Source organism: Limnohabitans sp. G3-2 (assembly GCF_002778275.1).
Taxonomy (GTDB): Bacteria; Pseudomonadota; Gammaproteobacteria; order Burkholderiales; family Burkholderiaceae_C; genus Limnohabitans_A.
On record NZ_NESG01000003.1, the window covers coordinates 334,807 to 450,149 of the forward strand.

The following is a 115,343-nucleotide window of genomic DNA, read 5'->3' on the forward strand; positions in this document are numbered from 1 at the left end:
CGAATGATGGCTTTTGCTCAGCACCCATTCGCGAGCAGGGGCTCGCTCCCACAAGAGGAGGGGCTGGGCTGTCCCGGTTTTTTGTGGGAGGCCGCCCCTGCGGCCGAATGATGGCTTTTGCTCAGCCCTCGTTCGGCTCTTGCTCAGCCAGCGTTGTTCTGCAGCGCCGCGATGCGCTCTTCAATCGGTGGGTGGGTGCTGAACAACTGACCGATGCCACCGGCAATGCCCATGGCCGCCATGCTTTTGGGCAACTCGGCCGTGTGCACGCCGCCCAAGCGGGCCAATGCGTTGATCATGGGTTGCTTGCGGCCCATCAACTGGGCAGCACTCGCATCGGCGCGGAACTCGCGCTGGCGGCTGAACCAGGCCACGATGATCGCCGCGACAAAGCCCAGCAGGATGTCCATCACGATGGTGGTGATGTAGTAGCCCATGCCAGGGCCGGTGTTTTCTTCGTCGTTCTTGCGCAAGAAACTGTCCACGGCATAACCCACCACGCGCGAGATGAAAACCACAAAGGTGTTCATCACGCCCTGGATCAGGGTCATGGTGACCATGTCACCGTTGGCAATGTGCGCCACTTCGTGGGCGAGCACGGCCTCAATTTCTTCGTGGGTCATGTTTTGCAACAGGCCCGTGGAGACCGCCACCAAGGCCGAGTCACGGAAAGCGCCGGTGGCAAATGCGTTGGGGTCACCTTCAAAAATACCCACCTCAGGCATGCCGATACCGGCTTTGTCGGCCAATTTGCGCACCGTCTCCACGATCCAGGCTTCATCGGCGTTGGCCGGCTGGTCAATGAGCTTCACGCCCGAAGACATCTTGGCAATCCATTTGCTCATCAGCAAGGAAATGATGGCGCCACCGAAACCCATGATGAGCGCAAAACCCAGCAAAGCGCCCAAGTTCAGGCCGTTCGATGTCAAAAAGCGGTTAACGCCCAACAAGTTGGCGACGATGCCCAACACCAGCACCACGGCCAGGTTGGTCACGACGAAAAGAAAAATGCGTTTCATGTTCAGTTTCAATGTCACCCGAAAGACGCGGGCACGTTGGGGTGGATATTAGGGTGTCGGGGTTCAAAATCAAGCCCATGGCCAGATTTCCGAATTGGCGTACGGTTTTTCAGCGCTGGCCCTTTGGCGGCGTGGGCGAAATACGCTCGCATCGTCATAAAACGCCGGGTTCTCGTTCTCGGGCCACCAGCCGGGCACACCCAAAAGAGGCAAAGGGCTGAAGGGTTTGCCGGCCAGCTTTTCGGGCGTCAGGTCTTGTGCCAACCAGCCATCGAGGTCGGCCGCAGCCACGTCTTGCGGCACGCGCCACAGGTGAACGGTGATCGATTTGTAGGGCTGAACGGCTTTTTCAAGCGCGGCATGGCCAAAGGCCCACAGGCGGGTGTGCGCCCATTCGGCCCGCAATTCGACCAAAGCCTGCGTCCAGCGGTGTTCGCTCAAAGCGGCCCAAAGCGCGTCGGATGGCTGGATCAGCCAAGCGTTTTCGTCGAACACCGTGGCGGCATCGCGCACCGGTCCACGCACTTGGCCCACCCCCGCACGGGCAATTTCACGCGCTTGCAACTGGTTCAAACGCTTTTTGGCCAGCGGAAAGTGCATCCAGCACAAAGCGTTGAAGAAGTCGTGCAGGCCCTCGCGCGTGGGCACCTGGCCATGGGCAAAGATGAAGTCTTCGTAAGCCTGCCCCTCAGGCAATTGGGCTTGCGGCACAAAGCGCACGGGCAGCGCGGCCGGCGCTGGCTGGAGGGCTTGTTTGAGCGCTTGGTTGAGGGCTTCAGGCTGAGGGCAACCCGCTGCCACCTGCTGGGCGATGGGCTCGCCCACAGCGCGCCAGTCGGACAACCATGGGGCTTGCCAATCGATGTCGGGGACGCTCAGGGCCGATGCGGGGACACACCGGCGTCCGGCCCGGTGGGGGTTCGCGCTCAGGCTCAGAGGCTCACCATCCGCCAAGGCAGACTTTCGCCTGAACGCAGGGGCTTGAGCTCGGCCTCGCCGAAAGCAAAACTCTCGGCAGGGGTCCAGCTTTCGCGGCGCAGGGTGATGGTGCCCTGGTTGCGCGGCAGACCGTAAAAGTCGGCCCCGAAGAAGCTGGCAAACCCTTCGAGCCGGTCGAGGGCGCCGGCTTGGTCAAACGCCTCGGCGTACAGCTCGATGGCCGCATGCGCGGTGTAGCAACCGGCGCAACCGCTCGCGTGCTCTTTGAGGTGCGCCGGGTGCGGCGCACTGTCGGTACCCAAAAAGAACCGGTTGTTGCCACTGGTGGCCGCTTGCACCAGCGCCAAACGGTGTGTCTCACGCTTGAGCACGGGCAGGCAGTAGTAATGCGGGCGCATGCCGCCCAAGAAAAGGGCGTTGCGGTTGTACAGCAAATGGTGCGCCGTGATGGTGGCGCCCAAATTTGCATCGCCGCTGGCCACGTATTGCGCGGCCTCTTTCGTGGTGATGTGCTCCATAACGATTTTCAAGCCTGGAAAATCGCGGCGCAGGGGGATGAGTTGCTGCTCAATGAACACGGCTTCGCGGTCAAACAGGTCGATGTCAGACGAGGTGACTTCGCCATGCACCAAAAGCAACACGCCTTCGCGTTGCATGGCTTCGAGCACGGGATAAACCTTGCGCAAATCGGTCACACCCGCATCGCTGTTGGTGGTGGCCCCTGCGGGATACAGCTTGCAGGCGACCACACCGGCCGCCTTGGCCCGGGCAATTTCTGACGGAGCCAGGTTGTCGGTGAGGTACAGCGTCATCAAAGGCTCAAAACGCATGCCTTGGGGCACGGCGGCCTGGATGCGAGCCTTGTAGGCCAGCGCCTGCTCGGCGGTGGTCACCGGGGGTTTGAGGTTGGGCATGATGACCGCGCGGCCAAACTGGGCCGCGGTGTGGGGCACCACCACGTTCAGGGCGGCGCCGTCGCGCACATGCAAATGCCAGTCGTCTGGGCGGGTCAGGGTGAGTTCTTGCGTCATGGGGTGTATTGTCGCAAACCGCCAAACCCGGCCTCAATGCCCCAGAATTTTGGACAAGAAGTCTTGTGCCCGGTCGGTCTGCGGGTCATCAAAGAACTGCTGTGGCGGCGCTTGCTCAACCACCTGACCTTGGTCCATGAAGATGACGCGGTCGGCCACCGCCTTGGCAAAACCCATCTCGTGGGTCACGCACAGCATGGTCATGCCCTGACTGGTCAGCTCGATCATCACGTCCAGCACTTCCTTGATCATCTCGGGGTCGAGTGCCGAAGTGGGCTCATCGAAGAGCATGATTTTGGGGGTCAAGCACAGCGCACGGGCAATCGCCACACGCTGCTGCTGACCACCGGACAACTGCAAAGGGTACTTGTGCGCGTGCTCGGCAATGCGCACGCGCTCGAGCTGCACCATGGCTTTGTCCACGGCTTCCTTGCGCGGCATTTTGGCCACCCAGGTGGGCGACAAAATCAGGTTTTCCAACACCGTCAGGTGCGGGAACAGGTTGAACTGCTGGAACACCATGCCGACTTCGCGGCGCACTTTGTCGATGCCCTTGAGGTCATCGCCCAACACGGTGCCATCGACGGTGAGGGTGCCTTCTTGGTATTCCTCGAGCGCGTTGATGCAACGGATCAGGGTGGATTTGCCCGAGCCCGAGGGGCCACAGATGACCACTTTTTCGCCTTTGGCAAATTGCAGGTTCACATCGCGCAGCACGTGGTAACCATTGCTGGCATACCACTTGTTGACGCCTTTGAATTCGATGAGAGGGGTAGCGTTGGAGGTCATACAGGTCTTTCGTTCAACGGACTTTGCTCACGGCCGTGCGTTCTTCGATCCACAGGCTGTAGCGCGACATGGCAAAGCAGAACGCGAAATAAATGAAGGTGATGAAGAGGTAGGCTTCGATCTTGAAGGGACGCCAGTCGGCATCCGAATTGAGCGCCAGACCCAAGGCACCGGTCAACTCATAGAGCGAGACGATGGTCACCAAAGAGGTGTCTTTGAACAAGCCGATGAAGGTGTTCATGATGGACGGCACCACGGTGGCCAAGGCCTGGGGCAAGACGATCATGCGCTGGGTCTGCCAGTAGCTCAGGCCCAAGGTGGCCGCCGCTTCCGTCTGACCTTTGGGCAAGGCTTGCAATCCGCCCCGGATGACTTCGGCCATGTAAGCGCCCGAAAACAGCGTGATGCCCACCACCACGCGCACCAGCACGTCGATTTTCACGCCCTCAGGCATGAACAGCGGCAGCATGAACGAGGCCATGAAGAGCACGGTGATCAGCGGCACGCCGCGCACCAACTCCACGTACAAGGTGCACAAGGTCTTGATGGCCGGCATGTTGGAGCGGCGCCCCAAGGCCACGAAAATGGCCAGCGGGAAGGCCAAGGTCATGGAAATCACGGTGAGCATCACCGTCAGCGGCAAGCCGCCCCACTGGTCGGTATCGACCGGGGTCAGGCCCAAAAGCCCGCCCTTCATGAGCACGAAATACACAGCGAGCATGACCAGCCAAACCAGCGGCAAAGCCTTGTTCCAGAAACGGGGCATGCAGCTCAGCACCACCACGCCCAGCATCAGGGCGGTCGCGATCACCGGACGCCAGTGCTCGGTTTCAGGGTAACGCCCCATCACGATCAAGCGGCCTTTTTCGGAAATGACCCCCCAGCAAGCGCCCACACCGCGCATGTCGTTGCAGGCTTGCAGCTGGCTACCGAAGACCGCTTGGAACAGGGCCCAATCGAGCGAGGACACCAGGGCCAACAGACCCAAAGCCGACAGCACCAGCGTCAAGGCGGTGTTGCCCCAACTGGAGAACAGATGGGTGCGCAACCAAGCCAGAGGACCTGAACTGCGGCCGGGCATGGGCCGGGCTTCCAAGGATTTGAAAACAATGCTCATGTCAGCGCTCCTGAATAGCGGCACTGGCATTGAACCAGTTCATCAGCGCCGAGGTGATGAGGGACAGCGTCAAGTACACCAACATCACAATGGACAGGGCCTCAATCGCACGGCCCGTCTGGTTCAGTGTGGTGTTGGCGATGGACACCAACTCGGGGTAACCGATGGCCACCGCCAAGGACGAGTTTTTCGTCAGGTTCAGGTACTGACTGGTCAAGGGGGGAATGATCACCCGCAGGGCCTGGGGCAACACCACCAAGCGCATCGATTGGCTTTTGCTCAGGCCCAAAGAGGCAGAAGCTTCATGCTGGCCCAAGGACACCGAAGCAATGCCCGAGCGCACCACCTCTGCAATGAAAGAAGCGGTGTAAAAAACCAAGCCGCACAGCAGCGCCATGAACTCGGGGCTGAACACGCCCCCATCTTCGATTTGGAAATCGCCCACTTTGGGCACATTCCACTGGGCAGGCGCTCCGCCGGCCAACCAGCCCAAGAGCATCAGCGCGAAGGTGACCGCCAGCGACACCGCCCACACCGGACGGGTGTGGCCTGTTTGCTCGAAATGCACCTGGGCACGGCGACGATAAAAAATAGCAAATACGAAGCCCATGGCCAGCCCGATGAGGGCCAGTGTTTGGCCCAACTCCCAGACAGGCGATGGGAAAGAAACACCGTTTTTGCTCAAATAAAAGTGGCCCCATTTCCAAGCTTGGTCGAAATCGGGCAAGGCTTCGGTGAACACCAAATACCAAATCAGCAACTGCAGGTAAACCGGCACATTGCGAAAAAATTCCACGTAGGCGTAGCACACCTTGCGAACCAGCAAGTTGGCCGAAAAACGCCCCACACCGACCAACACCCCCAGCAAGGTGGCCAGCACAATGCCAATCACCGCCACTTTGAGCGTGTTGAGCATGCCAATGAAGAAGGCCACCAGGTACGTGCTGTTGGACGCGTACGCGATCATCGTTTCACTGATGTCAAAGCCAAAGGGCTGCAGCAAAAAGTCGTAGCCACTTTGGATGCCACGCAAACGCATATTGGTCAGCGTGTTGCGCACCAACAAGCCCACCAAGGCCAGGGCGGAAAGAATGGCGACGATCTGGTAGATGACCGAACGCCCTTCGCGGCTTCGCCACGAAATGGACCGGTTTTTCTTGCCAGGCAATGGCCTGGCCTCGATCATGGAAAAATGGGACATGTACAGGGCCTGAAGAAAACCACGGTTACAAAAGATACGCCCCAAGAAGGGGCGTATCCAGAGTCTTTAAAAAAGACTGAAAATCAACGCAGAGGGGCTGCGTACATCAAGCCGCCTTTGCTCCACTGGTTGTTCAAGCCACGTGGCAAGTTGATGGCGGTCTTGGGGCCGACGTTGCGCTCGAACATCTCACCGTAGTTGCCTGTGGTCTTGATGGCGCGGGCCAACCACTCTTTGTCCAGACCCAGGTGCTTGCCCAAATCTTCAGTGGCGCCCAACAAACGGCCCACTTGGGGGTTGTCGCTGGATTTCATCTGGTCCACATTGGCTTGGGTGATGCCGTACTCTTCGGCTTCCACCAATCCAGCCAAGACCCATTTGTTGATGGCGAACCACTCGTCATCACCACGGCGAACCATGGGGCCAAGGGGCTCTTTGGAGATCAAGTCGGGCAGCACCACGTGGGCTGTAGGATCTTTGGCTTCCTTGGCGCGAACCGAGGCCAGACCAGAAGCATCGGTGGTGTAAGCCTGGCAACGGCCAGAGAAGTAGGCGCCTGTGGCGGCTTCCACTTTCTCAAACACCACAGGCTTGAGGTTGAGCTTGTTGGCGCGAGAGAAGTCGGTGAGGTTTTTCTCGGTGGTGGTGCCCGATTGCACGCAGACCGTGGCGCCTTTGAGTTGCTTGGCGCTGGTGATCTTGCCTTTGGGCACCATGAAGCCTTGGCCGTCATAGTAGTTGGCGCCAATGAAGTGCAGACCCAAAGAGCCATCGCGGTTCAAGGTGTTGGTGGTGTTGCGAGCCAACACGTCCACTTCACCCGACTGCAGGGCGGTGAAACGCTGCTGCGCGGTCAGCGGCACATACTTCACTTTGGAAGCGTCGCTCAGCACGGCGGCTGCCAGCGCACGGCAGTGGTCCACATCCAAACCCGACCAGTTGCCACTGGAGTCGGCAGCAGAAAAACCAGCCAAACCGGTGTTGACGCCGCAGACGATTTGTCCGCGCTGTTTGATTTGGTCCAAAGTTTTGCCGGCCATGGCCGAAGTGGCGGCCATCAAGCCCACAGTGGCCAAAACGGCAGTGATCACGGTATGTGCATGTTTTTTCATCGTTTGTATCCTCTTTTCAATTTTGAGCGGCAAAACGCCACCCGTAGATTAAATGCCAAATTGGTGCCCGAACCGACTAGGAGCTTCCCTAGGTGATGCCCTGAGCGCCCAACACCGTTGGCCGCACCATCATGATGCATTCGCCAAACCCGTATTTTTTGTAAGCACAAAACACGCCAGAATCTGCTCGCGCCTCGGGATTGTGGGCCAAAAACACCCCCAGTTTGCGGCCCCCGACATGAATCGAGCGCTTGTTTGTGGATTTCTGCCCTTTTTACCTTTTTATTCAGCAGGCGCGTTGTCACGCAACATGGCACGCGTGTTTTGCAGCGACTGCAAAAGGCCCAAAGCCTGCGCATACAACATCTGCCCTGCGGGCGTGAGTTGGGTGGGGTAGGAACTGCGGTCAACCAAATCCGTCCCCGCCCAGGCCTCGAGCGACTGGATGCGCCTGGAAAAAGCGGGTTGCGTGACGTGCCGCAATTGCGCCGAACGGCTGAAACTGCGGGTTTCAGCCAAACTCACAAAGTCTTCCAGCCACTTGGTTTCCATGGGCCTGCGCTCCTGTCAGGGGCCAGTCAATCGGCCGATTGCTGCAAAGCCCACATGCTGGCGTAACGCCCTTGGCGGGCCAGCAGCTCGGCATGGTGGCCACGCTCGATGATGCGCCCTGCTTCCATCACCAAGATCTCGTGCGCATCGACCACCGTGGACAGGCGGTGGGCGATGACCAAGGTGGTTTTGTTGTGCGCCACGCTGGCCAGTTCGGCCTGGATGGCGCGCTCGTTGGCCGAGTCCAGCGCCGAGGTGGCTTCGTCAAACACCAGAATCGGTGGGTTTTTGAGCAAGGTCCGGGCAATGGCCACGCGCTGCTTTTCACCGCCTGACAACTTCAGCCCGCGCTCGCCCACCGAAGTTTGGTAGCCCTTGGGGGTGGAGGCGATGAAGTCGTGGATGCGGGCCGAACGCGCAGCCCCTTCGATGTCGGCTTGGCTGGCACCGGGGCGGCCATAGGCGATGTTGTAGGCCACGCTGTCGTTGAAGAGGACCGTGTCTTGCGGCACGATGCCCAAGGCCTGACGCACGCTGGTTTGCGTGACCTGCCGGATGTCTTGTCCCGCAATGCGGATGAAGCCTTGCTGCACATCGTAAAAACGAAACATCAAGCGCGCCAGTGTCGACTTGCCCGAGCCAGAAGGCCCCACCACCGCGACCGTTTTGCCCGCAGGGATGGTGAAGCTGATGTCTTGCAGGATCGGGCGGTCACTTTCGTAGGCAAAGGACACACGGTCAAACACCACATCGGGCGCACCTTGCAAAGCCAGTGCAGGCGCGCCGGGCGCATCGGCCACTTCGCGCTCGCGGTCCATCAGCACAAACATCTTGTCCAGATCGGTCAGACTTTGCTTGATCTCGCGGTACAGCACCCCCAAAAAGTTGAGCGGGATGTAGAGCTGAATCATGAAGGCGTTGATCATGACCAGGTCGCCCAAAGTCATGCGCCCGGCCACCACGCCTTCGGTGGCTCGCCACAGCATGGTCACCAAAGCGGCCGCGATGATGAGCTGCTGCCCCGTGTTGAGCACCGACAAGGTGGTTTGCGCCTTGAGCCGCGCAAGGCGCAAGCGCTCCAGGCTTTCGTCGTAACGGCCGGCTTCGAAGCGCTCGTTGCCAAAGTATTTGACGGTTTCGTAGTTCAGCAGCGAGTCGATGGCCCGGGTGTGCGCGGCCGAATCGAACTCGTTGGCCTGCTTGCGAAACTGCGTCCGCCACTCGGTCACCCGCACGGTGAAGACAATGTACAAGGCCAAAGCCAGCAGTGTGATGCCCGCGAACCAAGCATCGAACTTGACGGCCAAAATGGTCAGCACCAAGGCCACCTCGATCAGCGTGGGGATGATGCTGTAGAGCGAGTAGGAGATCAAAGACTCGATGCCGCGCACGCCGCGCTCGATGTCACGCGTCATGCCGCCGGTCTGCCGCGCCAAGTGAAAGCGCAGGCTCAGCGCATGCAAATGCTCGAAAGTTTGCAAAGCGATGCTGCGCGAAGCCCCTTGGGTGGCTTTGGCGAACACCAACTCGCGCAATTCGGTGAAAGCCGATGTCAGCAAACGCAAAGCGCCATAACCCACCAACAAAGCCACGGGCACCACCAGAACGGCTTGCGGGTCTCCGGGCTTGAGGCTCATGGCGTCCACCAGCTCCTTGAGCAGCAAAGGCACGCTCACATTGGCCAGCTTGGCACCGACCATGAGCGCCAGCGCAATGACCACACGCCATTTGTATTGCCACAAATAGGGCAAAAGGCGCGACAAGGTTTGCCAATCACCGCCTGCAGCGGGCTGGGGGGCCTGCCCAGCAGCTTGACCAGGCGCTGTGGCAGTGGGGGCAGTTTCGCCGTGGTGGCGCATAAGGGACAATCCGTTTTTGTTGTTAACCACCGATTGTGCCCATGTCCGACACCCCACACCCCCAAGCCGTGTCTTTGCCCACCGACCAGGAACTGGTGCTCAAGGTCATCCCCATGCCCGCCGACTGCAATGCCAGCGGCGATATTTTTGGCGGCTGGGTCATGGCGCAGGTCGACTTGGCGGGTGCCGTTTTGCCCGCCCGGCGTGTGCGCGGCCGCATGGTGACGGTGGCGGTGAACGAATTCATCTTCAAACAGGCCGTCAAGGTGGGCGACATCCTGTCCTTTTTTTCGCGCATCGTGCGCGTGGGACGCACCTCGGTCACCGTCAAGGTCGAAGTGTTTGCCGAACGCTTTCAGCTGCAAGGCCAGTACATCAAGGTCACCGAAGCGAACCTGACCTATGTGGCGGTGGACGACCAGGGCAAGCCCAGGCCTGTGCCTGCGGAATAAGGCGTGCGCTCAGGACACGATGTAGGCGGCGGCGCCGGTCGACATCAAGGTGCCATCCGGTCCACAAAACTCCATGCGGGATGAGCCCACACGCGAGCCAACGCGCAGGGCGTTGGCCGTGATGGTGAAGTGCGCACCAATGCCGGGGCGCAGGTAGTCCACCCGCAAATCGATGGTGCCCAGCTTGGCAAAGCGCTCCAGGCGCTTGGCGGGGGGCTCGTCCATGTGCTTGGCGGCCAGCGCCGCCATCACAGCCGCGCTGCCGATGGCGTCGAGCACCGCACTGATGACGCCGCCATGGATGCGGTTGTAGGCAAAGTGCCCCACCAACTCAGGCCGCATGTCGATGCGGGCCTCCACGCCCTCGGGCGTCACCTTCACGAGCTTCAAGCCCAGGGTTTTGTTGAAAACAATTTTTTCTTCGTAAATCTGGCGAAAACCCTCGATGTACTCGGGTTCCAGAACAACAGGGGTCTGCATGGAATGGGGCATGCTGTCGATTCTAGGGAAGAACCGACCGCCACAGCCCACCCGCCTCAGAGTTTGGAAAAATCGGGTTTGCGTTTTTCCATGAACGCGCCAAAGGCTTCTTTGGCCGCGGGTTCGCGCAGCATGCGGCCAAAGCTCTGGCCTTCTTCGTCCATCTTTTGCAGCACGGCTTGCTGGTCGCCGCCCTTCATGAGCCGCTTGGTGGCGATGAGTGAGCTCAAAGGCTTGGACGCCAATTTCCGCGCTTGCGCTTGGGCATATCCATTGACTTCGGTCGGCGGCACCACCCGGTTGACCAAGCCGACTTCTTGCGCAGCTTCGGCAAAAAAAGGTTCGCCCATGAGCAGGGCTTCGGCCGCACGGTGGTAACCAAACATGCGCGGCGCCAGAAAACTCGAGGCCGCTTCAGGGCACAGGCCCAAGTTCACAAAGGGCATGGAAAACGCCGCGTTGTCACCGGCATAGACCAAGTCGCAATGGAACAGCATGGTGGTGCCAATGCCCACTGCGGGCCCCGCCACGGCAGCCAGCAGCGGTTTTTCGAAGGTCGCAATGCCCCGCAGAAAACGGAAAACGGGTGATTCTTGGGTGCTGGGCGGCTGGTTCAAGAAGTCACCGATGTCGTTGCCCGCACTGAAGATGCTTTCATGCCCCTGAAACACCACCACACGAACGGCCGGATCGGCTGCCGCCTGGGCCACAGCATCGGCCATCGCGGCGTACATGGAAGAGGTGATCGAGTTCTTTTTGTCCAGGCGGTTGAAGGTGATGGTCATCACCCCTGCGTCGGTATGGGTCAAGATGTCAGACATGGAGGTCCTTGTGGTGTGGTCTGTTGTGGGGCGCCAGGCAAGACGGCTTTACTGAACCCGAATCCAGGTTTGTGTGCGGCCCAAAATAGGGGCCCCGATGAAGCCTCGGACTTCGAGCTTTTTGCCACCGTCAATCGGTGTCAAGCGCAAACTGTAAATTTTTCCGTTCTCGGGATCCAGGATTTTCCCACCCTCCCACACCGCTTTGCCGTCGCCTTGTTGACCGCCCCGAATGATTTCCATGCCAATTTTGGGCTTGTCTTTTCGGTCGTCGGTGCACAAAGAGCAGTGGGGTTCGGTGCTGGGCGAGCTCAGCAAGGAGCGCTCCACCACGCCGGACAAGGTCCCCGCGGCCGTCTGGCTGATGCGGATTTCGGCTTTGGGCTGCTTGGTCTCGTCATCGATGCTGCGCCACAGGCCCAGCGGGCTCATTTGGGCATGGGCGGCCAGGCTCAGCAGGCCCAGGCTCAGTGTCGTCACGGCTTTGATCATCGTGTTGTTCCTTGATTGAACTTGAAAACTCAGGCCAGCGCCGCGTCGGTGTCCATCAGCACATCGCTGCCGGCACGAATTCGGCGCATCAAGGTGGATGTTTCTGGCATCAGGCGGGTGAAGTAAAAACGCGCGGTCTGCAGCTTGGCCTGGTAGAACGGGTCGGGGCGCTGTGCCTCCTCTTCGGCTTCGGCCAGTTTCTGCAAGGCGATCTGCGCCGAGCGGGCCCAGAAGTAGCCCAGCACCAAGTGCCCCACCACACGCAGGTAATCCACGGCGGCCGCCCCCACCTCGTCGGCATTGCTCATGGCCTTCATGCCGACTTCGCCGGTGAGCTGCGTGAGCTTTTGGCCCAAATCGGCCAGCGGTTTGATGAATTCGCCCATGGCTTCGTTGGCCATTTCAGCCTTGACCAGTTGCTCCACCAATTTGCCGAATTTCTTCAGCGTCGCGCCTTGGTTGCCCAAGACCTTGCGGCCCAGCAGATCGAGTGATTGGATGGTGTTGGTGCCTTCGTAGATCATGTTGATGCGGGCATCGCGCACAAACTGCTCCATGCCCCACTCCTTGATGTAGCCGTGACCGCCAAACACCTGCTGGCAAGCCGAGGTAGCTTCCCAGGCGTTGTCGGTGGTGAAGGCTTTCACAATGGGCGTGAGCAAGGCCACCACTTCAGCGGCCTCGGCACGCACGGCCTCATCGGGGTGGTTGAGCTCTTTGTCCAGCAGCAAGGCGCAGTAGCAGGCCAAGGCGCGGCCACCTTCGGCATAGGCCTTGGCGGTCATGAGCATGCGGCGCACATCGGGGTGCACGATGATCGGGTCGGCCGGTTTGCCGGGGGCTTTGACGCCTGTGAGCGAGCGCATTTGCACGCGGTCTTTGGCATAAGCGAGCGCATTTTGGTACGCCACTTCGGTCAAGCCCAGCGACTGGTTGCCCACGCCCAAGCGGGCGGCGTTCATCATCACGAACATGGCGGCCAAACCTTTGTTGGGCTGGCCCACCAGGGTGCCCACGGCCCCATCCAACACCATCTGGCATGTCGCGTTGCCGTGGATGCCCATCTTGTGCTCCAGGCCCCCGCAGTAAATGCCGTTGCGCTCGCCCATGCTGCCGTCCGCCGCCACCTTGAACTTGGGCACCAGAAAGAGGCTGATGCCTTTGCTGCCGGGGGGCGCATCGGGCAGGCGTGCCAGCACCAGGTGCACGATGTTGGCTGCCAAGTCGTGTTCGCCTGCGCTGATGAAAATCTTTTGCCCCGTGATGCGGTAGCTGCCATCGGCTTGAGGCTCGGCCTTGGTGCGCAGCATGCCGAGATCCGTGCCGCAATGCGGCTCGGTCAGGCACATGGTGCCGGTCCACTCACCACTGGTCAATTTGGGCAGAAACAAGGCTTTTTGTTCCGGCGTGCCGTGGGCATGCAGGCACTCGTAGGCGCCGTGACTGAGGCCGGGGTACATGGTCCAGGCCTGGTTGGCCGAATTGAGCATTTCGTAAAAGCACTGGTTCACCACAAACGGCAAACCCTGACCACCGTACTCAGGGTCGCAGCTGAGCGAGGGCCAGCCACCGGCCACATACTGCGCATAAGCTTCTTTGAAACCATCGGGGGCTTTGACAGCGTGTGTGTCGCGGTTGAGCTGGCAACCCTGTGCATCGCCCGAGATGTTGATCGGGAACACCACTTCGGCCGCGAATTTGCCGCCCTCTTCGAGCACCGCATTGATGGTGTCGGCATCGGTGTCAGCGTGCTTGGGCAAAGCCTTGAGTTCGGTGCTCACATGGAGCAATTCGTGCAACACAAACTGCATGTCACGGAGGGGTGGGCTGTAGACGGGCATGGAAGCTCCTGGTTAAGAGGGGGTCAGGTGTTGGAAAGATGGCGCGCTCAAACTTGGGCCGCATAGCGGTCCAAAATGTGTGAAAAGCCGCGGCGCGCACGTTCGGTCGCATTGGGGTTGCGCAAAAAACGGGCTTCGTAATGCAGCGCCAAAATCAGGCCATGGATTTCAAAGGCGATTTGGTGCGCGTCGGCTTCGCGGATGAGCTGACCTTCCGCCTGGGTCAACTCGACGGCTCTGCGCAAAGCGGTTTGCCAAGTGGCCACCGACCGCGCCAGCGCGTCACGCACCGGACCTGTGCGGTCATCGAATTCCACGGCGCCACTGATGTAGATGCAACCCGAATCGATCTCGGCCGAAGTCTGGACCATCCAATTGTCAAACAAGGCTTGCAAACGTTGTAGGCCACGGGGCTTTTGCATGGCCGCGTAAAACACCTCGGCCTCAAAACGGTCGTGGTATTCGCGAATCACGGAGATTTGCAATTCTTCTCGCGAGCCAAAGTGGGCAAAAACACCGGACTTGCTCATGCCGGTGACCTCGGCCACCGCACCAATGGACAAACCTTCCAAACCAATCTGCGAGGCCAAGCCCAAGGCCGCATCGATGATCACCGCTTTGGTTTGTTGGCCTTTGATCAGCACACGCTTGCCGGGCTCAGGCGCCGGTGGGCTCTCAACGGCTGGAGATGGGGAACGATCGGACATAAGGCTTCAAAAAAAAGAACGATCGTTCTATTTTGCACCAAAACCAGACCCCATTCCACAAACCCTGCGCACGTCAGGGTAAATCGGGGGGCGCCAGACGTCGGGGCTGGCATGGCGCCCCGACGTGGCCCTGCTCAAAGACGCGAGGTCAAGCCTTGAAAGCGACAACTTTCTGGGTTTGCTCACCCAAACCGTCGATGCCCAGGCGCATCACATCGCCGCGCTTCAAGAACACAGGCGCAGGCTTGCCGTCTTTTTTCACGCCCATGCCCACACCGGGAGGCGTGCCCGTCGTGATGATGTCGCCGGCCTCCAATGTCATGAACTGGCTGACGTAACTGACCAACTTGGCCACACCAAAAATCATGGTCTTGGTGTTGCCGGTCTGGAAACGCACGCCGTTCACGTCCAGCCACATGCCCAGGGCTTGGGGATTGGGCACTTCGTCACGCGTGACCAACCAAGGACCGACGGGGCCGAAAGTGTCGCAGCCTTTGCCTTTGTCCCAAGTGGCGCCGCGCTCGAGTTGGTACTCGCGCTCGCTCACGTCGTTGACCACGCAGTAACCGGCCACATGGTTGAGCGCATCTTTTTGCGACACGTAGCGGGTGCGTGTGCCGATGACAATGCCCAGCTCCACTTCCCAGTCGGACTTTTTGGAGCCCTTGGGCAACATGACGTCGTCGTTCGCACCCTGAATGCAGGAGATGGCCTTGGTGAACACGATCGGCTCGGCCGGAATGGGCATGTTGGACTCGGCCGCATGGTCGGCGTAGTTCAGGCCAATGGCAATGAACTTGCTGGTGTACGAGATGGGCGTGCCAAAACGCTTTTTGCCGCGCACCAGAGGCAGCTTGTCGGTTTTGACCTTGGCCAATTTGGCCAGGGCCTTGTCGTTCAGCAGATCAGGGGAGATGTCTTTGACCACGCTGCTCAAGTCGCGCAAGCGGCCTTCGGCGTCGATCAGACCTGGTTTTTCTTTGCCGACTTGGCCGTAACGAACGAGTTTCATGGTTGCCTTTCAGTTTTCAAAAAAATCAATAAGTGGAGCGGCCACCGGACAGGTCAAAGACCGCGCCCGTGGAGAAGGAACATTCTTCGGTGCTGAGCCAAGTCACCATGGCGGCGACTTCTTCGGGCTCACCAAAGCGGGCCATCGGAATCTTGGAGAGCATGAACTGGATGTGCTCGGGCGTCATTTGATCAAAAATCGCCGTTTTCACAGCCGCCGGGGTGACACAGTTCACACGCACGCCCGTATCGGCCAGCTCTTTGCCCAGCGATTTGGTCAGGCCAATCACCGCCGCCTTGCTCGCACTGTAAGCACTGGCGTTGGGGTTGCCGTCCTTGCCTGCCACCGAGGCGATGTTGACGATGCGGCCGTAGTTGCGGGCTTTCATGTGGGTGCTCAGTTCGCGGCAGCAATGGAACAGGCCATGCACGTTCACATCGAACACCTGCTTCCAAGCGTCGACGGGGTAATCCCAGACTTTCACGTTGGGCCCGGTGATGCCGGCGCTGTTGACCAGCACATCCACATCCGCCAGCGCCACAGTTTGTGCCGTGGCACTGAGCACCGAAGCATGGTCAACCACATCCACCTGCACCGTGTTGACCACCGCGCCCAGCAGCCCCTGGCGCAGCTGTTCGGCGGCTTTGGCCATGCCCGCCACATCGCGGTCCCAGAGCGTGACCCGTGCGCCCGAGGCCAGCATGCGCTGTGCAATGGCAAAACCCAGGCCCGTGGCCCCGCCGGTGATGACCGCGTGGCGGCCTTTCATGTCAAGCAAATTCATGTGCGGCGCTCCGTCATCAAATGGTCATGCCACCATCGACCATGTAGGCATTGCCTGTGGCGAAGATGGATTCGTCGGATGCAAGGAAGGTGACGATGGGCGCAATTTCATGCGCCTGCGCCAATCGACCCATGGGCTGGCGGTTGATGAAGTCTTGACGCGCCTGCACCGGATCGGCATAGCTGTTGATGCGGTCCTGCAGCGACGGCGTGTCCACCGTGCCGGGGCAAATCGCATTGCAGCGCACACCCTGGCGCACGTAATCAGCCGCCACACTTTTGGTCAGGCCAATCACCGCCGCCTTGCTGGTGCCGTAGATGAAACGGTTGGGCAGGCCGCGCACGCTGGAACACACACTGGCCATGTTGATGATGCTGCCGCCGCGCCCGTCCTGCGCGAACTGCGCAACCATTTTGGGAACGACCGCTTGGATCATCCAGAACTGCGAACGCACGTTCAAGTTGAAAGCGAAATCCCAGTCATCGTCGGTGGCCAGCTCGATGTTGCCGTTGTGCACAAAACCCGCGCAATTGAAGACGATGTCGATGCGCGGCATGCTGGCCACTTGCGCGGCAATGGCGGCCTTGTCGAGCACATTGAGCACGGCGGTGTGCACATGGGCCACGCCTTGGTAGGACTGGAGCAGATCGGCATTCACATCGGTGGCATACACCGTGGCACCCTCTGCGGCCATGGCCAATGCCGCTGCTTGTCCAATGCCTTGGCCAGCGGCGGTCACGAGCGCGATTTTTCCTTTGAGTCTCATGGTGTCTTGATCTCCAGATGGGTGAGTTGTCTGCTTGAAATGGCCGCCCAGTCCCAGGCAATGCCCAGGCCGGGGACGGTGGGCGGGATGGCAAAGCCGTCTTGAACCTGCATGCGCGAGGTGGTGATGTCGTCGAGCTGCGGAATGTACTCCACCCAAGTGGCATTGGGCACCGCGGCGCACAAGCTCACATGCAACTCCATCAGAAAGTGCGGGCACACGGCCACGTCAAAGGTTTCGGCCAGGTGTGCGGTTTTGAGCCAAGGCGTGATGCCGCCGATGCGCGACACATCCGGCTGCACAACAGAGCATGCGCCCTGCTCCAAATATTCGCGGAACTGCATGGGGTGGTACATGGACTCGCCCACGGCCACGGGAATGGTGGTGTGCTCGCGCAGCTGGCGGTGGCCGGAAACATCTTCGGCAGGCAAGGGCTCTTCCATCCACGCCAGACCCAGTCCATCGAAAGCCCGCGCACGCCGCACGGCTTCGGCACGGTTGAAACCTTGATTGGCATCGGTCATCAAGTCAAAACCCGGCCCGACCGCGTCACGCACCGCACTCAGGCGTGCCACGTCTTCGCTCACATGGGGTCGGCCGATCTTGATCTTGGCACCCTTGAAGCCCTGGGCCTGCGCCTCCAAGGTTTGCGCCACCAGCGCCTCGGGCGACAGGTGCAACCACCCGCCCTCGGTGGTGTAGAGCGGCACCCGCGCTTGTGCCCCACCCAGCAACTGCCACAGCGGCAGGCCCTGACTTTGCGCACGCCAGTCCCACAAAGCGGTGTCCACACAGGCCAGCGCCAAGCTGGTCATCGCCCCAACGGCCGTCGCGTGGGTATGAAAGAACAAATCTTTCCAGATCGCTTCGACCAAGACCGGGTTGCGGCCGATGAGCCGGGGCACCAGGTGGTCTTTGAGCAGCGCCACCACCGACGAGCCCCCCGTCCCGATGGTGTAGGCATAGCCTGTGGCCTCGATGCCGTCGCTGCAATGCAGGGTGAGCAGCACCGTTTCTTGCGTCACAAAAGACTGGATGGCGTCGGTGCGCAAGACTTTGGGCGGCAAGTTCACTTGCCTGAGGCTCACGCGGTCAATGGTGACTGTAGACATGCAATGGGCGTCGGTGGACTGAGGGTTTATGCGGGGCTAAAAAGGCTTGACCGCTGAAAACTGTACGTGTGATGATTGTGCAACTGGTCTGACCAATTGTCCAATTCACGTTATCCCTGACCCCACCCATGCCCTTGCACACCGTGGCCCCGCAACGCCTGTACCGACAGATTGCCGAACAACTTCGGCAGTTGATGGTGTCGGGCGAATTCGCGCTGGGTTCACGCTTGCCGGCCGAACGCGACTTGGCCTTGCAATTGGGCGTGAGCCGCCCCTCGGTGCGCGAAGCGCTGATTGCACTCGAAGTGGAGGGCATGATCGAGGTGCGCACCGGCTCAGGCATTTATGTGCAGCGTCTGGATGCGCCCCGCAAATCACCGGTCGCGCCGCCGCTCGATGCAGACACGCCCGCCGATTGGGGCCCATTGGAAGTGATGAGTGCCCGCCTGCTGATCGAGGCCGAAGTGGCCGCATTGGCCGCCACGCACGCGCAAAAGGCAGACCTCAAGGCCATCAAAACAGGCTTGCAGCACATGAAGCTCGAAGCGGCGCGGGACGAGGTGCCGCGCGATGGTGACGAAGCCTTTCACGCAGCCATTGCCAAGGCCTGTGGCAACAGCGTTTTGCTCGACACCGTGCAGCGCTACTGGCAAGCCCGTAATGGCCCCCTGTTTGAGCGGCTTGGTGACTATTTTGAGCACCCGGCGTCCTGGCAAGCGGCCATCCAAGAACACCAGCAAGTCTTGCAGGCAATAGAGGCGCACGACGCCACGGCCGCCCGCAAAGCCATGCAAAAACACCTGAAACAAGCCCACAAAAGATACAGCGCGAGCTGGCGCCGCGCGCCTGCCCGCTAGCGCCCAGCGAGGGGCATGCAATTTTTTTCCGCGTCAGCATTTTTTACAAACCAAGAGGAGACTGAGATGAGCAAACGATTGACCCTGAAAACCCTGGCCACCGTCGGCGCCTTTGCCGTGGGGGCCCTGACCGTACTGGGCAGCACCGCGGTGCAAGCCCAGCAAAAAATCAAGTGGGCCCACGTCTACGAGACCTCTGAGCCCTACCACACCGAATCGGTGTGGGCGGCCGAAGAAATCAAAAAACGCAGCAACGGCAAATACGACATCCAGGTCTTCCCCGCGTCCACCTTGGGCAAGGAAACAGACATCAACCAAGGCCTGACCCTGGGCACGGTGGACATGATCATCAGCGGACCCTCATTTGCGGCCCGCACTTATCCCCGCTTTGGCATTGCCTACTACCCCTTCATCTTCCGCGATGGCGACCACCTGATTGCCTACTCCAAGAGCCCCGTGTTCCAGGAAATGGTGTCCGAGTTCCGGGCCAAAACGGGCATCCAGGTCACGGCCTACACCTACTACGGCGCACGCCACACCACGGCTCAAAAAGCCTTCACCAACTGCGCTGGCATGAAGGGTATCAAGATCCGCGTGCCCGATGTGCCCGCTTACCGCGCCACACCTGAGGCCTGCGGCGCCAACCCCACCCCGATTGCTTTTGCCGAGGTGTATTTGGCCCTGCAAAACGGCACCGTGGAAGCCCAAGAGAACCCCTTGACCACGATCGAGGCCAAGAAGTTTTTTGAAGTGCAAAAAGCCATCATGATGACCGGCCACATCGTGGACGGTTTGACCACGCAAATTGCACCGCACCTCTGGAACAAGCTCAGCGATGCTGAAAAGAAAATGTTCACGGACGTGACGCAAGAAGCCGCGGTGCGCGCCACCGCCAAGATCAAGGCCCGCGAAGCCGAGTTGGTGGACGAGTTCAAGAAAAAAGGCCTGCAAATCGTGCAGGTGGACCGCAAGTCGTTCCAAGACGCTGTGCTGAAAAACAAACCCCTGACCTCCATGGGCTTCACGCAGTCTGACTTCGACAAGATCCAAGCGGCCAAGTAAGGCGCCCCACCATCCGCTGCTGTGCCGCTGGCGCAGCGCTGATGTGTTGGCCCGCTGCGGCAGACCGAACGCACCGCGTTCGGTCTGCCCAGCCGGCCATGTTTTCGATCCCAAGGACACCCCATGAGCAACCTCCCCGACCTCGATGCCATGCCCAAAGTCATGGGCGACGATGGCCAGTTTCACGCCACCGACGACGAAGTCGACCTGTCAGGCACCCCCATTGAAGCCTGGGTGGCACTGGCTTTCTTTTGGGCTTTGGGCCTCACGGTTTTTTACCAATTCTTCACCCGTTACGTGATGAACAACTCGGCCTCTTGGACCGAGGAGATTGCCCGCTACCTGCTCATCGCCACGGTTTTCACGGGCGCCACGATTGGCGTGGCCAAAAACAACCACATCCAAGTGGACTTCTTCTTTCGCTTCATGCCCGACTGGATGGGTCGCGCCATGGGCGTGGTGGTCGACGCCATGCGCGTCGCCTTTTTTGCCGCCGCCACGGTCCTCACGGGCCAGATGATGGAGAAACTGGGCAGCTACAAAATGACCATCATCGACTTGCCCATGAACCTCGTCTATGGCGTGGTGATGGCCGGGTTTGCCGCCATGTGCCTGCGCGCCATGTGGGTGGCCAAGGTGCATTGGCAGCGCGGCTACACCGTGCTGCAACGCCCCGAATCCGAAATGTCCGACCGCTGAAACGCCTTTAGAAAGTTCTCCATGTTGAAGATCCTTTTTCTCATTCTCATGAGCGGCGGCATCCCGGTGGCCATTGCCATGGCGGGCGCGTCGCTGATTTACCTCTTGTTTGCCGAAAGCTCCCCGCCTTTTGTGGTGATCCACCGCATGGTCTCGGGCATCGACAGTTTTCCCTTGTTGGCCGTGCCCTTCTTCATTTTGGCGGGCAACCTGATGAACAACGCGGGCATCACCAACCGCATTTACAACTATGCGCTGGCCTTGGTGGGCTGGCTCAAGGGCGGCCTCGGTCACGTCAACGTGGTGGGCTCGGTTGTGTTTGCGGGCATGAGCGGCACGGCCATTGCCGACGCGGCGGGCCTGGGCACCATCGAAATCAAGGCCATGAAAGACCATGGCTACAGCACCGAGTTTGCGGTGGGCGTCACGGCGGCTTCGGCCACGCTCGGCCCCATCATTCCGCCCAGCCTGCCCTTTGTGATCTACGGCATGATGGCCAACGTGTCGGTGGGGGCCTTGTTCCTTGCGGGCATCTTGCCCGGCATCTTGATGGCGCTGCTCATGATGCTGACGGTGGCCTATTTCGCACACAAAAACGGCTGGGGTGCCGATGTGAAATTCGAGTGGCCCAAGGTCATCAAGGCTCTGGCCGAAACCGCGGTGGTGGTGGGCTGGCCATTGGCCATTTGGTGGTTGGTGAACAGCATGGGCACGCCCGCCCAAATGACGGTGTTTTTGGCCCTGATCGTTTTGTTCGCTGCGGACAAATTTTTCAACTTCCAGGCCGTCTTGCCCATCATGACGCCCGTCATCCTGATTGGCGGCATGACCACCGGGGTGTTCACCCCCACCGAAGGCGCGATTGCCGCTTGCGTCTGGGCCATTGCACTGGGCTTTTTTTGGTACCGAACGCTCAACTTCAAGATGTTCGTGAAGATCTGCCTGGACACGGTGGAGACCACCGCCACCGTGCTGTTCATCGTGGCGGCCGCCAGCATTTTTGGCTGGATGCTCACCGCTACGGGCGTCACCACGGCCATCTCCAGCTGGGTGCTGGGCTTCACGCAAGAACCTTGGGTGTTTTTGCTGCTGGCGAACGCGCTGATGCTGTTTGTCGGCTGCTTCCTGGAGCCCACCGCGGCGATCACCATCCTGGTGCCGATTTTGGTGCCGATTTGCCAACAGCTGGGCATTGACCTGGTGCACTTCGGTCTGGTCATGGTGCTCAACCTGATGATCGGTTTGCTGCACCCCCCCATGGGCATGGTGCTGTTTGTGCTGGCTCGCGTGGCCAAACTCAGTGTGGAGCGGACCACCATGGCCATCTTGCCCTGGCTGTTCCCCTTGCTCGGCAGCTTGGCCGTCATCACCTACTTCCCCAGCTTGGTGCTGTGGCTGCCCAAGCAGTTTTATTGAATCCACGGGGCTGCTGTTTGGCCCCGTTTTTAAGTGACCCTCAACATGTCCAATCTCTTCATTCGCCTGCACCCGTCTGACGACGTGGTGATTGCCCGCAGCCAACTCATGAGCGGAAGCGCCGTCGAAGGCATTCCCGTGCGCGGCCTGATTCCTCCGGGCCACAAAATCGCCACCAGCGCCATCGCCGTGGGCGAGCCCGTGCGGCGCTACAACCAGATCATTGGGTTTGCGCACCAAGCCATTGCGCCAGGCGAGCATGTGCACACGCACAACCTGAACATGGGCGCGGAAAAAGGCAACTTCGAACGCGACTACGCCATAGGCCAAGACGTGAAACCTGAGCCGGTGCGCAAGCAAGCGACTTTCATGGGCTACAAACGCTCGGATGGCCGTGTGGCCACGCGCAACTACATCGGGGTGTTGTCGAGCGTGAACTGCTCGGCCACCGCCGCTCGCGCCATTGCCGACCATTTCTCCAAACGCAACAACCCGCAAGCGCTGGCCAAGTTCCCCAACGTGGACGGTGTGGTGGCTTTGACGCATGGCACCGGCTGCGGCATGGACACCGAAGGGCTGGGCATCCAGCTGCTTGAGCGCACGCTGGCCGGTTACGCCACCCACGCCAACTTTTGGGGCGTGGTGGTGGTGGGCCTGGGCTGCGAGGCCAACCAACTGAACACCTGGCTGGCGCACAGCAGCCTGCGCGAGGGCGACACGCTCAAGGTTTTCAACATCCAGGACACCGGCGGCACGCGCCTCACGGTGGAAAAAGGCATTGCCTTGATTGAAGAGATGCTGCCCCGCGCCAATGCCATCACGCGCGAACCTTGCAGCGCCGAGCACATCACGGTGGGCCTGCAGTGCGGCGGGTCTGATGGCTACTCGGGCATCAGCGCCAACCCGGCACTGGGCGTGGCCGTGGACTTGCTGGTGCAGCACGGTGGCACCGCCATCCTGAGCGAAACCCCCGAAATTTATGGCGCCGAGCACTTGCTCACGCGCCGCGCGGTCAAGCCCGAAGTGGCGCACAAACTCATTGAGCGCATCCGCTGGTGGGAAAACTACACCGCCATCAACGGCGGCGAGATGAACAACAACCCCTCGCCCGGCAACAAGGCGGGGGGTCTGACCACCATCCTGGAAAAGTCGCTCGGCGCGGTGGCCAAGGGCGGCACCAGCAACCTGCAGGCGGTGTACGAGTACGCAGAACCCGTCACCGCCAAAGGCTTTGTCTACATGGACACGCCCGGCTACGACCCGGTGAGCGCCACAGGCCAGGTGGCGGGCGGGGCCAACCTGATTTGCTTCACCACCGGGCGCGGCAGCGCCTATGGCTGCGCGCCCTCGCCCAGCCTCAAGTTCTCGACCAACACCGCGCTGTGGAAAAAGCAAGAAGAAGACATGGACCTGAACTGCGGCGAGATCGTGGACGGCGGGGTGAGCATCGCCGAGATGGGACAGCGGATTTTCGAGATGATCCTCGCCGCTGCCTCGGGCGAGCCTACCAAGAGCGAGCGACACGGCTACGGCCAAAACGAGTTTGTGCCGTGGCAAGTCGGCGCGGTCATGTGAGGACAGTGTCATGAGCCACACCATTTCTGCCCACGACCTGCGCGCCAAAGTCGCACGCATCATTGAACAAGCGGGCAGCGCCCCGGCTGAAGCCGCGCAGGTGGCCGACAACCTGGTCATGGCCAACCTGAGCGGGCACGACTCGCACGGCGTGGGCATGGTGCCGCGCTATGTGGACGCGGTGCTCGAAGGCGGGCTGTCGCCCAACACAGGGGTGAAGGTGCTGCTGGACACGGGGCCTTTGCTCAACCTGGACGGCCAGCGCGGCTACGGCCAAATCACCGGCGTGCAAGCCATGCAGATGGGCATCGAGCGCGCCAAGCAACACGGCGTGTGCACGGTGGCGCTCAGCCGCTCGCACCACCTGGGCCGCATCGGCCACTTTGCCGAAATGGCCGTGGCCCAGGGCCTGGTGTCGGTGCATTTTGTCAACGTGCTCTCGCGCCCCGTGGTCGCGCCCTTTGGCGGTGGCGATGGGCGCTTTGGCACCAACCCTTGCTGCATCGGCGTGCCCATGGGCGATCGCCCCCCGTTTGTGCTGGACTTTGCCACCAGCCGCGTGGCGCAGGGCAAGATGCGGGTGGCCCACAACAAGGGCGAGCAGGTGCCGCCGGGCTATTTGATCGACGAACACGGCCACCCCACCAACGACCCCGGCGTGGTGGTGGTGCCGCAGTCCAACGGCCTGTTTGGCGCACTCATGACCTTTGGCGACCACAAGGGCTTTGGCATGGCCATGGCCTGCGAGCTGCTGGGTGGCGCGCTCACCGGCAGCGGCACCTGGCACCGCGAAGCCGACCAACAACGTGCGGTGCTCAACGGCATGCTGACGATGCTGATCGACCCGGTGCGCCTGGGCACGCAAACCCTGTTTGAACAAGAGGCCCTGGCGTTTGCCGACTGGCTGCGCCAAAGCCCCGATGCGCCGGGCAGTGAGGGCGTCAAACTGGCGGGCGAGCCAGAGCGCGCCGCCCGCGCCGAACGCGCGCAATCGGGCATCTGGATCGACGAGGCCACCTGGGCCGAGATCGAAGCGTCTGAACAAAAACTCCAAGCACATTGAGCGCATCCGGGCCACGGGCCCTGCGATCAAGGCTTTTACACCGCACACCATGACCCTGTCTGCTGCCACACTCCCCACCCTGCCCGCCGACGTCCACACCCCGGTCTACGAGCGCACACACCACGCCCCTGGCGTGGTGCACCTCGGGCTGGGCGCCTTTCACCGTGCCCACCAGGCCATGGTGTTTGACCAGCTGCTGGCCGGCGGCGACATGCGCTGGGGCATCCACGGCGTGGGCATGACACGGCCCGATTTGGTGAACCAGCTGCGCGCCCAAGACGGCCTGTACGCCGTGCGCGTGGCCGATGGGCAAGGTGTGCAGTGGCAAGTGCCGGGCGCACTTTGGCGCATGAACGTGGCCGCCACCGAGCGCGATGCCGTGGTGCAAGCCATCGCGGCACCCGCCACCCGCTGGGTCACCCTCACCGTGACCGAAAAAGGCTATACCCCGGCGCTGGGCCAGCTGCTGCTGGACGGCTTGCGCCTGCGCCAGCAAGCGAACTTGCCCGGCATCACCGTCGCCTCGTGCGACAACCTGCAAGGCAATGGACACAAGTTGTTGGCCTTGGTCAAAGCCGCAGCAAGCGCGCAAGACGGCGCTGTGCTGCTTTGGCTGGACACGCACTGCGCTTTCCCATGCAGCATGGTGGACCGCATCGTGCCCGCGGCCACACCCGAGGTGTTGGCCGCCGCACAAGAAGCCTTGGGCATGCCAGACCATTGCGCCCTGAGCACCGAGGGCTTTTGGGAGTGGGTGATCGAAGACCGATTGGCCGACCCGCAAGACGCCGCCCTGCTGCAAAGTGCGGGTGTGCGTGTCACCCGCGATGTGCACAGCTACGAAGAAGCCAAGCTGCGCCTGCTCAATGGCAGCCACACGGCCATGGCACTCATGGGGGCCATCACCGGCAGGCCTTTCATCGCCAGCTGCATTGGCGTGCCGCACATTCGTGCGTTTGTGCACCGCCTGATGGGCCAAGAAGTCGCGCCGCACCTGAGCCGCAGCGACTGGGCCGATTACCGCGACGCTTTGATCCAACGGTTTGGCAACCCGTATCTGAAGCACAGCGTGCACCAAATCGCCACCGACAACTCGCAAAAAATCCCACAACGCTGGCCCCCATCGGTGCTGGGGCAAATCGCCCAAGGCGCCTCGTTTGAACTCCACGCGCTGGCCGCCGCCGTTTTCGTGCGCTACACCCTGGGCGTGGATGAGCAAGGCCAGGCCTACCCTCTGAATGACCCACAAGCCGAGCGCCTGATGGCGCTGGGCGCGGCGCAGCGCACCGAGCCCGAGGCCTGCGTGCGCGCCCTGCTGGCGCGCGAAGACCTGTGGGGCCGCGCCTTGCCGCAACACGCCACCTGGATCGCCCGCGTCACGCACTGGCACCAACAAGTCCTGCTGCACGGTGTAGACGCCGTCGTCCAGCAAGGGCTGGCCCAAGAAGCCTGAAAACGGAGGCCCGCACCATGAAAATCACCGCCGCCCGCGTCATCGTTTGCAGCCCCGGCCGCAACTTCGTCACCCTCAAAATCGAGACCGACCAGGGCGTGCATGGCGTGGGCGACGCCACGCTCAACGGCCGCGAGTTGGCCGTGGTCAGCTACCTCGAGGACCATGTGATCCCCTGCCTGATCGGGCGCGACCCGCAGCAGATCGAGGACATCTGGCAATACTTCTACAAAGGCGCCTACTGGCGGCGCGGCCCCGTGACCATGAGTGCGATTGCTGCCGTGGACACCGCGCTGTGGGACATCAAGGCCAAGATGGCGGGCATGCCGCTGTACCAGTTGTTGGGCGGGCGCAGCCGCACCGGGGTCATGGTCTACGGCCACGCCAATGGGCGCGACACCGCCGAGACCGTGGACGAAGTGTTGCGCCACAAGGAAGAAGGCTACTTGGCCATCCGTGCCCAAAGCGGCGTGCCGGGCCTGAACAAGGTCTATGGCGTGAGCGGCACGAATCGCCTGTACGAGCCCGCCGACGGCAGTTTGCCCAGCGAGCACGACTGGAGCACCGAGAAGTATTTGCGCCACACGCCCGGCCTGTTTGAAGCCGTGCGCGAAGCTGTGGGGCCCGACATCCATTTGCTGCACGACGTGCACCACCGGCTCACGCCCATCGAAGCAGGCCAATTGGGCAAGGCGCTGGAGCCGATGCGCCTGTTCTGGATGGAAGACCCGACGCCCGCTGAAAACCAAGACGCCTTCCAGTGGATTCGCCACCACACCACCACCCCGATCGCGGTGGGCGAGATTTTCAACAGCATCTGGGACTGCAAAACGCTGATCGAGAAACAGCTGATCGACTACATCCGCACCACCGTGGTCCACGCCGGCGGCATCACCCACCTGCGGCGCATCGCCGACCTGGCCAGCCTCTACCAAGTGCGCACCGGTTGCCACGGCGCGACCGACCTGTCGCCCGTGTGCATGGGCGCGGCCCTGCACTTTGACACCTGGGTGCCCAACTTCGGTGTGCAGGAGTACATGCCGCACAGCGAGGAGATGCTGTCGGTGTTTCCGCACGCGTGGCGCTTCGAGCGCGGCATGATGCACTGCGGCGAGACCCCCGGCCACGGGGTGGACATCGACGAAAAGCTGGCGGCCCGGTACCCCTATCAAAGGGCTTATCTGCCGGTGAACCGCTTGCAGCACGATGGGACACTGTGGAATTGGTGAAGTGAGCGGAACATGAGGGCCTGCTTTGCAGCGATTGCGGTCAGTCAGCTTGTGATCATCCGGGGCGGCAACCGGCAAGTAGAAGCCCCTGGCCTTACGTCCGCTGTTGGGCGGACTGCACCTATCGACTAAAAGGTGACTAGGGGCATAAAGTGCCGCTTTGCACAAACTTCTACGCATTGAAGCGAAGTCAAAAATATCCCGTCACAAGCCCCAAACTTACTATGTGAGCATCAATGCGGCCAAAATTCAATCGTCACAATCAGCAGCAAATGTTTTGGATCATGAAGCCGAAACGCTCAAGCTAACCACGCCTTTATTCTGGTGTTCATTTTCTCAGCCGAAATACCGTACCGGTCATGCAAGGTTGGCAAAGCGCCTGCATCCAAGAAAGCGTCGGGAAGAGCCAACATTCGAAATTTGGCAGGTATCACATTTTCACGCATCAGCAAACTGGCTACCGCCTCGCCCAAGCCACCAACGATGGAATGGTTCTCGGCCACCACCACGAGACGACCCGGCTTGCGCACTTCGCCAATGATGGCCGCTTCATCCAAGGGCTTGATGGTCGGACAATGCATGACCGCCACATTCACCTTTTCCGCCTCAAGTTGCTTGGCTACTTCGAGTGTGCGCATCGTCATGAAGCCGCTGGAAATCACCAACACATCCGAGCCTTCGCGTAGCATCTTGGCTTTACCCAATTCAAACTTGTAGTTGTATTCGTCTAGAACCATCGGCACATTGCCACGCAACAGACGCATATAGACCGGTCCTTGGTGCTCGGCAATTTGCGGCACAGCCTGTTCAATGTCCAGCGCATCGCAAGGGTCCACGATGGTCAGGCCAGGAATGGCACGCATCATGGCGAGATCCTCTGTGGCTTGATGACTGGGTCCATAACCGGTGGTCAGTCCGGGCAAGGCGCAGCAGATCTTCACATTCAGGTTTTCTTCGGCAATCACTTGATGAATAAAGTCATAAGCGCGGCGCGTGCCAAAAACCGCATAAGTCGTGGCAAATGGCACCAATCCCGTCTTGGCCATGCCACCAGCCGCGCCCATGAGCAGCTGCTCGGCCATGCCCATCTGAAAAAAACGTTCAGGGTAGGCCTGAGCAAACAAGTGCAAGTCGGTGTATTTGGCCAAGTCTGCCGTCATACCCACCACTTCAGGGTGATCAGCTGCATAGGCCACCAGTGCCTTGCCAAAGGGGGCGGCCTGCACCCGCTGACCATCACTCGCGATCGAGGCGATCATGGCCGAGGTGGTCAGTCGGGGCTTTTTGTCGGTCACAGTATTCATTTCAATGGCCTCAGGGTTGATTTGCATCCAAGATGTCCAGCGCCAATTTCCACTCGGGCGGATCCACACGGATAAAGTGATTTTTTTCGCGTGACTCTAGGAAGGGCACACCCTTGCCCATGAGCGTGTCGCACAGGATCACCCGCGGCTTGGCGTCGGGCAGTGCACGCGCTGTGTCAAAGGCGCGCAAGACCGCGGGCAGATGATTGCCATCCACACGCTGAACGTGCCAACCAAAAGCAGCCCATTTGTCGGCCAATGGCTCGAAGCCCAACACCGCAGTGGACGGACCATCTGCTTGTTGGTTGTTGATGTCCACCATGCAGATCAGATTGCCCAAGCCATGGTGTGCAGCGGACATGGCCGCCTCCCAGACCGAGCCTTCATCCAGCTCACCGTCAGACATGGAGTTGTAGACAAAGGCAGGGCTCTTTTGATGACGCAGTCCGAGTGCGATGCCCACCGCAATTGGAAGACCTTGCCCAAGCGACCCCCCCGAGATTTCCATACCCGGTGTGTAAGTGGCCATGCCCGACATGGGCAAACGGCTGTCATCGCTGCCATACGTTTCGAGTTCAGTTTCGGGAATGATCCCAGCCTCAATCATTGCGGCATAGTTGGCAATGGCGTAATGACCATGCGAGAGCAAAAATCGATCTCGATCAGACCAATCCGGGTCTTCGGCACGGAACTTCATGGCGTGGCCATAGGCCACCGCCAGTACATCGGCGTAACCCAAAGCCTGCCCCACATAACCCTGACCTTGGACCTCGCCCATGCGCAAGGCGTATCGTCGAATGCGATAGGCGCATTGGGCAAGAGAGGACAGCGTGTCCTGATTGCAATTCATGGTGATTCTCCAATAACTCAATACTTAATCACTTAAGGATGGAAGCAGGCACATACGAGACCAACAACAAAACACTGAAAGCAACCAGATAAAACGGACCGAGTTCGCGAACGGTCTCGCCCACCTTGACCTTTGCCAAAGAACTGGTGATAAACAAAGTGGTTCCGACAGGCGGTGTGTACAAACCAATGGCCAGGTTCACGGTCATCATGATTCCCAGCTGTGTGAGGTCCATACCAATGGACTTGGCCAAAGGCACAAATACAGGGGTTAACAGCAAGACCGCTGCGGGCAAGTCAATGAACATTCCGCAAACCAGCATGAGCAGGTTCATGAGCAAAATGACCAACCAAGGCTCGCTCAAATTTTCTTTGGCCCAGTTCACAATGCCATTGGGCATTTGGTCAAAAGTGAGTAGCCACCCTATGGCTGCAGAAGCCATGATGACCAATAACACCACCCCGGTCGACAAGCCCGCGTCCATCACCGCCTTGTTCAAACGAGCCAATGACAGGTCTTTGTAGATCAGCGCAGAAACCACAGAGGCATACAAAGTGGACAGAACTGCCACTTCGGTGGGGGTAGCCACGCCAAAGCGCAGAAACACGATGATGAGTGCAGGCAGCAACAAGGCTGGCGAGGCATACAGTAAATGCTTGAGAAACGCTGCCACATTGAATGGCGCTGTTTCACGCGGGAAATTCCGCCGCTTACCCACCCACCAACATACCGCCATGAAGCCGCCACACATCAAGAGGCCCGGCACGATACCCGCCACAAATAAGGCTGCAATACTCGCGCCACTTGACAGCGCGAACAAAATCATAGGAATTGAGGGCGGAATAAGAATATCAATGGTCGCTGCAGCCGCCAGTGTGGCCGCCGAAAATGCAGGTGGATAACCCAAGCGTTTTTGCCAAGGAATCATCAACGAGCCAATGGCCGATGCATCGGCGACAGCAGAACCCGATACGCCACCAAAAATAGTGCTGGATAAAACACCCACTTGGCCCGGGCCACCGTGAAACCGGCCAATCAAAGCCGTGAGTGTGCCAATGAGTGCCTCCCCCAGCTTGCCTCCCATCATCAAACTGCCGGTAAGCATGAAAAATGGGATGGCAATGAGCGGAAAACTTTGTACCTGCTGAACCATGGTTTGCACCAAGATGTCCAGTGGAACACGGTCTGATGTTGCGGCTGCAGCCAAAGCAGCCACCAAAATGGCGTGAGCAATTGGGATCGACGCCGCCGCTGCGGTCAAAAAAACGGCAATGATGAGATAGCTCATGGGGTGCGACTCCGCTGATTTCTAATAGTGTGTATTGGGAGTTGCTGCCGCATTGGCTTCGGCAATCTCAGCTGCTGGTGTTTTCAGCGTGGTCACAAAATCTTTCAAAGCCAACACCATGAGGCAAAACATGCCCAGCAACACACTGCCAAAAGTCACCGATGCGGGTACGCCCAAGATGGGCGATTTTTCATCATGCACGATGGGCAACATGCGCCATGTCGCGATGCATAGCGTGGCGTAAAGGGATGCAACCACCGCCCACACCAAAGCCGCCAACCAGCGCTGGTGTGCAGGTTTCAACCGATCGCGTAAAAAACTGGTGGTGATGTGACTGCCCTGCACCGCAGCCAGCACAACACCGCTTACTACCAACCAAGGGAAAAGTATTTCCGGCACTTCATTGGACCAATCCAGCCCTTTACCGAATGCATAACGCATCAAGGTGTTCACGCACAAGATGCAAAAAATGACGCTGGTGGTCAACCACAAAATGGTCTTGCAGACTTTGGTGATGATTTTTTCCATGGTGCACGCGGTTCACTGACAATTAAATAGAACAGAAAAGCTCCCAAACACAATTGAGCCTGGGAGCTCTCTGGTGCGCTCAATTGCCTGAGCAACAGGCAGAAGCGTGGCGCATATTTTTATTTCGCGCGAGCCGCTGCAATCACCTTTTTAACAAAGGCACCCACATCGGCTTTTGCAGTCCACGCATCGTCCACAGCGGATGTGGCCTTTTCAAATGCAGCTTTGTTGGCGGCATTAAAAATCGCACCTTTGGATTTGAGTTCGGCTACCAACTTGACATCAGCATCTGTAGAGAGCTGGCGTTGCAATTTAGTGGCCTCGTCTGCTGCTTCTTGGACGGCTTTTTTGTCTGCAGCAGACAACTTACCCCATGCATTTTTGCTCATCAAAAATGGGGTCATCTCATATTTGTGACCTGTCAATGAAACGTACTTATTGACTTCGTAGAGCTTGGCTGAATAGATGTTGGCCAAGGGGTTTTCTTGACCATCCACAACACCTTGTTGCAAGGCAACGTACAACTCAGTGAAGTTGATGGTTTGAGGGGTTGCACCCACGGCTTTCATGATGTCCTGGGTTACCGCATCGGGTGGTGTACGCATCTTCAGACCATTCAAATCTGCGGGATTGACGATGGGGCGCTTGCTGTTGGTCATGTGGCGAATCCCGTTGTCCCAGTAACCCAGCACCACCATGCCTTTTTCTTCGGTCTTGGCAGCCAGCTCTTTGCCAACTGGGCCATCCATGACTTTGAACGCTGCCTGGACGTCTGCAAACAAGAATGGCATTCCAAATGCAGCGTATTCACCCACCACATTGGCCACAGCGCCTTGGCTGTTGGCGGTGATGTCTACCGCCCCGGAGCGCACGGCAGTCAGCAATGCACCGTCATTGCCCAGTTGGCCAGAGGGTGAAACAGTCACCTCAATGCGGCCATTACTTTTGGCTTTGAGTACTTCAGCAAATTTGAGTGAGGCCACGTGGCGAGGGTTGTCCGGCGCCGCGCCATGGCCAAGTGCCAGCTTGACCGTCTGTGCTTGTGCCAATGCTGAAGCAGCCAAAACGGCGGTCGCCAGCAAGGTGCGGCGCAGTGTATTGAATCGTGTCATGAGTGTCTCCTAGGTTTTAATGTTTTGGGCAAATGCCCTTGGGTACAGGGAAAAAATCAGATCAGTGGATCAACATGCCGCCGTTCACATCGAGTGTGATACCTGTGCAGTACTTAGACAGGTCGCTGGCCAAAAAGACCACGCAGCCTGCTACATCGTTGGGCTCGCCAATATGACCCAATGGAATGCCATCCAAAATTGCTTGGCGCTTGTCATCAGGGATTTTCCCTTTGTTGATGTCGGTGGCAATCAAGCCAGGGGTGACGCAATTGACTCGGATATTGTTTGCGCCGTATTCACGCGCCATGGCTCGAGCCAGACCCAACACACCGGCCTTGGCGGCTGAATAGTGCGGGCCACCCAAAATGCCGCCACCACGCTGTGCAGAAACCGATGAAATGCAAATTATCGAGCCACGGTTTTGCGCAATCATGGTCGGCAAAACGGCTTGTGATGCGTACAACGTGCCACGCAAGCTCACGTCCAGAATACGGTCGTAGTCAGCGCCAGAGATGTCCAAGAATTTGACGGGTTGGGTAATACCCGCGTTGTTCACCAAAATGTCAATGCGACCCATCGCACTGTTGATCTGGGCCGCAGCAGCCTCGCAAGAAGCCTTATCGGTCACATCGGCCACTAGGCCAAGATGCTGTGCACCCAAGCGGGCAGCAGCAGCCTGGGGATCGGCTAAGGCCAAATCCAGAATCACAACGCGAGCGCCTTGTTCGGCCATCATGCGGGCGGTGGCAAATCCCAAGCCGTTTTGGCCAGCGCCACCAGTGATAACAGCCACTTTGTCTTTGAGCAACATGCAGGTCTCCTTTGGTTTATCGGTGTTCATGTCAGTGGCGTGATTTTGGGGAAGGCTTTGCATGAAGACAAACGATATAAACTCACAGGCGGTTTAATTTCATTCATGTTGCACTGCAACGATTCAGTTTTTGTCACGCACCATGATTCCACCCCTTAGCGCATTGCAGGCCTTTGAAACCATTGCCCGACGAAAGAGCTTTTCTCTGGCAGCAGAAGAATTGCACCTGACCCCATCGGCCGTGAGCCACCAAGTGGCCAAGCTCGAAAGTCTTCTGGGAGTGCGACTGTTTGAACGCTCAGCAAGGGGGGTGGAACTGACACCCGCGGGCCAGCAATACTTACAACGTGTTGCCAGCGCTTTGGGGGCCATCAACACCGCCACCGAAGACTTAAGACATGGCGTACAAGACACCCTGTATGTGCACAGTAGCCCGAGTTTTGCCAGCCTATGGCTGATGCCACGCATAGCCCGATTCACCGAAAGGCACCCCAATATCTCGCTCATGCTGTCGGCCTCGCACGTGCACTCGGACTTTCAGCTCGGCCAGATGGACATCGACATCCGTTACGGTTTGCCCAACTGGCCCAACCTTGAAGTGGAGCCGGTATTCACAGAGCAAATCCTTCCGCTGGCCAGCCCTGAATTCATCCGCAACCACGCACTGCACGAGCCCCATGACCTGTTGAGGGTGCCCCTCATTCAATCGAGCGTGAGCGTCGTGCAGTGGCCCGAGTGGTTTACCCGATTTGGCGGCGATCTGCGCCCCGAACGCATGGGCTTGCGCTTTGACCGAGCCATGATGAGCCTGGACGCTGCCGTACAGAAACTCGGTGTTGCTCTGGAGAGCAGCAGTATCGGCCATTCACTCATCGCCAGCGGTAAATTGCAACCCGTGTTTGCCAATCACATGTTCATGCCCGTGAGAGCTCACTTCATGGTCTATCCAGCCAGGCACGCTGCGCGCCCAGAGGTTCAAAGTTTTGTCGACTGGCTGAGATCCGAAGCACTCACTTGAAGCGTTCCCTTGGTTGAAACACGCTCATCCAATCCTGAATAATCTTCGCTTGTCTTCATGCGCGAGGAACGCAAAAATCATGGACAACACAGCACCTACTCAGGAGACAGGCGCATGCGCCATCTGGTGCATGAGCTCACAACATGCATCCTCACCCCCAGCAAAGCATGGCCCATGCCATTCGGTTTTTGTCCATTGACGCCATTGTCAAAGCCCAAGAAGGCCACCAAGGCGTGCCGCTGGGCATGGCAGAAATTGCCACTGCGCTCTACACGCGCCACCTCAAGTTCAACCCCGCCGAGCCCACTTGGTGGGACCGCGACCGGGTTGTGTTGTCCAACGGACATGGCTCCATGCTCATGTATTCGTTGTTGCATTTGACGGGCTATGCGGGTTTTCCGATTGAAGAAATCCAGCGCTTTCGCGAACTCGGTTCGCATTGCGAAGGCCACCCCGAACGCAATCCAGCCATTGGCATCGAAGTGACTACCGGCCCTCTGGGCCAAGGCATTGCCAATGCATTTGGCATGGCGGTGGCCGAGGCTTATCTGAACGCCCGTTTTGGCAAGGATCTGGTCAACCATTTCACCTACGCTTTTGTTGGTGATGGCTGCCTTCAAGAAGGCGTTGGGCAAGAAATGATCTCGCTGGCCGGTCACCTCAAGCTTGGCAAGTTGGTACTGCTGTGGGACGACAACCAGATCACGGACGACGGCAGCACCGCGCTGTCGATCAGCGAAGACGTGGCCGAACGCTTTCGCGTGGCGGGCTGGCATGTGGTCGAAATGGATGGGCACAACATTGAGGCGGTATCTGCCGCACTGGCTGCTGCCCAGGCTGACCCACGCCCATCCATGCTGGCTTGCCGCACCGTGATTGCGAAAGGCATTGCCCGCCTGCAGGGCCAGCGCGGTGGCCACAGTGGCCGCTTGTTTGAGGAAGACGCGCAGTCTGCTCGCAAGTTGCTGAACTGGACACATGGCCCCTTCGAGGTGCCTGCAGAGGTGCAACAGGCCTGGCGTGATGCTGGACTGCGCAGCACTGCCGAATACCAACACTGGCAAGCCCGTGTGGCGAGCCTGTCCGCTTCGGAACATGCCGAATTCGAACGCGTGATGAAAGGTGAACTTCCGGACAACTGGCAGCTGGTGTTACAGGGCTACAAACAAGAAGCGCTTCAAGCCCCACCGGCACCCAGCGGCATCTTCATCTCGGCCGAAATCAACGACCTTCTGACCCCCGTTTTCCCAGAGCGCATGGTTGGCTGCGCCGACTTGGAAGCACCCACCAGCCACAAGCGAGGACTGACGGCTTTCACCGCAGACGATCGCAGTGGCTCATATGTGCATTGTGGCGTGCGTGAGCATGTAATGGGCTCAATGGCCAACGGCATGGCGGCGCACGGCGGTGTGCTGCCGCTGTCGGTGACGTATCTGGCCTTTGCCGATTACCAGCGACCTGCCATGCGCATGGCGGCGCTCATGGGGCTTCCAGTCAAATTCGTGTTCAGCCACGACTCAATAGGGATTGGCAAAAACGGCCCCACACACCAACCGGTAGAAATTCTGTCTTCGCTACGCGCCATGCCCAACATGCTGGTCATGCGCCCTGCCGACGCAGTTGAAGCAGCGGAGTGCTGGGAAGCAGCACTTGCACACAGCACCGGCCCAGTCAGCCTGGTCTTTGCACGGCAGTCGCTGCCCTTGGTACGCACCATTCACACACAGACCAACCTGGCAAGTCGCGGGGGATATGTGCTACACGAAAGCACCTCTGGCACGCGTCAGGTCACGCTGCTGGCTACAGGTTCTGAAGTAGCCGTGGCTGTGGCTGCTCGCGAACAACTCGAAGCTGATGGGATCGCCACTGCCGTTGTCTCCCTTCCCTGTTGGGAACTCTTCAACGCACAAGATGCTTCTTATCGCGAAAGCGTATTGGGCAGTGGTGTACGGATAGGCGTTGAGGCCGCTGTGCGCCAAGGCTGGGATGCTTACATTGGGCTCGATGGCGGCTTTGTGGGCATGACCGGCTTTGGAGCAAGTGGGTCTGCCGAATCCCTTTACAAGCTTTTCAAAATTACCCCCGAAGCAGTGACAACCCTAGCTATTTCTTTGCTGAAAAATTGAGAGGCTCGTCAAAACGATCTTTTTCAACTGTGACAGTGACATGCCGGGCACAACACTTAGAACGCTAGCTGGAGATCAACCGTTGGAACTCGAGTCAACAGGACGTCCACCAACGAGTTCGATAGCAGCGTGGTCTGATTTTTAGCTCTAAATTTCACGCAGGTCTTAGGATTGCATTTATGTTTTCTTAAAGGCCGCTATAGCTTTACGAATTCCATTGGGTCTGAAGTAGGGTCGACCGCTTTGGGTTGGCTACTGCCGATCAATGAACCAATACGGTAGTCCGCTTACAGCCTGAAGCCGTCACTGCATTACCGCGGCAGAAAGCCCAGTAACTTCCACCTACCCCGCAAACCCATACCCCCACTCCCAAGCTTGCGCCATCTGCTGCTGCAGCGCCTTGGGCACACGCGGGTCGCTTTTGGCTCGTTCTAGGGTGCTGTGCATGGCCCCAGCGATACGCTGCAGCGTATCCCTGGGCTGCCTAACGCCGCAAACACGGTGACCAAAATCTTCCAATTCTTCTGGAGTGGGATAGGCTTTGGTGTGATGTTTGCCCGCAAACAGCTTGAGCGCCAGCGTGCGGTCTTCCAGTTCGGGGCCGCCTGCGTATTGGGTGTAGGTATAGATGCTGGTGGTCACCACATCGAACATAGGGGCAAGCCAAACCTCTTCGGATGAACGGTAGAGCAGGCCAAAATTTTTCAAATGCGCGTCGCCGTTGCGCACCATGATGGAAAACGCCACTTGCTCAAAAAACCGATGCAAGTTGTCACTGGGCAATTGCAGTTGGCGCAACAGTTCTGCAATGCGCTGGTAGCTGCCTTGGTACTTGCGGTCCGACAAGATGTCGCGCACGCGCAGCCCAGCCAGGGCTGCAATGTCTTCAAAGCCCAAGCGCTCTACACGGCCATCGTCATGCGTCACCAAATCAAATCGGTCCAGCACCAGCATCTGCCCATCGTCCGACAGATCAAAGGTTGGGGTCTCGATGCCCGCTTCGCGTGCGGCCGAGAGGCACAAAAATTCGTTGGCGGCCAGGCCGGGGTATGCGGGGCTGGCCGCCTTCACGATGAGCGAAGGGATCGGCACGGTGGGCCGGTCTGGCACCATGATTTTGGGCTGCATGCCTGCGATGCCCGCGCCTGTGCTCAGGTAGGCCGCCACCAGATCGTTGAACACCTCGGGTGTGTAAGCCGTACCCAGCAATTCGCTTTTACTGAGTGTTCGAGGCATGGGCGTGGGGCTTGAGCCGGGCAGGCTGTAGCCCAGCCGCCCAATGCCGTTGCGCCCCACCAGCGCCAGCATGTGCATGGGTGTCATTTGCTGCTTAGGGAAGAGTTCCCGAATCTTCATGAACAGGTCACCCTCAGGCAGGTTTTGATCCATCGGTGGGAAAAGGTCACCGTCTTGCCAGGTGAACTGCTGCGCGGGCGGCATCAACAAGGCCACAGCGGCTTGCTTGGGGTCGGTCTGCACATAACGAAATTCGTAGGTGGACGCCCGGATCAGTTGACCCGCGTCGTCAGCATCACCTATCGAGACGTTCAGTTGACGAATCTTTTCAGGCAGCATCGTCGTCTTCCATGAACCGGGCAGCGACTTCGCTGGCAGTTGGCAGGCCTGCGCGTTCCATGCGCATCACCAGGCCCAAGGCCCCCATGACGGCCATCAGTGAGGACACGGTGGTGTCTTCTCCGGCCTCCAGCCGGTAAATGACTTCGCGGACCTTGCCTGCCCTTTCAGCCAGCGCGGACTTGCTCAAGCCCAGCGCTTTTCGGTGTGCTTGCAGTTGTTGGCCCAGTTCATCGGGCAGACGAATATTGTCAGTCATGGCTTTCATTTTATGGTTTAAACTGCATATTGCAAGCCATAACTTGCAAAATAGCCCGGCAAGCTTAGCCCAAAACCCATGGCCGCATGAGGCACCAAGCACTTCTTGACCCAGGGCGATTTGCGGCACGGCCCCCATGACCTTTGCAGCACAGCGCACCAAATGGCAGGCCGCAATCCGCGACAATGGGGGCATTACCGATGAACACCATGCACACCCCCCATTTTTCCATCCTCTCCGTCGCGCTCGCCATCACCGTGGGCGCCCTGCTGCCCAGCTCTGGCGCTTGGGCCGCCAAGCCCCACAAGGCCAAAACAAACACCGCCAAATCGGCCCCGGCCAAGTCCGCAGCGTCCAAAAAGGGGGCGCCAGCGGTGAATGCTTTGCCCCCACTGCCCGCAGATGTGGCCCTGGCCCCCAACGCGCCGGCACTGCCGGCCAAAGCTTGGCTGCTGATGGACTTTGACTCTGGCGAGGTCCTGGCCTCGGCCAATGCCAACGAGGCGCTGCCTCCCGCCTCGCTGACCAAAATGATGACCAGCTACATCGTCGAGCAGGCGCTGCGCTCGGGCAAGCTCAAGCCCACCGACCTGGTCACCGTGAGCGAGAACGCCTGGTGCCGAGGCACCAGCGCAGAGTCTTGCATGTACCTGCCCTTGAACAGCCAAGCCACCGTGATCGACCTGCTGCGCGGCATCATCATCCAGTCGGGCAACGACGCGTCCAAGGCGATTGCCGAGCACATGGCCAGCTCTGAAGCGGGGTTTGCCAAACTGATGAACGCAGAGGCCCAGCGTTTGGGCATGACGCACACCCAATTTGTGAACCCCACCGGCCTGCCCGATCCGGCGCACAAGTCGTCCGCGCGCGACTTGGCCATTTTGGCGCGCGCCATCATCAAGGACGGTGCCGAGTACTACCCCCTCTACGCTGAACGCGAGTTCAAGTACAACGGCATCAAGCAAGGCAACCGCAACGCCCTGCTTTACACCGACCCCACCGTGGACGGCCTCAAAACAGGCCACACTGCCGAGGCGGGGTATTGCTTGGTCACATCGTCCAAGCGCAACGACACGCGGCTGATCTCGGTCATCCTCAACACCCACAGTGCGCAGGCACGGGCTGACCAAACCCGCACGCTGCTCGGCTGGGGTTTTGGCAGTTTCGAAAAAGTCAGCCCGCTGGCAGCCAACGCGGTGGCCGGCACGGCCAAGGTCAACTTTGGCAAGGCCGACACCGTGTCCGCAGGCTTGGCTGCGCCTTGGATGATCACTGTGCCGCGCGGCACCAGCGTGCAAACCGCGGTGGAACTCAAAACGGGCTTGGAAGCCCCGCTCGCCAAAGGGGCTGTGCTGGGCAAAGTCGTGGCCACGGCCAATGGCAAACCAGTGGGCGAAGCAGCGCTGGTGGCGCAGACCGACGTGGAGCGCTCAGGCTGGCTGTTGTTGGCTTGGCAGCATCTGACCCGCTTGTTCGGCAAGTAAGCCGCAGGATCAGGGGTGCCGCTCCAGCACCCGCGTCAAAGCCGCCTGCAAATGCTCTGAGGGCAGGCGCTTGAAGCCCGAACGGGCAAAGCGCTGCAAGCGGCCTTGCATGAAAGCGACCAACACAGAAGCCTGTACCTGGGTGTCCACGGTGGGCGTGCTGGACGCGGCGTTCGCCTCGCGCAGGGATTGACGCAGTTGCGCCTCGATCTTGTCAAACAGCAAGTTGATGCGTTCTTGCAAACGCTCATGCTCGAGCACCAAGGCGTCGCCGATCATCACGCGGCTCATGCCCGGGTTTTTCTCTGCGAATTGCAGCAACAAGGCGACGATGCGGCTGGCCTGCACAGCACCCGCGGGTTCACGGTCGGTGACCTGCCGAATCAGTCCGATGACCGATTGGTCCACAAAATCGATCAGGCCTTCAAACATCTGCGCCTTGCTGGCGAAGTGGCGGTACAAAGCCGCTTCGCTCACGCCGATCTTGGCGGCCAAACTGGCCGTGGTGACGCGCTCGGCACCCGGCTGCTCCAGCATGGCGGCCAGGGTTTGCAAAATTTGCAAGCGTCTCTCGCCCGGACGCGGGCGTTTGCGCACGGGGGCCTCATCACCTTCTGAAAATCGCTCGCTTTGTGGCTCTTGGTCCGACATGTCGCCCCCGCTGTTTTTTCAAATGATGGATGGCTGCAGCATTCAGCGGCTGCGGATCATGGTGCCAAAGGCTTGCTCGGACAACACTTCGAGCAGCATTGCGTGCGGCACACGCCCATCGATGATGTGCACCGCATGGACGCCGCTCTTGGCGGCATCCAATGCCCCTGCGATTTTGGGGATCATGCCGCCGCTGATGGTGCCGTCCGCACACAACTCGTCGATGCGGCTGGGCGTCAACTCGGTCAGCAACTGGCCTTCTTTGTCCAGCACGCCACGGATGTTGGTGAGCATGAGCAATTTCTCAGCTTGAAGAACGGTGGCCAGTTTGGCGGCCACCACGTCAGCGTTGATGTTGTAACTCTCGTTGTTCACACCAAAGCCAATGGGGCTGACCACGGGTATGAAGGCGTCGTCCTGCAGGCAGGTCAAGATCGAAGGGTCAATGCTTTCAATTTCGCCGACCTGGCCCACATCGTGCTCAATGCTTGCGTCTTGGCTGTCGACCAGGCGCAGTTTTTTGGCGCGGATCAAGCCACCGTCGCGGCCTGTGAGGCCCACGGCCTTGCCGCCCGCGCGGTTGATCATGCCCACAATGTCTTGCTGCACTTCGCCGCCCAACACCCACTCGACCACTTCCATGGTTTCTGCATCGGTCACGCGCATGCCCTGAATGAACTCGCCGGTCTTGCCCAGGCGCTTCAATGCGGTTTCGATCTGCGGTCCGCCGCCATGCACCACCACCGGGTTCATGCCGACCAGTTTCAACAGCACCACATCCTCGGCAAAAGCCTGTTGCAGCGCCGGGTCCGTCATGGCGTTGCCGCCGTATTTGATGACCAGCGTTTTGCCGTGGTACTTGCGGATATAGGGCATGGCCTGCGCCAAAATTTGGGCTTGGTCATGCGGGGCCAGGGCAGCGGTTTTGGTGGTGTCGGTCATGTTCAAAAGCATCCAGCAAAAAATGGAAAACAAGGCTCAAGCGTTTGGCAGGCATTGTGCCGCATGCCCAAGGTGCATCACAGCATCTCCGCGAGCATGCGGTCGACGCCTTGTTGCCAAGGTGGCAGCACCAAACCGAAGCTTTGCTGCAGCTTGTGTGTGCTCAACCGAGAGTTCAAAGGACGCTGTGCGGGCGTTGGAAAGGACGCGGTGGACACGGGCGCCACCTCCTTGACTTGCAAGGCCAGATCGGGCTTGATCTGGCGGGCGGTGGCGATCACGTGGCTGGCGTAGCCGTGCCAAGTCGTCTCGCCGGCCGCCACCAAATGGTACACACCCGCCAGATCTTGCTGCTGCAACACGCAACGGATGGCGTGCGCGGTGACATCGGCAATCAAATCGGCGCCGGTGGGCGCTCCGTGCTGGTCGTCGATGACCGTCAAGCGTTCGCGTTCAGCGGCCAATCGCAACATGGTTTTGGCAAAGTTGCCACCCCGCGCCGCATAGACCCAGCTGGTCCGAAAAACCAGGTGCTTCGCGCACGCGGCGGCAATGGCTTGCTCACCCTCCAGTTTGGTTTGTCCGTAAACACTCAAAGGCGCCGTGGCGCCGCCCTCTTGCCAAGGCTGGTCGCCTTGGCCATTGAACACGTAATCGGTGGAGTAATGCACCAACCAAGCGCCCACCTCGGCAGCGGCTTTCGCCAGGGCTGCGGGGGCGGTGGCATTGAGGCAGCGGGCCAGTTCAGGCTCGGACTCGGCTTTGTCCACCGCCGTGTGCGCGGCCGCATTGACCACCACGTCCGGTCGGAGGTCCCGCACCGTTTGGGCCAGACGCTCGGGCTGGCTCAGGTCACCGCACCAAGGGGTGCTGTGCCGATCCAGCGCCAGCACTTCGCCCAGCGGGGCCAAGCTGCGCTGCAACTCCCAGCCCACTTGGCCATTTTTCCCCAGCAGCAAGATCTTCATGCTTGGCGCTCTGCATAGTTCTTGCTGACCCACTCGCGGTATGCGCCACTTTGCACATGGGCCACCCACTCGGGGTTGGCCAAATACCACGCCACGGTTTTGCGGATACCCGTCTCAAAGGTCTCGGCAGGCTTCCAGCCCAGCTCGGCTTCGAGCTTGCGGGCGTCGATGGCGTAGCGACGGTCGTGACCTGGACGGTCGGTCACATAGGTGATTTGCTCCGCGTAAGAGGTGCCATCGGACTTGGGGCGCATCTCGTCGAGCAGTTGGCAAATGGTTTGGACGATCTCGATGTTGGGCTTTTCATTCCAGCCGCCCACGTTGTAGACCTCGCCCAAACGCCCGGCTTCCAGCACGCGGCGAATGGCACTGCAGTGGTCTTTGACGTAGAGCCAATCGCGGATTTGCATGCCGTCGCCGTACACCGGCAGTGGCTTGCCTGCCAAGGCATTGACGACCATGAGCGGGATGAGCTTTTCCGGAAAGTGATAGGGCCCGTAGTTGTTGGAGCAGTTGGTGGTCAGCACCGGCAAGCCATAGGTGTGGTGCCAAGCGCGGACCAAATGGTCACTGGCCGCTTTGCTGGCGCTGTAGGGGCTGTTGGGCTCGTAACGGTGGTTTTCGTTGAAGGCCGGATCGCCTTTGGCCAAAGAGCCATAGACCTCATCGGTGGAGACGTGCAAAAAGCGGAAAGCCGATTTCTCGGCGGCGGGCAAATCGGTCCAATATGCACGCACCGACTCGAGCATGCGGAAGGTGCCCACGATGTTGGTGTCAATGAACTCGCCCGGGCCATGGATGGAGCGGTCGACGTGGCTTTCTGCCGCAAAGTTGACCACCGCGCGCGGGCGGTGCTCGGCCAACAAGCGGCTGACCAATGCGCCGTCTCCAATGTCCCCTTGCACCAACTGGTGCCGCGCATCGCCCTGCAAGCTGGCCAGCGTTTCGGGATTGCCCGCGTAGGTGAGTTTGTCAAGGTTGATGATGGCCTCGTTGCTGGCGGCCAGCCAATCGAGGACAAAGTTGGCGCCAATGAAGCCGGCGCCGCCGGTGACGAGAAGGGTCATGAGGATGCGGATCTGCTGGGTGCCACGGGACGCGGCACCACGGTCTGGCGATTTTAGAAGCATTGCGCCTGAACGCAGGTTAAAGTGGCACCTTGTTCAGGAAGTGCACCATGGCCAAATCAAAAGACCCCACACGCAACACCAGCAGCGCCTCTGCGCCACAGGGCAGCACCCCGCCGCCGGCCCAGCATGTTTGGCTGGCCGGTTTGGGCGCCATGGCCAAAGCCCAAGAGCAAGGCAGCAAAGCCATCGAGACCTTGTTGAGCGACGGTTTGGCGTTCCAGCGCAAAAGCCAGGCTGAGGCGCAGCAACGCCTGCACGAAGCCACCGAGCGTCTGAGCCATTTGGCCACCGACTTTGGCCAACAGGCCACTGGCCGCGTCGACAAACTGGAGCATTTGTTTGAAGACCGGGTGGCCAAGGCCTTGCACCGCTTGGGCATGCCAACCCTCTTGGACATTCAGATGCTGAGCGACCGCGTGGCGCAACTCGAAACTCAATGGGCGGCAGCGCAGAAACCGTCCTCTGCATCCGCGAAGAAAGCGCCCGCCAAGGCGGCAGCAAAAACCGCGGCCCCCAAAGTGGCCACAAAGGCGGCCCCAAAAGCCGCCCCCAAAGCCGTCCGAACACCCGCCCAGAAAACCCGGTCAAAGTCCGCCTAAGAACTGGCAGGGCGCACCGACATGGCCAAAAAAGCCCCCCGCAGAACCGCCGAGCGGATTGCCGAGGTCACGCTGGCCTTGTTCAACCGGTTTGGCGAGCCCAACGTTTCCACCACGCTGATTTCTGCCGAACTCCACATCAGCCCAGGCAATCTGTACTACCACTTTGCGTCCAAGGATGCCTTGGTCAACCACTTGTTTGACCAATACGAAGTGTCGATGTTGGCGCTGCTGGATGCCGCACCCGATGTGCGCGACATCGAAGACGCCTGGTTCTTTTTGCACTCCCTGTTTGAGCAAGTGTGGAACCACCGGTTTTTGTACCGTGACCTGAACAACCTGCTCTCGGGTAACCGCCACTTGGAGACGCATTTCCATGCCGTGCTGGAGCGCCAAACTTTGGCGTTCAGGCAATTGCTGGAGTCTTTGGCATCGGCGGGCTTGATGGCAATCGACGCGGACAGCATCGAAACCCTGTCGGCCAGCATGTCGGTGATGGTGACCTATTGGCTCAGCTATGAATATGTGCGCAACCCTCGGCAAGCGCTGGAGCCGGCCAGTGCGGGCTTGGCCCTGACACGGGGTGCACAGCATGTGCTGGCCCTGCTGACGCCCTACATGGCCAGTCAGGATCTGCAAACGCATTTGCAAGCCTTGAGCTCGGCCTACAGCGCCAACGACACGCGCTGAAGCCGCCGCTCGAGGCCTTCCGCTTCTTGCGAGCGCTCAGGGCCTTGCCGTGAACCGCAAAGCCGCCAAAGCCAGCAAGCCGTCAAAAATCAGGTTGTCCACCAGCTCAAATTGAAGCGACATGCTGGGGGCCATTTTCCAACCCGCACCGCCGGTCATGATGCACAGGGGCTCCTGCCCGGTGCGTTCGCGCAGGTGCTGCACCATGCGTTCGCAAGCCCCGGCAATGGCGTAAGTGCCGCCACTGGTCAGGGCATCGCTGGTGTTGGTGGGGAAAGGGGTCACCTCGCCGGTGGGCACATGCAAACCGGCTGTACCGGATTCCAGCGCCCGCAGCATGATGCCGTGGCCAGGCAAGATCAGCCCGCCTAAAAACCGGCCATCGGCGTCGATGGCTTCGACCGTCACAGCCGTTCCCACCATGACCACCACCAAGGGGCGTGCAGGACCGCAGGCCAGCAAACGGTGACGTGCACCCACCATGGCCACCCAGCGGTCTGAGCCCAAGCGCGAGGGGTGGTCGTAGCCATTGGTCAGTCCCGCCTCTTGGGCGCTGGGCACCACCCAATGCGGGGTGACGTCCCAAATGTCCATTTGCTCTTGCACCCGGCGTTTGATCGCATCGCCAGCCACCACGCACCCCAGCATCTGGTCCGGCTTGGGCAACTGCGCCCAAGCGCCTTCGGACAGGCGGTCGATGTTCTCCAGAAACTCGGCGCCATGCGCCAGCAATTGGCCCTGGGGGCTGGGTTGGTCGTAAAGCGCCCATTTCAGGCGCGTGTTGCCCACATCGATGGCTAAAAATGTCATCCGGCGATGATAATGAGTTTCAGCGCCGATGGACGCCGTGCGAAGCAGTTCTCGCCGCTTCCCGTCAAATGGCGGGGCGAACCACGGGCATCACCGACTCATAAGCCCTGGCCGCACGCAAGACCAGCGCATCGCCAAACATCGGCCCCACGATCTGTAAACCCATGGGCAAGCCCTCACGGGTCAAACCACAGGGGACCGTGATGGCCGGTTGTTGGGTCAAATTGAAGGGGTAACTGAAAGGCGTCCAGCCCAACATGGACGCCGGATTCATGGGCACGGTGCCAGCTGCACGCGCCTCGAACGCGGGGATCGAGACGGCGGGCGTGACCAGCAGGTCATAGCGTTGCATGAACTGGCGCATGTGCGAGCCCAACACGCCACGCCTTTGGTTCAGTTGCTGGATTTGCAAGGCGCTCAGTTGCGCGCCCAACTCGGCCTCGGTCTGGAAATCCGGGTCAGCCACGGCTTGCTGCGCGGCGCTCAAACCTTGCCAGACGGTGTAGGCACCCAAAAACCACAGGCCGGTGGTGATCTCCAGGGGGTCCTCGAAACCGGGGTCAACTTGCGCCACTTGCGCGCCCAAGGCCTGCAGTTGTTGCACAGCCGCCGCCACCGCCGCAGCGATCTCGGGATGGACATTTTTGGCATAACCCAAGGTGGGTGAATAGGCGATCCGCAAGCCACGCAAGCCGTCTTCCAGGCCCACGGTGTAGTCGCTCGCGTCGGGGGGCAGCGCCGTCCAGTCGCGGGCATCGGGCTGCTTGAGCACATTGGTCATCAAGGCGGCGTCGCGCACGCTCATGGTGTGCGGGCCCAGATGCGCCACCGAACCAAACGGTGACAGGGGATAAGCGGGCACGCGGCCAAAGCTGGGTTTGAAGCCCACATTGCCGCAAAAGGCGGCCGGGATGCGCACGCTGCCCGCACCGTCGGTGCCCACGCCCATGGGCCCCAGGCCTGCCGCCACAGCCGCCGCCGTCCCCCCCGAAGAGCCGCCAGGCGTGTGGTTCAAATTCCAGGGGTTGCGGGTGATGCCTGTCGCTGGCGAGTTGGTCTCGCCCTTGCACCCAAACTCAGGGGTGGTGGTTTTGCCCAGCAAAACAGCCCCCGCTTCGCGCAAACGGGCGGTGGCGGGCGCGTCCACATCCCAGGGCTGGTTGCGGTCAATGGTGCGGCTGCCGCGCAGGGTGGGCCAGCCTTGGGTCAGGATCAGGTCCTTGATGGAAGTGGGCACACCGTCCAAAGCGCCCACGGGCGTGCCTTGTTGGCGGTGGGCTTGCCAACGGGTTTCACTGGCTCGTGCGCTGGCCAAAGCGGCCTGCTCATCCACCAGACAAAAGGCGTTGATTTTCGGGTTGACACGCTCGATGCGCTGCAGCACGGCCTGGGTGACTTCCACCGGTGAGGCCTGGCCACTGCGGTACAGCGCCAGCAGTTCGTGGGCGGGAACTTGGGTCAGGTCTTGGGGTGTCGCGCTCATGGGGTGTGCCTCTTCAAAAAAGTTCAAAAGCCAGACCGACCCGCCGCCTCAAGGCCGGGTACGGGTGTTCGGACTGAGTTTTTTCCAGGGCAAGTCGCCCGGATCGGCGGCCATGGGGCCGGCCGCTTTGGCCACCAGCACGCGGCTGGCGATGGGGGTGAAGTCGGCCCGGAAATGGTTGGAGCTTTTGACGACCAGCAGCTTCATCTGCTCGGGGTGGATGCCCACGGCGCGAAACAATTCGCGGTCGAGCATTTGGCATTTGCCACTGGACACGGCGATCAGCACGCCGTCTATTTCCAGGCAGGCGCATGGGCCGATGTGGGCTTTCATGCCGGTCATCATGGGGCCTTTGAGCTCGCAGTATTCGGGGCCCAAAGCCCGCACCATGAAGCGCCCTTGCAAAGGCGGGTCACTCGCCTCGCCGGTGAAGGTCGGCACCGCTTTGCCCAAGGCCAGTTGCAGGCTGGCCCCGACCCCTGCCGCATGCGCCATGCGGGCGGCGTCAGGGTCGTACAACAAGCCCAGCGCCACTTGGCCAGGCCAGCGCTGGCCCGCGCCTTGTTGCAGCAGCGCATGCAGCATGCCCGTGGTGTTGCTGTCACCCCCTGCGCCCGGGTTGTCCTGCGTGTCGGCCATGACCACAGGGGCCGCAGACCGCTCGGCCGTGGCCAAGGCTTGCGTGACGGCCTCACGGGCCAACAGCACATCGGGGCGCCACTGTCCAGGTTCGGCCACGCGTTCAAACAAGCGCTGCACCGCGGCTTGCGCCTGCGGGCCGTGCCCCCAGACCACCGGGCCGCACTCGGCAAAGTCAGACGCCGGAAAACCCATGCAAAAACTGAGCATGCAGCCTGTTTGTGACTCCAGCGCGATCATCTCGTCGTACAGGTCTTTGGCCGGGGCCATCCAGGTGCTTTGGGCGTTGAGCGGAATCAAAAACGGCAGGCGACGCGCCTGCATGGGGCGCTTGCTGCCTGCACGCAAATGTTCGCGCAGCAGCAAGGCGGCCCGCTCACCGGTCTCGGCCATGTCGATGTGCGGGTAGGTGCGGTAGGCCACCAGGCCATCTGACAGGCGCAGCATGTTGTCGGTGACGTTGGCGTGCAAGTCCAAGCTGGCCACGATCGGCACCCGTGGGCCGACCAGCGCGCGGATGCGGGCGATGAGCTCGCCTTCGCTGTCGTCGGCATTCTCGGCCACAGCCGCGCCGTGCAAGTCCAAATAAACGCCGTCCAGGCCCTGCACCAAGGCCGAACGCACGTCTTCAAGGATGGCGCTGCAGATGCGCTCAAACGCGTCTTCGGTCACATACGACGAGGGGGTGGCCCCGGCCCATGCCGAAGGCAGCAACTGCCAGCCTTCGCGCTTGGCCGCGTCGATGAAGCCGCCCGCCGGGATGTTCACACCCGTCATCTGGTCCAGCATGGCCTGCCCACGCACATAGGCCGGAAAAGCCTCGCCACTTTGGAAGGCCGTCCAATCGGCCAGGCTGGGCGCAAAGGTGTTGGTCTCGTGCTGGTAACCAGCGATCAGGATTCGGGTCATGGCTGCGTTGGGTGTGAGCGCTCAGGCGGCTTCGAGCGGCGGTAAAGCGGCAGGCGCCGCCTGGAGCAGGCGGCGGGTGTAGTCTTGTTGAGGGTTGGCATACAACTGGGCCGTTGGGCCTTCTTCGACGATGTGGCCCTGGTGCATCACGATCACGCGGTCACACAACTGGGCCGCCACCCGCAAGTCGTGCGTGATGAACAGCAAACCGAGTCCCAGTCGCGCCTGGATTTCGCGCAACAAATTGAGGATCTGAGCCTGAACGCTCACATCCAAGGCACTCACCGCCTCGTCGGCCACCAGCACCTGGGGCCGACAAGCCAGTGCACGGGCAATGGCCAGGCGTTGCCGTTGTCCGCCGCTGAATTGGCTGGGGTAACGCTGCAGCGCTTCGACCGGCAGGCGCACCTGCGCCATCAACTCGGCGGCCAAGGCTTGGGCCTCAGCGCGCGACTGGCCAAAGTTCATGGCCCCTTCGACCATGGACTGGCCCACCGTGCGGCGCGGGTTGAGCGAACGGTTGGGGTCTTGAAACACCACCTGCACCCGATTGCGCAATGGCCGCAAACGGCCCTCGGGCAAGGCGGCAACGTCTTGCTCGCCCCAAAGAATGCGGCCCTCGGTCGGGTCGATCAGGCGGATCAGGCAGCGGGCAAAAGTGGACTTGCCCGATCCGGACTCGCCCACGATGCCCACCGTCTCGCCTGCGTGCACGGCCACATGGGCGTTTTGCAGCGCAGCGGTGGCGCGGTTGCGGCCCATCCAGTCGCGGCTGGCATAGGTTTTGCCCACCCCCTGCCCAGACAACAGGGCCTGGCCTTGGAAGGCGGGTTTGGCCGCAGGCGGCATCATGCCCGGCACGGCGGCAAGCAACTGGCGTGTGTAGGCGGCTTGGGGGCGGCGCAGGACCTGCTCACAGGGTCCGCCTTCCACGGCTTCGCCCTGGTTCATCACCAACACATCGTCGGCAATCTCGGCCACCACGCCCATGTCGTGGGTGATGAACAGCACGGCACTGCCTTGTTCGCGCTGCAGGTCGGCAATCAGGCGCAAAATTTCCTTTTGCGTGGTCACGTCGAGCGCCGTGGTCGGCTCGTCGCAAATGATCAGGGCGGGCTTGAGCACCACGGCCATGGCGATCACGATGCGTTGGCGCTGACCACCGCTCAGTTGGTGGGGGTAGCTGCGCAGCATGCGCTCGGGGTCTGGCAAACGCACACGCTCAAAAATGCGCAGAATTTCGGCGCGGCGCTGGCTCTTGGGCCAATCGGTGTGGGTCGAGAGCAATTCATCGACTTGGTCACCACAGGTCATGACGGGGTTGAGCGCCGTCATGGGTTCTTGGAACACCATGCCCATGCTGCGCCCCCGCAAGGCCCGCAAACGTGCCGCAGAGGCACCGAGCAAGGACTCGCCCTGCAACACAATCTCACCCTCGCTGGGGCGCAGTTCTTTGGCCAACAAGCCCATGACGGTGGTGGCCATGACCGACTTGCCCGAGCCCGACTCGCCCACCACACACAAGGTCTGACCCGGCAAGATGCTCAGGGACACCTGGTGCACCGCATGCACCCGATCCCCCCCGGCAGGCAAGGCCACCGACAGCTGGCGAATGGAGAGGACCGGAGTAGGAGATGCTGTGCTCATCACGCGCCCCTTTTCGCAAACTTGGGATCGAGCACGTCGCGCAAACCATCGCCCAACAAATTCACGGCCAACACCGTCGGCACCAAAAACAAAGCCGGGTAGAGCACGTTGCCCGGATACTGGCTGAACTGCACGCGCCCCTCGGCCATGATGTTGCCCCATGTGGGGATGTCAGGCGGCAGGCCCAGTCCCAGAAAACTCAAAATCGCCTCGGTCAGCACGGCCGAAGCGGCCACAAAAGTGCCTTGCACGATCAAGGGCGCCAAAGCATTGGGCAAGATGTGTCGCCACAAAATCACGGGCGTGGGGGTGGCCAGCGCACGGGCCGCTTCGACAAAAGGCTCTTCGCGCAAACTCAGCACCAAAGAGCGCACCAGACGGGTCACCCGCGGCACCTCAGGAATCGCAATGGCCACCACCACGGTGCCCACCTGAGCGCCGAGCGCGGCCACCAGCGCAATGGCCAGCAAGATGGCGGGAATGGCCATCAGCCCATCCATGAAACGCATCAGCACCGCATCGACTTGCCGGAAGTAACCGGCCAACATGCCCAAAAACCCGCCCAGCGCCAGCGCCAGCGCAGCGGTGAAACCACCCACCAGCAAAGACACTTGCGCCCCATACACCACGCGGCTGTACAGGTCGCGGCCAAAGCTGTCGGTGCCCAGCCAGAAGGTGTGGGCCACCGTGCTGCCGTCGAGCAAAGTGAAGTCGCCTTGGAGCCCTGCGGGTTTGTTGATGAAGTTGGAGTCCATGGCGGACGGGTCCACCGTGCCCAGCCAAGGCGCCAGCAAGGACACCAGGACCATGAACCCGAGCACCACGGCACCAAACCGGATAGAGCCATTGGCCCACAAACGATGAGAGAGGGACATCAGTAACGGATCCTCGGATCAAGAAAGAGGTAGCTCAAATCGACCATGAGGTTGATGAACACATAGGCGCAGGAAAACAGCAGCACCAGACCCTGGATCACCGGGAAGTCGCGGTTGAGCACCGCATCCACCGTGAGCATGCCCAGGCCGGGAATGGCGTACACCGTCTCGGTCACCACCACCCCCCCAATGAGCAGGGCCACGCCAATGCCGATGACGGTGACGATGGGCACCGCCGCATTGCTCAGGGCGTGGCGCAGCAGCACCACGCGCTCGCTCAGGCCCTTGGCCCGTGCCGTGCGGATGTAGTCTTCGGTCAGCGCCTCGGACACGCTGGCCCGGGTCACCCTGGCGATCAGCGCCACATAAATCATGGCCAGCGTCATCCAGGGCAAGACCAGCTGCCGCATCCAATCCCACACCCCGACACTGCGCGGCCCGAACAAAGCTTTGTAGCCCTGCACCGGCAACCACTCCAGGCGAATGGCAAACAGGTAAATGAGCAAGTAACCCACCACGAACACCGGCACCGAAAACCCAGCCACCGAAAACCCGGACAGGATTTTGTCAAGCCAGCCGCCCATGCGCCAAGCGGCGATGGTGCCCAGCGGAATGGCCACCGCGATGGCCAGCACCAAGGTGCCCGCGGCCAAGGACAAGGTGGGCTCGATGCGCTGGGCGATCAGCTCCGTGACGGGCTTGCTCAGGTAATACGAATACCCCAGATCGCCCTGAAACACCCGACCGATCCAGATGAAGTACTGGGACAGGATCGAGCGATCCAGGCCCAGTTGTTCGCGGATGCGGTGGATGTCTTCGGTGGTGGCGCTGTTGCCCGCAATCACCGCCGCCGGATCACCGGGGGCCAACCTCAAGATGAGGAAGACCACCAGCGAGACGACGAGCAGGACCGGCAGCACCGCCAACAAGCGGCGCAGGACGAATTGAAACATCGCTCAGAACCTGGTCAGTTTTTCTTGATGTTCCACATGGCCGGGATACCGGGGGTTTGCAAAATGCCACTCACATTGCTGCGGATCACCGTGGGCGAGCGGTACTGACCCAAGGGCGCGTGGGTGGCGGTCTCCAAGGCCACGGCCTGAATTTGGCTGGCCAGTTTCTTTTTCTCTTCAGCCGAGCTTGCACGGGCGAAGCTGGCCTTCAGGGTCTCCAAGCGGGGCTCGTTTTGCCAACCGAACCAACCCGTGTCGCCCTTGGCGTTGAGCATGGCCATGGCCAGCGGGTTGGAGATGTCGCCGGCTGTCCAGGCGGTCAGGAATGCGTTCCAGCCCCCAGCGGCAGGCGCGTCTTTCTTGGCGCGACGGGCAACCAAAGAAGCCCAGTCCATTTGCTGGAAGTCCACTTTGAAGCCTGCCGCTTCGAGCTGCTGCTTGGCCACCAAAGGAATCTTGGCAATCGAGGCCAGATCGGTTGGGCGCATCAAGAGCACAGGCGTGTTGTCGTAACCCGCTTCCTTGAGCATTTCGCGGGCTTTGGCCGGGTTGGCAACGCCGGTGAAATAGCCCGTGTTTTCATCGGCGTACACCGTACCGCAAGGGAAGATGCTGCGGCACAGCTTGCCCAACTCGGGCACCCCAATTTGGGTGTTGATGTAAGCCTGCTGCCCCATCGCCACCATGGCCGCCTGACGGATTTTGGGGTTGTCAAAGGGCTTGTGCAGGTGGTTGAAGCGCATGATGAACTGCAAGCCTGCTGGCGAGAAGTCATCGATCTTCAAACCTTCGGTTTTCTTCAAGGTTTCGTACTGCTCAAAGCTGGGCTGCTCGACCATGTCCACTTCACCGGCTTTGATGGCGTTGAACTGGGTTTGCGGGTCGCGGATGATGACCCATTCCACACGGTCAAAGTTAACCGGACGGCCACCGGCCATGCCGCTGGGCGCTTCAGCGCGTGACTTGTACTTGGCGTTGCGCGTGTACACCGCCAAAGCACCGGGCTTGAATTCGTCGGCCTTGAAGATGAAGGGGCCCGAGCCAATGTGTTCCTTGATTTGCTCGGCGCCTGGCGTGGCCGCAATGCGAGCGGGCATGATGAAAGGCACGTTGGACGAGGCCTTGCCCAGAGCGTCGATCACGATGCCACTGGGCTCCTTGAGGATCAGACGGAAGGTGCTGGCATCGGGTGCTTCGTAACGGTCGATGAAGGTGTTCAGGATGCCGCCCATGGCGTCGCGGCTGGCCCAACGCTTGAGCGAGGCCACCACGTCTTCGCTGGTGACCGGCTTGCCATCGTGAAACTCCAGGCCGCTGCGCAGCTTGAATGTCCAGGTCTTGCGATCGGGCGAGTTGGTGTAGGTGTCCACCATCTGGGGCTTGATGTTGCCCTGTGCGTCTTCAGAAAACAGGGTGTCGTAGATCATGTACGCGTGGTTGCGCGTCACGTAGGCCGTGGTCCAGATCGGATCGAGCACCGCCAAGTTGGCGTGCGGCACAAAGCGGAACACCTTGTTGTCTGGGGTTTGGGTTTGGGCTTGGGCCACCACGGGGGCCAGCATGCTCAACCCCAACAAACCCGTTGCAGCAAACAGAACACGTCTCTTCATGATCAGATCTCCAAAAAAGGAACAGTTGAAAAATCATGATGACAGCTTTCAAAACGAAGCAGCGTCACCTTTGCGCAAATCCAAGTCGGGGTTTTCACCAGTGGCCGATCACCCTTTGACCGCTTTCATAATACAAATCAATCCGAAAGTGCCACACATGGTCAACCCTGATATTTCCGCCGTCGATTTGTCCCGCGCCATACACCTCAAGCAGGTGTCATGCCAAGAAGTGATGCAGTCCACACTGGCGCGCATTGCGCGACTGAATCCGCAATCGAACGCCATCGTCAGCCTGCAAGAACCCGAGTTGTTGATGGCGCAAGCGCGCGAGCGCGATGCGCAGCTGGCCCGCGGCGAGTCCATGGGCTGGATGCATGGCATGCCCCAAGCCATCAAGGATTTGGCGAATGCAAAAGGCGTGCGCACCACGCTGGGCAGCCCCCTCATGAAGGACTTTGTGGCCCCTGAAGATGGCCTCATGGTTCAGCGCATGAAAGCCGCTGGCGCCATCGTCATTGGCAAGACCAACACGCCCGAGTTTGGGTTGGGGTCGCACACCTTCAACGAAGTGTTTGGCCCCACCCGCAACGCCTGGAACCCCGGCAAATCGGCAGGCGGCAGCAGCGGTGGTGCAGCGGTGGCGCTGGCCCAGCGCTTGTTGCCGGTGGCCGACGGCTCGGACTTCATGGGCAGCTTGCGCAACCCCGCGGGGTGGAACCATGTGTTTGGTCTGCGCCCCTCACAAGGCCGCGTGCCCATGTCGCCCGCGCAAGATGTGTTCGTGGCCCAATTGCCCACCGAAGGCCCCATGGCCCGCCATGTGGCGGATTTGGCCATGCTGCTGTCGGTGCAAGCGGGTGCGCACCCGTCCAGCCCCTTGAGCCTGACGCAAGACCCTGCCGTCTTTGCAGGATCTCTGGCCAGCAACCCCAAAGGCTTGCGCATGGGTTGGCTGGGCAATTTGCAGGGCTACTTGCCGATGGAAGACGGGATTCTCGACGTCTGCCAAGCCGCGCTGAACAGTTTTTCGGGGATGGGCTGCAGCGTGGACGAAGCCCGACTGGGCATGCCCCCCGAAGAAATTTGGCGCACTTGGTTGGTCTGGCGGCAAGCTTTGGTCGGTCCGCGCATCGCCCCTTTCTTGCTCAACCCGGCCAACCGAGCACACATCAAAGCCGAAGCCCTTTGGGAACACGAGCAGTCCCTGGGTTTGACCGGTACCCAACTGCTGGCTGCCAGTGCCAGCCGCACGCGCTTTTACCAAAGCATGTTGGCCCTGTTTGACCAATTCGACGTGCTGGCCATTCCGGTTGCGCAGGTGTGGCCTTTCGATGTGGGCTTGCGCTGGCCCCAAACGGTTGCTGGGCAAAGCATGGACACCTACCACCGCTGGATGGAAGTGGTGATCTACGCCACGCTGGCAGGCCTGCCCTCGATCAGCGTGCCTGCAGGTTTTGGCCAGAACGGTTTGCCCATGGGCCTGGCCTTGATTGGCAAACCCCAAGGCGACTGGGATTTGCTGAAGCTGGCCCACGCTTACGAGATGGCGAATTCAGACATGATCGCCCGCCGCCCGCCGGGTGTTTGAGCCTGGCGGTTCGTTCCGCTCAGTTTTGCTGCCAAGGCAAGCTGCGCACACGCCATCCGCCCAGCGTTCCTCGGTGCGCTTGGCCGTCGGGGTCGCCTTCAAACCCCTCCAGGATGTTGTAGGCCTGCACGCCCAACTCGGTGGCGCGCTGGGCAGCGGCAATCGAGCGCACCCCGCTGCGGCACAGCAACACCAGCTTTTTGCCGCTCGCACCCAAGGCCTGCACACCCGAATCAAAGCCGGGGTTCACTGCCATGCCGGGCCACTGCTTCCAAGCCAGGGCATGGGCACCCGGCACAAAACCCACCCAGGCACGTTCTGCGTCGCTGCGCACATCCACCAGTTCGGCCTCACCCGACTGCACCCAGGCCCAAGCCTGCTCGGGTGAAACGTCACCCGCATAGCCTGTGGCCGATTGGAGCGGGGGGAGTACAGGTGCGGCGGGAGAGGTCATGGGGCGTTCATCCAAGAATAGGGAAAGTCATTTTGAAAGGCTTTTGAGTCCAAATCATAGCTTTTCGCCAACTCGCCAATGCGTCAGTGACAGGACAGGCTGCAGCGGCTAAGATGCGGGTTTTGGTTGACGTTTACGTCAACGTCAAAGCTGCAAGCCTGCCCCGCTACCGGAGACCCTCATGACCGACCTGTCCGCCGAATTCAAAGCCCTGGCCGAATACCGCCCCACGAACAAGGTGCGTTTTGTCACCGCCGCTTCTTTGTTTGATGGCCACGACGCCGCCATCAACATCATGCGCCGCATCTTGCAGAGCATGGGCGCCGAGGTCATCCACCTGGGCCACAACCGCTCGGTGGACGAGGTGGTGACCGCGGCCCTGCAAGAAGACGCACAGGGCATCGCCATCAGCTCTTACCAAGGTGGGCACAACGAATACTTCAGCTACATGGTCGATTTGCTCAAGGCCCGTGGCGGCGAGCACATCCAGGTCTTTGGCGGCGGTGGCGGTGTGATCGTGCCGGCCGAAATTCGCGCTTTGGCCGAGAAAGGCGTGCGCATTTTCAGCCCCGAAGACGGCCAAAAAATGGGCTTGGCGGGGATGATCGGCGAAATGGTCATGCGCTGCGACCAGGACGTGAGCCCCTTGGCGCCCAAAACCATCGACGCCATCGAAGGCCATGGCGAGATGAACTGGCGTGCGCTGGCACAACTGATCACCGCTTTGGAGAACGACAAAGCCGATGCGGGCGTGGTCAAGGCCGTGCGCGAACAAGCCGCGCAAAAGAAAGTGCCCGTGTTGGGCATCACCGGCACCGGCGGCGCGGGCAAGTCTTCGCTCACGGATGAATTGATCCGCCGCCTGCGCCTGGACCAAGGCGATGCGCTGCGCGTGGCGGTGATTTCGATCGACCCCTCCCGCCGCAAGAGCGGCGGTGCGCTGCTGGGCGACCGCATCCGCATGAATGCGATCTCTCCTTGGTCACAAGGCCCCCGCGTGTTCATGCGCTCGCTGGCCACGCGTGACTTTGGCAGTGAAATCTCAGCCGCCCTGCCCGACGTGGTGGCCGCTTGCAAGGTCGCAGGCTTTGATGTGATCGTGGTCGAGACCTCGGGCATTGGCCAGGGCGACGCAGCGATCGTGCCGCATGTGGACGTGCCCATGTACGTGATGACGCCCGAGTTTGGCGCGGCCAGCCAGCTCGAAAAAATCGACATGCTGGACTTTGCCGAATTTGTGGCGATCAACAAATTCGACCGCAAAGGTGCGTCGGATGCCTTGCGCGATGTGGCCAAACAGGTGCAGCGCAACAAAGAAGCCTGGAGCACACCCACAGAGCAGATGCCCGTGTTTGGCACCATGGCGGCGCGGTTCAACGACGACGGCGTGACCGCCTTGTACCAAGCGCTCAAAACCCGCTTGGCAGAACTGGGCATGCACACCACCGAAGGCCGCTTGCCCGTGGTCAACGTGCGCTTCAGCACCCACCAAAACCCGGTGGTACCGTCTTCCCGCACCCGCTACTTGGCCGAGATCAGCGACACCGTGCGAGGCTACAAGAAACGCGCCATCGACCAGTCGCGCCTGGCCCGTGAAATCCAGCAGCTGCGCGCAGCCGCCCGCATGCTCGAGGTGGGCAAATCGGGTCGCGCCAAAGCGGCCGAAGCCGCCATCGATTTGGCCGTGGCCCGCGAAGAAGCCCAAGACCCCTCAGCCAAAAAGTTGCTGGCCCAGTGGCCCGACATGCAAAAAGCCTATGCGGGCGACGAGTACGTGGTGAAAATCCGCGACAAGGAAATCCGCACGGCGCTGACCAGCAAGAGCCTCTCCGGCACCACCATCCGCAAGGTGGCGCTGCCCCAATACGAAGACCACGGCGAAGTGCTCAAGTGGTTGATGCTGGACAACGTGCCCGGCAGCTACCCCTACACCGCAGGCACCTTTGCTTTCAAGCGCGAGGGCGAAGACCCGACGCGCATGTTCGCGGGTGAAGGCGACCCCTTCCGCACCAACCGCCGCTTCAAGCTGGTGAGCGAAGGCCTGCCCGCCAAGCGCCTGTCCACTGCGTTCGACTCCGTCACGCTGTACGGCAACGACCCCGACCTGCGCCCCGACATCTACGGCAAGATCGGCAACTCGGGCGTGAACGTGGCCACGCTGGACGACATGAAGGTGCTGTACTCGGGCTTTGACCTGTGCAACCCGACCACCTCGGTGTCCATGACCATCAACGGCCCGGCCCCCTCGATCCTGGCCATGTTCATGAACACGGCCATCGACCAGAACATCGACAAGTTCAAGGCCGAGAACGGCCGCGAACCCACCGACACCGAGACGGCCAAAATCAAGGCATGGGTGCTGCAAAACGTGCGCGGCACGGTGCAGGCCGACATCCTGAAAGAAGACCAAGGCCAGAACACCTGCATCTTCTCGACCGAGTTCTCACTCAAAGTGATGGGCGACATCGCGCAATACTTTGTGCACCACGATGTGCGCAACTTCTACTCGGTGTCCATCTCCGGTTACCACATCGCCGAAGCCGGGGCCAACCCGATCAGCCAGCTGGCTTTCACGCTGTCCAATGGTTTCACGTTCGTGGAAGCGTACCTGGCGCGCGGCATGCACATCGACGACTTCGCACCCAACCTGAGTTTCTTCTTCAGCAACGGCATGGACCCGGAATACACGGTGCTCGGCCGCGTGGCGCGCCGCATCTGGGCCGTGGCCATGAAAGAGAAATACGGCGCGAACGAGCGCAGCCAAAAGCTCAAGTACCACATCCAGACTTCGGGCCGCTCGCTGCACGCACAAGAAATCCAGTTCAACGACATCCGCACCACGCTGCAGGCGCTGATCGCGATCTACGACAACTGCAACAGCCTGCACACCAACGCCTTTGACGAAGCCATCACCACGCCCACCGAAGACTCGGTGCGCCGCGCCATGGCGATCCAGATGATCATCAACCGCGAATGGGGCCTGGCCAAAAACGAAAATCCCAACCAGGGCGCTTTCATCATCGACGAGCTCACCGAGTTGGTCGAAGAAATGGTCTTGGCCGAGTTTGAAAAGATCGCCGAGCGTGGCGGCGTGCTGGGTGCGATGGAAACCGGCTACCAGCGCGGCAAGATCCAAGACGAGTCCATGCACTACGAGATGCTCAAGCACACCGGCGAGCTGCCCATCATCGGCGTCAACACCTTCCGCAACCCCAAGGGTGACGAAGTGCTCGAAAGCCTTGAGCTGGCCCGCTCCACCGAAGAAGAAAAGCAGAGCCAACTCCAACGCCTGAACGACTTCCACACCCTGCACGCCGCCGAGTCACCCGCCATGCTCCAACGCCTGCAGCAAGCCGTGATCGACAACGGCAACGTGTTCGAGGTGCTGATGGACGCGGTGCGGGTGTGCTCGCTGGGTCAGATCACCAACGCGCTGTTTGAGGTGGGTGGGCAGTACCGACGCAACATGTGAACCACCCATGTTGGGGTTAAAGCCGCCGACCTGCGGGATGTTTGTAGGTCGGTGGCTTTAGCCCCGACAGTGAACCTACCGCGTCTTAGAAGTTCACCCGATCCCCACCCTTGAGCGCCAGCATGCTGCGGGCCTCGTCGGGGGTGGCGATCTCGAGGTTGAGGGCTTCGAGCACGGTGCGGATGCGGCGCACTTGCTGTGCGCTCGACTGGGCCAGCTGGCCCGGGCCAATCCACAAGGAGTCTTCCAGTCCCACCCGCACGTTCGAGCCCATGGCGGCACCGATGCTGGCCAGTGCAATCTGGCCTTTGCCAGCGCCCAAAATCGACCACTGGTAATCGTTGCCAAACAGGCGGTCGGCCGTGCGGCGCATGTGCATCAGGTCTTCGGGGTGCGGGCCGATGCCGCCCAAAATGCCAAACACCGACTGCACAAACAAAGGCCCCTGCACCAAGCCCCGATCGCGGAAGTGGGCCAGGTTGTAGAGGTGGCTGATGTCGTAGCACTCGAACTCGAAGCGGGTGCCATTGTCAGCACCCAAGCGCAAAATGGTTTCGATGTCTTTGTAGGTGTTCTTGAACACCAGGTCGCGGCTCTTTTCCAAGTGCTCACGCTCCCATTCATGCTCAAAATTTTTGAAGCGCTCCAGCATGGGGAACAAACCAAAATTCATCGAGCCCATGTTGAGCGAGGCCACCTCGGGTTGGAAGGTCAAGGCCGGCTGCATGCGCTCATGCACCGTCATGTGCGGGCTGCCACCGGTGGTCAGGTTGATCACGGCGTTGGTGTGGGCTTTGATCTTTTGCAAAAACGGCACAAAAAACGCCGGGTCTTGGGTGGGGCGACCGTCTGCCGGGTCGCGGGCGTGCAAATGCAAAATCGCCGCGCCCGCCTCGGCGGCGGCAATCGCCGCATCGGCAATCTCGTCGGCGCTCACGGGCAAATGCGGCGACATGCTGGGCGTGTGGATGGCCCCCGTGGGGGCACAGGTGATGATGACTTTTCGGGCTTTGCTCACGAGATGACTCCTGACGGTGAACCCAAGGAAACGCGCCTTGAATGCCTGAGAGCATGCCCGAGCCGCCGCCAACCTGCGGTCACCCAGGCAACATGGGGGCCTGCCAGATTTGCGCCTTGCCACACCCGCGTCATCGACCCCCACCCAAATCGCCAGTGGCTGAGCCACTAAACTCAACAAACCTTTTCAGGACACCCCATGCAGCACCTGCCGCCCTTCATCGCCCCTTCCGAGCACCACGATGCCGACAGCGCCCTGGCGCAAATTCAGCACATCTACCAGCACAGCGTGAACCACCTGCGCCAGGCCATGCGCGAGTTTGTGGCGGGTGCAGACATGACGGACACCCGTGTGCGCGGGTTTTACCCCTTTGTGCGGGTGCAGGTCAGCAGCGCCAGCCGCAAAAGCGCGGGGCTGGACAGCCGCTTGAGCTACGGCTTTGTGGCCGAACCCGGTCGGTTTGAAACCACCCTCACGCGGCCCGATCTTTTCGCCTTCTACATCCGCGCGCAGTTGGCGCTGCTGCTGCAAAACCACGGCGTGAGCCTGCAGGTGGGCACCAGCAACCAACCTATTCCCATCCACTTCTCATGGGCCGAAGACGAGCACATGGAAGGCAGCTTGAGTCCCGAACGACAAGCGCTGATGCGCGACATCTTCGATCTGCCCGACCTGACCGCCATGGACGACGGCATTGCCAACGGCACGCACGCGCCTGCAGCCACCGAAGCGCGACCACTGTCGCTGTTCACGGCGCCCCGCATTGACTACTCGCTGCAACGCCTGCGCCACTACACCGGCACCTCGCCACGTTGGTTTCAGAACTATGTGCTGTTCACCAATTACCAGTTCTACATCGACGAATTCATCGCGCTGGGCCGCGCCGAGATGCAAAACCCGCACAGCGAGTACATCGCCTTTGTCGAACCCGGCAACATGGTCACGCGCCGTGTGGGCCTGGCGCCCGAGGACGTGGACGCCCTGGGCCAAACCCCGCCGCGACTGCCGCAAATGCCCGGCTACCACCTGGTGCGCAAAGGCCACAGCGGCATCACCATGGTCAACATCGGTGTGGGCCCGGCCAATGCCAAAACCATCACCGACCACATCGCCGTGCTGCGCCCACATGCTTGGCTGATGCTGGGCCACTGCGCAGGGCTTCGCACCACGCAGCTGCTGGGCGACTACGTGCTGGCCCACGCCTATGTGCGCGAAGACCATGTGCTGGACGAGGAACTCCCGCTGTGGGTGCCGATTCCGGCTTTGGCCGAGATTCAAGTGGCCCTGGAACAAGCCGTCGCCGAAGTCACCGGGTGCGAAGGTCCAGAACTCAAACGGATCATGCGCACCGGCACCGTGGCCAGCACCGACAACCGCAACTGGGAGCTGCTGCCGGACAACACGCCGCAGCGCCGATTCAGCCAAAGTCGCGCCGTCGCGCTGGACATGGAAAGCGCCACGATTGCGGCCAACGGTTTTCGTTTTCGGGTGCCCTATGGCACGCTGCTGTGCGTGAGCGACAAGCCCTTGCACGGCGAAATCAAACTCCCCGGCATGGCCAACCATTTCTACCGCGAACGCGTCCATCAGCACCTCCAAATCGGCATCCGGGCCGTGACCTTGTTGCGCGATGCCGGCCCCGAGCAACTGCACAGCCGCAAGCTGCGCAGCTTTGCCGAAGTCGCTTTCCAGTAAACCCAAGCCGCCATGGCTTTGGTCCTGCTCAACCCCCATGCGCAAGGCGGCCGTGCTGCACGGCGCCTACCGGCCCTGCGCGCATGGCTGGCCGCGCATGCGCCGGAGGCACAACTGGCGGCGCCCGAAGCCCTGCACGACAGTGTGGCGCTGCTGCAGACGCTGCCCGAAGGCAGTCGCGTGGTGGTGGTGGGCGGTGACGGCACACTCAACCGCTGGCTGCCCGAGCTGTTGGCGCGGCGACTCAGCGTGGGCCTGGTGCCCATGGGCAGTGGCAACGACAGTGCCCGGGCATGGGGGGTGGATGGCCTGCCTTGGCCGCAAGCCTTGACCCTGGCCTTGCAAGGCCCCGCGCAAGCCATCGACACCGGTCTGGCCCACTGGCGTGATCTGCAAGGCCAAACGCACGACACCCCTTTTCTGTCCAGCCTGACGGCTGGTTTTGACTCCGCTGTGGGGCTGCGCGCCCTGAACGGCCCGAGCTGGCTGCGCGGCTTGCCCCGCTACCTGTGGGCCACGCTGCACGAGCTGATCCACCTGCGCCATTGGGAGCTGACCCTGCACAGCGATGGGCAGTTGAGACACCAGGGCACCAGCCTCTTTGCCTCCAGCCTGAACACCCCGACCTTTGGCTCAGGCATGCCCGCTGTGCCCCACGCGCAATTGGCCGATGGCCAGCTGGATGCGTTGCTGGCGGGCACCTTTGGCCGACTGAGCGCCTTGTGCATGCTGCCCCGGCTGTTGATCGGCCGTCATCTGGGGCACCCGCGCATCGGCTGTTGGCCCTACCGTCAGCTGGACATCGCCTGCGCGCAGGGTGTTCCTTTGGCGGCCGATGGAGAATACCTGGGTGAAGCCCAGCATGTGCGCATCCACTGCCAAGCGGCCAGCTTGCACGTGGTGCGGCGGTGATCTCGGCCGCCTTCGCACCTGGTCCACACCCGTTTTGGCGTTCTGTGTCACAGTTCGCCCATTGACTTTGAAATCTGACCGCTCATGAAAATACTGTTCATTGCCGACCCACTCGAATCTTTCAAAATTTACAAAGACACCACCTTCGCCATGATGCGCGAGGGGCAAAAACGCGGTCACCAGATCGTCGCCTGCCAGATGACCGATGTGCGCTGGCAGCAAGGCGAGGCCGTGTCGGCCCAAGTTCGCCACATCACGCTCACCGGGCAGCCCGGCACCTGGTTCACCGAAACCTCAACGGGCCGTGCCAACCTCCATGACTTTGATGCGGTCATCATGCGCACCGACCCGCCTTTTGACAGCGAATACTTCTACGCCACCCACTTGCTGACGCAAGCCGAGCGGGAAGGCGCCAAGGTCTTCAACAGCCCAGCGGCCTTGCGCAACCACCCTGAAAAACTCGCCATTCTGGAGTTCCCACAATTCATCGCGCCCACCTTGGTCACCCGCAGCGAAGCGGACATCCGCGAATTCCACGCCAAGCACGGCGACATCATTCTGAAGCCGCTGGACGGCATGGGGGGCATGGGTATTTTCAAAGTCGGCGCCGACGGCCTGAACCTGGGCGCCATCATCGAAACCCTGAACCAGGGCGGCGCCCAAACGGTGATGGTGCAAAAGTTTTTGCCTGGCATTGCGCAAGGCGACAAACGCGTGCTCTTGATAGGCGGCAAGCCTGTGCCGTTTTGTCTGGCGCGCATTCCGCAAGGCGGTGAAGTGCGCGGCAACCTGGCCGCAGGTGGCAAGGGCGTGGCCCAACCCATTTCGGCGCGTGACCGCGAAATCGCCGAGGCCCTCGGGCCCATCTTATTCGCACGCGGCCTGATGCTGGTGGGCTTGGACATCATTGGCGAGAGCCTGACCGAAATCAACGTGACCAGCCCCACCTGCTTTCAGGAAATCACCGACCAGATGGGCTGCGACGTGGCGGCGCTGTTCATGGATGCGGTGGAAGCTGCGCTTTCAGAACACTGAAAAAGGTTCTTTCCACGGCCTTTCCCCAGTGGGGTTCTTCAAACGCTTGAGCGTCAAAGGGGCTGAACCCAAGACGACTTTTCCGTGACGCACCCAGCCAAGCTCATCGCTTGAAATAGAAATCCCCCACCGCTTGGTCATACAGGGCTGGGGTTTGCTCATGCCCAATGGACTTGGCCAAGCGCACGACCTCGGTGCGAACATTGCGCAAAACACGATCGACAGACACGCCTGGCTTGGCCATTTCTTTGATGAAAATGCGGGTAAACAAGCCGTTTTTCTCTTTGTCGTTGTCACCCAAGCGGTCAAGGGCCTGTTGGCCTGAGCCCGCCGAAAACATGACCATCTGACCCGTTGCCGCCGTGGTGGGCGCAAGGCCACGGCCGCCAATCGCACGGCCTTTGCTGGACTTGAATGGGTTGTCTCGGCAGGCGTCGATCACCGCCAAGGCGAACTTGGTCTTCTTCTCTTCCAGATCGTCCAAGACCTTTTGCAACAAAATGGATTCGTCTTTGACTTGCTCTTCTTGTTCACCTTGAACATCGATGGGCAACAAATAGTTGGCGCTTCCCAGTTGCACGGCATGACCGGCGTAGAAGAACAGCACCTCGTCACCACCCGCCAAATTTTGTCGGAAATCACGCACGGCTTGCTTGAATTTCTTTTCGTCCACATTCAAGTGTTTGAACACCTTGTAGCCCACCGCCTCCAGCGACTTGGCCATGGCTTCGGCATCGGCCACAGCGTTTTGGAGCGGGGACACCTTCGCATAACGGTCGTTGCCAATCACCAAGGCTTTACGGGCGGCATACGTGACGGGCTCATTAGAAGCCACAGGTTCAGGCGTGGCAGCAGCCACAGGAGCAGCCGTCACCGACGCCTGTTCTCTGGCCTTGCCTGCAGCGGCGCTGGCTGACAGTGCCACGGCCGCAGGGGCCGCAGGGGCCGATGGGCGCGAGGTGCCAGGCGTGCGGCGCGCTTCTTCATCTTTGCGCAATTGCGCTTCGCGGCGCTCCAACTCGCGGGCTCTGAGGCTCAACTCCATCTCGCGCGTGGCGGCTTGTTGAATCAGCAGATCCTGCTTGGCTTTTTCTGCAGCAGCCAAAGCCAAGCGCTCACGTTCGGCCACTTCTTTCTCACGTGCAGCGGCTTGTTGGGTGGCCGCTTCAGCGGCAAGTTGTGCTGCGCGTGTTTCTGCGGCCAGTTTTTCCGCCGCAGGATCGATCACTTTCACGCTCACTTGTTTCGTCAAAACATTGCAAGCCAAGGCGGAATTCAAACCCCGGGACATGAAGCGCCCTTCGAGTTTGATGTTGTAGTTGCCCGGATTCAGGTAAGCGTGGTTGATCGTTGCCGGGGAGGTTTTGTGTTGGTCATGGCCCAGGCGAATGCTTTGCTGAGTGCCATTTCCCCAATCAATCACCACACCACAAAGCGACGTGTCTTCGGTTGTGAAACTGATTTGCAGTGAAGCGTTGGTATTGACCGGGACGTTCGGCTCAGCCAACACCAAGCCATTGATGTCTTTCGCTTGCACCATACAGGCAGCCATGGCGGCGATGCTCGCCACCCCATACGAACGTGCATTTTTAATCAGCTTCATTTAGCGGGTACTCAATTGATGTTGTGGGTGCGAACGCCGTTCAATACAGCGTGATGGGTGTCCATCACAGCCCCAAATTGGCTCCCAAATCTCTTGGCGATTCCGGTCTGCTTTTCGCTGTGGGCCCACTTGCTCTGGGACAGCCCGAGCAAAAGCACACCACTTTTGTTGTTTTTTACAATTTGGTTTTTAAATTGTAATAGAAACAACAAAATATCACAGAGAAGGGCATGGCCATCACCGCACACGCCACCGCCTTTTGTCTTTGTGCCCTTGTGAGCGCGAAAGCCCCTACATCAGGTTCACTTTGTGACCGATTGGGGGGTCGCCTCACCGCTGGCCAGGCGTTTCAGATTCAGGCATGGGGCATCCGAGCGTTTGACGGACTCAATCCCTCAGCTCCCCACCCTCAAAGGTGTACAAGCGCCCCGGCTCAAACGCCACCCAGGCCTCGTCGGTGGTCAAGGGCGCCGTCACCACCACTGCCACGCGATCGGTCTCGCGGGTGTGCTCGGCAAAGTTCACGCTCAGATCATCATCACTCAAGGTCGCTCGGTTGAAGGGGTGCCTGCGCAGCACGTAGTGCAGGTTCGTGCTGGCTTGCGCCCACAAGGCCTGACCGTTGGAGAGCAAAAAATTGAAGGTGCCGTGCTGGGCAATTTGCGGCACCAACTCGCGCAAGGTGCAAGCGAGTTCTGCCACGCTGGGCACGCTGGCGTGCGACTTGGCCAGCTCTTGCATGAGCCAGCAAAACGCCCGCTCGCTGTCGGTTTGCCCCACCGGCTTGAAACTGCCGTGCAGGCGCGGTGCGTAGTCCGCCAAATTCCCGTTGTGCGCAAACACCCAGTAGCGCCCCCACAGTTCGCGCACAAAGGGGTGGCAGTTTTCCAGACTCACCTCGCCCTGCGTGGCTTTGCGGATGTGGGCGATGACGTTGCGGCTTTTGATCGGATAGCGCCGAATCAATTCCGCCACAGGCGAACTGCTGGCACTTTGGTGGTCCACAAAATGGCGCACGCCCTGGCCTTCAAAAAAGGCGATGCCCCAACCGTCGCTGTGGTGGTCGGTGATGCCGCCCCGCTGCGCAAAGCCGCTGAAGCTGAAGGTCACATCGGTGGGGGTGTTGCAGTTCATGCCGAGCAGTTGGCACATGGTTCAGTCTTTCTTGTCCATCGTTGGGGCTTCACCCATTTTCCATGCAGCCAACAGGGCCAAGGCGGTCATGCTCGCCAAAAACACAAAGGTCTCGTTGAAGGCCCGCAAATCGGCGCTGCCCGGTCCGGTGGCGGACAAGGCATACACCGCCAGTCGCCACTCCAGCACGATGGCGCAAATGCTCACGCCGGCCGCCCCGCCCAACATGCGCACAAAACCAATCACGCTCGACGCCTGCGGGATCAGGTCTTTGGGCAAGCCCCGCATCGCGCCCAGATTGAGCGAAGGCAAGATGAAACCCAGGCCAATGCGCCCCAAGATCACCAAGACCCAGAGCAGCGCCAAGCCCGCCGCCGGGCGGACCCAAGGCATGAGCGCGAACGACAGCGCCAGCAAAGCCAGGCCCCAACTCACCCAATGGGCGGGCGGCATGCGGTGCGACCAACGCCCCACCGCCGCAATGGTCACGGCCAGCAAAATGCCCGCCGGCAACAGGGCCGCGCCAATGTAGGACGGCGACAGACCCAGGCCCATCTGCATGTAGACCGGCAGCAAATAGGTCGAACCAAACAGCGCAATGCCGTAGGTGAAAGACACCAGCGCCCCCATGGCGAAATGGCGGTGGCCAAACACCTGCAGGTTCATGAGCGGGCCACGCGGCACCGGGCGGACTTGCCGAACCGCTGGGCCATTTCGGTGCAAAGCTGCGCGGCGCTTGCGCCCACGGGGCTGCAACAAATGCCGCTGCCAGGCCACAAACAACGCCATGCCCACGCCCGCCAGCGCCAGCAAGGCCACGGCCAGCGTGTGGTCGTCGCCGCGCAGCTGCACCAAGCCATTGAGCAGCATCAGGGTCGAGGCGCTGGCCAGCGCCAGCCCGACCCAGTCCAGGCCGGGGCTGCCCGCATCGGCCTGCACACCCCCCGGGGCCGAGGTGGGGACATAGCGGCGCGACAACCACAGCGCCACCATGGCCAGCGGCACCACCATGAAAAAGATCGAACGCCAGCCGAACACATCGACCAGCACGCCGCCAATGCTGGGGCCAATGGCCGGAGCCAGCACCACACCCATGCCAAAAAAGCCGCTGGCGCGGCCCTGCTCGTGCGAGGCAAAGGCCCGCAAGATGATGATGGCCGGTATGGGCTGCACCACCCCCGCGGCCAGACCTTCGGCCACACGTGCCGCCAAAACCCAAGGGAAGTCGTTGGCCAGGCCCCCCACCACACCGCCGCCCAGCAGCAGCCACATGCACACCTCGTACACCCGTCGGTAACCGTAGCGTGACAGCAGCCAAGGCGTGGTGAGCATGGACACCGTCATGGCCACCATGAAGCCCGAGGTCACCCACTGCACGCGGCTTTGGCCGAGCGTGAAGTGCGCACTCATGTCGGGGATGGCCACGTTCATGATGGTGGACGACATCACCGCCGCCATGGAGCCCAGCATGACCGACAGCAGCAGCAACCAGCGATGCCGCTCGCCATAACGCACTTGCAGTGCCTGCAGGCTGTGGGGGCCTTGGGCCAGGCTCATGCCCCTTGGCCTTGGCGTTGGCCTTGAGGTGGCGGCGCGGACGCCGCCACACAGGCCGCGCAAATGCAGGCCTTGTTGCGGGCCGCTTCGGGCACTCGCTTCAACACATCGGCGCTGAACTGAACCCGCGTGCACCAACACGGCCCGTTGGGTGCAGCCCCCAATTGGGGTGCGGCCATGGCGCAAGCGTTGGGCTGCCCGCACAAGGGGCAGCGGCAAGGGTCTAAGGCAGTTGGCGTCATGGCGTTCACCGCTCAGTCCTTGGCTTGGCGGCGACGCTGCGCCTCACGCCACAAGCGGATGAACAAGACCACCAGAGGGGTGGTGTGCAAGAAAAAATCAAAGACATCGATGGGCTTGCCCAAGGTGCCGTCCAAGAGCATGCGCCACTTCTCGACCAAATGCGGCTCGGGCACAAACGGGGCGCCGGCCAAATAAACGGCAATGCCCGCCAGCCACAACATCGGTATCCGGTCAATCCAGCGCATCGCGCCCTCCTCAAAAACACCATTTTCATCCAGCACAGCAAAACGGCTCCCGAAGGAGCCGTTTTCAAGCATCGGACCGTCTGCGGCCACTGCGTTTTCAGGCCGCCTTGACCTTCAAACGCCAGGCGTGCAGCAAGGGCTCGGTGTAGCCGCTGGGCTGCGCCTTGCCTTTGAAGACCAGGTCACAAGCCGCTTTGTAAGCCGCCGACTTGGCGAAGTTGCCCGCCATGGGCTGGTAAGCCGCGTCGCCCGCGTTTTGCGCGTCCACCACAGCGGCCATGCGCTCCATGGTTTGCTTGACTTGCTTTTCGGTCACCACGCCGTGCTGCATCCAGTTGGCCATGTGCTGGCTGCTGATGCGCAAGGTGGCGCGGTCTTCCATCAGGCCCACACCGTTGATGTCGGGCACTTTGGAGCAGCCCACGCCTTGGTCAACCCAGCGCACCACATAACCCAAGATGCCTTGGGCGTTGTTGTCGAGTTCTTTTTGCTTGTCCTCAGCCGACCAGTTGGCCGCGTCTTTGGCCACCACCGGGAACTGCAGCAAAGCGTTGAGGGTGTTTTCGCGCAGCACTTTGGCGTCTTGCTTGGCCACGGCTTTTTCCATCTGCTTTTGCAGTGCAGGCACGTCCACCTGGTGGTAGTGCATGGCGTGCAGCGTGGCGGCTGTGGGGCTGGGCACCCAAGCGGTGTTGGCACCGGCCAGGGGGTGGCCAATTTTGGCCTTGAGCATGTCGGCCATCAGGTCGGGCATGGCCCACATGCCTTTGCCGATCTGGGCGCGGCCACGCAGGCCACAGGCCAGGCCCACATTGACGTTGTTCTTCTCGTAAGCGCCCAACCAGGTGCTGTTCTTGATGTCGCCCTTGCGCATGACGGGGCCGGCCAGCATGCAGGTGTGCATTTCGTCGCCTGTGCGGTCCAAAAAGCCGGTGTTGATGAAGGCCACGCGGCTCTTGGCGGCGGCGATGCAGGCTTTCAAGTTGGCGCTGGTGCGGCGCTCTTCGTCCATGATGCCCAGCTTCACGGTGGAAGGCTTCATGCCGATGACTTTTTCCACACGGCCAAACAGCTCGTCAGCAAAGGCCACTTCGGCCGGGCCGTGCATTTTGGGCTTGACGATGTAGACGCTGCCGGTGCGGCTGTTGCGCAGGGGGTGCGAGGCTTTTTTCTGCAAGTCCACCAAGGCGCAGGTCACGGTGACCATGGCGTCCAAGATGCCCTCAGGGATCTCTTTCATGCTCCCGTCGGCGGCTTTGTAGAGGATGGCGGGGTTGGTCATCAGGTGACCCACATTGCGCACAAACATGAGCGAGCGGCCGTGCAGCTTGACGGTGCCCTTTCCTGCGGGCTTGGTGTATTCGCGGTCACCGTTCATGGTGCGGGTGAAAGTCTTGCCGCCCTTTTGCACCTCTTCGCTCAGCGTGCCTTGCAAGATGCCCAGCCAGTTGGCATAGGCCAGCACTTTGTCGTCCGCGTCCACAGCGGCGACCGAGTCTTCCAAATCGAGGATGGTGGACAAAGCGCTCTCGGCAATCAGGTCCGACACGCCAGCCGGGTCGGTTTTGCCGATGGGGGTGTTTTTGTTGATTTGCAGGTCCAGGTGGATGCCGTTGTGCACGAACAGCACGGAGGCGGGGGCTGATGCGGAGCCCGTGTAGCCCACGAACTGCTTGGCGTGGGCCAGCGTGGTGCTCTTGCCATTGGCCAGGGTCACGACCAGCTTGCCTGCTTTGACGGCGTAGCCCTTGCTGCCCACATGCGAGCCGGTCTTGAGCGGGGTTGTGCGGTCGAGCACATGGCGGCAGTAGTCGATGACTTTGGCGCCGCGTTGGGGGTTGTAGCCCGAGCCTTTTTCACAGCCATCGGCTTCGCTGATCGCGTCGGTGCCGTACAGCGCGTCATACAAGCTGCCCCAACGGGCGTTGGCGGCGTTGAGGGCGTAGCGTGCGTTCAAAATCGGCACCACCAGCTGGGGGCCGGCCAGCTTGGCCAACTCGGCGTCCACATTGGCGGTGATGGCTTGGGCGTTCTTGGGCTCGGGCACCAAGTAGCCGATTTGGCTCAGGTGTTTGCGGTAAGCCTTCATGGCCTTGCCCTCTGACACCGGGCCGGGGTTGGCGGTGTGCCATGCGTCCATGGCGGTTTGGATGCGGTCACGCTCGGCCAACAAGGCGATGTTTTTCGGGGCCAAGTCGGCCACGATGTCGTTGAAGCCTTTCCAGAACTTGTCTTTGTCCACGCCTGTGGCGGGCAGCATCTGGTCGTTGATGAAGCTCAGCAGCGGGTTGGCCACTTGCAGGTTGTGAATCGCGGTGCGTGCAGTCATGGAAACCTCGAAAGGATGTTGAAAAAATCAGGGGGATACCGTCAGGGCATGGCGGTCAGAAGGCAAAGCCCACGACACCACGGCGCGTTGAAGGACTTTATTCTAAGTTTGGATGCAGATAAACACGCTCGAAAGCCATAAACCCATGACTTTTGCGCACAAATCCACTGCGGTCTAATGGGGTCATGACACGCATTCATGCCCCTGAGGTCCTGATCAGCGAAGTGGGCCCGCGCGATGGCCTGCAATCGGTCAAAGCCACCATGCCCACTGCCGACAAGCTGCGCTGGATCGATGCACTCGCGGCGGCGGGCCTGCGCGAAATTGAAGTCGCCTCCTTTGTGCCCGCTCAGCTGCTGCCGCAAATGGCCGATGCCGCGGCGGTGGTGCAGCATGCGCTGCGCCACACCGGCGTGCGCACCATGGCCCTGGTCCCCAACCTGCGTGGCGCGCAAGCCGCGCTGCAAGCGGGGGCGCAAAAGCTCACCTTGCCGGTGTCGGTCAGCCCGGCGCACTCCATGGCCAATGTGCGCAAAGCACCCGAAGCCATGGTCGAAGAGGTCAAGGCGGTCTTGCGCCTGCGCAAGGACACAGCGCCCGGCGTGCCCGTCGAAGTCGGCCTGTCCACCGCTTTCGGGTGCACGCTGCAAGGGGCCGTGCCCGAAGACGATGTGCTGCGCCTGGCCCACCGCTTGGCCGAGGCGGGTGTGGACGAAATCGGCCTGTCCGACACCACCGGCATGGCCAACCCGGCGCAGGTCAGCCGTCTCTTCAAACGCATGTTTCAGGAAATCGGCCCCCTCACGGGCTCGGCCCACCTGCACAACACCCGGGGCCTGGGCCTGGCCAATGCGCTGGCCGCTTACGAGGCGGGCGTGCGCACCTTTGACAGCTCTTTGGGCGGTTTGGGCGGCTGCCCGCACGCCCCAGGTGCTTCGGGCAATGTGGTGACCGAAGACCTGGTGTTCATGCTGGAGGCCATGGGCGTGTCCACCGGCATTGACCTGGACAAACTCATGGCCGCACGCGCGCCCCTGAAAGCCGGTCTGCCCGGCGAGCCGCTCTACGGCATGACGCCCGAAGCGGGCTTGCCCAAGGGCTGGGCTGGCCGCCTGCGTTGACACGGGTGCAGGTCGCCTTTGTGGCCGATGTCGGCGGCTGCGGTCCACCCGCGTTCGCGCACAGGGGGGTGCTCCCCCAAAAAACCGGCAAAACACGCATTCACGCGCACCAATCCCGCATCGCAACAGCGGCATTGCAACCTTGAACCCGCATAATCGGGTCGCATGGACAAGCTCAAAGCCTTCGAAACCTTTGTTTCGGTTGCCACCAAAGGCAGCCTGACCGCTGCAGCCCGGGCCGAGGGCGTGGCCCCAGCCATCATCGGGCGCAGGCTCGATGCGCTGGAAGAAAACCTGGGCGTGAAGCTGCTGGTGCGCACCACACGGCGCATCACCCTGACGCACGAAGGCAGCGCTTTTCTGGAAGATTGCCAGCGCTTGCTGTCCGATGTGGCCAATGCCGAAGCCAGCGTCTCGGCCGGTGGCGTCAAAGCCAGTGGGCATTTGCGCATCACCGCGCCGGCCGGGTTTGGCCGGCGCCATGTGGCCCCACTGGTGCCGCGCTTTCGCGAACTGCACCCCGATGTGTCGATTTCGCTGAACCTGAGCGACCGGGTGGTGGACCTGGCCGCCGAGGGTTTTGACTGCGCCGTGCGCGTGGGCGACCTGCCCGACAGCTCCCTGGTCAGTGTGCGCATGGCCGATAACCGCCGCCTGTGCGTGGCCACGCCCGCCTATCTGGCCCGGCGCGGCACCCCGACCCAGCCGTCCGACTTGCTGCAGCACGACTGCCTGACTTTGTCGAGCGACGCCTCACAAACGCGCGGTTGGGCCTTTCGCAACCCGGCAGAAGATGGCCAAGGCGTGGTCCACTTGCGCCCAGGGGGACCACTCGACTGCTCGGACGGACAGGTGTTGCACGACTGGTGCCTGGCCGGTTATGGCATCGCTTGGCGCAGCACCTGGGAGGTGGAGGGCGAAATCCGATCAGGCCAGTTGGTGGCGGTGCTGGAGGACTTTGCGGCCCCGCCCAACGGCATATTCGTGGTCTTCCCTCAGCGCAAGCATTTGCCGCTGCGCGTGCGGCTCTGGATTGACCACCTGAAACACCATTACGCGCAACCCGGTTACTGGCAAACCGCAGCCCCGTAAAATCCCCCCATGCTTTCTGCCAAACACCAATTGCTCACGGCCCTGGCCGCTGAACTCGACAAACTTCAACCCGGTGCGGGCGCACGCGCGGCCTTCGAATCGCCCAAAGTGGCAGCCCATGGCGACTTGGCCTGCACGGCGGCCATGCAACTGGCCAAAGCCCTCAAGCAAAACCCCCGGCAATTGGGTGAAGCCCTGCGCGAAGCACTGCTGGCCACCCCGGCTTTTGAGCGCTGGGTCGACGCCATTGAGCTGGCAGGGCCGGGCTTCATCAACATCCGCCTGAAAGACGCGGCCAAGCAGGCCGTGGTGCACGAAGTGCTGCAAGCGGCCGAGTGCTTTGGCGATCAGCCCGCCAAGGCCGACAAAGTGCTGGTCGAGTTTGTGTCGGCCAACCCCACCGGCCCCCTGCATGTCGGCCACGGCCGCCAAGCCGCATTGGGCGACGCGATTTGCAATTTGCTGGCCACGCAAGGCCAACAGGTCTACCGCGAGTTCTATTACAACGATGCGGGCGTGCAAATTGGCACCTTGGCCAAGAGCACACACATGCGGGCGCAAGGCATCCAGCCCGGCGATGCGACTTGGCCCACCGACCCCGACAACCCCGAGAGCAAAGCGTTCTACAACGGCGACTACATCCAGGACATCGCCAACGACTTTCTGGCAGGCAAAACCGTGCAGTCCGACGACCGCAGCTGCACGGCCAGCGGCGATGTGAACGACGTGGACGGCATGCGCGAGTTCGCCGTGGCCTATTTGCGCCGTGAACAAGACCTGGACTTGAAGGCCTTTGACGTTCGCTTTGACAACTACTACCTCGAGTCCAGCCTGTACACCAGCGGCAGGGTCGATGCGGCCGTGCAAAAGCTCAAGGACGCGGGCAAGACCTACGAACAAGACGGTGCGCTGTGGCTCAAATCCACCGACTACGGCGACGACAAAGACCGCGTCATGCGCAAGGGCGACGGCACCTACACCTACTTTGTGCCTGACGTGGCCTACCACATCGCCAAGTGGGAACGCGGCTTCACCCGTGTGGTCAACATCCAGGGCACCGACCACCACGGCACGATTGCCCGCGTGCGCGCGGGCCTGCAGGCCGCAGGCGTGGGCATCCCCGAGGGCTACCCCGACTACGTGCTGCACACCATGGTGCGCGTGATGCGCGGCGGCGAGGAGGTCAAGATCTCCAAGCGGGCGGGCAGTTATGTCACCTTGCGCGACCTGATCGAGTGGACCAGCAAGGACGCGGTGCGCTTTTTCTTGCTCTCACGCAAGCCCGACACCGAATACATCTTCGACATCGATCTGGCCCTGGCCCAGAACAACGACAACCCGGTGTATTACGTTCAATATGCCCATGCCCGCATCTGCTCGGTGCTGGCGGCATGGAAGGAAAAAGACGGGGGTGATGTGACCCAGCTGGCCCAAGTCGACCTGTCGCCACTGCAAAGCCCGCAAGCCCACGCGCTCATGCTGGCCCTGGCCAAGTACCCCGAGATGCTGACGTCTGCCGCCACCGACTTCGCGCCACACGACGTGACGTTTTACCTGCGCGACCTGGCCTCGCTGTACCACAGCTACTACGACGCCGAGCGCATTTTGGTGGACGACCAAGCGCTCAAGCAAGCCCGCCTGGCCTTGGTGGCAGCGACCGCACAGGTGCTGCGCAATGGCCTCCAAGTGCTGGGCGTGTCAGCCCCGCAAAAAATGTAAAGGGACGGGACATGCCACTCCACAGCCAACGCGGCGGTACTTTTCTGGGTTTCATCATCGGTTTGGTGCTGGGCCTGGGCGTGGCCTTGGCCGTGGCCGTTTATGTGACCAAGGTGCCCACACCGTTTTCCAACAAAAACCAGCCCCGCACCACCGACCAAGACGTGCAGGAAACGCAAAAGAACAAAGATTGGAACCCCAACAGCGTGTTCCAAGCCAAGCCTCCCGCAGAGGCGCCAACCACGCCCGCCGCCACCTCGCCAGCCAGCAAAGAGGCAGGTGCCGACAAAACCAACCCAGGTGATGCCGGCAAAACGGCTTCGGACACGCCCAAGCCCGAAGCCCGTCCAGCCGTCACCGCAGACCCGCTGGGTGACTTGGCCAAGTCCAAGTCGGGCCTGTCCACACCCGCTGCCGCGGGCAATGCGGCGGACCCGTTTGACTACGTGATCCAAGTGGGGGCCTACCGGACCCTGGCGGACGCCGACGCCCAGAAAGCCAAGCTCGCCTTGATGGGCTTGGACGCCAAGGTTTCTGAACGGGACCAAGCTGGCCGCACCGTCTATCGCGTACGCTTGGGACCTTTTTCGGACAAAACCGCCGCAGAACGCATCCGCACCCGCCTGGAAGGCAGTGGCCTCGAAAACACCTTGGTGCGCGTTCAACGCTGAACCCGTGACCCTTCTTTTTGGAGTACCGACATGAAACGCCGTTTGTTTGCCACCTTGGCCGTGACCGCCAGCACTTGGTTGAGCGCCCCTTTGGCCTGGGCCCAGGCTGCGCTTTTCCGCTCCGGCAAGGACTACCTGACCTTGGATCGCCCCGTGGCCACCGAGTCTGGCACCGGAAAAATCGAGCTGATCGAGTTCTTTTGGTACAGCTGCCCCCATTGCAATATGTTTGAGCCCAGCTTTGCCCAGTGGGTCAAAAATGCGCCCAAAGATGTGATGGTCCGCCGCATTCCGGTGTCTTTCCGCGATGACTTTGCCCCACAGCAGCGCTTGTTTTTCACCATCGAGGCCATGAACCTGATGGAAACGCTGCACCCCAAGGTGTTCGCCGCCATCCATGTGGAAAAGCTGATGCTCAACACCGACGCCAGCGTGCTGGCGTGGGCTGAAAAACAAGGCGTGGACAAGGCCAAGTTCAACGAGGTGTACAAGTCCTTTGGCGTGGCCAGCAAACTCAAGCGTGCCGTGCAACTGCAAAACGACTTCAAGGTGGAAGGCGTGCCCTCGCTGGGTGTGGCGGGCCGTTACTACATCGATGGCACCTTGGCGGGCAGCATGGAGCGGGCCCTGAAAGTGGCCGAATCCCTGATCGCTCAGTCGCGCGCCGCCCCCGTCCCGGCCTCAGCGCCCAAAAAACAAAGCTGATTGGCTTTTTCACGCGGACACCCGCGCAGCCCCAGCCCGTCCAAGCGCCTGTTTGGCCGGGCTTTTTTTATGGCCTCACCGCCGGCGCAGAGGCCGATCCGACCGCGCTTGCCCCTACAATCCCAACAAATTCTTCAGCAAGATTCATGCCCTCAATCACCATACGCCACGCCATCGGCCTTTTTGCCTTAGGGATGAGTGTTCTTGGCATGCCTGCTTGGGCCGAAAAAGCCGACCGCGACAAGCCCTTGCTGATCGAAGCAGACGCCATGCGTCACGACGAAAAAAACCTGCTGACCCACTTCACGGGCAAGGTGGTGGCCTTCAAAGGCACCATGGTCTTGCGCGGTGCTCGGATGGAAGTGCAACAAGACAAAAATGGCCAGCAAATCGCGCAAATTTGGGCTGAGCCCAATGAACGCGTGTTCTTTCGGCAAAAGCGCGAAGGCGTGGACGAATTCACCGAAGGTGAAAGCGAAATGGTGACGTACGACAGCCAAGCCGACGTGGTGACCTTGGTGCAGCGGGCCGAATTGCGCATCTTGCGCGGCACGGTTTTGGCCGACCAGATCACAGGACAAAAAATTGTGTTCAACAACACCACCGAAGTGATGACGGTGGACCGCCCTGCGCCAGGCACGAAACCCACAGACCCGCGTGACCAACGTGTGCGGGCCGTGCTGACCCCCCGCAAAACCACCCCGGTCACGGCACCACCAGCGCCCCACTCGGCGCTGCCGGCCTTGCGGGTCAACCCCAGCGCAACCGAAGGCAAAAAGCCATGAGTGCACCCGTCATCAACAGCAGCTTGGTGGCGCACCACCTGAAGAAAGCCTATGGCAGCCGCAAGGTGGTGCACGATGTGTCGGTGCAAGTTGAAAAAGGCGCGGTGGTGGGTCTGCTGGGCCCCAATGGCGCAGGCAAAACCACTTCCTTTTACATGATTGTCGGCCTGGTGCGCGGCGATGGCGGACAAATCCTGATCGACGGTGCAGACGTCACGCGCATGCCCATCCACAAGCGATCGCGCATGGGCTTGTCCTACTTGCCCCAAGAGGCGTCGATTTTTCGCAAGCTCACGGTGGCGCAAAACGTGCGTGCCATTTTGGAGCTGCAAACCGATGCGCAAGGCCAAGCCTTGTCGTCCGAAGCGATCGAAAAACGCCTGAGCGATTTGTTGGCCGATCTGCGCGTGGAGCACCTGCGCGACTCGCCTGCCGTGGCGCTATCGGGGGGCGAGCGCCGCCGGGTCGAGATTGCCCGCGCCTTGGCCACGGACCCGCGTTTCATTTTGCTGGACGAGCCTTTTGCGGGCATTGACCCGATCGCCGTGATCGAGATCCAACGCATCATCGCCTTCCTCAAGCAACGCGGCATCGGCGTGCTCATCACCGACCACAACGTGCGCGAAACGCTGGGCATTTGCGACCACGCCTACATCATCAGTGAGGGACGTGTGCTGGCCGAGGGCACACCCGAAGACATTGTGGCCAACCCCGAGGTACGCAGGGTGTACTTGGGCGAACACTTCCGAATGTGATGCACCGCCTAATGTTCGCTTACCCCAAGAAAGCACAGCCATGAAACCCGGTCTGTCGCTTCGCATGTCCCAGCACCTGGCGCTCACGCCCCAGTTGCAACAATCGATCCGCCTGCTGCAACTGTCCACGCTGGAGTTGTCACAAGAGGTCGACCAGATGCTGGACGACAACCCTTTCTTGGAGCGCAGCGAAGAAGAAGCCCCCATGGAGGCCTTTGGCCTGGACCAAACCGACACCCGTGTGAGCCTGGGCGACCGCGTCAGTGAAAGCGCCAGCACGGCCAGCAGCAGCGATGACGGCCCCAGCGAAACCCGCGACGAAGCCGTCACCGACGTGGCCGAAAGCTGGGACGGCGACGGCAGCGTGGACATGCGCCCCGACGACAGTGAATGGGGCGGCGACGCTGGGCCACGGCAAAACAACGGCGAAGAAACCGCCGACGCCATCGACCTGGCCCGCAGCAGCGGGTCCCTGACCGACTTTTTGCACCGCCAAGCGCTGTCGCTGCGCCTGTCCGAGGTGGACAGCGCCGCACTGCGCTTTCTGATCGAGTCGCTCAACGACGACGGCTACCTGACCGAGCCCCTGTCCGAGTTGGCGGCAGCTCTTGCGGGCAGCGACGACTACGAGCAACTGGACGAGCTGGTGCACCGCTTCACCGTGGCGCTGGGCTTGCTGCAATCGCTCGAGCCTGTGGGTGTGGGCGCTCGCGATTTGGCCGAATGCCTGCGCATCCAAATCAAGGCCTGGCTCCAAGACGATCCGCAAGATGAAGTGGCCCTAGCTGCGCTGGCCATTTGCAAGCAACCCCTGGACATGCTGGCCAAACGCGACTTCAAGCGCCTGGCCGTGTCGTGCGGCCTGGAAGAAGCCGTCGTCAAAGCCGCCATCCCCTTCATCGCCCGACTCGAACCCAAGCCCGGCCGACCCTTTGTGCAGGCCGAGCAAAACATCATCATCCCCGATGTGTTGGTGGTGAACACCAGCAAGACCGCCACGCCCAAATTCCGCATCCAGCTCAACCCGGATGTGATGCCCAAACTGCGCGTGCACGACATCTATGCCAACGCCCTGCGCGGCAGCAAAGGCTCGTCGCACGCGGGTTTGCAGCAGCGCTTGCAAGAAGCGCGCTGGTTCATCAAGAACATCCAGCAGCGCTTTGACACCATCTTGCGCGTGTCCACCGCCATCGTGGAGCGCCAGAAAAACTTCTTGATGCACGGCGAGCTGGCCATGCGCCCGCTGGTGCTGCGCGAGATCGCGGACGAGCTGGGCATGCACGAGTCGACCATCAGCCGTGTGACCACGGCCAAATACATGTCCACGCCGCAAGGCACGTTTGAGCTGAAGTATTTCTTTGGCTCGGGCCTGGGCACCGACAGCGGCAGCGCCGCGTCCAGCACCGCCGTGCGGGCGCTCATCAAGCAGTTTGTCGCCGCCGAGAAACCCGCCAAACCCCTGTCGGACAACCAGATTTCCGAGATGCTGAAAGAGCAAGGCATCGACTGCGCACGCCGCACCGTGGCCAAGTACCGCGAAGCCCTGAAGATCGCGCCTGCGAACCTGCGCAAAACCCTTTGAGAGTATTTGAGTGAATTCATTGAACCTGTTCATGCCTTGCGCCGCTGGCGTTGAGGGCTTCTTGGCCGACGAGGTCCACGCCATCACGGGCCTGACCGGCCACGACCTGATGACTGGGCGTGGCGGCGTGATGGCCCGCGCCTCTTGGCGCGACGCCCTGCGCATCAACCTGCACAGCCGCCTGACCCAGCGCGTGCTGGTGCAGCTGTCGGTCACCGACTACCGCAACGAAAACGACCTGTACAACGCCGCCAGCGAGGTGGCCTGGGAAATCTGGTTCACCCCCAAGCAAACCTTCAAGATCGACATCACCGCGCAACACAGCCCGCTGACCAGCCTGAACTTTGCAGCGCTCAAAATCAAAGACGCGGTGGCCGACCGTTTCCGCCACAAGCGCGGCGAGCGCCCCAGCGTCGACACCACCTGGCCCGATGTGCGCATCTACGCGCACCTGACGCCCGAAACAGCCACGCTCTACATCGACACCTCGGGCGAGCCGCTGTTCAAACGCGGCTGGCGCACCGACAAGGGCGACGCGCCGCTGAAAGAAACCTTGGCCGCCGCCATGATCGCGGCCAGTGGCTGGGATGCCGCCGTGCCCCTGTACGACCCTTGCTGCGGCAGCGGCACCCTCCCGATCGAGGCGGCACAAATCGCTTGCGGCATCGCCCCCGGTTTGCAACGCCGCTTTGGTTTCGAGAAATTGCTGCCCTTCCAGAACCACGTTTGGCAAGGCCTGATCGAAGAAGCCCGCGACCTCGAACACGAACCCACCGCGCCGATCTTTGGCAGCGATGTGGCCTTCCGCATGGTCGACTTTGCCGAGCGCAACGCCGAACGCGCAGGCGTCTCGGGCGTGATCGAATTGCGGGGCGGCGACGCCCTGCAACGCATGCCGCCCAGCGAGACGCCCGGCGTCATGCTGCTCAACCCGCCTTATGGCGAGCGCATCGCCGCAGCCGGTGTGGCCGGGCGTGGGCGCGAGAACTTCCAGCCGGGTGCGCTGGCACATTCCCGCGCCGCAGACCCCAGCCACCACCGCGAAACCGCCCAAACCGATGATGGCGGCGACTTCTTTGCCCAACTGGCCAGCCACTGGAAGAAAAACTACAGCGGCTGGAGCGCCTGGATGCTCACGCCCGACCTGAAGCTGCCCAGCAAAATGCGCCTGAAAGAATCGCGCCGCGTGCCCATGTGGAACGGCCCCATCGAATGCCGCCTGTTCCGCTTTGACATGGTCAAAGGCAGCTTGAAGCGCACACCCAGCGAAGGCCCCGGCAGCCCCGATACATCGGCAACGTCTGCGACATGAGTTTGGCGCGGGGCCCTGTGCTGAACCTTGAGGTGGACACCCTCCTGTGTGAAGGTCCGGTCGCAGACGGGGCTCAAGCCCCGACACGCCGCGTGCTGGACACCAACATCGTGCTCGACCTGTGGGTGTTTGACGAACCCCAAGCCCAAGCGCTGCGCAACAGCGTGCAGAGCGGCCGCACGCAGTGGCTGGCCACCGCCGCCATGCGCGAAGAACTGGCCCGTGTGCTGGCTTACCCACAAATCGCCAAACGCCTGACGCACCGCCAACTGCCCGCCAGCGCGGTGCTGGACCACTTTGACCGCTGGGCCCAACTGCAGCCCGACGCGCCCAAAGCCCCTTACGCCTGCAAAGACGCCGACGACCAAAAATTCATCGACCTGGCCGTGCAGCACACCGCCGCCCTGCACAGCAAAGACGCGCAGGTGCTGTGCATGAAAAAACGCTTGGCGCGCTGCGGCGTGGTGCTGAACCCGACCGTCTCCTGACAACGGGCCCATCGGCTGTTCAGTGGGAGGCCGCCCCTGCGGCCGAATGCCCTGTGTGGCCACGGCAGACATTCGCGAGCAGGGGCTCGCTCCCACGGGGCAGCCGAGCACTGCGTGGGCTGAGGCACAGCGGCGCAACGCCCCTTCTACAATCCTCGGATTCAACAGGAACACCGCATGAACACCACCGCTGGCTTGGAAGCCGAAGACTTTGACACCCTGGACAACATCCTGGACGACCTGCGCGAGCGTTTTGAAGAAACGCCGCAGTGGGAGTTTTGCGAGGGCTTCATGGCCGCGCTCGTGTGCTGCCGCCGCGCCATTCCCGACAGCGAGTGGCTGCCCATGCTGCTGGGCATTGACCCGGACGAAGCCGAGGGCGGCAGCTTTGCCGACGACGCCCAGCGCCAGCAGTTCATGGCTTTGTGGCAGCGCCGCTTTGACGAAATCAAGCTCGCACTCGACACGCCTGTGCAAGCGCTGGACGACGACCAGGCTTATGCGCCCGAAGTGATGGATGTGCGCGGCGCGATCGCGTCATTGCCCCCTGAAGAGCGTGAAGAGATTGAAGACAGCGAGATCCCGTCGTTTGCGCAGGTGTGGGCACTGGGCTTCATGTTCGCGGTGGAAAACTGGCCCGACGAATGGGCCACCCCGAAAGACAAAGACGCGGCCAAGTGGCACGACCTGTCGCTTGAAGCGGTCGTTGCCTTGAGCGAAGACGACACCGATGTGCCCACCTTGTCGGCCCTGTCAGAAGACGGCCCCCCCAGCGTGAGCGAAAACCGCCTGAACGCCTACGGCGAAGCGCTGTGGGCGGTGTACGACCTGCGCGAGATCTGGCGCAACATCGGGCCCCGCGTGGCCCAGGTGATCAAGGAAGCCACGCCCGGCCGCAACGATGTTTGCAGCTGCGGCAGCGGTAAAAAATACAAAAAGTGCTGCGGGGCTTGAGCGCCTGGCCGTTCACCCCTGTGCGCTGGTCGCGACGGGGGCGTCGCGCCTGAAACATCAAACCATCCACTGCGCCAGCGCGTCGCTGGTGGCTTCGGGCAGTTCTTCTGGGATGAAGTGACCAGAGGCCAAGACCTGGCCTGCCACTTGGCCAGCGCACTGCGCTTGCCACAACGCAACCGGTTTGAACATGCGGTTGACCACGCCCCGACTGCCCCACAGAACCAGCGTGTCGCACGCGATTTTGTCGCCGCGCTCTCGGCCCTCCAAGTCGTGCTGCAGGTCAATGCCCGCGCTGGCACGGTAGTCCTCGGCCGCGCTGTGGATGGCGGCGGACCAGCCTTGGTCGTTGAGTGCGGGGTTGCAAAAGGCGCGTTCGTATTCGGCCAAGGCTTCAGGCTCGATGTAGCCCATGCCTTGGCTGCCCCAGCCGCCCAGCTTGGCGTGCAGATAGGCCTTGGGGTTGCCGCCGATCATGAACTCGGGCAAGGGCGCAGGCTGCGCCAGGTGGAACCAGTGGTAGTAGGCCTTTGCAAACGCAAAGTACGGGTCGGCCACCGGGCCGGAGACCTCAGGGGTTTGACCCGGCAATGGGCCCCAAAAACCGCTGTACATGTCAAACGTAGGCGCGATGTCGATGACGCACAACTTCTTGACGCGTTGGGCATGGTCCAGCGCCAAACGGTGCGCCACGCGGCCACCCCGGTCGTGACCGCACAGAAAGAAATCGCCCACGCCCAGCGCGTCGAGCAAGTCCACCACTTCTTGCGCCATGGCGCGTTTGCTGTAGTGCGCGTGCTCGGCGTCGCCCACGGCGTGCGACGAGTCGCCGTAGCCCCGCAGGTCGGGCATCACCAGGCGGTAACGGCCGCGCAGGTTTTGCGCAACGCGGTGCCACATGACATGGGTTTGCGGAAAGCCGTGGAGCAGCACCAGCACAGGCAGGTGCGCTTGCGCCGCCCAATCGGCCGATTGCCGAAAGCACACGGGCAAGCCCGCCACCGTGCGCGTATGCCGTTCGAAGCCTTCAAACCAGGCCATCAGTCGACCTTGGCGCCCGAGGCTTTGACGACCTCGGCCCACTTCTTGTGCTCGGCGTCAATCAGCGCGGCAAACTGTGCCGGCGTGTTGCCGCTGGGGATGGCCCCCAAGGTGGCCAGGCGCTCTTTCATGGCAGGAGAGGCCAATGACTTGGCGACTTCTTGCTGGATGCGGCTGACCACATCGGCAGGCGTACCTGCCGGAGCCAGCAAACCGAACCAGCTGCTGGCTTCAAAGCCTTTGAGGCCAGCCGCTTCTTCCACGGTAGGCAAGTCGGGCAAAGCGGCCGAGCGTTGGGCGCTGGTCACGGCCAAGGCCTTGAGTTTGCCCGCCTTGATGAGCTGCATGGCCGAGGGCAGGTTGTCGAACATCACGTCCATGCTGCCGCCCGCCAAATCGAGCAAGGCCGGGCCGGAGCCGCGGTATGGGATGTGCGCCATGAAGGTGCCAGTTTGCGACTTGAACAACTCGCCCGCCAAGTGGATGGAGGTGCCGTTGCCGCTCGACGCCATGTTCAGTTTGCCAGGGTTGGCTTTGGCGTATTTGATGAAATCGTTGACGCTGTTGATTTTGTTGGCGGCGGCTTTTTCGGCGTTGACCACCATCACGTTGGGCACACCCGCCACGAGGGTGATGGGGGCAAAGTCTTTGAAGGGGTCGTAGGGCAGCTTGGCGTACAGGGCGCGGTTGATGCCGTGCGTGCCCACGGTGCCCATGAGCAGGGTGTAGCCGTCGCCTGCCGATTTGGCCACTTGTTCGGCCCCCAGGTTGCCGCCTGCGCCGCCCTTGTTTTCGATCACGAACTGCTGGCCAAAGGCTTTGGCCAAATCAGGGGCGATGGCACGGGCCAGGATGTCGGTGGTGCCACCGGGTGCAAAAGGCACCACGATCTTGACCGGTTTGTTGGGCCAGGCGGTTTGCGCCCAGGCCAAAGACGTGGTCGACAACAGAACTGCGGCCGCCATGCCCAGAACCGGGCGGCGAGTGAAATGGCGTGACAGCTGAACCATGCGTATCTCCTTGTTTTGATGCATTGGATGATGATGCCATGCAGGTGTGACAACGCTGTCACGCAGGCGAAGAAAGGGGTGGTTTTTAAGGGTTTGTCCCGGTCAAAAGGGCCAGCAAAGCGGGCTTTTGCACCTTGCCCAAAGCGCTCTTGGGCAGGCTGTCCATGAACACCACGCGGCGCGGCAACTTGAAGCGCGCAATGCGCGACTGCAGATGGGCCAGCACCGCGGGTTCACTCAGGGCTTGCCCTGCAGCGTCGGGGCTGCGCACCAACACCGCCACGGGCACTTCGCCCCAGCGGGCATCGGCCACGCCGACCACCGCGTTGTCGGCCACACCGGGCAAGGTGACGAGCTGGTTTTCGATTTCGGCCGGGTAGATGTTCTCGCCGCCCGAGATGATCATGTCCTTGCTGCGGCCCACGATGGTGATGCAGCCGTCTTCGGCGCGCTGGCCCAGGTCACCCGAGTGGAACCAACCGTCCTGCAGACCCGTGTGGGACTTGCCGTTGGCACACCAGTAGCCGCGCATCAGGTTGGCCGCGCGGATGCAGACTTCGCCCGTCTCACCCGGGCCCACTTCCTGCCCTTGGGCGTCGATCAGTTTGACCTGCGCCTCAGGTTGCGGCCAGCCCGAAGCGCCCACGCGGGCCATGGCGTCCGGCAGGCGCAGCACGATGGACACCGGGCCTGTTTCGGTGGTGCCATAGACCTGCCCGACGGGCACGCCGCGCGCATGCAGGGTTTCAAGGTAAGCCACAGGCACGGTGGACGAGCCGGTCATGATGCCGCGCAGGCTGGCCAGCGAGGTGTCGGCCCAGCGCGGGTGTTCGAACACGGCGCGCATGGTGGCGGGCACCAAGAGCGACAGCGTGGGGCGGCTGGTGTGCATTTCGTCCAGCCAAGCCGTGGGGTCAAAGCGGGGGTGCAGCACCACCTCGACACCGGCCAGCAGCGCAGGCAAGGTCTGGATGCACAGGCCGCCCACATGGAACATCGGCAAGGTGGACAGCACTTTGTCGCCGGGGGCAAAGTGATGCGCCCAAGCACTGGCGCGGGCATTGGCCAGCAGCGCCGCTTGCGTGTGCACCGCCCCCTTGGGCACGCCCGTGGTGCCAGAGGTGTAGACGAGCAGCAGCGGCAGCTCGCCATGGACGGCAGGCCGCGGCAGTTCGCGCGGCGAAGCGGTCGCGATCAGGCTGTCGTGGTGGGTGTGCTGCAGGTCGGCCCCTTGCAGCGCACGGGCTGTATCGGCATGGTGGCTGTCGTGCACCAAGAGGCGCGGCTGGGCGTCTTGCATGACCTGCTGCAGCTCGGGCACGGCCAAGCGAAAGTTGAGCGGCAAGAACACCGCACCCAAACGGGCGCAGGCCACCAGCGTGACCAGTTGCAGCTCGTGGTTGAAGCCGAGCCAGGCCACGCGCTCGCCCGGCTGCACGCCCCAGGTGGACTGCAGGTGCGCGGTGACGCGTGCCACGCGCCGCCAGAATTTGGCAAAGTCGTAAGCGAAGGTGCTGTCACCCGTCTGGGTGGCTTTGCGCTCATCGCCCCGGAAGGTCATGGCGGGCTGCGTGCCGCAGTCTTGCGCCAGCTGCGCAAAGCGCGCCGCGAGGGGGCTGGTTTCGTCGCCCACCATCACTCGTCTTTTTCGCCAGGTTCGTACAGCGCTTCGCGGCCGATGCGGTCCATGCACAGCTCGGCCGTCCAGGGCAGCATGAGCGAGCCGCAACGTGCATCGCGGTACAGGCGCTCGAGCGGCAGGCTTTTGAGCATGGACTGACCGCCGCAGGTGCGGATGGCCAAACGGGCGATGTCTTGCGCGTTTTCCATGATGGTGTACTGCGCGGCGTAGGCCCGCAGGCGGGTGGACTTGGCTGGATCGACCTTGGCGTCTTCAATGGCACGCAAGAACAGGTTGCGGGTCTGCTCGAGCTTGATGAACATCTCGGCCACGGCGATCTGCTTGGTGGCGAACTGGCGGCGCTTGACGGGGCCCGTGCCCGGAATTTCGCCTCGCAGATAGGCCACCGTGAAGTCATACGCCGCTTGCGCGATGCCCATGTAGGTGGGTGAGAGCGTCATGAACATGTGCGGCCAGCGGCTGGCCGCTTGGAAGTAAAGGCCCTGCGGCATGAGCGCTGCGTCGTCGGGCACGAACACGTCATTGAAGATCAAGTTGCGCGACACGGTGGCGCGCATGCCCAGCGGGTCCCAAGCGCCTTCGATCGTCAGACCCGGCGCGGTGCGGGGGATGGCCAGGTACAGCGTGTCGCGGCGCGACAGATCAGCACCCTCTTTTTTCTCGGTGCAGAGCACGCCAAAGTAATCGGCCGCATCGGACAGGGAGGCGAAGATTTTTTTGCCATTGATCTTCCAGCCGCCATCGACCTTGACGGCGAGGGTGCCAAAGGGTTGCGCGCCTGAGGCGGCAGCGCCGCCTTCTGAAAATGGTTGTGCGTAAATCGCGCCGTCCTTCACCACCCGCGCAAAGTGCGTGGCCTGGTGCGTGCGGTGTGAGGCGCGTTGCTCGGGCGTCATGTCCAGGTCTTCGGACAGCAAGCCGCTCCACAGCATGGTGCAAACATGCATGTTGAAAGTCAGCGCGGTCGCGCCGCAGTAGCGACCGATCTCGGCCGACACCATCGCATACGTCGCGTAATCGGCACCTTGACCGCCATGCGCTTCGGGCACGCACAGGGCCAGCAGGCCCGAGTCGCGCATGTCGCCGTAGTTGGCAAACGGAAACTGGGCGTCGCGGTCGAGCTGCGCGGCACGTAGGGCGAATTTCTCACGGCCCAGTTGCCGTGCCAGTGCCATCAGCTTTTGCTGCTTCTCGGTCAGGGGGTAGTCGTCGCCACAGATGGGCATGACGTCTGGTTGGGAGGGGGCTTGCACGTCGGTCATGGTTTCACGTCCTTCAGAAATTTGTCGAGTTCGGCGTTGAACGCCTCGGGCTGTTCGCAATGCAGCAAATGCCCAGCTCCGGCCAGGCAGGCGTAGCGCGCACCGGGGATCTTTTGCGCCATCCTCTCCATCACGGCGGGCGGGGCGGTGCGGTCATGCTCGGCGGCCAGGCACAGCACGGGCACAGAGAGGGTGGGCAAAGCGGCGCGTTGCTCAAACTGCACCAGCGCATGCAGGGCGGCGCGGTAGGTGGCGGGTGGCACGGCCGACATGCTTTGGTGTGCCGACTTGAGCCGGAGCGCATCGCCACCGGGCGCGGCCATGCTGGGGATCAGCTTGCCCGCGATGTCGCCCATGGTTTTACCCGCGTCCAGCGGGGCCAGGCGTTGCGCCAAAAACTGCTTTTGAAAATCACCGTCGCTGTGACCAAACGCCGGGCTGCTGGCGGCCAGCAGCAGGCCACGGATGCGCTCAGGCTTTTGCGTCCAGGCCTGCAGGGCCACCATGGCCCCCATGCTGTGGCCCACCAACACGGCTTGGTCGATGTGCGCCGCGTCCAGCATCTGCCAGAGGGCTTGCGCCAAGTGCGCGAAGTCATAAGGGCTGACCATGGGGCTGTCGCCATAACCGGGCATGTCCCAGGCCAGACTGCGCCAACCCAAGGCGGCCACATGCGCTTGCTGCGCAGCCCAGCCGTGTCGGCCGCCACCCACGCCGTGCAAGAAGACCACGGCGGGCTGTGTGGGCAAGCCCACGTCGGTGAAGGCGGGCGTAGTCATCAAAAGTACCGCCTCAAAATCTGCCGCCTTGCAGCTTGGATGTGGGAGGCCGCCCCTGCGGCCGAATGTTCAACGCGGCCCCTTCCGACATTCGCGAGCAGGGGCTCGCTCCCACAGGGATTCACAGGCGTGCAATCTTCCTTCTTCATGAAAGTGCATCCGTTTGAATGTGGGAGGCCGCCCCTGCGGCCGAATGGTTGAAGTGGCTCCGGCCCAAATTCGCGAGCAGGGGCCCGCTCCCACAGGGATTCACAGGCGTGCAACCTTGCATCTTCATGAAAGTGCATCCGTTTGAACCACCCCAGCATCGACCACCACCGTGTCGTCAAGCCGGATGGTGCAGCCGCGCATGGGCAGGTCAAAGTGGCCCAGCGTGTGGCGGCCCGCAACTTCGTTGGCCCCGGTCGAATACAAAAAGTTGCCTGCAAAAGCCCGCAACTCGGTGCCGTTGCAGTCGCGCTTGTCATAAAACGCCATGGCGTCCCAACGCGCCGCCGGGTTCAGGCCAAAGCCCACGTGCGAGACGGCATAGGCGGCGCGGTGGCCCTCGGCGTCTTCCCAGGCTTTCCAGTAGCCGCGCATCATGTCCACATCCACGCCCTGCCCCTCGATGGCGACCACGCTGTCGTGCTCGATGGTCAGGCGGATCGTGTCGCGCAAATAGCTTTTGAAGGTCAGGTTCACGTCGCCCGGAGCCATGACCAGCGTGCCGTTGACACTGCCCGCGGCCGGGAAAGCCAGCGCCAGCCCAGCAGGCCAGTGCGACACCATGCCCGGCTTGGGGCAAAAGCCCCACACACCGCCCACCACGGCTTGTTTGTCGCCCTGTTTCAGGTTCACGCGCAGGTCGGTGCCTGCGGCAGACGTGACGTGCATCTGCTGCGCAGAGCGCAGTTTCTTCATCGCAGCACGCACCACGCCTTCGAGCGCCGGATCGGGCACGGTGCGCTCCAAAATTTCAGGGTGCTCGTTGGACACCATCAAGAGACGCGGCATGTGCCCGTCCACACCCTTCATGATGGTGGGCAACTCGGGCGCGTGCAGCAGGCCTTCAACAGTGCAGTCCACCACCATGTCGGCGCGGGCCAATGCAGCCACCACGGGACCGAGTTGCCCAATCGCGTCGCTCGCGCCTGTGGAACGCACGGGCGCGGGGGCAGTCAGAGCGGGCGTGGTCAACGTCACCTCGAACACGCGGGCGCCCATGGCCTCCAGCGCGAGGCGGGCCAAGTCCACGTTGACCCGGCGTGATTGGGTTTCGGCCAAAATAGCGACCACTTCGCCAGGCTGCACCTTGCACAGCGTGAAGGTGCGGGTAAAGGCCGCGAGCCACCTGTTTTCGATTCGTTCCACCAGCATGCTTGTCTCCTTGGCCTGCAGCTTTGAACGGTTCTCCTGCAGACATGAATGGTCAGTTTATATGAAAATTCATGCAATTCAACTATCATCCCCCCATGCACCAAGTCCCCCCACCTCACATCAAAGCGCTGAGTCCAGACTTTGAAACGCCGCATTTCAAGCAAGCCCTGTCGCGCTTTGCCACGGGGGTGACCGTCATCACCACATTCGCGCCAGGCGCACACAAAGGCGATTCGGTCAGCAGCAGCTTTGTGGGCATCACCGCCAGTTCATTCAACTCGGTGTCGCTCACGCCCCCGTTGGTGCTGTGGAGCCTGGGGCAAAGCGCCAGCAGCGCCCCGCTGTTCCATGCGGGCACACATTACGTGGTGAACGTGCTGGCCGCGGATCAGCTGGATGTCTGCAACCGTTTTGCCTTCGGCAAAGGCGACCGCTTTGCCGACACCGCTTACACGCTGGGCGCATCGGGTTTGCCCATTTTGGATGGGGCGCTGGCCTGGTTCGAATGCCACAACCGCAGCCGCCACGAAGAAGGCGACCATGTGATTTTTGTGGGCGAAGTGGAGCGCTGCGGCTTCAGCGATGGCTCGGCCCCACTCGTTTACCAGGGCGGTCGGTTCAGCACCACGGTGGCCCTGTCATGAGCAACACGCCAGGCTTTGTCGACGACTACCTGGCCTATTTGCTGGCGCGCGCCAGCCATTTGATTTCGAGCGAATTTCACGCCGTGGTCGAGGCCAGTGGCCTGTCCCTGATGGAGTGGCGCGTCATGGCCAGCCTGTCGGGCAAAGCAGCGCTGAGCGTGGGTGAGTTGGCCGACATTGTGCTGGCCAAGCAACCCACTGTGACCAAGTTGGTGGGCCGCATGGCAGAAGCTGGTTGGGTCCGACGCGTTGACGCCCCGCACGACAAGCGCCAGTCTCTGGTCAGCCTCACGGCCACGGGTCAACGCAAGGTCAAGCCCTTGCTGGCCCAAGCACGGGCACATGAAGCCCAGATCATGAAAGACATCGGATCAGACCCGGTTCATCAGCTCAAGCAGGCGCTGGAGCAGCTGATCGCGGTGCGGGCGTAGCGCATTTCACTCCGGCACCACCGCCGTCACCTCAATCTCCACCAAAGCCCGGTCCTCCACCAGATCGGCCACTTGGACCAGCGTCATGGCCGGGTAGTTCTTGCCGATGACTTCCTGGTAGACCTTGCCCAACTCGCGACCACGGGCCAGGTATTCCTTTTTGTCTTTGACGTACCAGGTCATGCGGGCCATGTGCTTGGGGCCTGCGCCGGCGCAGGCCAGTGTGTCGACGATGTTTTGCAGGGCCTGGCGGCACTGGGCCACAAAGTCGTCGGTCTCGAATTGGGCTTGGCCGTTCCAGCCGATCATGCCCGCGACGAACACCATGCGGCCACGCGCTTCGATGCCGTTGGCATAGCCTTTGGCGGGTGCCCAGCCTTCGGGTTGCAAGACGTTGAACATGCTTTTCCTTTATCAGTTGGGGACAGAGCTAAAGATCTGTCCCGCAAGGTTGTTCAAATGGGGACAGAGCTAAAGATCTGTCCCGCAAGGTTATTCAGATGAGGACAGTGCTCAAGGTCTGTCCCGCAAAGTTATTTGTTGACTGAAATTTGACGCAGCTTGAAGCGCTGCAGTTTGCCGGTTTCGGTGCGGGGCAAGGCGTCCAGAAAGACCACTTTGCGCGGGTACTTGAACGGGGCGATGGTTTGCTTGACGTGCTCTTGCAAGGCTTTTTCCATGGCCGCATCGCCCGTGTGGCCGCTCTTGAGCACAACGTAAGCCTGCACGATGTGGCCACGGTCGTCGTCGGGCATGCCGACCACGCCGCACTCGGCCACGGCCGGGTGTTGCAGCAAAGCGCCTTCCACCTCGGGGCCTGCAATGTTGTAGCCCGCCGAGATGATCATGTCGTCGTTGCGCGCCTGGTAGCTGAAGTAGTCGTCGGCGTCCATGACGAAGGTGTCGCCGGGCAGGTTCCAGCCTTCTTTCACATAATCTTGCTGACGCGGGTCGGCCAAGTATTTGCAGCCTGTGGGGCCGCGCACCGCGAGTCGCCCCACGGTGCCGGGCGGCACAGGCTGCATGTCGTCGCCCACGATCTGCGCCACATAGCCGGGCACCACCTGGCCGATGCTGCCGGGGCGCACTTGCGCGCCCGCACTCGAGATGTAGATGTGGATCACTTCGGTGCCGCCAATGCCATCGGTCATCTCGATGCCCGTGGCCTGCTTCCACAGCTGGCGGGTGGCGTCGGGCAAGGCCTCGCCTGCCGAGACAGGGTGCTTGAGGCTGGAGAGGTCAACGCCTTGGGCCAGCGTCGCCATCTGGCGGTACATGGTGGGCGCGGTGTAGCACTGCGTGGCGCGGTACTTGGCAATGGTCTGCATCAAAGTCTCGGGCGTGTGCTTTTCGAGCAGCACAGTGCTCGCGCCACAACGCAGCGGAAAAGCCAGCAGCCCCCCCAAGCCGAAGGTGAAGGCGATGGGCGGCGTGCCGCACACCACATCGTTCTCGTTCATCTGCAAGATGTGGCGCGGGAACGAATCGCACATGGCCAGCACATCGCGGTGGAAGTGCATGGTGCCCTTGGGCTTGCCCGTGGTGCCGCTGGTGAACGCAATCAGGCACACGTCGTCGCGGCTGGTGGGGTGCGCGGTGTACGCGCCACTTTGCTGCGCCATGCGCTGCTCCAGGCCATCAGGGGCATCGCTGCGAAACTGCACCAGCTGCTGCAAGCTGGCCATGTGGCTGGCGTGGCCAGGCGTCATGCAGTGCTGCAGTTCGTCGGCCAGCAGGCTGTCGCACAGGGCGGCGCTGACCTGTGCTTTGTCGATGATCTGGGCCAGCTCGCCCGCACGCAGCAGCGGCATGGTGGGCACCGCCACCAGGCCCGCCTTGAGCGCACCGAGCAAACAAGCGGCCATCATGGGGCTGTTGCCGCCGCGCAGCAAAATGCGGTTGCCAGGCACCAGGCCCATGTCGTGGGCCAGCACCTGGGCGATGCGGTGGCTCCTGTCTTGCAACTGCGCGTAGGTCCAACTGAAGTCGCCACCGCCCTGGTTGAAGTCGCTCACGCCATGCAGCGCGATGCGATCGCCACGTCCCTCACGCACATGCCGGTCCACCAGTTCCACCGCGCAGTTGATCTGGTCCGGGTAGTCCAGCTCGGGCCGGTCGGCGATGAACAGGGGCAGCTGGTCTTTCGGCGGCAGCCGGTCGCGCGCAAAGGTGTCGGTATGGCTGCTGGGCAGCAGTTCGTTCCAGTTGCTCATGTCAAGCTTTCAGCAAGTCTTTGCCGATGATCAGCTGCTGCACTTCGGTGGCGCCTTCGTAAATGCGCAGCGCCCGGATCTCACGGTACAGCGACTCGACCATCACGCCTTTTTTGACGCCCATGCCGCCGTGCATCTGCACCGCCATGTCGATGATCTGCTGGGCGTTTTCGGTCGCCTTCATCTTGGCCATGGCCGCTTCACGGGTGATGCGCCCGCCCTGGTCGCGCAGCCAAGCGGCGCGGTAGGTCAAGAGCGTGGCCGCATCGAGCATCGTGGCCATCTGGGCGATCTTGGTTTGGGTGATCTGAAAGTCGCCCAGGCTTTGGCCAAACATCTTGCGTGAACGCGCCCAATGGATGGACTCGTGCAGCGCACGCCGCCCAAAGCCCAAAGCGGCCGCCGCCACCGAGGTGCGGAACACATCGAGCGTGGCCATGGCCACCTTGAAGCCTTGGCCCGCTTCGCCAATGCGCTGATTGCTTGCCACCTTGCAGTGGTCAAACTTGAGCGTGGCCAGCGGGTGCGGTGCGACCACGTCGATGCGCTCTTCAATCGACAGACCGGGTGTGTCGGCATCGACAATGAAGGCGGTGATGCCGCGTGCGCCCGGGGCTTCACCCGTGCGGGCGAACACCACATAAAAGTCGGCGATCCCCCCATTGCTGATCCAGGTCTTGCGGCCATTGAGCACATAGCCGTCTGCGGTGGCCGTGGCGCTGCACTGCATGGCGGCCACGTCCGAGCCCGCATCGGGTTCACTCAAGGCAAAGGCGCTCAAGGCCTGGCCCGATGCCACACGCGCCAAGTAGCGCTGCTTTTGATCGTCGCTGCCCATGAGGCTGATGGCGCCGGTGCCCAAGCCCTGCATGGCAAACGCGAAGTCAGACAAGCCGTTGTGAAAGGCCAGCGTTTCGCGCAGCAAGCACAGCTGGCGCGTGTCGATCACGTCCGACGCTGCGCCATAGGCCGTGCCCGATACCGCATGCTTGAGCCAGCCGCCTGCGCCCAGCAGGCGCACCAGACGGATGCATTCGGCGTCCACCGCGTCACGGCTTTCGTCGTGATGGGCGTGTGCAAGGTGCTCTTGACACCAAGCGTCCAGGCGCACTTTGAAGTCGCGGTGGCTGTCGTCAAAGAAAGGCCAGTCGAGTTCTGGCGGGTGGGTGGCTGGGTGGTCTGACATGGCTCAGTCGCCTTCAAAGATGGGCGTTTGTTTGGCCACAAAGGCGTGGTAGGCCCGGTGGAAGTCGTTGGTGGCCATGCAGATGGCTTGCGCCTGGGCTTCGGCCTCAATGGCTTCGTCCACGCCCATGTTCCATTCTTGTTGCAGCATTTTTTTGGTGATGCCGTTGGCAAAGGTGGGGCCGGCCACCAGCTGGGCGGCGATGGCTTGTGCATCGGCCAGCAGGCTGCCTGCCTCGCACACGCGGTTGTAAAAGCCCCAGCGCTCGGCTTCCAGCGCCCCCAGGCCACGCCCGGTGAACAGCAGCTCGCTGGCACGGCCCTGGCCGATGATGCGCGGCAAAAGCGCGCACGCGCCCATGTCGCAACCGGCCAAGCCGACCTTGTTGAACAAGAAATAGGTTTTGCTGCGCTCGGTGCCGTAGCGCAGGTCAGAGGCCATGGCCAAGATCGCGCCAGCGCCCGCGCACACGCCGTCAATCGCCGCGATGATGGGCTGCGGGCAAGCGCGCATGGCCTTGACCAAGTCGCCCGTCATGCGGGTGAAAGCCAAGAGGCCGGGCATGTCGAGTTGGGTGAGCGGGCCGATGATCTCATGCACATCGCCACCCGAGCAGAAGTTACCGCCCTCGCCCGTGATGACCACGGCGTGGATGTCGGGTGCGTAGGGCAAAGCGCGGAAAAAGTCGCGCAGTTCGGCGTACGAGTCAAACGACAGCGGGTTCTTGCGCTCGGGGCGGTTCAGGCTCACCGTGGCCACACCGCCCTTGACGGACAGCAAAAAATGCTCGGGCTGGTAGAGCGCCATGGACTGGTTGTGGCGGGGCAGCTGGTGCGGCTGGCCGGGCAAGTAGCGTTGGCTCATGACTGACCCTCCACCGGGCTGCCCCAAGCAGGGCAAAGCCCTCTCGGGGGGCAGTGAGTACACGAAGTGACGAGCGTGGGGGTCATGGTTTCTCCTTCGAATGTGTTGATGTGCCGGACTTCAAAGTGCCCAGCAAGGTGTGCAGTTGTGTTTGCTCTCGTTCAGCCAGCGGCGACAGCAGCTCGACGACCCAGCCCTCGTGTGCCTGGGCCATGGCCGCAAATGCGCTGCGCCCGGCCTCGGTCAGGCTGACGGTGTAGGAGCGGCGGTCGCTGGCCTGCATTTGCCGCTGCACCAGTTGTTCTTTTTCGAGCTGGTCGACGATGGCTGTGACGTTGCCCCCCGTGACCATCATGCGGCGCGACAGCTCGCTCATCGACAAGCCTTGCGGCTCGCGCTCGAGCTGCGCCATCAGGTCAAAGCGCGGCAGCGTGATGCCAAACTGCTCGCGCAAACGTTGGCGGATGGTGTCTTCGATGCGGGTGGTGGCCGAGAGCAGACGCAGCCACAAGCGCAGCGAGGCGTGGTGGTCGGCGTGCGCGCGCACTTCCATGTCGACAGATGCGGCCCCCACGCTCGGTACGGCGTGTCCTTCGCTGCCCCCCGAGGGGGTGCGAGCTGGTTTGAGGCGGCTTGGCGCTGCGCTCGCGCTCATCCCGCCAACTCCCCACCATCGATGGCGATGGCCTGTCCGTTGACGGCATCGCTGCCGGCGGCGCACAGCCACAGCACGCTTTGCGCCACTTCGTGCGGCTGCACCAAGCGCTGCTGCGGGTTGCTGGCAGCCAGCGCTTGGCGCGCTTCGGTTTCACTCTTGCCTGTTTTATTCACGATGTTTTGCACCGCTTCGCGCACGATGTCGGTCTCGGTGTAACCGGGGCAAATGGCGTTCACGGTCACACCTTTGCGGGCCAATTCGAGGGCCAGCGCTTGGGTCAGGCCCACCACGCCGTGCTTGGCGGCCACATAGGCGCTCACATAGGCATAGCCCTTGAGCCCTGCGGTGCTGGCGATGTTGACGATGCGCCCGGGCGTTCCACTGGCTGCCGCTTCAAGCATGCCCGGCAGCACCGCCTGGATGCAGTGGTAGGTGCCCGTCAGGTTGACGTTCAGCATCCGCTGCCACAGCGCGGCATCGGTCTTGGCAAAGGGCGCGCTGTGCGCCTGGCCCGCGTTGTTGACCAGGATGTTCACCGGGCCAAAGCGGGCTTGCGCTTGCTGCACCGCCGCTTGCACGGCGTGTTCATCGGCCACGTCCATGGGCGCGACCAGCACCGCCACGTCGGGCACTTGCGCGCGCAGTGCCTCGGCCTGCGCCTGCAGCTTGTCTTGCGAGCGGCCACACAGGGTCAGGCGGCAACCCGCTTGCGCCAGTGTCAGGGCAATGGCCGCGCCAATGCCAGCACCCGCGCCAGTGATGAGGGCATGGCGATTGCTCAGCATGCGTTCACCTCTGCAGGCGCAGCGCTCTCGGCGCGATTGGAAATTGTGGGAGCCGCCTCGCTTTGATCGTTTTCTGCGGGAGCGGCGCCCTCGCCGCGATGGACACCCATGCGCGACGAGGGTGTCGCTCCCACCAATTCAAATTGCAAGGATGTTGAAGTCCCTCCATGTGAATTCAACATCTCAATCCCCCTTTGTCGCAGCCTGCTGGGCACGCTCGCGGGCAAATCCCGCTTCGAGCTGGGGCTTGCCTGACACATAGGCAGGCGGCCAAGCGATGTCTTTGTAGCCAATGCGTGCAGCTTCGGTCAGCGTCCAGGCGGGGTTGGCCAAATGTGGGCGGGCCACGGCGCACAGGTCGGCGCGCCCAGCGGCCAGGATGCTGTTGACATGGTCGGCCTCAGAGATGGCACCCACTGCGATGGTGGCAATGCCCGCTTCCTGGCGGATGCGGTCGGCAAACGGTGTCTGGTACATGCGGCCGTAGGTCGGCTTTTGCTGCGCACTGACCTGGCCCGATGAGCAGTCGATCATGTCCGCACCTGCGGCCTTGAAGGCGCGGGCGATCTCGACCGCATCGGTGGGCGTGATGCCACCCTCAACCCAGTCATGCGCCGAGATGCGCACCGACATGGGCAGGTCCTGGGGCCAGGCCGCACGCACAGCGGCAAACACTTCGAGCGGGTAGCGCAGGCGATTGTCGAGCGAGCCGCCGTATTCGTCTGTTCGGTGGTTGGTGAGCGGGCTGATGAAGCTCGACAGCAAATAGCCATGAGCACAATGCAACTCCAGCCAGTCAAAGCCAGCTTGTGCAGCGCGCTGGGTGCTGGCCACGAAGTCGGCCGTGACGCGGTCCATGTCGGCTCGCGTCATGGCACGGGGCACATCACCGTGGGGCAAGTAGGGCATGGGCGATGCAGCGATCAGCGGCCAGTTGCCTTCTGCGTCATCCGCGGGCACAGGCTGGTCCATGCCCGGGCCTTGCCAAGGGCGGCAGCTCGAACCTTTGGGCCCGGCGTGGCCGATCTGCAGGCCAATCTTCGCGTCAGACTTGGCATGCACCCAATCCACGATTTTTGCAAAGTCGCTGCTCTGCTGCGCATTCCACAGACCCGGGCAGCCGTGTGTGATGCGGCCGTCGGCGCTGGGCGCGGTCATCTCCACCATCACCAGCCCGGCGCCGCCCATGGCGCGGGCGCCCAAGTGGACCAGGTGGTCGTCGCCCACGCGGCCGTCCACCGCCATGTATTGCGCCATCGGTGAGACCACCACGCGGTTTTTGAGCGTGACCGAGCGCAGCGCGAACGGCGTGAACATGGGTGGGCGAATACCCGGCTTGGCCGTGCGTCCCGCAAACCAAGCCTCGTAGCCCTCCAACCAGGCTTTGTCGCGCAGACGCAGATTCTCGTGGCTGATGCGCTGGCTGCGGGTGAGCATGGAGTACATGAACTGCTCGGGTTCGAGTTGGTCGCAGTAGCGCTCCCCACAGACCTCGAACCACTCCATCGCATTCCACGCAGCGTTTTGCAACCGAATGACGTCGATCTCGCGCACGGCTTGGTAGTGTTTCAACACTTCGGGAATGCGGTCGGCGGTGTCCCCCAGCGCCTTGAACTGGCGCACCAGCTCGATGGCGTCTTCGAGTGCGAGCTTGGTGCCCGAGCCAATCGCAAAGTGCGCGGTGTGCACCGCGTCACCCATCAGCACCACGTGGCTGTTGCCGTTGAAGGTGGACCAGTTGGCACACTTGACGCGCTGGAAATTCAGCCATGCCGAGCCACGCAAGTGCCGGGCATTGGTCATCAGCTTCTCGCCTTGCAGGTTCTTGGCAAAAAGCTGTTCACAGAAGGCGATCGAAGCATCTTGGTCGGCCTTGTCCAAGCCGTGCGCGAGCCAAACATGCTCGGGACACTCAACAATGAAGGTGGAGGTTTGGTTGTCAAACTTGTAGACGTGCGCCTGAAACCAGCCGTGCTCGGTCTTTTCGAACAAAAAGGTGAAGGCGTCGTATTGGCGATTGGTGCCCAACCAGATGAAGCGGTTGGGACGGGTGACGATGTCGGGCTGAAATACCTCAGGCATGCGGCTGCGCACACGCGAATTGACGCCATCACTGGCAATGATGAGATCGGCATCCGGAAAGTCCAAATCCGAATTCACGTCTTGCTCAAACAGGAGCTTGACGCCGACTTGCTCGCACCGGTCTTGCAAAATATTGAGCAATTTTTTACGGCCAATGCCCACAAAACCGTGGCCACCCGAGCGGATCACCTGGTCCTTGAAGTGCAACTCGATGTCATCCCAATGGTTGAAGGCCTGCTCCACCTCGGCTGCGGTCTCGGTGTCCCACTGGCGCATGTTCTCCAGCGTTTGATCAGAAAACACCACGCCCCAGCCAAAGGTGTCGTAAGGCTTGTTGCGCTCGACCACGGTGATGTCGTGGTGGGGGCCGAGCTTTTTCATCAGCAACGCAAAGTACAAACCCGAAGGTCCACCGCCAATACACACGATTTTCATGTTCGTTCTCTTTGCTACTGACCGCACAGGTCATTGATTAAAGCCTATATATTTCAGGCCTCAAGTATTGAGGCAAATAATGGCTCGGTCAATCAGGGGGTAACCCGTAGAAATCAAAAGAGGGAACTGGAATGGTGCGGCAGAGGAAATGCTGCGCACAAAGCAAAACGCCCCACCGAATGGTGAGGCGTTTTGGGCTGTTAGAAGCCTGACGATGTCCTACTTTCACACGGGAATCCGCACTATCATCGGCGCTAAGTCGTTTCACTGTCCTGTTCGAGATGGGAAGGAGTGGGACCAACTTGCTATGGTCATCAGGCATAACTTGTTGTCATCTTGCACTTGTCAAGACAACGAATTCATAGAGTTTGGAATCAGATTTCGGCCTCTCAGCCAGGCCTTTCAGCCTTTTTTTGAATGCGTCAACTTGGCATAACTTCCTTGACCAATGCACACCCTGCGGCGTGTGATCAAAGTTATAGGGTCAAGCCTCACGAGCAATTAGTATCGGTTAGCTTAACGCATTACTGCGCTTCCACACCCGACCTATCAACGTCCTGGTCTTGAACGACTCTTTAGGGGGCTCAAGGCCCCGGCAGATCTCATCTTGAAACGAGTTTCCCGCTTAGATGCTTTCAGCGGTTATCTCTTCCACACTTAGCTACTCGGCAATGCCACTGGCGTGACAACCGATACACCAGAGGTGTGTCCACTCCGGTCCTCTCGTACTAGGAGCAGGCTTCCTCAAATCTGCAGCGCCCACGGAAGATAGGGACCAAACTGTCTCACGACGTTTTAAACCCAGCTCACGTACCTCTTTAAATGGCGAACAGCCATACCCTTGGGACCGGCTACAGCCCCAGGATGAGATGAGCCGACATCGAGGTGCCAAACACCGCCGTCGATATGAACTCTTGGGCGGTATCAGCCTGTTATCCCCAGAGTACCTTTTATCCGTTGAGCGATGGCCCTTCCATACAGAACCACCGGATCACTATGTCCTACTTTCGTATCTGCTCGACTTGTCAGTCTCGCAGTTAAGCACGCTTATGCCATTGCACTATTATCACGATGTCCGACCGTAACTAGCGTACCTTCGAACTCCTCCGTTACGCTTTGGGAGGAGACCGCCCCAGTCAAACTGCCTACCATGCACTGTCCCCGATCCAGATAATGGACCTAGGTTAGAACCTCAAACACACCAGGGTGGTATTTCAACGTCGGCTCCACAAGATCTAGCGACCTCGCTTCAAAGCCTCCCACCTATCCTACACAGATCTGTTCAAAGTCCAATACAAAGCTACAGTAAAGGTTCATGGGGTCTTTCCGTCTTTCCGCGGGGAGATTGCATCATCACAAACATTTCAACTTCGCTGAGTCTCAGGAGGAGACAGTGTGGCCATCGTTACGCCATTCGTGCAGGTCGGAACTTACCCGACAAGGAATTTCGCTACCTTAGGACCGTTATAGTTACGGCCGCCGTTTACTGGGACTTCAATCAAGAGCTTGCACCCCATCATTTAATCTTCCAGCACCGGGCAGGCGTCACACCCTATACGTCCACTTTCGTGTTTGCAGAGTGCTGTGTTTTTATTAAACAGTCGCAGCCACCGATTTTTTGCAACCCCGTTGGGCTCCCTCTGTTCGAGTTCACCTACTTGGGGCATACCTTCTCCCGAAGTTACGGTATCAATTTGCCGAGTTCCTTCTCCTGAGTTCTCTCAAGCGCCTTAGAATACTCATCTCGCGCACCAGTGTCGGTTTGCGGTACGGTCAATGACAAGCTGAAGCTTAGTGGCTTTTCCTGGAAGCAGGGTATCACTCACTTCAGGTGCAAGCACCCTCGTTATCACCCCTCATCTAAGCCCGGCGGATTTGCCTACCGAGCACGACTACAGGCTTGAACCAACATATCCAACAGTTGGCTGAGCTAACCTTCTCCGTCCCCACATCGCACTTGTCATCGGTACAGGAATATTGACCTGTTTCCCATCAGCTACGCATCTCTGCCTCGCCTTAGGGGCCGACTCACTCTACGCCGATGAACGTTGCGTAGAAAACCTTGCGCTTACGGCGAGGGGGCTTTTCACCCCCTTTAACGCTACTCATGTCAGCATTCGCACTTCTGATACCTCCAGCAGGGTTTACACCACCACCTTCACAGGCCTACAGAACGCTCTCCTACCACTTGCAATAAATTGCAAATCCGCAGCTTCGGTAACTGGCTTAGCCCCGTTACATCTTCCGCGCAGGACGACTCGATCAGTGAGCTATTACGCTTTCTTTAAATGATGGCTGCTTCTAAGCCAACATCCTGACTGTTTTAGCCTTCCCACTTCGTTTCCCACTTAGCCAATTTTAGGGACCTTAGCTGGCGGTCTGGGTTGTTTCCCTCTTGAGTCCGGACGTTAGCACCCGGTGCTCTGTCTCCCAAGCTGTACTCATCGGTATTCGGAGTTTGCCTTGGTTTGGTAAGTCGCCATGACCCCCTAGCCAAAACAGTGCTCTACCCCCGATGGTAATACTTGAGGCACTACCTAAATAGTTTTCGGAGAGAACCAGCTATTTCCAAGTTTGTTTAGCCTTTCACCCCTATCCACAGGTCATCCGCTAATTTTGCAACATTAGTCGGTTCGGACCTCCAGTACCTGTTACGGCACCTTCATCCTGCCCATGGATAGATCACTTGGTTTCGGGTCTACACCCAGCGACTGATCGCCCTATTCGGACTCGATTTCTCTACGGCTTCCCTATTCGGTTAACCTTGCCACTGAATGTAAGTCGCTGACCCATTATACAAAAGGTACGCAGTCACCCCTTTCGAGGCTCCTACTTTTTGTAAGCATGCGGTTTCAGGATCTATTTCACTCCCCTCCCGGGGTTCTTTTCGCCTTTCCCTCACGGTACTTGTTCACTATCGGTCAATGATGAGTATTTAGCCTTGGAGGATGGTCCCCCCATATTCAGACAGGATTTCTCGTGTCCCGCCCTACTTGTCGTTAGCTCAGTACCACACATTTGTTTTCGCATACGGGACTATCACCCACTATGGTCGGCCTTTCCATGCCGCTTTGCTAACAATTGCGCTATCACTAACAGGCTCTTCCGATTTCGCTCGCCACTACTTTCGGAATCTCGGTTGATGTCTTTTCCTCGAGCTACTGAGATGTTTCAGTTCACCCGGTTCGCCTCGCATGACTATGTATTCATCATGCGATACCCCTAAGGGTGGGTTTCCCCATTCAGAAATCTCCGGATCAAAGCTTATTTGCCAGCTCCCCGAAGCTTATCGCAGGCTTTCACGTCTTTCGTCGCCTATCATTGCCAAGGCATCCACCACATGCTCTTATTCACTTGACCCTATAACTTTGAACTCTCTTATCGAGATTCCATCGTTGTTTTCAAGGAATGTCTGTCAGGTCTTTCACCTGACGCGTTATGCCGTAAATGAATAATTCCTCAACACCGGATGTCTCCATCCAATATCAAAAGAACAATTCGTCTTTACTTGAATTTCAAACGTCGTTTGAATATTCGTTTTGACGCAATCAAAAAATTGTCACCAGGGGCACGGTCTGCACTAAACCTTTACGAATGTGCAGTTTCCCCTGGCAACTCTGATTCGACTCTATGAATTTTTAAAGAACAGCCGTGTGTCTTGCGACACTTGTCAATCGATCAATATCAATCAACACAAAAACAGCCTTTGCAATACCTTTTGCAAAGCCGCTTTTGTTTTGAATGAACAAGCATCGGACCTCTTGGATCCAATCAACACTCGATAAGTGATGGTGGAGGATGACGGGATCGAACCGACGACCCCCTGCTTGCAAAGCAGGTGCTCTCCCAGCTGAGCTAATCCCCCGTTATTTCATCTAAGTACTCTTGAGCACTCGTCCTCAGAAGGATTGGTGGGTCTGGTTGGTCTCGAACCAACGACCCCTGCGTTATCAACACAGTGCTCTAACCAACTGAGCTACAGACCCAAGCCGGTCACCAATGACTTGAGCTTACGCCTCAGCCATCAGCGACAACCTTCCAACAACCGATAAGTGTGAGCGTTCAATTTAGATTGCAGTTTCCAGAAAGGAGGTGATCCAGCCGCACCTTCCGATACGGCTACCTTGTTACGACTTCACCCCAGTCACGAACCCCGCCGTGGTAATCGCCCTCCTTGCGGTTAGGCTAACTACTTCTGGCGAGACCCGCTCCCATGGTGTGACGGGCGGTGTGTACAAGACCCGGGAACGTATTCACCGTGACATTCTGATCCACGATTACTAGCGATTCCGACTTCACGCAGTCGAGTTGCAGACTGCGATCCGGACTACGACTGGTTTTATGGGATTAGCTCCCCCTCGCGGGTTGGCAACCCTTTGTACCAGCCATTGTATGACGTGTGTAGCCCCACCTATAAGGGCCATGAGGACTTGACGTCATCCCCACCTTCCTCCGGTTTGTCACCGGCAGTCTCATTAGAGTGCCCAACTGAATGTAGCAACTAATGACAAGGGTTGCGCTCGTTGCGGGACTTAACCCAACATCTCACGACACGAGCTGACGACAGCCATGCAGCACCTGTGTTACGGCTCTCTTTCGAGCACGAAGCTATCTCTAGCGACTTCCGTACATGTCAAAGGTGGGTAAGGTTTTTCGCGTTGCATCGAATTAAACCACATCATCCACCGCTTGTGCGGGTCCCCGTCAATTCCTTTGAGTTTCAACCTTGCGGCCGTACTCCCCAGGCGGTCAACTTCACGCGTTAGCTTCGTTACTGAGTCAGTGAAGACCCAACAACCAGTTGACATCGTTTAGGGCGTGGACTACCAGGGTATCTAATCCTGTTTGCTCCCCACGCTTTCGTGCATGAGCGTCAGTACAGGTCCAGGGGATTGCCTTCGCCATCGGTGTTCCTCCGCATATCTACGCATTTCACTGCTACACGCGGAATTCCATCCCCCTCTACCGTACTCTAGCTATACAGTCACAAATGCAGTTCCCAGGTTGAGCCCGGGGATTTCACATCTGTCTTATATAACCGCCTGCGCACGCTTTACGCCCAGTAATTCCGATTAACGCTTGCACCCTACGTATTACCGCGGCTGCTGGCACGTAGTTAGCCGGTGCTTATTCTTACGGTACCGTCATGAGCTCCTAGTATTAATAGAAACCTTTTCGTTCCGTACAAAAGCAGTTTACAACCCGAGGGCCTTCATCCTGCACGCGGAATGGCTGGATCAGACTTGCGTCCATTGTCCAAAATTCCCCACTGCTGCCTCCCGTAGGAGTCTGGACCGTGTCTCAGTTCCAGTGTGGCTGGTCGTCCTCTCAGACCAGCTACAGATCGTTGGCTTGGTGAGCCTTTACCCCACCAACTACCTAATCTGATATCGGCCGCTCCAATCGCGCGAGGCTCTTGCGAGTCCCCCGCTTTCATCCTTAGATCGTATGCGGTATTAGCGTAACTTTCGCTACGTTATCCCCCACGACTGGGCACGTTCCGATATATTACTCACCCGTTCGCCACTCTCGAGGGGTTGCCCCCTCTACCGTTCGACTTGCATGTGTAAAGCATTCCGCCAGCGTTCAATCTGAGCCAGGATCAAACTCTATAGTTCGATCTTGATTTTTTTCGGTCTTTCGACCAACTCATAAATTGGAATCGACGTGGTCACCATCTCTGATTTCCACATCTTTTTTACTTCATGAGCGTTTGTTAGCTAATTAAAGCTAAGTTCCGAAGAACTTGGCAATCACCATCAAACGCCCACGCTTATCGGCTGTATATTTTTAAAGAACCCAGGCAACTCTCATCACCTTCTCTTGCCTCGCTGCGATCAGCGAAGCCTTCCATTGTATCACGCTTTTGCGCTTTCTTTAAAAGATTTTTGATATCTTCTAAAGAAAACGCCCCACCGAATGGTGAGGCGTTTTGGGCTGTTAGAAGCCTGACGATGTCCTACTTTCACACGGGAATCCGCACTATCATCGGCGCTAAGTCGTTTCACTGTCCTGTTCGAGATGGGAAGGAGTGGGACCAACTTGCTATGGTCATCAGGCATAACTTGTTGTCATCTTGCACTTGTCAAGACAACGAATTCATAGAGTTTGGAATCAGATTTCGGCCTCTCAGCCAGGCCTTTCAGCCTTTTTTTGAATGCGTCAACTTGGCATAACTTCCTTGACCAATGCACACCCTGCGGCGTGTGATCAAAGTTATAGGGTCAAGCCTCACGAGCAATTAGTATCGGTTAGCTTAACGCATTACTGCGCTTCCACACCCGACCTATCAACGTCCTGGTCTTGAACGACTCTTTAGGGGGCTCAAGGCCCCGGCAGATCTCATCTTGAAACGAGTTTCCCGCTTAGATGCTTTCAGCGGTTATCTCTTCCACACTTAGCTACTCGGCAATGCCACTGGCGTGACAACCGATACACCAGAGGTGTGTCCACTCCGGTCCTCTCGTACTAGGAGCAGGCTTCCTCAAATCTGCAGCGCCCACGGAAGATAGGGACCAAACTGTCTCACGACGTTTTAAACCCAGCTCACGTACCTCTTTAAATGGCGAACAGCCATACCCTTGGGACCGGCTACAGCCCCAGGATGAGATGAGCCGACATCGAGGTGCCAAACACCGCCGTCGATATGAACTCTTGGGCGGTATCAGCCTGTTATCCCCAGAGTACCTTTTATCCGTTGAGCGATGGCCCTTCCATACAGAACCACCGGATCACTATGTCCTACTTTCGTATCTGCTCGACTTGTCAGTCTCGCAGTTAAGCACGCTTATGCCATTGCACTATTATCACGATGTCCGACCGTAACTAGCGTACCTTCGAACTCCTCCGTTACGCTTTGGGAGGAGACCGCCCCAGTCAAACTGCCTACCATGCACTGTCCCCGATCCAGATAATGGACCTAGGTTAGAACCTCAAACACACCAGGGTGGTATTTCAACGTCGGCTCCACAAGATCTAGCGACCTCGCTTCAAAGCCTCCCACCTATCCTACACAGATCTGTTCAAAGTCCAATACAAAGCTACAGTAAAGGTTCATGGGGTCTTTCCGTCTTTCCGCGGGGAGATTGCATCATCACAAACATTTCAACTTCGCTGAGTCTCAGGAGGAGACAGTGTGGCCATCGTTACGCCATTCGTGCAGGTCGGAACTTACCCGACAAGGAATTTCGCTACCTTAGGACCGTTATAGTTACGGCCGCCGTTTACTGGGACTTCAATCAAGAGCTTGCACCCCATCATTTAATCTTCCAGCACCGGGCAGGCGTCACACCCTATACGTCCACTTTCGTGTTTGCAGAGTGCTGTGTTTTTATTAAACAGTCGCAGCCACCGATTTTTTGCAACCCCGTTGGGCTCCCTCTGTTCGAGTTCACCTACTTGGGGCATACCTTCTCCCGAAGTTACGGTATCAATTTGCCGAGTTCCTTCTCCTGAGTTCTCTCAAGCGCCTTAGAATACTCATCTCGCGCACCAGTGTCGGTTTGCGGTACGGTCAATGACAAGCTGAAGCTTAGTGGCTTTTCCTGGAAGCAGGGTATCACTCACTTCAGGTGCAAGCACCCTCGTTATCACCCCTCATCTAAGCCCGGCGGATTTGCCTACCGAGCACGACTACAGGCTTGAACCAACATATCCAACAGTTGGCTGAGCTAACCTTCTCCGTCCCCACATCGCACTTGTCATCGGTACAGGAATATTGACCTGTTTCCCATCAGCTACGCATCTCTGCCTCGCCTTAGGGGCCGACTCACTCTACGCCGATGAACGTTGCGTAGAAAACCTTGCGCTTACGGCGAGGGGGCTTTTCACCCCCTTTAACGCTACTCATGTCAGCATTCGCACTTCTGATACCTCCAGCAGGGTTTACACCACCACCTTCACAGGCCTACAGAACGCTCTCCTACCACTTGCAATAAATTGCAAATCCGCAGCTTCGGTAACTGGCTTAGCCCCGTTACATCTTCCGCGCAGGACGACTCGATCAGTGAGCTATTACGCTTTCTTTAAATGATGGCTGCTTCTAAGCCAACATCCTGACTGTTTTAGCCTTCCCACTTCGTTTCCCACTTAGCCAATTTTAGGGACCTTAGCTGGCGGTCTGGGTTGTTTCCCTCTTGAGTCCGGACGTTAGCACCCGGTGCTCTGTCTCCCAAGCTGTACTCATCGGTATTCGGAGTTTGCCTTGGTTTGGTAAGTCGCCATGACCCCCTAGCCAAAACAGTGCTCTACCCCCGATGGTAATACTTGAGGCACTACCTAAATAGTTTTCGGAGAGAACCAGCTATTTCCAAGTTTGTTTAGCCTTTCACCCCTATCCACAGGTCATCCGCTAATTTTGCAACATTAGTCGGTTCGGACCTCCAGTACCTGTTACGGCACCTTCATCCTGCCCATGGATAGATCACTTGGTTTCGGGTCTACACCCAGCGACTGATCGCCCTATTCGGACTCGATTTCTCTACGGCTTCCCTATTCGGTTAACCTTGCCACTGAATGTAAGTCGCTGACCCATTATACAAAAGGTACGCAGTCACCCCTTTCGAGGCTCCTACTTTTTGTAAGCATGCGGTTTCAGGATCTATTTCACTCCCCTCCCGGGGTTCTTTTCGCCTTTCCCTCACGGTACTTGTTCACTATCGGTCAATGATGAGTATTTAGCCTTGGAGGATGGTCCCCCCATATTCAGACAGGATTTCTCGTGTCCCGCCCTACTTGTCGTTAGCTCAGTACCACACATTTGTTTTCGCATACGGGACTATCACCCACTATGGTCGGCCTTTCCATGCCGCTTTGCTAACAATTGCGCTATCACTAACAGGCTCTTCCGATTTCGCTCGCCACTACTTTCGGAATCTCGGTTGATGTCTTTTCCTCGAGCTACTGAGATGTTTCAGTTCACCCGGTTCGCCTCGCATGACTATGTATTCATCATGCGATACCCCTAAGGGTGGGTTTCCCCATTCAGAAATCTCCGGATCAAAGCTTATTTGCCAGCTCCCCGAAGCTTATCGCAGGCTTTCACGTCTTTCGTCGCCTATCATTGCCAAGGCATCCACCACATGCTCTTATTCACTTGACCCTATAACTTTGAACTCTCTTATCGAGATTCCATCGTTGTTTTCAAGGAATGTCTGTCAGGTCTTTCACCTGACGCGTTATGCCGTAAATGAATAATTCCTCAACACCGGATGTCTCCATCCAATATCAAAAGAACAATTCGTCTTTACTTGAATTTCAAACGTCGTTTGAATATTCGTTTTGACGCAATCAAAAAATTGTCACCAGGGGCACGGTCTGCACTAAACCTTTACGAATGTGCAGTTTCCCCTGGCAACTCTGATTCGACTCTATGAATTTTTAAAGAACAGCCGTGTGTCTTGCGACACTTGTCAATCGATCAATATCAATCAACACAAAAACAGCCTTTGCAATACCTTTTGCAAAGCCGCTTTTGTTTTGAATGAACAAGCATCGGACCTCTTGGATCCAATCAACACTCGATAAGTGATGGTGGAGGATGACGGGATCGAACCGACGACCCCCTGCTTGCAAAGCAGGTGCTCTCCCAGCTGAGCTAATCCCCCGTTATTTCATCTAAGTACTCTTGAGCACTCGTCCTCAGAAGGATTGGTGGGTCTGGTTGGTCTCGAACCAACGACCCCTGCGTTATCAACACAGTGCTCTAACCAACTGAGCTACAGACCCAAGCCGGTCACCAATGACTTGAGCTTACGCCTCAGCCATCAGCGACAACCTTCCAACAACCGATAAGTGTGAGCGTTCAATTTAGATTGCAGTTTCCAGAAAGGAGGTGATCCAGCCGCACCTTCCGATACGGCTACCTTGTTACGACTTCACCCCAGTCACGAACCCCGCCGTGGTAATCGCCCTCCTTGCGGTTAGGCTAACTACTTCTGGCGAGACCCGCTCCCATGGTGTGACGGGCGGTGTGTACAAGACCCGGGAACGTATTCACCGTGACATTCTGATCCACGATTACTAGCGATTCCGACTTCACGCAGTCGAGTTGCAGACTGCGATCCGGACTACGACTGGTTTTATGGGATTAGCTCCCCCTCGCGGGTTGGCAACCCTTTGTACCAGCCATTGTATGACGTGTGTAGCCCCACCTATAAGGGCCATGAGGACTTGACGTCATCCCCACCTTCCTCCGGTTTGTCACCGGCAGTCTCATTAGAGTGCCCAACTGAATGTAGCAACTAATGACAAGGGTTGCGCTCGTTGCGGGACTTAACCCAACATCTCACGACACGAGCTGACGACAGCCATGCAGCACCTGTGTTACGGCTCTCTTTCGAGCACGAAGCTATCTCTAGCGACTTCCGTACATGTCAAAGGTGGGTAAGGTTTTTCGCGTTGCATCGAATTAAACCACATCATCCACCGCTTGTGCGGGTCCCCGTCAATTCCTTTGAGTTTCAACCTTGCGGCCGTACTCCCCAGGCGGTCAACTTCACGCGTTAGCTTCGTTACTGAGTCAGTGAAGACCCAACAACCAGTTGACATCGTTTAGGGCGTGGACTACCAGGGTATCTAATCCTGTTTGCTCCCCACGCTTTCGTGCATGAGCGTCAGTACAGGTCCAGGGGATTGCCTTCGCCATCGGTGTTCCTCCGCATATCTACGCATTTCACTGCTACACGCGGAATTCCATCCCCCTCTACCGTACTCTAGCTATACAGTCACAAATGCAGTTCCCAGGTTGAGCCCGGGGATTTCACATCTGTCTTATATAACCGCCTGCGCACGCTTTACGCCCAGTAATTCCGATTAACGCTTGCACCCTACGTATTACCGCGGCTGCTGGCACGTAGTTAGCCGGTGCTTATTCTTACGGTACCGTCATGAGCTCCTAGTATTAATAGAAACCTTTTCGTTCCGTACAAAAGCAGTTTACAACCCGAGGGCCTTCATCCTGCACGCGGAATGGCTGGATCAGACTTGCGTCCATTGTCCAAAATTCCCCACTGCTGCCTCCCGTAGGAGTCTGGACCGTGTCTCAGTTCCAGTGTGGCTGGTCGTCCTCTCAGACCAGCTACAGATCGTTGGCTTGGTGAGCCTTTACCCCACCAACTACCTAATCTGATATCGGCCGCTCCAATCGCGCGAGGCTCTTGCGAGTCCCCCGCTTTCATCCTTAGATCGTATGCGGTATTAGCGTAACTTTCGCTACGTTATCCCCCACGACTGGGCACGTTCCGATATATTACTCACCCGTTCGCCACTCTCGAGGGGTTGCCCCCTCTACCGTTCGACTTGCATGTGTAAAGCATTCCGCCAGCGTTCAATCTGAGCCAGGATCAAACTCTATAGTTCGATCTTGATTTTTTTCGGTCTTTCGACCAACTCATAAATTGGAATCGACGTGGTCACCATCTCTGATTTCCACATCTTTTTTACTTCATGAGCGTTTGTTAGCTAATTAAAGCTAAGTTCCGAAGAACTTGGCAATCACCATCAAACGCCCACGCTTATCGGCTGTATATTTTTAAAGAACCCAGGCAACTCTCATCACCTTCTCTTGCCTCGCTGCGATCAGCGAAGCCTTGAATTATGACACAGTTTTTAGCGCTGCGTCAAGTTTTTGAAAATTTCTTAGATCACCAAGATCTTTTCATCAACCTACTTGCTGCCTTTGCTTGGCTTCTTTGAAAGCCTCACTTGTGAGCAGCGAAGCCCTCGATTATGGCACAACTTTTTCGCCACTGGCAAGTATTTTGATGTTGCCTGGAATATTTAGTGGGGCCCCGCCCGGATAATGGGACCATGGCTTTACTCACACTCTTGAACGCGTCCTTGGCTTTTGGCCACGTCGCACTCCTCGATCACGCTGACTTCTCTCTGGAGACGTCCGAGCGCATCGGCTTGATTGGTCGCAACGGCACGGGCAAGTCGTCTTTGCTCAAGATTCTTGCGGGCATGGAGCGCCCAGATGACGGCAACTTGCATCTGCAACAAGGCGTTCGCATTGCGTATGTCGCGCAAGAGCCGGTCTTGCTTGCAGAGCACACCATCTTTGAGTCCGTCCGTGAAGGCTTGGCTGAGGTGGTGCAATGGATCGACGATTACACGCACAGCCGGGGTGACCTTGATACGCTGCAAAGCCAAATTGAGTCACGCGACGGCTGGGGCTGGGAGCAGCGTCTTGACGAGACGCTTCAACGCTTACAGCTCGACCCGAACGCCATCGTGCAGTCGCTGTCTGGCGGCATGCGCAAGCGCGTGGCCTTGGCGCAGGCTTTGGTGACCCGCCCTGATGTTCTTTTGTTGGACGAACCCACCAACCACTTGGACCTGAACGCCATCACCTGGTTGGAAGACCTGCTGATTGACTTCAAGGGCAGCGTGATCGCCATCACGCACGACCGCGCTTTCTTGGACCGCATTGCGACCCGCATTGTTGAGCTGGACCGGGGCAAGCTGCGGCCCTATCCCGGCAACTACGCCGCCTACCAAGTGCAGAAAGAAGAACAACTCGCACAGGAAGCGGTGATTCAGGCCAAGGCCGACAAACTGCTGGCTCAGGAAGAGATTTGGATCCGAAAGGGCGTGGAAGCACGCCGCACGCGCAGCCAAAGCCGCATCACGCGGCTGCAAAACCTGCGGGGCGAGCGTGCGGCCCGCCGCGAAAAAGTGGGCAACGTGAGAATGGAAGTGGCCTCGGGCGTGCCGAGCGGCAAGCTGGTGGCGGAGTTGACCGATGTGAGCAAAAGCTTCACCCAGCCAGACGGCTCTGTGCGGACCATCATTCAGAAGTTCACCGGCACCTTGCTGCGGGGCGACAAGATCGGCCTGCTGGGCCCCAACGGTGCCGGCAAAACCACGCTGCTCAAACTGATTTTGGGTGAACTAGAGGCCGACAGCGGCGAAGTGCGTCGCGGCACCAAGATGGAAGTCGCCTACTTTGACCAGATGCGCGATGCGCTCGATCTGAATGCCACACTGGAAGACTTCATCAGCCCGGGCAGCGAATGGATCGAAATTGGCAACAAACGCCAGCACGTCAAAAGCTATTTGGGTGACTTCCTGTTCTCGCCTGCGCGGGCCACCTCGCCCGTGCGCTCGCTGTCGGGCGGTGAGCGCAACCGCCTCTTGCTGGCTCGCCTGTTTGCGCGCCCCGCCAACGTGCTGGTGCTGGACGAACCGACGAACGACCTGGACATCGAAACCTTGGAGTTGCTCGAAGAGCTGCTGCAGACCTACGAAGGCACCGTCTTTTTGGTCAGCCACGACCGCGCCTTCATGGACAACGTGGTGACCGGCATCATCGCCTGCGAAAGCGCCCCGGACCAGCCGGGTCTGTGGCGCGAATACGAAGGCTCGGTGCAGGACTGGCTGGTGCAGTCGCAGCGCAGCCAAGCCATTCGGGCCCAAGCCGCGCAGCGCGCTGGTTCGACACCAGCAGCTGCTGCAGCCCCCGCCACGACGGCTGCAGCACCCGCCGCTGCGGCCCGCAGCAAGCTCAGCTACAAAGAGCAACGCGAGTTGGCCGAGTTGCCCGCCAAGATCGAAGCCTTGGAAAAAGAGCAAGCCGAGGCCCGCGCGCAATTGGCGGACGGCAGCATTTACCAGCGCGACCCGGGTCTGGCACAAAAGCTGTTCAAGCGGGACACCGAAATCGACGAGCTGTTGCTGGCGGCCATGGAACGCTGGGAAATTCTGTCGGCCCGCTGATGGCCGGCGGCACAGTCCAAATGGCGACCTGATCGGTGGCCTTTTGGCTCTACATTCGAAGGCATGACCTCCTCAGAACTGAGCGCCCTGTTGGTGTTGGCCACCGTGAGCAGCTTCACGCCCGGGCCCAACACCACGCTGTCGACCGCCATGGCTGCCAACCATGGCCTGCGCCGTGCCATGCGCTTTGTGTGCGCGGTGCCCGTCGGCTGGGGCATTTTGTTCGCCCTGTGCGCCACGGGTTTGGGCGGCTTGGTGGTGGCCTTCCCCCCTTTGCGCTGGGGCATTGTGACGCTGGGCACGGGGTATTTGCTCTGGCTGGCCTCGCGTTTATGGCACAGCGGCAGCTTGCAGCAGGCCGACAGCGCCAAGCTGCAAGTCGGCTTTGTGCAGGGCGTGGGCCTGCAATTTCTCAACATCAAGGCCTGGATGCTGGCGCTCGCCATCGTGGCGGGTTGGGTGGCAGGCCGCGAAGATGCCACAGCGCGCACGCTGGTGTTGCTGCCCATCATGGTGGCCTATGGCTTTTTCAGCAACCTGACCTACGCGGTGGCGGGCTCGATGCTGCGGCACTGGCTGGCGCACGGCCGCCGCTTGCTGATGTTCAACCGCTGCATGTCGGCGGCGTTGGTGGCCACGGCTTTGTGGATTTTGAATGGCCTGCGCCCAAGCGCGGTTTGATGCGTTCATGAATACCCCCTCTCAACACCGCGAGAACCTGGGGCTTTGGCTGGGATTTTTGGGCGTGATCATTTTCGGGCTCACCTTGCCCATGACACGTCTGGCCACGGGCACGGTGGATGCACCGCAAATGTCGCCCTGGTTTGTCACTTGGGCACGCGCAGCCTTGGCCGGGGGCCTGTCGCTCGTTTACCTGTTGGCCGTGCGTGCACCGCTACCCACATCTTCCCAGCGCGGCCCTTTGCTGCTCTCGCTCTTGGGCAATGTGATCGGTTACCCCTTGCTGCTGGGCTGGGCGCTGCGCCACGTCACGGCCAGCCACGCCGCCGTGATCACGTCCTTGCTGCCACTGGCCACGGCAGCGGCGGCGGCCTGGCTCATGCACCAACGCGCACGCCTCGGGTTTTGGGTGTTTGCCGCTTTGGGCAGCGCCTTGGTGGTGGTCTACAGCCTGCTGCGCGCCTCTCAAATGGGGCACGGCTTTGGCCTGACCTGGGCCGACACCCTGCTCGTGGGCGCGGTGGTGGCCGCCTCGCTGGGTTATGTGGCCGGCGCCAAAGTCACCGCCAGCATGGGCGCAGAAAAGGTCATCAGCTGGGTTTGCGTGATGGCCCTGCCTGTGACTTTGCCCGGAGCCTGGCTGACTTGGCCCGAAGCCTCCATCGCGCCCACAGCGTGGATGGCCCTGCTCTATGTGGGCGTATTGTCCATGTGGGCAGGTTTCTTCGCCTGGTTTCGCGGCCTGTCGCTGGGCGGCCCGCTGCGGGTGAGCCAGTTGCAATTGCTGCAACCGTTCATCACCATCTTGGCCGCCGTCCCTTTGCTGGGAGAATCACTGGATGCGATGACGCTGGGATTTGCACTGTTGGTGGTGCTCACCGTCTTCATGGGGCGACGCATGGCCAACACCCCAAGCGCCCGATAAACACACCACACGGAGCACAACATGAACTGGAAATTGGCCCAACGCGCCGAGAAAATGAACCCCTCGGTGATCCGCGAGATCCTCAAGGTCACCGAAAAGCCCGGCATCATCAGTTTTGCGGGTGGCCTGCCCTCACCCCAGACGTTTCCCATCGACGCCATGCGCGAAGCCAGCGAGCGCGTGCTCAGGGATGACGGCAAAGCCGCTTTGCAATACGCCGCCAGCGAAGGCTATGCGCCGCTGCGCGAATGGGTGGCGCAAGACCTGCTCAAACAAGGCATGCAAGTCAGCCCCGACCAGGTGCTGATCACCACCGGCAGCCAGCAAGGCCTGGACCTGGTGGCCAAGATCTTGATCGACGCGGGCAGCCGCATCTTGGTCGAGACCCCCACCTACTTGGGCGCCTTGCAAGCCTTCACCCCCATGGAGCCTGTGGCCGTGGGCGTGGACAGCGACGACCATGGTGTGGATGCCGCCGACCTGCGCGCCAAAGTCGGCACCGGCGCCGACAAAGCCCGCTTTGTGTACCTGCTGCCCAACTTCCAAAACCCCACGGGCCGCACCATGACCGAAGAGCGCCGCGCCGCCGTGGCGCAGGTGGCCATCGAAACAGGCCTCCCAATCATCGAAGACAACCCCTACGGCGACCTGTGGTTTGACGCGCCGCCCGCGCCCTCCCTCAGTTCGCGCCATCCCGAAGGCAGCGTGTATTTGGGCTCGTTCTCCAAAATCCTGGCCCCCGGTTTGCGCCTGGGCTACTTGGTCGCGCCCACGGCGCTTTACCCCAAGCTCTTGCAAGCCAAGCAAGCGGCCGACCTGCACACGCCCAGCTTCAACCAGCGCGTGGTGGCGGAAGTGCTGAAGGACGGCTTCATCGAGCGCCATGTGCCCACCATCCGCGCTTTGTACAAACAGCAGTGCGAAGCCATGCTGGCCGCGCTCGACCGCGAAATGGCCGGCTTGGGGCTGAGCTGGAACCGCCCGGTGGGCGGCATGTTCTTGTGGGTGCAACTGCCTCAAGGCCTCAAGGCCATTCCCCTGCTGGCCAAGGCGGTTGAAAAAGGCGTGGCCTTTGTGCCGGGTTCGGCTTTCTACGCCGAAGGTGCGGACGAAAGCACCCTGCGCCTGTCCTTCGTGACCGCCACGGTGGACCAGATCAACACCGGCATGACGGCACTGGCGGCAGCCATTCGCGAATCGCTCTGACGCATCCCCTCAGGACAAGACCATGAAAACCCGCGCCTTCCAACAAGTCGACGTCTTCACCGATGCCGCCCTCTTGGGCAACCCCTTGGCCGTGGTGTTGGATGGCAAAGACCTGTCCGAGGCGCAAATGCAGGCTTTTGCGCGCTGGACGCAGCTGAGCGAAACCACCTTTGTGCTGCCGCCCACGCCCGAAGGGGTAGCAGGCGGCGCCGATTACCGGGTGCGCATCTTCACGCCCGGTGCCGAATTGCCGT

The 115,343-nt window shown here is 60.4% G+C and carries 94 protein-coding genes, 4 tRNA genes, 6 rRNA genes and 1 pseudogene (1 of these 105 running past the window's edge); 37 read left to right on the forward strand and 68 right to left on the reverse strand.

Translation table 11 applies throughout. From position 1 onward, the window contains the following. Positions 1-143 precede the first annotated feature (143 nt). From htpX to B9Z31_RS06100, 9 genes and pseudogenes are all read right to left on the reverse strand, one after another. On the reverse strand, positions 144-1,019 hold the full coding sequence (gene htpX / locus B9Z31_RS06060) for a protease HtpX (protein WP_100118649.1): 876 nt from the start codon (positions 1,017-1,019) through the stop codon (positions 144-146). 69 nt (positions 1,020-1,088) lie between these two features. Beyond that, positions 1,089-1,862, reverse strand: a complete 774-nt coding sequence (locus tag B9Z31_RS06065; protein ID WP_100118650.1) for a DUF3025 domain-containing protein — start codon at positions 1,860-1,862, stop codon at positions 1,089-1,091. Between the two features lie 89 nt (positions 1,863-1,951). Further along, positions 1,952-2,989 carry a dihydroorotase gene (pyrC, locus tag B9Z31_RS06070; RefSeq protein WP_100118651.1) on the reverse strand — a complete coding sequence of 346 codons (1,038 nt, stop codon included), beginning with the start codon at positions 2,987-2,989 and terminating at the stop codon, positions 1,952-1,954. Positions 2,990-3,022: 33 nt separating this feature from the next. Further along, the gene (locus B9Z31_RS06075) at positions 3,023-3,778 is read right to left on the reverse strand and encodes an amino acid ABC transporter ATP-binding protein (RefSeq protein ID WP_100118652.1); all 756 of its coding nucleotides are present in this window, start codon (positions 3,776-3,778) and stop codon (positions 3,023-3,025) included. 13 nt (positions 3,779-3,791) lie between these two features. Continuing rightward, positions 3,792-4,895 (reverse strand): amino acid ABC transporter permease, encoded by a 1,104-nt coding sequence (locus B9Z31_RS06080; protein ID WP_199174441.1) that lies wholly within the window; start codon positions 4,893-4,895, stop codon positions 3,792-3,794. 1 nt (position 4,896) lies between these two features. Beyond that, positions 4,897-6,096, reverse strand: a complete 1,200-nt coding sequence (locus B9Z31_RS06085; protein WP_233200782.1) for an amino acid ABC transporter permease — start codon at positions 6,094-6,096, stop codon at positions 4,897-4,899. Positions 6,097-6,179: 83 nt separating this feature from the next. Continuing rightward, a complete protein-coding gene (locus B9Z31_RS06090; protein WP_100118653.1) occupies positions 6,180-7,208 on the reverse strand; it encodes an amino acid ABC transporter substrate-binding protein in 1,029 nt (342 codons plus the stop codon). Between the two features lie 288 nt (positions 7,209-7,496). After that, a pseudogene (locus B9Z31_RS06095) lies at positions 7,497-7,760 on the reverse strand (LysR family transcriptional regulator); the annotation flags it as partial. 26 nt (positions 7,761-7,786) lie between these two features. After that, positions 7,787-9,619, reverse strand: coding sequence for an ABC transporter ATP-binding protein/permease (locus B9Z31_RS06100; RefSeq protein ID WP_100118654.1), 1,833 nt, complete (start codon positions 9,617-9,619; stop codon positions 7,787-7,789). A gap of 41 nt (positions 9,620-9,660) precedes the next feature. On the opposite strand from B9Z31_RS06100, the gene B9Z31_RS06105 reads away from it, so the two are divergent. Next, positions 9,661-10,071 (forward strand): acyl-CoA thioesterase, encoded by a 411-nt coding sequence (locus tag B9Z31_RS06105; RefSeq protein ID WP_100118655.1) that lies wholly within the window; start codon positions 9,661-9,663, stop codon positions 10,069-10,071. Between the two features lie 9 nt (positions 10,072-10,080). Here B9Z31_RS06105 and B9Z31_RS06110 read toward each other — a convergent pair whose 3' ends face one another. The 9 genes from B9Z31_RS06110 to B9Z31_RS06150 form a co-directional block, all read right to left on the reverse strand. Then, the gene (locus B9Z31_RS06110) at positions 10,081-10,563 is read right to left on the reverse strand and encodes a thioesterase family protein (RefSeq protein WP_100118656.1); all 483 of its coding nucleotides are present in this window, start codon (positions 10,561-10,563) and stop codon (positions 10,081-10,083) included. A 44-nt stretch (positions 10,564-10,607) separates the two neighbouring features. Beyond that, complete coding sequence (locus tag B9Z31_RS06115; protein WP_100118657.1) at positions 10,608-11,372, reverse strand: enoyl-CoA hydratase; 765 nt, start codon at positions 11,370-11,372, stop codon at positions 10,608-10,610. 48 nt (positions 11,373-11,420) lie between these two features. Next, positions 11,421-11,864: a DUF2147 domain-containing protein gene (locus B9Z31_RS06120; RefSeq protein ID WP_100118658.1), complete on the reverse strand. Its 444-nt coding sequence runs from the start codon at positions 11,862-11,864 to the stop codon at positions 11,421-11,423. A gap of 29 nt (positions 11,865-11,893) precedes the next feature. After that, complete coding sequence (locus tag B9Z31_RS06125) at positions 11,894-13,705, reverse strand: acyl-CoA dehydrogenase C-terminal domain-containing protein (RefSeq protein WP_100118659.1); 1,812 nt, start codon at positions 13,703-13,705, stop codon at positions 11,894-11,896. Positions 13,706-13,752: 47 nt separating this feature from the next. Then, on the reverse strand, positions 13,753-14,412 hold the full coding sequence (locus tag B9Z31_RS06130) for a TetR/AcrR family transcriptional regulator (protein ID WP_100118660.1): 660 nt from the start codon (positions 14,410-14,412) through the stop codon (positions 13,753-13,755). A 148-nt stretch (positions 14,413-14,560) separates the two neighbouring features. Continuing rightward, positions 14,561-15,424 (reverse strand): fumarylacetoacetate hydrolase family protein, encoded by an 864-nt coding sequence (locus B9Z31_RS06135; protein ID WP_100118661.1) that lies wholly within the window; start codon positions 15,422-15,424, stop codon positions 14,561-14,563. A 25-nt stretch (positions 15,425-15,449) separates the two neighbouring features. Next, positions 15,450-16,208, reverse strand: a complete 759-nt coding sequence (locus tag B9Z31_RS06140) for an SDR family NAD(P)-dependent oxidoreductase (protein ID WP_100118662.1) — start codon at positions 16,206-16,208, stop codon at positions 15,450-15,452. 16 nt (positions 16,209-16,224) lie between these two features. Beyond that, positions 16,225-16,974, reverse strand: coding sequence for an SDR family oxidoreductase (locus B9Z31_RS06145; RefSeq protein ID WP_100118663.1), 750 nt, complete (start codon positions 16,972-16,974; stop codon positions 16,225-16,227). Next, positions 16,971-18,086 carry a mandelate racemase/muconate lactonizing enzyme family protein gene (locus B9Z31_RS06150; protein WP_100118664.1) on the reverse strand — a complete coding sequence of 372 codons (1,116 nt, stop codon included), beginning with the start codon at positions 18,084-18,086 and terminating at the stop codon, positions 16,971-16,973. The genes B9Z31_RS06145 and B9Z31_RS06150 overlap by 4 nt, the downstream gene beginning before the upstream one ends. A gap of 128 nt (positions 18,087-18,214) precedes the next feature. Between B9Z31_RS06150 and B9Z31_RS06155 the strand changes: the two genes are divergently transcribed. The 8 genes from B9Z31_RS06155 (at position 18,215) to manD (ending at position 27,440) form a co-directional block, all read left to right on the forward strand. Further along, entirely contained in the window at positions 18,215-18,943 is a 729-nt protein-coding gene (locus B9Z31_RS06155) for a FadR/GntR family transcriptional regulator (protein WP_100118665.1), read from the forward strand. 66 nt (positions 18,944-19,009) lie between these two features. Next, a complete protein-coding gene (locus B9Z31_RS06160) occupies positions 19,010-20,005 on the forward strand; it encodes a sialic acid TRAP transporter substrate-binding protein SiaP (RefSeq protein ID WP_100118666.1) in 996 nt (331 codons plus the stop codon). 123 nt (positions 20,006-20,128) lie between these two features. Further along, on the forward strand, positions 20,129-20,704 hold the full coding sequence (locus tag B9Z31_RS06165) for a TRAP transporter small permease (RefSeq protein ID WP_100118667.1): 576 nt from the start codon (positions 20,129-20,131) through the stop codon (positions 20,702-20,704). Positions 20,705-20,725: 21 nt separating this feature from the next. Next, positions 20,726-22,120, forward strand: coding sequence for a TRAP transporter large permease (locus B9Z31_RS06170; protein ID WP_100118668.1), 1,395 nt, complete (start codon positions 20,726-20,728; stop codon positions 22,118-22,120). Positions 22,121-22,165: 45 nt separating this feature from the next. Then, the gene (locus B9Z31_RS06175; RefSeq protein ID WP_100118669.1) at positions 22,166-23,695 is read left to right on the forward strand and encodes a UxaA family hydrolase; all 1,530 of its coding nucleotides are present in this window, start codon (positions 22,166-22,168) and stop codon (positions 23,693-23,695) included. Positions 23,696-23,705: 10 nt separating this feature from the next. Then, positions 23,706-24,758 (forward strand): malate/lactate/ureidoglycolate dehydrogenase, encoded by a 1,053-nt coding sequence (locus tag B9Z31_RS06180; RefSeq protein ID WP_100118670.1) that lies wholly within the window; start codon positions 23,706-23,708, stop codon positions 24,756-24,758. A gap of 49 nt (positions 24,759-24,807) precedes the next feature. After that, positions 24,808-26,211 (forward strand): mannitol dehydrogenase family protein, encoded by a 1,404-nt coding sequence (locus B9Z31_RS06185; RefSeq protein ID WP_100118671.1) that lies wholly within the window; start codon positions 24,808-24,810, stop codon positions 26,209-26,211. 17 nt (positions 26,212-26,228) lie between these two features. Next, positions 26,229-27,440, forward strand: a complete 1,212-nt coding sequence (gene manD / locus B9Z31_RS06190) for a D-mannonate dehydratase ManD (protein ID WP_100118672.1) — start codon at positions 26,229-26,231, stop codon at positions 27,438-27,440. Positions 27,441-27,739: 299 nt separating this feature from the next. Here manD and B9Z31_RS06195 read toward each other — a convergent pair whose 3' ends face one another. From B9Z31_RS06195 to B9Z31_RS06220, 6 genes are all read right to left on the reverse strand, one after another. Beyond that, positions 27,740-28,744 (reverse strand): transketolase family protein, encoded by a 1,005-nt coding sequence (locus B9Z31_RS06195; RefSeq protein ID WP_100118773.1) that lies wholly within the window; start codon positions 28,742-28,744, stop codon positions 27,740-27,742. A gap of 10 nt (positions 28,745-28,754) precedes the next feature. Then, positions 28,755-29,594, reverse strand: a complete 840-nt coding sequence (locus B9Z31_RS06200) for a transketolase (RefSeq protein ID WP_100118673.1) — start codon at positions 29,592-29,594, stop codon at positions 28,755-28,757. A 28-nt stretch (positions 29,595-29,622) separates the two neighbouring features. After that, positions 29,623-30,882, reverse strand: a complete 1,260-nt coding sequence (locus tag B9Z31_RS06205) for a TRAP transporter large permease (protein ID WP_100118674.1) — start codon at positions 30,880-30,882, stop codon at positions 29,623-29,625. Positions 30,883-30,903: 21 nt separating this feature from the next. After that, positions 30,904-31,410 carry a TRAP transporter small permease gene (locus B9Z31_RS06210; RefSeq protein ID WP_100118675.1) on the reverse strand — a complete coding sequence of 169 codons (507 nt, stop codon included), beginning with the start codon at positions 31,408-31,410 and terminating at the stop codon, positions 30,904-30,906. A 119-nt stretch (positions 31,411-31,529) separates the two neighbouring features. Further along, complete coding sequence (locus B9Z31_RS06215; RefSeq protein ID WP_100118676.1) at positions 31,530-32,522, reverse strand: TRAP transporter substrate-binding protein; 993 nt, start codon at positions 32,520-32,522, stop codon at positions 31,530-31,532. A 61-nt stretch (positions 32,523-32,583) separates the two neighbouring features. Further along, positions 32,584-33,333 (reverse strand): SDR family NAD(P)-dependent oxidoreductase, encoded by a 750-nt coding sequence (locus tag B9Z31_RS06220; protein WP_100118774.1) that lies wholly within the window; start codon positions 33,331-33,333, stop codon positions 32,584-32,586. Positions 33,334-33,475: 142 nt separating this feature from the next. Here B9Z31_RS06220 and B9Z31_RS06225 point away from each other — a divergent pair, with 142 nt between their 5' ends. Beyond that, positions 33,476-34,351: a LysR substrate-binding domain-containing protein gene (locus B9Z31_RS06225; RefSeq protein WP_100118677.1), complete on the forward strand. Its 876-nt coding sequence runs from the start codon at positions 33,476-33,478 to the stop codon at positions 34,349-34,351. 143 nt (positions 34,352-34,494) lie between these two features. Next, positions 34,495-36,477 (forward strand): transketolase, encoded by a 1,983-nt coding sequence (tkt, locus tag B9Z31_RS06230; protein WP_100118678.1) that lies wholly within the window; start codon positions 34,495-34,497, stop codon positions 36,475-36,477. Positions 36,478-36,819: 342 nt separating this feature from the next. Here tkt and B9Z31_RS06235 read toward each other — a convergent pair whose 3' ends face one another. Further along, a complete protein-coding gene (locus B9Z31_RS06235; protein ID WP_100118679.1) occupies positions 36,820-38,052 on the reverse strand; it encodes a type II toxin-antitoxin system HipA family toxin in 1,233 nt (410 codons plus the stop codon). Further along, the gene (locus tag B9Z31_RS06240) at positions 38,042-38,311 is read right to left on the reverse strand and encodes a helix-turn-helix domain-containing protein (RefSeq protein ID WP_100118775.1); all 270 of its coding nucleotides are present in this window, start codon (positions 38,309-38,311) and stop codon (positions 38,042-38,044) included. Before B9Z31_RS06240 ends, B9Z31_RS06235 begins: the two co-directional genes overlap by 11 nt. A gap of 209 nt (positions 38,312-38,520) precedes the next feature. Between B9Z31_RS06240 and B9Z31_RS06245 the strand changes: the two genes are divergently transcribed. Beyond that, positions 38,521-39,795, forward strand: a complete 1,275-nt coding sequence (locus B9Z31_RS06245; protein ID WP_100118776.1) for a D-alanyl-D-alanine carboxypeptidase family protein — start codon at positions 38,521-38,523, stop codon at positions 39,793-39,795. A gap of 9 nt (positions 39,796-39,804) precedes the next feature. Here the strand turns inward: B9Z31_RS06245 and slmA are convergent, their stop codons facing one another. From slmA to rfbB, 4 genes are all read right to left on the reverse strand, one after another. Then, a complete protein-coding gene (gene slmA, locus B9Z31_RS06250) occupies positions 39,805-40,446 on the reverse strand; it encodes a nucleoid occlusion factor SlmA (protein ID WP_100118680.1) in 642 nt (213 codons plus the stop codon). Between the two features lie 42 nt (positions 40,447-40,488). After that, complete coding sequence (gene argB, locus B9Z31_RS06255; RefSeq protein ID WP_100118777.1) at positions 40,489-41,388, reverse strand: acetylglutamate kinase; 900 nt, start codon at positions 41,386-41,388, stop codon at positions 40,489-40,491. A gap of 77 nt (positions 41,389-41,465) precedes the next feature. Further along, positions 41,466-42,356 (reverse strand): dTDP-4-dehydrorhamnose reductase, encoded by an 891-nt coding sequence (gene rfbD / locus B9Z31_RS06260; protein WP_100118681.1) that lies wholly within the window; start codon positions 42,354-42,356, stop codon positions 41,466-41,468. Continuing rightward, entirely contained in the window at positions 42,353-43,423 is a 1,071-nt protein-coding gene (rfbB, locus tag B9Z31_RS06265; RefSeq protein WP_100118778.1) for a dTDP-glucose 4,6-dehydratase, read from the reverse strand. Before rfbB ends, rfbD begins: the two co-directional genes overlap by 4 nt. Positions 43,424-43,533: 110 nt before the next feature. On the opposite strand from rfbB, the gene B9Z31_RS06270 reads away from it, so the two are divergent. Both B9Z31_RS06270 and B9Z31_RS06275 read left to right on the forward strand, forming a co-directional pair. Then, the gene (locus B9Z31_RS06270) at positions 43,534-44,085 is read left to right on the forward strand and encodes a phasin family protein (protein WP_100118682.1); all 552 of its coding nucleotides are present in this window, start codon (positions 43,534-43,536) and stop codon (positions 44,083-44,085) included. A 21-nt stretch (positions 44,086-44,106) separates the two neighbouring features. After that, a complete protein-coding gene (locus B9Z31_RS06275) occupies positions 44,107-44,775 on the forward strand; it encodes a TetR/AcrR family transcriptional regulator (RefSeq protein WP_100118683.1) in 669 nt (222 codons plus the stop codon). Positions 44,776-44,811: 36 nt separating this feature from the next. On the opposite strand, the gene B9Z31_RS06280 is transcribed toward B9Z31_RS06275, so the two are convergent. The 7 genes from B9Z31_RS06280 to B9Z31_RS06310 form a co-directional block, all read right to left on the reverse strand. Then, positions 44,812-45,585: a type III pantothenate kinase gene (locus B9Z31_RS06280; protein ID WP_100118684.1), complete on the reverse strand. Its 774-nt coding sequence runs from the start codon at positions 45,583-45,585 to the stop codon at positions 44,812-44,814. 64 nt (positions 45,586-45,649) lie between these two features. Beyond that, positions 45,650-47,068 (reverse strand): amidase, encoded by a 1,419-nt coding sequence (locus B9Z31_RS06285; RefSeq protein ID WP_100118779.1) that lies wholly within the window; start codon positions 47,066-47,068, stop codon positions 45,650-45,652. Between the two features lie 48 nt (positions 47,069-47,116). Further along, positions 47,117-48,616 (reverse strand): M81 family metallopeptidase, encoded by a 1,500-nt coding sequence (locus B9Z31_RS06290; RefSeq protein ID WP_100118685.1) that lies wholly within the window; start codon positions 48,614-48,616, stop codon positions 47,117-47,119. Between the two features lie 21 nt (positions 48,617-48,637). Beyond that, a complete protein-coding gene (locus B9Z31_RS06295) occupies positions 48,638-50,263 on the reverse strand; it encodes an ABC transporter ATP-binding protein (protein ID WP_100118686.1) in 1,626 nt (541 codons plus the stop codon). Further along, entirely contained in the window at positions 50,263-51,138 is an 876-nt protein-coding gene (locus B9Z31_RS06300) for an ABC transporter permease (protein ID WP_100118687.1), read from the reverse strand. The genes B9Z31_RS06295 and B9Z31_RS06300 overlap by 1 nt, the downstream gene beginning before the upstream one ends. Further along, positions 51,138-52,091, reverse strand: coding sequence for an ABC transporter permease (locus B9Z31_RS06305; protein WP_100118688.1), 954 nt, complete (start codon positions 52,089-52,091; stop codon positions 51,138-51,140). The genes B9Z31_RS06300 and B9Z31_RS06305 overlap by 1 nt, the downstream gene beginning before the upstream one ends. Positions 52,092-52,105: 14 nt before the next feature. Further along, entirely contained in the window at positions 52,106-53,701 is a 1,596-nt protein-coding gene (locus B9Z31_RS06310) for an ABC transporter substrate-binding protein (protein WP_100118689.1), read from the reverse strand. Positions 53,702-53,849: 148 nt separating this feature from the next. On the opposite strand from B9Z31_RS06310, the gene B9Z31_RS06315 reads away from it, so the two are divergent. Beyond that, on the forward strand, positions 53,850-55,289 hold the full coding sequence (locus tag B9Z31_RS06315; RefSeq protein WP_369804657.1) for an amidase: 1,440 nt from the start codon (positions 53,850-53,852) through the stop codon (positions 55,287-55,289). A gap of 19 nt (positions 55,290-55,308) precedes the next feature. On the opposite strand, the gene B9Z31_RS06320 is transcribed toward B9Z31_RS06315, so the two are convergent. Then, the gene (locus B9Z31_RS06320) at positions 55,309-55,743 is read right to left on the reverse strand and encodes a rhodanese-like domain-containing protein (protein ID WP_100118690.1); all 435 of its coding nucleotides are present in this window, start codon (positions 55,741-55,743) and stop codon (positions 55,309-55,311) included. 181 nt (positions 55,744-55,924) lie between these two features. Between B9Z31_RS06320 and icmF the strand changes: the two genes are divergently transcribed. Further along, positions 55,925-59,215: a fused isobutyryl-CoA mutase/GTPase IcmF gene (icmF, locus tag B9Z31_RS06325; protein WP_100118691.1), complete on the forward strand. Its 3,291-nt coding sequence runs from the start codon at positions 55,925-55,927 to the stop codon at positions 59,213-59,215. An 85-nt stretch (positions 59,216-59,300) separates the two neighbouring features. On the opposite strand, the gene B9Z31_RS06330 is transcribed toward icmF, so the two are convergent. Then, the gene (locus tag B9Z31_RS06330; RefSeq protein WP_100118692.1) at positions 59,301-60,233 is read right to left on the reverse strand and encodes a 3-keto-5-aminohexanoate cleavage protein; all 933 of its coding nucleotides are present in this window, start codon (positions 60,231-60,233) and stop codon (positions 59,301-59,303) included. Between the two features lie 198 nt (positions 60,234-60,431). On the opposite strand from B9Z31_RS06330, the gene B9Z31_RS06335 reads away from it, so the two are divergent. The 3 genes from B9Z31_RS06335 (at position 60,432) to gshB (ending at position 63,875) form a co-directional block, all read left to right on the forward strand. Next, positions 60,432-61,928: an AMP nucleosidase gene (locus B9Z31_RS06335; RefSeq protein WP_100118693.1), complete on the forward strand. Its 1,497-nt coding sequence runs from the start codon at positions 60,432-60,434 to the stop codon at positions 61,926-61,928. A gap of 12 nt (positions 61,929-61,940) precedes the next feature. Continuing rightward, a complete protein-coding gene (locus B9Z31_RS06340) occupies positions 61,941-62,840 on the forward strand; it encodes a diacylglycerol kinase family protein (protein WP_100118694.1) in 900 nt (299 codons plus the stop codon). An 84-nt stretch (positions 62,841-62,924) separates the two neighbouring features. Beyond that, complete coding sequence (gene gshB / locus B9Z31_RS06345) at positions 62,925-63,875, forward strand: glutathione synthase (RefSeq protein WP_100118695.1); 951 nt, start codon at positions 62,925-62,927, stop codon at positions 63,873-63,875. Between the two features lie 103 nt (positions 63,876-63,978). Here the strand turns inward: gshB and B9Z31_RS06350 are convergent, their stop codons facing one another. The 6 genes from B9Z31_RS06350 to B9Z31_RS06375 form a co-directional block, all read right to left on the reverse strand. Beyond that, positions 63,979-65,478, reverse strand: coding sequence for a caspase family protein (locus B9Z31_RS06350; protein WP_100118696.1), 1,500 nt, complete (start codon positions 65,476-65,478; stop codon positions 63,979-63,981). 387 nt (positions 65,479-65,865) lie between these two features. Further along, a complete protein-coding gene (locus B9Z31_RS06355; protein WP_100118697.1) occupies positions 65,866-66,630 on the reverse strand; it encodes a class II glutamine amidotransferase in 765 nt (254 codons plus the stop codon). Between the two features lie 3 nt (positions 66,631-66,633). Further along, a complete protein-coding gene (locus B9Z31_RS06360; protein ID WP_100118698.1) occupies positions 66,634-68,169 on the reverse strand; it encodes an MFS transporter in 1,536 nt (511 codons plus the stop codon). Then, the gene (locus B9Z31_RS06365; RefSeq protein ID WP_100118699.1) at positions 68,166-68,411 is read right to left on the reverse strand and encodes a cysteine-rich CWC family protein; all 246 of its coding nucleotides are present in this window, start codon (positions 68,409-68,411) and stop codon (positions 68,166-68,168) included. The genes B9Z31_RS06360 and B9Z31_RS06365 overlap by 4 nt, the downstream gene beginning before the upstream one ends. Before the next feature lie 12 nt (positions 68,412-68,423). Beyond that, on the reverse strand, positions 68,424-68,657 hold the full coding sequence (locus B9Z31_RS06370) for a hypothetical protein (protein WP_100118781.1): 234 nt from the start codon (positions 68,655-68,657) through the stop codon (positions 68,424-68,426). A gap of 97 nt (positions 68,658-68,754) precedes the next feature. Next, positions 68,755-70,986: a malate synthase G gene (locus B9Z31_RS06375; protein WP_100118700.1), complete on the reverse strand. Its 2,232-nt coding sequence runs from the start codon at positions 70,984-70,986 to the stop codon at positions 68,755-68,757. A 185-nt stretch (positions 70,987-71,171) separates the two neighbouring features. Here B9Z31_RS06375 and B9Z31_RS06380 point away from each other — a divergent pair, with 185 nt between their 5' ends. The 11 genes from B9Z31_RS06380 to B9Z31_RS06430 all read left to right on the forward strand — a co-directional run bounded on the left by B9Z31_RS06380 (position 71,172) and on the right by B9Z31_RS06430 (position 82,170). Next, complete coding sequence (locus B9Z31_RS06380; protein ID WP_199174443.1) at positions 71,172-72,107, forward strand: hydroxymethylglutaryl-CoA lyase; 936 nt, start codon at positions 71,172-71,174, stop codon at positions 72,105-72,107. A gap of 165 nt (positions 72,108-72,272) precedes the next feature. Continuing rightward, positions 72,273-73,199: a LysR family transcriptional regulator gene (locus B9Z31_RS06385; RefSeq protein WP_100118701.1), complete on the forward strand. Its 927-nt coding sequence runs from the start codon at positions 72,273-72,275 to the stop codon at positions 73,197-73,199. Between the two features lie 9 nt (positions 73,200-73,208). Then, positions 73,209-74,918, forward strand: coding sequence for an arginine--tRNA ligase (gene argS, locus B9Z31_RS06390; protein ID WP_100118702.1), 1,710 nt, complete (start codon positions 73,209-73,211; stop codon positions 74,916-74,918). 11 nt (positions 74,919-74,929) lie between these two features. Further along, on the forward strand, positions 74,930-75,589 hold the full coding sequence (locus tag B9Z31_RS06395) for an SPOR domain-containing protein (protein ID WP_100118703.1): 660 nt from the start codon (positions 74,930-74,932) through the stop codon (positions 75,587-75,589). Positions 75,590-75,619: 30 nt separating this feature from the next. Beyond that, on the forward strand, positions 75,620-76,294 hold the full coding sequence (locus tag B9Z31_RS06400; RefSeq protein ID WP_100118704.1) for a thiol:disulfide interchange protein DsbA/DsbL: 675 nt from the start codon (positions 75,620-75,622) through the stop codon (positions 76,292-76,294). A gap of 146 nt (positions 76,295-76,440) precedes the next feature. Then, positions 76,441-77,079, forward strand: coding sequence for a lipopolysaccharide transport periplasmic protein LptA (gene lptA, locus B9Z31_RS06405; RefSeq protein ID WP_199174444.1), 639 nt, complete (start codon positions 76,441-76,443; stop codon positions 77,077-77,079). After that, positions 77,076-77,834 carry an LPS export ABC transporter ATP-binding protein gene (lptB, locus tag B9Z31_RS06410; RefSeq protein WP_100118706.1) on the forward strand — a complete coding sequence of 253 codons (759 nt, stop codon included), beginning with the start codon at positions 77,076-77,078 and terminating at the stop codon, positions 77,832-77,834. The genes lptA and lptB overlap by 4 nt, the downstream gene beginning before the upstream one ends. Before the next feature lie 40 nt (positions 77,835-77,874). Continuing rightward, positions 77,875-79,416 carry an RNA polymerase factor sigma-54 gene (locus B9Z31_RS06415; protein ID WP_100118707.1) on the forward strand — a complete coding sequence of 514 codons (1,542 nt, stop codon included), beginning with the start codon at positions 77,875-77,877 and terminating at the stop codon, positions 79,414-79,416. Positions 79,417-79,426: 10 nt separating this feature from the next. Further along, the gene (locus B9Z31_RS06420) at positions 79,427-80,728 is read left to right on the forward strand and encodes a class I SAM-dependent RNA methyltransferase (RefSeq protein WP_199174445.1); all 1,302 of its coding nucleotides are present in this window, start codon (positions 79,427-79,429) and stop codon (positions 80,726-80,728) included. Next, entirely contained in the window at positions 80,725-81,216 is a 492-nt protein-coding gene (locus B9Z31_RS06425) for a putative toxin-antitoxin system toxin component, PIN family (RefSeq protein ID WP_369804650.1), read from the forward strand. The genes B9Z31_RS06420 and B9Z31_RS06425 overlap by 4 nt, the downstream gene beginning before the upstream one ends. A 177-nt stretch (positions 81,217-81,393) precedes the next feature. Beyond that, positions 81,394-82,170, forward strand: coding sequence for a YecA family protein (locus tag B9Z31_RS06430; protein WP_100118708.1), 777 nt, complete (start codon positions 81,394-81,396; stop codon positions 82,168-82,170). 57 nt (positions 82,171-82,227) lie between these two features. Here the strand turns inward: B9Z31_RS06430 and B9Z31_RS06435 are convergent, their stop codons facing one another. The 6 genes from B9Z31_RS06435 to B9Z31_RS06460 form a co-directional block, all read right to left on the reverse strand. Further along, positions 82,228-83,211 (reverse strand): alpha/beta fold hydrolase, encoded by a 984-nt coding sequence (locus B9Z31_RS06435; RefSeq protein ID WP_100118709.1) that lies wholly within the window; start codon positions 83,209-83,211, stop codon positions 82,228-82,230. Next, positions 83,211-84,176 carry a tripartite tricarboxylate transporter substrate binding protein gene (locus tag B9Z31_RS06440; RefSeq protein WP_100118710.1) on the reverse strand — a complete coding sequence of 322 codons (966 nt, stop codon included), beginning with the start codon at positions 84,174-84,176 and terminating at the stop codon, positions 83,211-83,213. Before B9Z31_RS06440 ends, B9Z31_RS06435 begins: the two co-directional genes overlap by 1 nt. Positions 84,177-84,306: 130 nt before the next feature. Continuing rightward, positions 84,307-85,857, reverse strand: a complete 1,551-nt coding sequence (locus tag B9Z31_RS06445) for a class I adenylate-forming enzyme family protein (RefSeq protein WP_100118711.1) — start codon at positions 85,855-85,857, stop codon at positions 84,307-84,309. Beyond that, a complete protein-coding gene (locus B9Z31_RS06450; protein WP_369804653.1) occupies positions 85,857-87,125 on the reverse strand; it encodes an acyl-CoA dehydrogenase family protein in 1,269 nt (422 codons plus the stop codon). Before B9Z31_RS06450 ends, B9Z31_RS06445 begins: the two co-directional genes overlap by 1 nt. Continuing rightward, complete coding sequence (locus tag B9Z31_RS06455; RefSeq protein ID WP_100118712.1) at positions 87,122-87,904, reverse strand: alpha/beta fold hydrolase; 783 nt, start codon at positions 87,902-87,904, stop codon at positions 87,122-87,124. Before B9Z31_RS06455 ends, B9Z31_RS06450 begins: the two co-directional genes overlap by 4 nt. A 273-nt stretch (positions 87,905-88,177) precedes the next feature. Then, on the reverse strand, positions 88,178-89,263 hold the full coding sequence (locus tag B9Z31_RS06460; protein WP_100118713.1) for a peptidase M29: 1,086 nt from the start codon (positions 89,261-89,263) through the stop codon (positions 88,178-88,180). A 71-nt stretch (positions 89,264-89,334) separates the two neighbouring features. Here B9Z31_RS06460 and B9Z31_RS06465 point away from each other — a divergent pair, with 71 nt between their 5' ends. Both B9Z31_RS06465 and B9Z31_RS06470 read left to right on the forward strand, forming a co-directional pair. Beyond that, positions 89,335-89,907: a flavin reductase family protein gene (locus tag B9Z31_RS06465; protein WP_369804655.1), complete on the forward strand. Its 573-nt coding sequence runs from the start codon at positions 89,335-89,337 to the stop codon at positions 89,905-89,907. After that, positions 89,904-90,338, forward strand: a complete 435-nt coding sequence (locus B9Z31_RS06470) for a MarR family winged helix-turn-helix transcriptional regulator (protein WP_100118715.1) — start codon at positions 89,904-89,906, stop codon at positions 90,336-90,338. The genes B9Z31_RS06465 and B9Z31_RS06470 overlap by 4 nt, the downstream gene beginning before the upstream one ends. 6 nt (positions 90,339-90,344) lie before the next feature. Here the strand turns inward: B9Z31_RS06470 and B9Z31_RS06475 are convergent, their stop codons facing one another. The 17 genes from B9Z31_RS06475 to B9Z31_RS06555 all read right to left on the reverse strand — a co-directional run bounded on the left by B9Z31_RS06475 (position 90,345) and on the right by B9Z31_RS06555 (position 109,919). Then, entirely contained in the window at positions 90,345-90,740 is a 396-nt protein-coding gene (locus tag B9Z31_RS06475; RefSeq protein WP_100118716.1) for a RidA family protein, read from the reverse strand. Between the two features lie 131 nt (positions 90,741-90,871). Further along, positions 90,872-92,551, reverse strand: a complete 1,680-nt coding sequence (locus tag B9Z31_RS06480; protein WP_100118717.1) for an AMP-binding protein — start codon at positions 92,549-92,551, stop codon at positions 90,872-90,874. Between the two features lies 1 nt (position 92,552). Beyond that, positions 92,553-93,737 carry an acyl-CoA dehydrogenase family protein gene (locus B9Z31_RS06485; RefSeq protein ID WP_100118718.1) on the reverse strand — a complete coding sequence of 395 codons (1,185 nt, stop codon included), beginning with the start codon at positions 93,735-93,737 and terminating at the stop codon, positions 92,553-92,555. 3 nt (positions 93,738-93,740) lie between these two features. Next, positions 93,741-94,601 (reverse strand): enoyl-CoA hydratase family protein, encoded by an 861-nt coding sequence (locus B9Z31_RS06490; RefSeq protein ID WP_100118719.1) that lies wholly within the window; start codon positions 94,599-94,601, stop codon positions 93,741-93,743. Between the two features lie 82 nt (positions 94,602-94,683). Then, positions 94,684-95,154 carry a MarR family winged helix-turn-helix transcriptional regulator gene (locus B9Z31_RS06495; protein ID WP_233200795.1) on the reverse strand — a complete coding sequence of 157 codons (471 nt, stop codon included), beginning with the start codon at positions 95,152-95,154 and terminating at the stop codon, positions 94,684-94,686. 98 nt (positions 95,155-95,252) lie between these two features. Next, positions 95,253-96,044, reverse strand: a complete 792-nt coding sequence (locus tag B9Z31_RS06500; protein WP_100118721.1) for an SDR family NAD(P)-dependent oxidoreductase — start codon at positions 96,042-96,044, stop codon at positions 95,253-95,255. 183 nt (positions 96,045-96,227) lie between these two features. Beyond that, positions 96,228-98,561, reverse strand: a complete 2,334-nt coding sequence (locus tag B9Z31_RS06505; protein WP_100118722.1) for a bifunctional salicylyl-CoA 5-hydroxylase/oxidoreductase — start codon at positions 98,559-98,561, stop codon at positions 96,228-96,230. 206 nt (positions 98,562-98,767) lie between these two features. After that, positions 98,768-98,880 (reverse strand): 5S ribosomal RNA (rrf, locus tag B9Z31_RS06510). Positions 98,881-99,041: 161 nt separating this feature from the next. Next, positions 99,042-101,921 (reverse strand): 23S ribosomal RNA (locus B9Z31_RS06515). 429 nt (positions 101,922-102,350) lie between these two features. Next, positions 102,351-102,426 (reverse strand) — tRNA-Ala (locus B9Z31_RS06520). Between the two features lie 44 nt (positions 102,427-102,470). Then, positions 102,471-102,547, reverse strand: a tRNA-Ile gene (locus B9Z31_RS06525). Positions 102,548-102,646: 99 nt separating this feature from the next. Further along, positions 102,647-104,179: ribosomal RNA gene (locus B9Z31_RS06530) — 16S ribosomal RNA — on the reverse strand. Positions 104,180-104,507: 328 nt separating this feature from the next. After that, a 5S ribosomal RNA gene (gene rrf / locus B9Z31_RS06535) occupies positions 104,508-104,620 on the reverse strand. Between the two features lie 161 nt (positions 104,621-104,781). After that, positions 104,782-107,661, reverse strand: a 23S ribosomal RNA gene (locus tag B9Z31_RS06540). A gap of 429 nt (positions 107,662-108,090) precedes the next feature. Further along, positions 108,091-108,166, reverse strand: a tRNA-Ala gene (locus tag B9Z31_RS06545). 44 nt (positions 108,167-108,210) lie between these two features. Further along, positions 108,211-108,287: transfer RNA gene (locus tag B9Z31_RS06550), tRNA-Ile, on the reverse strand. Between the two features lie 99 nt (positions 108,288-108,386). After that, a 16S ribosomal RNA gene (locus tag B9Z31_RS06555) occupies positions 108,387-109,919 on the reverse strand. The 16S, 23S and 5S rRNA genes sit together here with 4 tRNA genes alongside, the layout of an rRNA operon. Before the next feature lie 450 nt (positions 109,920-110,369). Between B9Z31_RS06555 and B9Z31_RS06560 the strand changes: the two genes are divergently transcribed. The 5 genes from B9Z31_RS06560 to B9Z31_RS06580 all read left to right on the forward strand — a co-directional run. Continuing rightward, complete coding sequence (locus B9Z31_RS06560) at positions 110,370-112,277, forward strand: ATP-binding cassette domain-containing protein (RefSeq protein ID WP_100118723.1); 1,908 nt, start codon at positions 110,370-110,372, stop codon at positions 112,275-112,277. 63 nt (positions 112,278-112,340) lie between these two features. Continuing rightward, positions 112,341-112,958, forward strand: coding sequence for a LysE family translocator (locus B9Z31_RS06565; RefSeq protein WP_100118724.1), 618 nt, complete (start codon positions 112,341-112,343; stop codon positions 112,956-112,958). A gap of 7 nt (positions 112,959-112,965) precedes the next feature. Further along, positions 112,966-113,883: a DMT family transporter gene (locus B9Z31_RS06570; protein WP_100118786.1), complete on the forward strand. Its 918-nt coding sequence runs from the start codon at positions 112,966-112,968 to the stop codon at positions 113,881-113,883. 21 nt (positions 113,884-113,904) lie between these two features. Further along, positions 113,905-115,089 (forward strand): PLP-dependent aminotransferase family protein, encoded by a 1,185-nt coding sequence (locus B9Z31_RS06575; protein WP_100118725.1) that lies wholly within the window; start codon positions 113,905-113,907, stop codon positions 115,087-115,089. A gap of 22 nt (positions 115,090-115,111) precedes the next feature. Then, positions 115,112-115,343, forward strand: the 5' end (the start) of a protein-coding gene (locus B9Z31_RS06580) for a PhzF family phenazine biosynthesis protein (protein ID WP_100118726.1). Its footprint extends 704 nt past the window's final position; 232 of the gene's 936 nt are visible here — the first part of the coding sequence; it begins with the start codon at positions 115,112-115,114; its stop codon lies beyond the right edge, outside the window.

Coding starts and splice junctions, on each gene's coding strand:
- htpX (WP_100118649.1), bottom strand. CDS start 1,019: ATGAAACGCATTTTTCTTTTCGTCGTGACCAACCTGGCCGTGGTGCTG.
- pyrC (WP_100118651.1), bottom strand. CDS start 2,989: ATGACGCAAGAACTCACCCTGACCCGCCCAGACGACTGGCATTTGCAT.
- B9Z31_RS06075 (WP_100118652.1), bottom strand. CDS start 3,778: ATGACCTCCAACGCTACCCCTCTCATCGAATTCAAAGGCGTCAACAAG.
- B9Z31_RS06080 (WP_199174441.1), bottom strand. CDS start 4,895: ATGAGCATTGTTTTCAAATCCTTGGAAGCCCGGCCCATGCCCGGCCGC.
- B9Z31_RS06085 (WP_233200782.1), bottom strand. CDS start 6,096: ATGTCCCATTTTTCCATGATCGAGGCCAGGCCATTGCCTGGCAAGAAA.
- B9Z31_RS06090 (WP_100118653.1), bottom strand. CDS start 7,208: ATGAAAAAACATGCACATACCGTGATCACTGCCGTTTTGGCCACTGTG.
- B9Z31_RS06100 (WP_100118654.1), bottom strand. CDS start 9,619: ATGCGCCACCACGGCGAAACTGCCCCCACTGCCACAGCGCCTGGTCAA.
- B9Z31_RS06105 (WP_100118655.1), top strand. CDS start 9,661: ATGTCCGACACCCCACACCCCCAAGCCGTGTCTTTGCCCACCGACCAG.
- B9Z31_RS06110 (WP_100118656.1), bottom strand. CDS start 10,563: ATGCCCCATTCCATGCAGACCCCTGTTGTTCTGGAACCCGAGTACATC.
- B9Z31_RS06115 (WP_100118657.1), bottom strand. CDS start 11,372: ATGTCTGACATCTTGACCCATACCGACGCAGGGGTGATGACCATCACC.
- B9Z31_RS06120 (WP_100118658.1), bottom strand. CDS start 11,864: ATGATCAAAGCCGTGACGACACTGAGCCTGGGCCTGCTGAGCCTGGCC.
- B9Z31_RS06125 (WP_100118659.1), bottom strand. CDS start 13,705: ATGCCCGTCTACAGCCCACCCCTCCGTGACATGCAGTTTGTGTTGCAC.
- B9Z31_RS06130 (WP_100118660.1), bottom strand. CDS start 14,412: ATGTCCGATCGTTCCCCATCTCCAGCCGTTGAGAGCCCACCGGCGCCT.
- B9Z31_RS06135 (WP_100118661.1), bottom strand. CDS start 15,424: ATGAAACTCGTTCGTTACGGCCAAGTCGGCAAAGAAAAACCAGGTCTG.
- B9Z31_RS06140 (WP_100118662.1), bottom strand. CDS start 16,208: ATGAATTTGCTTGACATGAAAGGCCGCCACGCGGTCATCACCGGCGGG.
- B9Z31_RS06145 (WP_100118663.1), bottom strand. CDS start 16,974: ATGAGACTCAAAGGAAAAATCGCGCTCGTGACCGCCGCTGGCCAAGGC.
- B9Z31_RS06150 (WP_100118664.1), bottom strand. CDS start 18,086: ATGTCTACAGTCACCATTGACCGCGTGAGCCTCAGGCAAGTGAACTTG.
- B9Z31_RS06155 (WP_100118665.1), top strand. CDS start 18,215: ATGCCCTTGCACACCGTGGCCCCGCAACGCCTGTACCGACAGATTGCC.
- B9Z31_RS06160 (WP_100118666.1), top strand. CDS start 19,010: ATGAGCAAACGATTGACCCTGAAAACCCTGGCCACCGTCGGCGCCTTT.
- B9Z31_RS06165 (WP_100118667.1), top strand. CDS start 20,129: ATGAGCAACCTCCCCGACCTCGATGCCATGCCCAAAGTCATGGGCGAC.
- B9Z31_RS06170 (WP_100118668.1), top strand. CDS start 20,726: ATGTTGAAGATCCTTTTTCTCATTCTCATGAGCGGCGGCATCCCGGTG.
- B9Z31_RS06175 (WP_100118669.1), top strand. CDS start 22,166: ATGTCCAATCTCTTCATTCGCCTGCACCCGTCTGACGACGTGGTGATT.
- B9Z31_RS06180 (WP_100118670.1), top strand. CDS start 23,706: ATGAGCCACACCATTTCTGCCCACGACCTGCGCGCCAAAGTCGCACGC.
- B9Z31_RS06185 (WP_100118671.1), top strand. CDS start 24,808: ATGACCCTGTCTGCTGCCACACTCCCCACCCTGCCCGCCGACGTCCAC.
- manD (WP_100118672.1), top strand. CDS start 26,229: ATGAAAATCACCGCCGCCCGCGTCATCGTTTGCAGCCCCGGCCGCAAC.
- B9Z31_RS06195 (WP_100118773.1), bottom strand. CDS start 28,744: ATGAATACTGTGACCGACAAAAAGCCCCGACTGACCACCTCGGCCATG.
- B9Z31_RS06200 (WP_100118673.1), bottom strand. CDS start 29,594: ATGAATTGCAATCAGGACACGCTGTCCTCTCTTGCCCAATGCGCCTAT.
- B9Z31_RS06205 (WP_100118674.1), bottom strand. CDS start 30,882: ATGAGCTATCTCATCATTGCCGTTTTTTTGACCGCAGCGGCGGCGTCG.
- B9Z31_RS06210 (WP_100118675.1), bottom strand. CDS start 31,410: ATGGAAAAAATCATCACCAAAGTCTGCAAGACCATTTTGTGGTTGACC.
- B9Z31_RS06215 (WP_100118676.1), bottom strand. CDS start 32,522: ATGACACGATTCAATACACTGCGCCGCACCTTGCTGGCGACCGCCGTT.
- B9Z31_RS06220 (WP_100118774.1), bottom strand. CDS start 33,333: ATGTTGCTCAAAGACAAAGTGGCTGTTATCACTGGTGGCGCTGGCCAA.
- B9Z31_RS06225 (WP_100118677.1), top strand. CDS start 33,476: ATGATTCCACCCCTTAGCGCATTGCAGGCCTTTGAAACCATTGCCCGA.
- tkt (WP_100118678.1), top strand. CDS start 34,495: ATGCATCCTCACCCCCAGCAAAGCATGGCCCATGCCATTCGGTTTTTG.
- B9Z31_RS06235 (WP_100118679.1), bottom strand. CDS start 38,052: ATGCTGCCTGAAAAGATTCGTCAACTGAACGTCTCGATAGGTGATGCT.
- B9Z31_RS06240 (WP_100118775.1), bottom strand. CDS start 38,311: ATGACTGACAATATTCGTCTGCCCGATGAACTGGGCCAACAACTGCAA.
- B9Z31_RS06245 (WP_100118776.1), top strand. CDS start 38,521: ATGCACACCCCCCATTTTTCCATCCTCTCCGTCGCGCTCGCCATCACC.
- slmA (WP_100118680.1), bottom strand. CDS start 40,446: ATGTCGGACCAAGAGCCACAAAGCGAGCGATTTTCAGAAGGTGATGAG.
- argB (WP_100118777.1), bottom strand. CDS start 41,388: ATGACCGACACCACCAAAACCGCTGCCCTGGCCCCGCATGACCAAGCC.
- rfbD (WP_100118681.1), bottom strand. CDS start 42,356: ATGAAGATCTTGCTGCTGGGGAAAAATGGCCAAGTGGGCTGGGAGTTG.
- rfbB (WP_100118778.1), bottom strand. CDS start 43,423: ATGACCCTTCTCGTCACCGGCGGCGCCGGCTTCATTGGCGCCAACTTT.
- B9Z31_RS06270 (WP_100118682.1), top strand. CDS start 43,534: ATGGCCAAATCAAAAGACCCCACACGCAACACCAGCAGCGCCTCTGCG.
- B9Z31_RS06275 (WP_100118683.1), top strand. CDS start 44,107: ATGGCCAAAAAAGCCCCCCGCAGAACCGCCGAGCGGATTGCCGAGGTC.
- B9Z31_RS06280 (WP_100118684.1), bottom strand. CDS start 45,585: ATGACATTTTTAGCCATCGATGTGGGCAACACGCGCCTGAAATGGGCG.
- B9Z31_RS06285 (WP_100118779.1), bottom strand. CDS start 47,068: ATGAGCGCGACACCCCAAGACCTGACCCAAGTTCCCGCCCACGAACTG.
- B9Z31_RS06290 (WP_100118685.1), bottom strand. CDS start 48,616: ATGACCCGAATCCTGATCGCTGGTTACCAGCACGAGACCAACACCTTT.
- B9Z31_RS06295 (WP_100118686.1), bottom strand. CDS start 50,263: ATGAGCACAGCATCTCCTACTCCGGTCCTCTCCATTCGCCAGCTGTCG.
- B9Z31_RS06300 (WP_100118687.1), bottom strand. CDS start 51,138: ATGTCCCTCTCTCATCGTTTGTGGGCCAATGGCTCTATCCGGTTTGGT.
- B9Z31_RS06305 (WP_100118688.1), bottom strand. CDS start 52,091: ATGTTTCAATTCGTCCTGCGCCGCTTGTTGGCGGTGCTGCCGGTCCTG.
- B9Z31_RS06310 (WP_100118689.1), bottom strand. CDS start 53,701: ATGAAGAGACGTGTTCTGTTTGCTGCAACGGGTTTGTTGGGGTTGAGC.
- B9Z31_RS06320 (WP_100118690.1), bottom strand. CDS start 55,743: ATGACCTCTCCCGCCGCACCTGTACTCCCCCCGCTCCAATCGGCCACA.
- icmF (WP_100118691.1), top strand. CDS start 55,925: ATGACCGACCTGTCCGCCGAATTCAAAGCCCTGGCCGAATACCGCCCC.
- B9Z31_RS06335 (WP_100118693.1), top strand. CDS start 60,432: ATGCAGCACCTGCCGCCCTTCATCGCCCCTTCCGAGCACCACGATGCC.
- B9Z31_RS06340 (WP_100118694.1), top strand. CDS start 61,941: ATGGCTTTGGTCCTGCTCAACCCCCATGCGCAAGGCGGCCGTGCTGCA.
- gshB (WP_100118695.1), top strand. CDS start 62,925: ATGAAAATACTGTTCATTGCCGACCCACTCGAATCTTTCAAAATTTAC.
- B9Z31_RS06350 (WP_100118696.1), bottom strand. CDS start 65,478: ATGAAGCTGATTAAAAATGCACGTTCGTATGGGGTGGCGAGCATCGCC.
- B9Z31_RS06355 (WP_100118697.1), bottom strand. CDS start 66,630: ATGTGCCAACTGCTCGGCATGAACTGCAACACCCCCACCGATGTGACC.
- B9Z31_RS06360 (WP_100118698.1), bottom strand. CDS start 68,169: ATGAGCCTGGCCCAAGGCCCCCACAGCCTGCAGGCACTGCAAGTGCGT.
- B9Z31_RS06365 (WP_100118699.1), bottom strand. CDS start 68,411: ATGACGCCAACTGCCTTAGACCCTTGCCGCTGCCCCTTGTGCGGGCAG.
- B9Z31_RS06370 (WP_100118781.1), bottom strand. CDS start 68,657: ATGCGCTGGATTGACCGGATACCGATGTTGTGGCTGGCGGGCATTGCC.
- B9Z31_RS06375 (WP_100118700.1), bottom strand. CDS start 70,986: ATGACTGCACGCACCGCGATTCACAACCTGCAAGTGGCCAACCCGCTG.
- B9Z31_RS06380 (WP_199174443.1), top strand. CDS start 71,172: ATGACACGCATTCATGCCCCTGAGGTCCTGATCAGCGAAGTGGGCCCG.
- B9Z31_RS06385 (WP_100118701.1), top strand. CDS start 72,273: ATGGACAAGCTCAAAGCCTTCGAAACCTTTGTTTCGGTTGCCACCAAA.
- argS (WP_100118702.1), top strand. CDS start 73,209: ATGCTTTCTGCCAAACACCAATTGCTCACGGCCCTGGCCGCTGAACTC.
- B9Z31_RS06395 (WP_100118703.1), top strand. CDS start 74,930: ATGCCACTCCACAGCCAACGCGGCGGTACTTTTCTGGGTTTCATCATC.
- B9Z31_RS06400 (WP_100118704.1), top strand. CDS start 75,620: ATGAAACGCCGTTTGTTTGCCACCTTGGCCGTGACCGCCAGCACTTGG.
- lptA (WP_199174444.1), top strand. CDS start 76,441: ATGCCCTCAATCACCATACGCCACGCCATCGGCCTTTTTGCCTTAGGG.
- lptB (WP_100118706.1), top strand. CDS start 77,076: ATGAGTGCACCCGTCATCAACAGCAGCTTGGTGGCGCACCACCTGAAG.
- B9Z31_RS06415 (WP_100118707.1), top strand. CDS start 77,875: ATGAAACCCGGTCTGTCGCTTCGCATGTCCCAGCACCTGGCGCTCACG.
- B9Z31_RS06425 (WP_369804650.1), top strand. CDS start 80,725: ATGAGTTTGGCGCGGGGCCCTGTGCTGAACCTTGAGGTGGACACCCTC.
- B9Z31_RS06430 (WP_100118708.1), top strand. CDS start 81,394: ATGAACACCACCGCTGGCTTGGAAGCCGAAGACTTTGACACCCTGGAC.
- B9Z31_RS06435 (WP_100118709.1), bottom strand. CDS start 83,211: ATGGCCTGGTTTGAAGGCTTCGAACGGCATACGCGCACGGTGGCGGGC.
- B9Z31_RS06440 (WP_100118710.1), bottom strand. CDS start 84,176: ATGGCGGCCGCAGTTCTGTTGTCGACCACGTCTTTGGCCTGGGCGCAA.
- B9Z31_RS06445 (WP_100118711.1), bottom strand. CDS start 85,857: ATGGTGGGCGACGAAACCAGCCCCCTCGCGGCGCGCTTTGCGCAGCTG.
- B9Z31_RS06450 (WP_369804653.1), bottom strand. CDS start 87,125: ATGACCGACGTGCAAGCCCCCTCCCAACCAGACGTCATGCCCATCTGT.
- B9Z31_RS06455 (WP_100118712.1), bottom strand. CDS start 87,904: ATGACTACGCCCGCCTTCACCGACGTGGGCTTGCCCACACAGCCCGCC.
- B9Z31_RS06460 (WP_100118713.1), bottom strand. CDS start 89,263: ATGCTGGTGGAACGAATCGAAAACAGGTGGCTCGCGGCCTTTACCCGC.
- B9Z31_RS06465 (WP_369804655.1), top strand. CDS start 89,335: ATGCAATTCAACTATCATCCCCCCATGCACCAAGTCCCCCCACCTCAC.
- B9Z31_RS06470 (WP_100118715.1), top strand. CDS start 89,904: ATGAGCAACACGCCAGGCTTTGTCGACGACTACCTGGCCTATTTGCTG.
- B9Z31_RS06475 (WP_100118716.1), bottom strand. CDS start 90,740: ATGTTCAACGTCTTGCAACCCGAAGGCTGGGCACCCGCCAAAGGCTAT.
- B9Z31_RS06480 (WP_100118717.1), bottom strand. CDS start 92,551: ATGAGCAACTGGAACGAACTGCTGCCCAGCAGCCATACCGACACCTTT.
- B9Z31_RS06485 (WP_100118718.1), bottom strand. CDS start 93,737: ATGTCAGACCACCCAGCCACCCACCCGCCAGAACTCGACTGGCCTTTC.
- B9Z31_RS06490 (WP_100118719.1), bottom strand. CDS start 94,601: ATGAGCCAACGCTACTTGCCCGGCCAGCCGCACCAGCTGCCCCGCCAC.
- B9Z31_RS06495 (WP_233200795.1), bottom strand. CDS start 95,154: ATGGAAGTGCGCGCGCACGCCGACCACCACGCCTCGCTGCGCTTGTGG.
- B9Z31_RS06500 (WP_100118721.1), bottom strand. CDS start 96,044: ATGCTGAGCAATCGCCATGCCCTCATCACTGGCGCGGGTGCTGGCATT.
- B9Z31_RS06505 (WP_100118722.1), bottom strand. CDS start 98,561: ATGAAAATCGTGTGTATTGGCGGTGGACCTTCGGGTTTGTACTTTGCG.
- B9Z31_RS06560 (WP_100118723.1), top strand. CDS start 110,370: ATGGCTTTACTCACACTCTTGAACGCGTCCTTGGCTTTTGGCCACGTC.
- B9Z31_RS06565 (WP_100118724.1), top strand. CDS start 112,341: ATGACCTCCTCAGAACTGAGCGCCCTGTTGGTGTTGGCCACCGTGAGC.
- B9Z31_RS06570 (WP_100118786.1), top strand. CDS start 112,966: ATGAATACCCCCTCTCAACACCGCGAGAACCTGGGGCTTTGGCTGGGA.
- B9Z31_RS06575 (WP_100118725.1), top strand. CDS start 113,905: ATGAACTGGAAATTGGCCCAACGCGCCGAGAAAATGAACCCCTCGGTG.